Source organism: Polaromonas sp. CG_9.5 (assembly GCF_035984465.1).
Lineage (GTDB): Bacteria > Pseudomonadota > Gammaproteobacteria > Burkholderiales > Burkholderiaceae_C > Polaromonas.
This window is the reverse complement of record NZ_JAXCHR010000003.1, coordinates 110,928-224,896: the sequence shown is the minus strand read 5'-3', so window position 1 is coordinate 224,896 and position 113,969 is coordinate 110,928. Positions and strand designations below refer to the sequence as shown.

The 113,969-nt window shown below is 61.1% G+C and carries 105 protein-coding genes, 3 tRNA genes and 1 riboswitch (2 of these 109 cut by a window edge); of the genes, 46 read left to right on the top strand and 62 right to left on the bottom strand.

Annotated features, from left to right (window positions below; all coding sequences use genetic code 11):
* Nucleotides 1-1,048, bottom strand: the 5' portion of a protein-coding gene (locus tag RCH06_RS03980; RefSeq protein ID WP_327080124.1) for an MFS transporter. Its footprint begins 194 nt before the window's first position; only the first 1,048 of its 1,242 coding nucleotides appear in the window; the start codon lies at nt 1,046-1,048; its stop codon lies off the left edge, out of view.
* Nucleotides 1,049-1,223: 175 nt separating this feature from the next.
* Between RCH06_RS03980 and RCH06_RS03975 the strand changes: the two genes are divergently transcribed.
* Both RCH06_RS03975 and RCH06_RS03970 read left to right on the top strand, forming a co-directional pair.
* Nucleotides 1,224-2,075, top strand: coding sequence for an AraC family transcriptional regulator (locus tag RCH06_RS03975; RefSeq protein ID WP_327080123.1), 852 nt, complete (start codon nt 1,224-1,226; stop codon nt 2,073-2,075).
* Nucleotides 2,076-2,113: 38 nt separating this feature from the next.
* Entirely contained in the window at nt 2,114-2,530 is a 417-nt protein-coding gene (locus tag RCH06_RS03970; protein ID WP_327080122.1) for a DUF1810 domain-containing protein, read from the top strand.
* A 265-nt stretch (nt 2,531-2,795) separates the two neighbouring features.
* Here the strand turns inward: RCH06_RS03970 and RCH06_RS03965 are convergent, their stop codons facing one another.
* Nucleotides 2,796-4,220, bottom strand: a complete 1,425-nt coding sequence (locus tag RCH06_RS03965) for a coniferyl aldehyde dehydrogenase (RefSeq protein WP_327080121.1) — start codon at nt 4,218-4,220, stop codon at nt 2,796-2,798.
* Nucleotides 4,221-4,310: 90 nt separating this feature from the next.
* Here RCH06_RS03965 and RCH06_RS03960 point away from each other — a divergent pair, with 90 nt between their 5' ends.
* The 6 genes from RCH06_RS03960 (at nt 4,311) to RCH06_RS03935 (ending at nt 8,085) form a co-directional block, all read left to right on the top strand.
* Nucleotides 4,311-4,805 carry a CreA family protein gene (locus tag RCH06_RS03960; protein WP_327080120.1) on the top strand — a complete coding sequence of 165 codons (495 nt, stop codon included), beginning with the start codon at nt 4,311-4,313 and terminating at the stop codon, nt 4,803-4,805.
* 122 nt (nt 4,806-4,927) lie between these two features.
* Nucleotides 4,928-5,911, top strand: coding sequence for a DnaJ C-terminal domain-containing protein (locus RCH06_RS03955; protein ID WP_327080119.1), 984 nt, complete (start codon nt 4,928-4,930; stop codon nt 5,909-5,911).
* Nucleotides 5,912-5,913: 2 nt separating this feature from the next.
* The gene (locus RCH06_RS03950; RefSeq protein WP_327080118.1) at nt 5,914-6,240 is read left to right on the top strand and encodes a chaperone modulator CbpM; all 327 of its coding nucleotides are present in this window, start codon (nt 5,914-5,916) and stop codon (nt 6,238-6,240) included.
* 167 nt (nt 6,241-6,407) lie between these two features.
* Nucleotides 6,408-7,274 (top strand): tRNA threonylcarbamoyladenosine dehydratase, encoded by an 867-nt coding sequence (locus tag RCH06_RS03945; RefSeq protein ID WP_442799590.1) that lies wholly within the window; start codon nt 6,408-6,410, stop codon nt 7,272-7,274.
* 73 nt (nt 7,275-7,347) lie between these two features.
* A tRNA-Lys gene (locus RCH06_RS03940) sits at nt 7,348-7,423 on the top strand.
* A 233-nt stretch (nt 7,424-7,656) separates the two neighbouring features.
* Nucleotides 7,657-8,085 carry a hypothetical protein gene (locus RCH06_RS03935; protein WP_327080116.1) on the top strand — a complete coding sequence of 143 codons (429 nt, stop codon included), beginning with the start codon at nt 7,657-7,659 and terminating at the stop codon, nt 8,083-8,085.
* Between the two features lie 16 nt (nt 8,086-8,101).
* Here RCH06_RS03935 and RCH06_RS03930 read toward each other — a convergent pair whose 3' ends face one another.
* The 22 genes from RCH06_RS03930 to RCH06_RS03825 all read right to left on the bottom strand — a co-directional run bounded on the left by RCH06_RS03930 (nt 8,102) and on the right by RCH06_RS03825 (nt 27,639).
* Nucleotides 8,102-9,577 carry a cobyric acid synthase gene (locus RCH06_RS03930; protein WP_327080115.1) on the bottom strand — a complete coding sequence of 492 codons (1,476 nt, stop codon included), beginning with the start codon at nt 9,575-9,577 and terminating at the stop codon, nt 8,102-8,104.
* A gap of 15 nt (nt 9,578-9,592) precedes the next feature.
* Nucleotides 9,593-10,699 (bottom strand): aminotransferase class I/II-fold pyridoxal phosphate-dependent enzyme, encoded by a 1,107-nt coding sequence (locus tag RCH06_RS03925; RefSeq protein ID WP_327080114.1) that lies wholly within the window; start codon nt 10,697-10,699, stop codon nt 9,593-9,595.
* Entirely contained in the window at nt 10,690-11,640 is a 951-nt protein-coding gene (gene cbiB, locus RCH06_RS03920; RefSeq protein WP_442799589.1) for an adenosylcobinamide-phosphate synthase CbiB, read from the bottom strand. Before cbiB ends, RCH06_RS03925 begins: the two co-directional genes overlap by 10 nt.
* 97 nt (nt 11,641-11,737) lie before the next feature.
* Nucleotides 11,738-12,499, bottom strand: a complete 762-nt coding sequence (gene bluB / locus RCH06_RS03915) for a 5,6-dimethylbenzimidazole synthase (protein WP_442799588.1) — start codon at nt 12,497-12,499, stop codon at nt 11,738-11,740.
* Complete coding sequence (gene cobO / locus RCH06_RS03910; RefSeq protein ID WP_327080112.1) at nt 12,462-13,043, bottom strand: cob(I)yrinic acid a,c-diamide adenosyltransferase; 582 nt, start codon at nt 13,041-13,043, stop codon at nt 12,462-12,464. Before cobO ends, bluB begins: the two co-directional genes overlap by 38 nt.
* The gene (cobA, locus tag RCH06_RS03905; protein WP_327080111.1) at nt 13,034-13,813 is read right to left on the bottom strand and encodes a uroporphyrinogen-III C-methyltransferase; all 780 of its coding nucleotides are present in this window, start codon (nt 13,811-13,813) and stop codon (nt 13,034-13,036) included. The genes cobO and cobA overlap by 10 nt, the downstream gene beginning before the upstream one ends.
* Nucleotides 13,803-14,153 (bottom strand): (2Fe-2S) ferredoxin domain-containing protein, encoded by a 351-nt coding sequence (locus RCH06_RS03900; RefSeq protein ID WP_327080110.1) that lies wholly within the window; start codon nt 14,151-14,153, stop codon nt 13,803-13,805. Before RCH06_RS03900 ends, cobA begins: the two co-directional genes overlap by 11 nt.
* Nucleotides 14,150-15,145 (bottom strand): precorrin-3B C(17)-methyltransferase, encoded by a 996-nt coding sequence (gene cobJ / locus RCH06_RS03895; RefSeq protein WP_327080109.1) that lies wholly within the window; start codon nt 15,143-15,145, stop codon nt 14,150-14,152. Before cobJ ends, RCH06_RS03900 begins: the two co-directional genes overlap by 4 nt.
* The gene (locus tag RCH06_RS03890) at nt 15,142-15,963 is read right to left on the bottom strand and encodes a CbtA family protein (protein WP_327080108.1); all 822 of its coding nucleotides are present in this window, start codon (nt 15,961-15,963) and stop codon (nt 15,142-15,144) included. The genes cobJ and RCH06_RS03890 overlap by 4 nt, the downstream gene beginning before the upstream one ends.
* 15 nt (nt 15,964-15,978) lie before the next feature.
* Nucleotides 15,979-16,179, bottom strand: coding sequence for a CbtB domain-containing protein (locus RCH06_RS03885; RefSeq protein ID WP_327080107.1), 201 nt, complete (start codon nt 16,177-16,179; stop codon nt 15,979-15,981).
* A gap of 35 nt (nt 16,180-16,214) precedes the next feature.
* Entirely contained in the window at nt 16,215-16,649 is a 435-nt protein-coding gene (locus tag RCH06_RS03880) for a cobalamin biosynthesis protein (protein ID WP_327080106.1), read from the bottom strand.
* Complete coding sequence (locus RCH06_RS03875; RefSeq protein WP_327080105.1) at nt 16,646-17,407, bottom strand: cobalamin biosynthesis central domain-containing protein; 762 nt, start codon at nt 17,405-17,407, stop codon at nt 16,646-16,648. Before RCH06_RS03875 ends, RCH06_RS03880 begins: the two co-directional genes overlap by 4 nt.
* Nucleotides 17,404-18,219: a precorrin-2 C(20)-methyltransferase gene (gene cobI, locus RCH06_RS03870; RefSeq protein WP_327080104.1), complete on the bottom strand. Its 816-nt coding sequence runs from the start codon at nt 18,217-18,219 to the stop codon at nt 17,404-17,406. Before cobI ends, RCH06_RS03875 begins: the two co-directional genes overlap by 4 nt.
* On the bottom strand, nt 18,212-19,549 hold the full coding sequence (cbiE, locus tag RCH06_RS03865) for a precorrin-6y C5,15-methyltransferase (decarboxylating) subunit CbiE (RefSeq protein WP_327080103.1): 1,338 nt from the start codon (nt 19,547-19,549) through the stop codon (nt 18,212-18,214). Before cbiE ends, cobI begins: the two co-directional genes overlap by 8 nt.
* A complete protein-coding gene (locus RCH06_RS03860; protein WP_327080102.1) occupies nt 19,546-20,643 on the bottom strand; it encodes a cobalt-precorrin-5B (C(1))-methyltransferase in 1,098 nt (365 codons plus the stop codon). Before RCH06_RS03860 ends, cbiE begins: the two co-directional genes overlap by 4 nt.
* Nucleotides 20,640-21,326, bottom strand: a complete 687-nt coding sequence (locus RCH06_RS03855) for a precorrin-8X methylmutase (RefSeq protein ID WP_327080101.1) — start codon at nt 21,324-21,326, stop codon at nt 20,640-20,642. Before RCH06_RS03855 ends, RCH06_RS03860 begins: the two co-directional genes overlap by 4 nt.
* The gene (locus tag RCH06_RS03850; protein WP_327080100.1) at nt 21,323-22,324 is read right to left on the bottom strand and encodes a sirohydrochlorin chelatase; all 1,002 of its coding nucleotides are present in this window, start codon (nt 22,322-22,324) and stop codon (nt 21,323-21,325) included. Before RCH06_RS03850 ends, RCH06_RS03855 begins: the two co-directional genes overlap by 4 nt.
* Nucleotides 22,321-23,145 carry a precorrin-4 C(11)-methyltransferase gene (cobM, locus tag RCH06_RS03845; RefSeq protein WP_327080099.1) on the bottom strand — a complete coding sequence of 275 codons (825 nt, stop codon included), beginning with the start codon at nt 23,143-23,145 and terminating at the stop codon, nt 22,321-22,323. The genes RCH06_RS03850 and cobM overlap by 4 nt, the downstream gene beginning before the upstream one ends.
* A 197-nt stretch (nt 23,146-23,342) precedes the next feature.
* Nucleotides 23,343-23,577, bottom strand: a riboswitch (cobalamin riboswitch).
* A 455-nt stretch (nt 23,578-24,032) separates the two neighbouring features.
* Nucleotides 24,033-25,163: a branched-chain amino acid ABC transporter substrate-binding protein gene (locus RCH06_RS03840; RefSeq protein ID WP_327080098.1), complete on the bottom strand. Its 1,131-nt coding sequence runs from the start codon at nt 25,161-25,163 to the stop codon at nt 24,033-24,035.
* A 177-nt stretch (nt 25,164-25,340) separates the two neighbouring features.
* On the bottom strand, nt 25,341-25,688 hold the full coding sequence (locus RCH06_RS03835) for a hypothetical protein (RefSeq protein WP_327080097.1): 348 nt from the start codon (nt 25,686-25,688) through the stop codon (nt 25,341-25,343).
* Nucleotides 25,685-26,122, bottom strand: coding sequence for a DNA polymerase III subunit chi (locus RCH06_RS03830; RefSeq protein ID WP_327080096.1), 438 nt, complete (start codon nt 26,120-26,122; stop codon nt 25,685-25,687). Before RCH06_RS03830 ends, RCH06_RS03835 begins: the two co-directional genes overlap by 4 nt.
* Nucleotides 26,119-27,639: a leucyl aminopeptidase gene (locus RCH06_RS03825; protein ID WP_327080095.1), complete on the bottom strand. Its 1,521-nt coding sequence runs from the start codon at nt 27,637-27,639 to the stop codon at nt 26,119-26,121. The genes RCH06_RS03830 and RCH06_RS03825 overlap by 4 nt, the downstream gene beginning before the upstream one ends.
* Nucleotides 27,640-27,695: 56 nt before the next feature.
* Between RCH06_RS03825 and lptF the strand changes: the two genes are divergently transcribed.
* The 6 genes from lptF (at nt 27,696) to RCH06_RS03795 (ending at nt 32,860) form a co-directional block, all read left to right on the top strand.
* Nucleotides 27,696-28,817 (top strand): LPS export ABC transporter permease LptF, encoded by a 1,122-nt coding sequence (lptF, locus tag RCH06_RS03820; RefSeq protein ID WP_327080094.1) that lies wholly within the window; start codon nt 27,696-27,698, stop codon nt 28,815-28,817.
* The gene (lptG, locus tag RCH06_RS03815; RefSeq protein ID WP_327080093.1) at nt 28,814-29,962 is read left to right on the top strand and encodes an LPS export ABC transporter permease LptG; all 1,149 of its coding nucleotides are present in this window, start codon (nt 28,814-28,816) and stop codon (nt 29,960-29,962) included. Before lptF ends, lptG begins: the two co-directional genes overlap by 4 nt.
* Before the next feature lie 28 nt (nt 29,963-29,990).
* Nucleotides 29,991-30,368 (top strand): sirohydrochlorin chelatase, encoded by a 378-nt coding sequence (locus tag RCH06_RS03810; protein WP_327080092.1) that lies wholly within the window; start codon nt 29,991-29,993, stop codon nt 30,366-30,368.
* Nucleotides 30,369-30,470: 102 nt separating this feature from the next.
* Entirely contained in the window at nt 30,471-31,415 is a 945-nt protein-coding gene (locus RCH06_RS03805; protein ID WP_327080091.1) for a CysB family HTH-type transcriptional regulator, read from the top strand.
* A gap of 2 nt (nt 31,416-31,417) precedes the next feature.
* Nucleotides 31,418-32,611 (top strand): pyridoxal phosphate-dependent aminotransferase, encoded by a 1,194-nt coding sequence (locus tag RCH06_RS03800; RefSeq protein ID WP_327080090.1) that lies wholly within the window; start codon nt 31,418-31,420, stop codon nt 32,609-32,611.
* Nucleotides 32,612-32,701: 90 nt separating this feature from the next.
* Nucleotides 32,702-32,860, top strand: a complete 159-nt coding sequence (locus RCH06_RS03795; RefSeq protein WP_327080089.1) for a DUF3309 family protein — start codon at nt 32,702-32,704, stop codon at nt 32,858-32,860.
* Between the two features lie 55 nt (nt 32,861-32,915).
* Here RCH06_RS03795 and hrpA read toward each other — a convergent pair whose 3' ends face one another.
* Complete coding sequence (hrpA, locus tag RCH06_RS03790) at nt 32,916-36,815, bottom strand: ATP-dependent RNA helicase HrpA (protein ID WP_327080088.1); 3,900 nt, start codon at nt 36,813-36,815, stop codon at nt 32,916-32,918.
* A gap of 239 nt (nt 36,816-37,054) precedes the next feature.
* Between hrpA and argA the strand changes: the two genes are divergently transcribed.
* Both argA and RCH06_RS03780 read left to right on the top strand, forming a co-directional pair.
* Entirely contained in the window at nt 37,055-38,404 is a 1,350-nt protein-coding gene (gene argA, locus RCH06_RS03785) for an amino-acid N-acetyltransferase (RefSeq protein ID WP_327080087.1), read from the top strand.
* Between the two features lie 123 nt (nt 38,405-38,527).
* The gene (locus RCH06_RS03780) at nt 38,528-40,081 is read left to right on the top strand and encodes an NAD(P)H-hydrate dehydratase (RefSeq protein WP_327080086.1); all 1,554 of its coding nucleotides are present in this window, start codon (nt 38,528-38,530) and stop codon (nt 40,079-40,081) included.
* Here RCH06_RS03780 and RCH06_RS03775 read toward each other — a convergent pair.
* A complete protein-coding gene (locus RCH06_RS03775) occupies nt 40,078-40,641 on the bottom strand; it encodes a YggT family protein (RefSeq protein ID WP_327080085.1) in 564 nt (187 codons plus the stop codon). The genes RCH06_RS03780 and RCH06_RS03775 overlap by 4 nt on opposite strands.
* Nucleotides 40,642-40,682: 41 nt before the next feature.
* Nucleotides 40,683-42,992, bottom strand: a complete 2,310-nt coding sequence (rnr, locus tag RCH06_RS03770; protein ID WP_442799586.1) for a ribonuclease R — start codon at nt 42,990-42,992, stop codon at nt 40,683-40,685.
* A gap of 335 nt (nt 42,993-43,327) precedes the next feature.
* On the opposite strand from rnr, the gene RCH06_RS03765 reads away from it, so the two are divergent.
* A tRNA-Leu gene (locus RCH06_RS03765) sits at nt 43,328-43,412 on the top strand.
* 142 nt (nt 43,413-43,554) lie between these two features.
* Here RCH06_RS03765 and rimO read toward each other — a convergent pair.
* From rimO to RCH06_RS03740, 5 genes are all read right to left on the bottom strand, one after another.
* Nucleotides 43,555-44,973 (bottom strand): 30S ribosomal protein S12 methylthiotransferase RimO, encoded by a 1,419-nt coding sequence (gene rimO, locus RCH06_RS03760; protein WP_327080084.1) that lies wholly within the window; start codon nt 44,971-44,973, stop codon nt 43,555-43,557.
* An 86-nt stretch (nt 44,974-45,059) separates the two neighbouring features.
* Nucleotides 45,060-45,611: a polyhydroxyalkanoate synthesis repressor PhaR gene (gene phaR, locus RCH06_RS03755; protein ID WP_327080150.1), complete on the bottom strand. Its 552-nt coding sequence runs from the start codon at nt 45,609-45,611 to the stop codon at nt 45,060-45,062.
* Between the two features lie 220 nt (nt 45,612-45,831).
* Nucleotides 45,832-45,908 (bottom strand) — tRNA-Val (locus RCH06_RS03750).
* Nucleotides 45,909-45,987: 79 nt separating this feature from the next.
* On the bottom strand, nt 45,988-48,255 hold the full coding sequence (locus RCH06_RS03745; RefSeq protein WP_327080083.1) for a RelA/SpoT family protein: 2,268 nt from the start codon (nt 48,253-48,255) through the stop codon (nt 45,988-45,990).
* A 37-nt stretch (nt 48,256-48,292) separates the two neighbouring features.
* Nucleotides 48,293-49,216, bottom strand: coding sequence for an alpha/beta fold hydrolase (locus tag RCH06_RS03740; RefSeq protein ID WP_327080082.1), 924 nt, complete (start codon nt 49,214-49,216; stop codon nt 48,293-48,295).
* A gap of 124 nt (nt 49,217-49,340) precedes the next feature.
* Here RCH06_RS03740 and RCH06_RS03735 point away from each other — a divergent pair, with 124 nt between their 5' ends.
* Entirely contained in the window at nt 49,341-50,123 is a 783-nt protein-coding gene (locus RCH06_RS03735) for a 3-hydroxybutyrate dehydrogenase (RefSeq protein ID WP_327080081.1), read from the top strand.
* A gap of 15 nt (nt 50,124-50,138) precedes the next feature.
* On the opposite strand, the gene RCH06_RS03730 is transcribed toward RCH06_RS03735, so the two are convergent.
* Nucleotides 50,139-51,242 carry an NAD(P)/FAD-dependent oxidoreductase gene (locus RCH06_RS03730; protein ID WP_327080080.1) on the bottom strand — a complete coding sequence of 368 codons (1,104 nt, stop codon included), beginning with the start codon at nt 51,240-51,242 and terminating at the stop codon, nt 50,139-50,141.
* 19 nt (nt 51,243-51,261) lie between these two features.
* Nucleotides 51,262-52,107, bottom strand: coding sequence for an N-formylglutamate amidohydrolase (locus tag RCH06_RS03725; protein ID WP_327080079.1), 846 nt, complete (start codon nt 52,105-52,107; stop codon nt 51,262-51,264).
* Nucleotides 52,108-52,380: 273 nt separating this feature from the next.
* Here RCH06_RS03725 and RCH06_RS03720 point away from each other — a divergent pair, with 273 nt between their 5' ends.
* Both RCH06_RS03720 and RCH06_RS03715 read left to right on the top strand, forming a co-directional pair.
* On the top strand, nt 52,381-52,977 hold the full coding sequence (locus RCH06_RS03720) for an outer membrane beta-barrel protein (protein WP_327080078.1): 597 nt from the start codon (nt 52,381-52,383) through the stop codon (nt 52,975-52,977).
* Between the two features lie 282 nt (nt 52,978-53,259).
* Nucleotides 53,260-53,703 carry a multidrug/biocide efflux PACE transporter gene (locus RCH06_RS03715; protein WP_327080077.1) on the top strand — a complete coding sequence of 148 codons (444 nt, stop codon included), beginning with the start codon at nt 53,260-53,262 and terminating at the stop codon, nt 53,701-53,703.
* A 33-nt stretch (nt 53,704-53,736) separates the two neighbouring features.
* Here RCH06_RS03715 and RCH06_RS03710 read toward each other — a convergent pair whose 3' ends face one another.
* From RCH06_RS03710 to RCH06_RS03700, 3 genes are all read right to left on the bottom strand, one after another.
* A complete protein-coding gene (locus tag RCH06_RS03710; RefSeq protein ID WP_327080076.1) occupies nt 53,737-54,546 on the bottom strand; it encodes a metallophosphoesterase family protein in 810 nt (269 codons plus the stop codon).
* Between the two features lie 10 nt (nt 54,547-54,556).
* Nucleotides 54,557-55,528, bottom strand: a complete 972-nt coding sequence (locus RCH06_RS03705; protein WP_327080075.1) for a diacylglycerol/lipid kinase family protein — start codon at nt 55,526-55,528, stop codon at nt 54,557-54,559.
* A 99-nt stretch (nt 55,529-55,627) separates the two neighbouring features.
* Entirely contained in the window at nt 55,628-56,284 is a 657-nt protein-coding gene (locus RCH06_RS03700; RefSeq protein ID WP_327080149.1) for an SIMPL domain-containing protein, read from the bottom strand.
* Here RCH06_RS03700 and RCH06_RS03695 point away from each other — a divergent pair.
* From RCH06_RS03695 to RCH06_RS03685, 3 genes are all read left to right on the top strand, one after another.
* Complete coding sequence (locus RCH06_RS03695) at nt 56,205-56,405, top strand: hypothetical protein (RefSeq protein ID WP_327080153.1); 201 nt, start codon at nt 56,205-56,207, stop codon at nt 56,403-56,405. The genes RCH06_RS03700 and RCH06_RS03695 overlap by 80 nt on opposite strands.
* 336 nt (nt 56,406-56,741) lie before the next feature.
* The gene (gene ompR, locus RCH06_RS03690) at nt 56,742-57,479 is read left to right on the top strand and encodes an osmolarity response regulator transcription factor OmpR (protein ID WP_327080074.1); all 738 of its coding nucleotides are present in this window, start codon (nt 56,742-56,744) and stop codon (nt 57,477-57,479) included.
* Between the two features lie 193 nt (nt 57,480-57,672).
* Nucleotides 57,673-59,049, top strand: coding sequence for a sensor histidine kinase (locus tag RCH06_RS03685; protein ID WP_327080073.1), 1,377 nt, complete (start codon nt 57,673-57,675; stop codon nt 59,047-59,049).
* A 91-nt stretch (nt 59,050-59,140) separates the two neighbouring features.
* Here the strand turns inward: RCH06_RS03685 and ispF are convergent, their stop codons facing one another.
* Together ispF and ispD are read right to left on the bottom strand one after the other, a co-directional pair.
* Nucleotides 59,141-59,641, bottom strand: a complete 501-nt coding sequence (ispF, locus tag RCH06_RS03680; RefSeq protein WP_327080072.1) for a 2-C-methyl-D-erythritol 2,4-cyclodiphosphate synthase — start codon at nt 59,639-59,641, stop codon at nt 59,141-59,143.
* A gap of 58 nt (nt 59,642-59,699) precedes the next feature.
* Nucleotides 59,700-60,443 carry a 2-C-methyl-D-erythritol 4-phosphate cytidylyltransferase gene (ispD, locus tag RCH06_RS03675; RefSeq protein ID WP_327080071.1) on the bottom strand — a complete coding sequence of 248 codons (744 nt, stop codon included), beginning with the start codon at nt 60,441-60,443 and terminating at the stop codon, nt 59,700-59,702.
* 33 nt (nt 60,444-60,476) lie between these two features.
* Between ispD and mfd the strand changes: the two genes are divergently transcribed.
* The 7 genes from mfd to RCH06_RS03640 all read left to right on the top strand — a co-directional run bounded on the left by mfd (nt 60,477) and on the right by RCH06_RS03640 (nt 72,638).
* Entirely contained in the window at nt 60,477-63,974 is a 3,498-nt protein-coding gene (gene mfd, locus RCH06_RS03670) for a transcription-repair coupling factor (RefSeq protein ID WP_327080070.1), read from the top strand.
* Nucleotides 63,975-64,023: 49 nt separating this feature from the next.
* On the top strand, nt 64,024-64,275 hold the full coding sequence (locus RCH06_RS03665) for a hypothetical protein (RefSeq protein ID WP_327080069.1): 252 nt from the start codon (nt 64,024-64,026) through the stop codon (nt 64,273-64,275).
* 9 nt (nt 64,276-64,284) lie between these two features.
* Nucleotides 64,285-64,683 (top strand): type II toxin-antitoxin system VapC family toxin, encoded by a 399-nt coding sequence (locus RCH06_RS03660; RefSeq protein ID WP_327080068.1) that lies wholly within the window; start codon nt 64,285-64,287, stop codon nt 64,681-64,683.
* Nucleotides 64,684-64,829: 146 nt separating this feature from the next.
* A complete protein-coding gene (locus tag RCH06_RS03655) occupies nt 64,830-66,977 on the top strand; it encodes a site-specific DNA-methyltransferase (protein WP_327080067.1) in 2,148 nt (715 codons plus the stop codon).
* A 5-nt stretch (nt 66,978-66,982) separates the two neighbouring features.
* Entirely contained in the window at nt 66,983-69,973 is a 2,991-nt protein-coding gene (locus RCH06_RS03650; protein ID WP_327080066.1) for a restriction endonuclease, read from the top strand.
* 57 nt (nt 69,974-70,030) lie between these two features.
* A complete protein-coding gene (serB, locus tag RCH06_RS03645) occupies nt 70,031-70,741 on the top strand; it encodes a phosphoserine phosphatase SerB (RefSeq protein WP_327080065.1) in 711 nt (236 codons plus the stop codon).
* Nucleotides 70,742-70,796: 55 nt separating this feature from the next.
* The gene (locus RCH06_RS03640; protein ID WP_327080064.1) at nt 70,797-72,638 is read left to right on the top strand and encodes an ABC transporter ATP-binding protein; all 1,842 of its coding nucleotides are present in this window, start codon (nt 70,797-70,799) and stop codon (nt 72,636-72,638) included.
* Between the two features lie 10 nt (nt 72,639-72,648).
* On the opposite strand, the gene RCH06_RS03635 is transcribed toward RCH06_RS03640, so the two are convergent.
* Genes RCH06_RS03635 through RCH06_RS03595 form a run of 9 tightly spaced genes read right to left on the bottom strand, consistent with a single transcriptional unit; the run spans nt 72,649 to nt 81,633 of the window.
* Nucleotides 72,649-73,986 (bottom strand): DUF3422 family protein, encoded by a 1,338-nt coding sequence (locus tag RCH06_RS03635; RefSeq protein ID WP_327080063.1) that lies wholly within the window; start codon nt 73,984-73,986, stop codon nt 72,649-72,651.
* 37 nt (nt 73,987-74,023) lie between these two features.
* Nucleotides 74,024-74,362, bottom strand: a complete 339-nt coding sequence (locus tag RCH06_RS03630) for an HNH endonuclease signature motif containing protein (RefSeq protein ID WP_327080062.1) — start codon at nt 74,360-74,362, stop codon at nt 74,024-74,026.
* A 44-nt stretch (nt 74,363-74,406) separates the two neighbouring features.
* Nucleotides 74,407-75,405, bottom strand: coding sequence for a heme ABC transporter ATP-binding protein (locus RCH06_RS03625; protein ID WP_327080061.1), 999 nt, complete (start codon nt 75,403-75,405; stop codon nt 74,407-74,409).
* On the bottom strand, nt 75,402-76,472 hold the full coding sequence (locus RCH06_RS03620) for a FecCD family ABC transporter permease (RefSeq protein WP_442799584.1): 1,071 nt from the start codon (nt 76,470-76,472) through the stop codon (nt 75,402-75,404). The genes RCH06_RS03625 and RCH06_RS03620 overlap by 4 nt, the downstream gene beginning before the upstream one ends.
* Nucleotides 76,469-76,867, bottom strand: a complete 399-nt coding sequence (locus RCH06_RS03615) for a VOC family protein (RefSeq protein WP_327080060.1) — start codon at nt 76,865-76,867, stop codon at nt 76,469-76,471. The genes RCH06_RS03620 and RCH06_RS03615 overlap by 4 nt, the downstream gene beginning before the upstream one ends.
* Nucleotides 76,864-77,796 (bottom strand): heme/hemin ABC transporter substrate-binding protein, encoded by a 933-nt coding sequence (locus RCH06_RS03610; RefSeq protein WP_327080059.1) that lies wholly within the window; start codon nt 77,794-77,796, stop codon nt 76,864-76,866. Before RCH06_RS03610 ends, RCH06_RS03615 begins: the two co-directional genes overlap by 4 nt.
* Nucleotides 77,797-77,837: 41 nt before the next feature.
* A complete protein-coding gene (locus RCH06_RS03605) occupies nt 77,838-79,007 on the bottom strand; it encodes a hemin-degrading factor (protein WP_327080058.1) in 1,170 nt (389 codons plus the stop codon).
* Complete coding sequence (locus tag RCH06_RS03600; RefSeq protein ID WP_327080057.1) at nt 79,004-79,396, bottom strand: hypothetical protein; 393 nt, start codon at nt 79,394-79,396, stop codon at nt 79,004-79,006. Before RCH06_RS03600 ends, RCH06_RS03605 begins: the two co-directional genes overlap by 4 nt.
* Nucleotides 79,397-79,437: 41 nt before the next feature.
* Complete coding sequence (locus RCH06_RS03595) at nt 79,438-81,633, bottom strand: TonB-dependent hemoglobin/transferrin/lactoferrin family receptor (RefSeq protein WP_327080056.1); 2,196 nt, start codon at nt 81,631-81,633, stop codon at nt 79,438-79,440.
* A 541-nt stretch (nt 81,634-82,174) separates the two neighbouring features.
* Between RCH06_RS03595 and bfr the strand changes: the two genes are divergently transcribed.
* From bfr to hemP, 8 genes are all read left to right on the top strand, one after another.
* Nucleotides 82,175-82,651 carry a bacterioferritin gene (gene bfr / locus RCH06_RS03590; protein ID WP_327080055.1) on the top strand — a complete coding sequence of 159 codons (477 nt, stop codon included), beginning with the start codon at nt 82,175-82,177 and terminating at the stop codon, nt 82,649-82,651.
* Between the two features lie 278 nt (nt 82,652-82,929).
* Nucleotides 82,930-85,212 carry a TonB-dependent receptor gene (locus RCH06_RS03585; protein ID WP_327080054.1) on the top strand — a complete coding sequence of 761 codons (2,283 nt, stop codon included), beginning with the start codon at nt 82,930-82,932 and terminating at the stop codon, nt 85,210-85,212.
* 84 nt (nt 85,213-85,296) lie between these two features.
* Nucleotides 85,297-86,010, top strand: coding sequence for a Fe2+-dependent dioxygenase (locus RCH06_RS03580; RefSeq protein ID WP_327080053.1), 714 nt, complete (start codon nt 85,297-85,299; stop codon nt 86,008-86,010).
* Nucleotides 86,011-86,251: 241 nt separating this feature from the next.
* On the top strand, nt 86,252-86,485 hold the full coding sequence (locus RCH06_RS03575) for a (2Fe-2S)-binding protein (RefSeq protein ID WP_327080052.1): 234 nt from the start codon (nt 86,252-86,254) through the stop codon (nt 86,483-86,485).
* A 169-nt stretch (nt 86,486-86,654) separates the two neighbouring features.
* Nucleotides 86,655-87,410, top strand: a complete 756-nt coding sequence (locus RCH06_RS03570; RefSeq protein WP_327080051.1) for an energy transducer TonB — start codon at nt 86,655-86,657, stop codon at nt 87,408-87,410.
* A gap of 20 nt (nt 87,411-87,430) precedes the next feature.
* Nucleotides 87,431-88,159: a MotA/TolQ/ExbB proton channel family protein gene (locus RCH06_RS03565; RefSeq protein ID WP_327080050.1), complete on the top strand. Its 729-nt coding sequence runs from the start codon at nt 87,431-87,433 to the stop codon at nt 88,157-88,159.
* 2 nt (nt 88,160-88,161) lie between these two features.
* Nucleotides 88,162-88,572 (top strand): ExbD/TolR family protein, encoded by a 411-nt coding sequence (locus tag RCH06_RS03560; protein ID WP_327080049.1) that lies wholly within the window; start codon nt 88,162-88,164, stop codon nt 88,570-88,572.
* A gap of 10 nt (nt 88,573-88,582) precedes the next feature.
* Nucleotides 88,583-88,798 carry a hemin uptake protein HemP gene (gene hemP / locus RCH06_RS03555; RefSeq protein ID WP_327080048.1) on the top strand — a complete coding sequence of 72 codons (216 nt, stop codon included), beginning with the start codon at nt 88,583-88,585 and terminating at the stop codon, nt 88,796-88,798.
* 251 nt (nt 88,799-89,049) lie between these two features.
* Here hemP and RCH06_RS03550 read toward each other — a convergent pair whose 3' ends face one another.
* The gene (locus RCH06_RS03550; protein WP_327080047.1) at nt 89,050-89,457 is read right to left on the bottom strand and encodes a GlcG/HbpS family heme-binding protein; all 408 of its coding nucleotides are present in this window, start codon (nt 89,455-89,457) and stop codon (nt 89,050-89,052) included.
* 203 nt (nt 89,458-89,660) lie between these two features.
* Between RCH06_RS03550 and RCH06_RS03545 the strand changes: the two genes are divergently transcribed.
* On the top strand, nt 89,661-90,353 hold the full coding sequence (locus RCH06_RS03545; RefSeq protein WP_327080046.1) for a Bax inhibitor-1/YccA family protein: 693 nt from the start codon (nt 89,661-89,663) through the stop codon (nt 90,351-90,353).
* A 70-nt stretch (nt 90,354-90,423) separates the two neighbouring features.
* On the opposite strand, the gene rlmD is transcribed toward RCH06_RS03545, so the two are convergent.
* The 4 genes from rlmD to surE all read right to left on the bottom strand — a co-directional run bounded on the left by rlmD (nt 90,424) and on the right by surE (nt 94,595).
* On the bottom strand, nt 90,424-91,887 hold the full coding sequence (gene rlmD, locus RCH06_RS03540; protein WP_327080147.1) for a 23S rRNA (uracil(1939)-C(5))-methyltransferase RlmD: 1,464 nt from the start codon (nt 91,885-91,887) through the stop codon (nt 90,424-90,426).
* A gap of 129 nt (nt 91,888-92,016) precedes the next feature.
* Nucleotides 92,017-92,796: a peptidoglycan DD-metalloendopeptidase family protein gene (locus RCH06_RS03535; protein ID WP_327080146.1), complete on the bottom strand. Its 780-nt coding sequence runs from the start codon at nt 92,794-92,796 to the stop codon at nt 92,017-92,019.
* Between the two features lie 145 nt (nt 92,797-92,941).
* Nucleotides 92,942-93,796 (bottom strand): protein-L-isoaspartate(D-aspartate) O-methyltransferase, encoded by an 855-nt coding sequence (locus RCH06_RS03530; RefSeq protein WP_327080045.1) that lies wholly within the window; start codon nt 93,794-93,796, stop codon nt 92,942-92,944.
* Between the two features lie 13 nt (nt 93,797-93,809).
* Complete coding sequence (surE, locus tag RCH06_RS03525; protein WP_327080044.1) at nt 93,810-94,595, bottom strand: 5'/3'-nucleotidase SurE; 786 nt, start codon at nt 94,593-94,595, stop codon at nt 93,810-93,812.
* Nucleotides 94,596-94,750: 155 nt separating this feature from the next.
* Between surE and RCH06_RS03520 the strand changes: the two genes are divergently transcribed.
* The gene (locus RCH06_RS03520; protein WP_327080043.1) at nt 94,751-95,725 is read left to right on the top strand and encodes an NADPH:quinone oxidoreductase family protein; all 975 of its coding nucleotides are present in this window, start codon (nt 94,751-94,753) and stop codon (nt 95,723-95,725) included.
* Nucleotides 95,726-95,771: 46 nt separating this feature from the next.
* Here RCH06_RS03520 and RCH06_RS03515 read toward each other — a convergent pair whose 3' ends face one another.
* From RCH06_RS03515 to arsC, 4 genes are all read right to left on the bottom strand, one after another.
* The gene (locus tag RCH06_RS03515) at nt 95,772-96,638 is read right to left on the bottom strand and encodes a GNAT family N-acetyltransferase (protein ID WP_327080042.1); all 867 of its coding nucleotides are present in this window, start codon (nt 96,636-96,638) and stop codon (nt 95,772-95,774) included.
* 46 nt (nt 96,639-96,684) lie between these two features.
* On the bottom strand, nt 96,685-96,942 hold the full coding sequence (locus RCH06_RS03510) for a hypothetical protein (protein ID WP_327080041.1): 258 nt from the start codon (nt 96,940-96,942) through the stop codon (nt 96,685-96,687).
* Between the two features lie 191 nt (nt 96,943-97,133).
* Nucleotides 97,134-97,865, bottom strand: coding sequence for an arsenical resistance protein ArsH (arsH, locus tag RCH06_RS03505; protein WP_327080040.1), 732 nt, complete (start codon nt 97,863-97,865; stop codon nt 97,134-97,136).
* Nucleotides 97,852-98,307: an arsenate reductase (glutaredoxin) gene (arsC, locus tag RCH06_RS03500; RefSeq protein ID WP_327080039.1), complete on the bottom strand. Its 456-nt coding sequence runs from the start codon at nt 98,305-98,307 to the stop codon at nt 97,852-97,854. Before arsC ends, arsH begins: the two co-directional genes overlap by 14 nt.
* 73 nt (nt 98,308-98,380) lie before the next feature.
* On the opposite strand from arsC, the gene RCH06_RS03495 reads away from it, so the two are divergent.
* Together RCH06_RS03495 and RCH06_RS03490 are read left to right on the top strand one after the other, a co-directional pair.
* Nucleotides 98,381-98,731 carry an ArsR/SmtB family transcription factor gene (locus RCH06_RS03495; RefSeq protein ID WP_327080038.1) on the top strand — a complete coding sequence of 117 codons (351 nt, stop codon included), beginning with the start codon at nt 98,381-98,383 and terminating at the stop codon, nt 98,729-98,731.
* 157 nt (nt 98,732-98,888) lie between these two features.
* Nucleotides 98,889-100,175 (top strand): arsenic transporter, encoded by a 1,287-nt coding sequence (locus RCH06_RS03490; RefSeq protein ID WP_327080037.1) that lies wholly within the window; start codon nt 98,889-98,891, stop codon nt 100,173-100,175.
* A 7-nt stretch (nt 100,176-100,182) separates the two neighbouring features.
* On the opposite strand, the gene RCH06_RS03485 is transcribed toward RCH06_RS03490, so the two are convergent.
* From RCH06_RS03485 to RCH06_RS03470, 4 genes are all read right to left on the bottom strand, one after another.
* A complete protein-coding gene (locus tag RCH06_RS03485; RefSeq protein WP_327080036.1) occupies nt 100,183-100,500 on the bottom strand; it encodes a YnfA family protein in 318 nt (105 codons plus the stop codon).
* Between the two features lie 3 nt (nt 100,501-100,503).
* Nucleotides 100,504-101,358: a universal stress protein gene (locus RCH06_RS03480; protein WP_327080035.1), complete on the bottom strand. Its 855-nt coding sequence runs from the start codon at nt 101,356-101,358 to the stop codon at nt 100,504-100,506.
* Nucleotides 101,359-101,397: 39 nt separating this feature from the next.
* Nucleotides 101,398-102,873 carry a SulP family inorganic anion transporter gene (locus tag RCH06_RS03475; RefSeq protein WP_327080145.1) on the bottom strand — a complete coding sequence of 492 codons (1,476 nt, stop codon included), beginning with the start codon at nt 102,871-102,873 and terminating at the stop codon, nt 101,398-101,400.
* A gap of 457 nt (nt 102,874-103,330) precedes the next feature.
* The gene (locus RCH06_RS03470; protein WP_327080034.1) at nt 103,331-103,834 is read right to left on the bottom strand and encodes a GNAT family N-acetyltransferase; all 504 of its coding nucleotides are present in this window, start codon (nt 103,832-103,834) and stop codon (nt 103,331-103,333) included.
* 288 nt (nt 103,835-104,122) lie between these two features.
* Between RCH06_RS03470 and RCH06_RS03465 the strand changes: the two genes are divergently transcribed.
* The gene (locus RCH06_RS03465) at nt 104,123-105,499 is read left to right on the top strand and encodes an efflux RND transporter periplasmic adaptor subunit (protein ID WP_327080033.1); all 1,377 of its coding nucleotides are present in this window, start codon (nt 104,123-104,125) and stop codon (nt 105,497-105,499) included.
* Nucleotides 105,500-105,651: 152 nt separating this feature from the next.
* The gene (locus tag RCH06_RS03460; RefSeq protein ID WP_442799587.1) at nt 105,652-108,753 is read left to right on the top strand and encodes an efflux RND transporter permease subunit; all 3,102 of its coding nucleotides are present in this window, start codon (nt 105,652-105,654) and stop codon (nt 108,751-108,753) included.
* Nucleotides 108,754-109,138: 385 nt separating this feature from the next.
* On the opposite strand, the gene RCH06_RS03455 is transcribed toward RCH06_RS03460, so the two are convergent.
* Nucleotides 109,139-109,264, bottom strand: coding sequence for a hypothetical protein (locus RCH06_RS03455; protein ID WP_327080031.1), 126 nt, complete (start codon nt 109,262-109,264; stop codon nt 109,139-109,141).
* 348 nt (nt 109,265-109,612) lie between these two features.
* On the opposite strand from RCH06_RS03455, the gene RCH06_RS03450 reads away from it, so the two are divergent.
* Nucleotides 109,613-112,855 carry an efflux RND transporter permease subunit gene (locus tag RCH06_RS03450; RefSeq protein WP_327080030.1) on the top strand — a complete coding sequence of 1,081 codons (3,243 nt, stop codon included), beginning with the start codon at nt 109,613-109,615 and terminating at the stop codon, nt 112,853-112,855.
* Between the two features lie 8 nt (nt 112,856-112,863).
* Nucleotides 112,864-113,969, top strand: the 5' portion of a protein-coding gene (locus RCH06_RS03445) for an efflux transporter outer membrane subunit (protein ID WP_327080029.1). It continues 331 nt past the right edge of the window; 1,106 of the gene's 1,437 nt are visible here — the first part of the coding sequence; it begins with the start codon at nt 112,864-112,866; its stop codon lies off the right edge, out of view.

Below are 113,969 nucleotides of genomic sequence, written 5' to 3'. Positions count from 1 at the left end.
GGCCCGACGCATTTTCAGGGGTCGAGCGCTTGACCAGCAAGTCACGCGAAGGCCCGGCAATGCCCGCGCCAAAACCCATCACGCCAAACAGCACCGGCACCATCCAGGCCGCCAGCGTTCCCAGCGCCAGCAACAGGGCAACCCCTGCCGCCAGCCCCATGCCGGCCGCCACCACCCGCTCGCAGCGGCTGGGGTCTGCGGCCAGAAAACCGCCCAACAGCATGCCGCCCGCGCTGCACAGCATGTAGATCGTCAGGCACATCGCCGCCAGCGACAGCGGCACATCGTGCAGATGGCGCGCCGCCTCAGGCGCAAACGCCTGCACCACGCTCAGCACCATCGCAAACCAGAAGAAAAAGGTAAAGCACATCCACACCGCCGGAATCTTCAGGAACCCCAGCAGACTTTCACCCGCCGGTGCATCTTTGGCGGGCACTACCACTTTCAGCGCCAGTTTGTCGCGGTTGACCAGCAACACGGCCAGCACGGCAAAGGCCAGCCCACCCGCAACCGCCAGTGCCACGCGCCAGGAAAACGCAAACGTCAGCCCGACCATCAGCGCCGGTGCCAGCGCCCAGCCCAGACTGCCGGTGATACCGTGCACGCTGTAGGCATGGCCCAGACGGGACGGGCTGACCTTGCGGTTCAGCAGCGTGTAGTCCGCCGGATGAAACACCCCGTTGCCCAGACCGCCGACCACCGCAAAACCCGCCAGCATCCAGTAACTGGTGCTGACCGAATACCCCAACGCCGCAACACCCAGCAAAGCCAGACCGCCAAAAAGAATCGGTCGCGGGCCAAACCGGTCCACCACAAAACCCGACAGCGCCTGCACCGCACACGACACGACGAAAAAAATCGTCATCAAAAAACCCAGCTCGGCATAGCTGACCAGGAACGCATCCTTGAGCCACGGGAACAGCGGCGCCAGCAGCAACTGGCTGAAATGGCTGATCAGGTGGGCCAGACCGACCAGGCCAATCACGCTGGCGTCGTTGCGCAGGGGAACGGCGCTGGCAGGCTTGTTCAGGGTGCTTGAAGTATTCATGGCGCTATCGTAGTATTGGCGCCGGATTCTGAATGGCGACAAAAAGCCATGTTTCAGCGAATTTCAGACAAATAAGTCGCCCTGCCCCGCAGCGCCCAAATCCGGCTATAAAACGCCCGCTTTGCATCCGCAGTCGATCCCGCACAACGCCCCACAAAACGGCCCGCCCACGCCCATGCTTCAACCCCACAGCCGACTTCAGCGCATACCGGTAGGCGACACCGACGGCTTCACGCCCACGCCGGAGCGTCCGGTACGGGTGCGGGCGCGCGCCATGCCGGCGGATGTGCATTTTGAGCCGCATTCGCACGCCTGGGCCCAACTGGCGTGTTGCGCCAGCGGCTTGCTGCAGGTCACGGCCAGTCACAGCGCCACCGAGCGCTGCAAAACCGACGAAATCACCTACATCGTGCCGCCCACCCGCGCCGTGTGGATTGCGCCCGGCGCGCGGCATCACATCACCGTGCTGGAAGACGCCGAATTCAGAACGCTCTACCTGGACATCAGCGCCACGCCCACAGGCTGGCAGGGTTGCCGCGTGATCATGGTCGCGCCGCTGCTCCGCGAACTGGTGCAGTCGCTTGACGCATCGGCCGGCCAGCCGCTCAGCCCGGCGCGCGAAAGCTGGCTCAGCGCGCTGATACTGGACGAAATCACGCATGCCGACACGCAGGCGCTGGGCGTTCCCCTGCCCCATCCGCAAACCGGCGACAAACGCCTGCGCGCCTTGTGCCAGGCCGTGCTGCGCGCCCCTGCCGAGCGCGCCACCTTGTCCGAATGGGCGGCCAGTATTGGTGCCAGCGAGCGCACCGTGGCACGCTTATTCAGGGACGAACTCGGCATGCGCTACCAGCAGTGGCGCCAGCAGGCCATCCTGGCCCATGCCCTGCCCTTGCTGACGCGCGGCCTGCCGATAAGCGAAGTGGCCGCCGCCAGCGGCTACGCCAGCGACAGCGCGTTTTCCGCCATGTTCAAGGCCGCCATGGGCCAGCCGCCCAGCTATTTCCAGAACAAAAACGGGCTGTAGCCAATCGCGCTATCGCCCGCATCAACCAGAGAAACCCCATGAACACTTTTAACCTGCAACGCTTTGTAGAGGGCCAAGCGCCGGTCTATGCAGACGTACTGGACGAACTGCGCGCCGGCAAGAAAACGAGCCATTGGATGTGGTTCATCTTCCCTCAGCACGTTGCGCTAGGCCGCAGCGCTATGGCGAAGTACTACGGCATCGCCTCGCAGGCTGAAGCGCTGGCTTACCTGGCGCATCCCTTGCTGGGCAAGCGGCTGCTGGAATGCACGGGGCTGATGCTGGCCGCCAACGGCAAGACCGCGCTGGACATTCTTGGGGCGACTGATGAACGCAAGTTTCACTCGTGCATGACGCTTTTTCAGGCCACACGGCCCGATCTGCCCGTGTGGAATGCAGCGCTTGGCAAATACTTTGGCGGAACGCTGGATGCCGCCACCCTCGCCTTGCTTTAAATGGGCGCTCTGCAAACAGGCATTTTTGCTATCTATTAAATAGCTGGCTGCGCCCGTCCACATTGCGCATACGGCTTATTTGGCTTAAAAATCAGCAATTTTTTGGCCCCGATGAGACGCTTGACGGTGCGCAAACCGCTGTGCACCCTTAAAAAGAACCGCAACCACCCTGTTTTCAGCATAAAAACCGCCTCTAGCGCACGCAGTGCATGCGCAACCAGCTATCAATAACAGAGCGCGCCTAGCGCAAAGCCTGCGCCGCGCCTCAAAGCAGGCGCTTGATTAGCCCCATCACTTGGTCAAACCGTTTTCCATACGGCGGATAAAACAAGTCCCCCCGCGCCCAGCGGGACTGGAACAGCACCGGCTTTTGCTGCGTCAGGCGCAAAAAGCCGGTTTCGCCGTGGTACGCGCCCCACCCACTTTCGCCCACGCCGCCAAAAGGCAGGTTCGGATGCGCAATGTGCATCAGCGTGTCGTTCACCGTCACGCCGCCGCTGACCGTGCGCGCCAGCACCTGGTCGCGTGCGGCGCTGTCAAGGCCAAACCAGTACAGCGCCAGCGGTCGGGGCCTGGCGTTGATGAAGCTGATCGCTTCGTCCAGCTTGTCATACGCCAGCACCGGCAAGATGGGGCCAAAGATTTCTTCTTGCAGCAGCCGCGCACCGGGCGCCAGACCAAACACCAGCACCGGCGCCATTTGCCGCGACGCATTGCCAGCGGTGGCCGCGCCGGGATTGATGACCTGCAGCCGTGCACCTTCGTCTTGCGCCTGTGCCAGCAGCGCCTGCAGGCGTTCATGGTGGCGCGGGCTGATGATGGCGGCGTAATCGGGGTTGCCTGCAATCGTGGGAAACAGCGTCGCCACCGCGCGCGCAAAAGCCTCGCCAAATGCAGCTTCACGGCCCCGGGGCAGCAACACATAGTCAGGCGCAATGCAGGTCTGGCCGGCGTTGAGCAGCTTGCCGTGGGCAATCTTGATGGCGGCCTGTTCCAGGTCGCACGACGCATCAACAATGCACGGCGATTTGCCGCCCAGCTCCAGCGTGGTGGGCGTCAGGTTGGCGGCGGCCGCCTCGGCCACCTTGCGGCCCACGGCGGTTGAGCCGGTAAAAAACAGGTGGTCAAACGGCAGGCTGGAAAATTCGGCGGCGACAGCGCCATCGCCCTGCACCACGCACACCTCGTCAGGCGCAAAGGCCTGGCCGATCAGCGCGGCCAGCAAGGCTGACGTTTGCGGCGTCAGCTCGCTGGGCTTGAGCATCACGCGGTTGCCGGCGGCCAGCGCCGTAATGACCGGCCCGAGCGCCAGTTGCACCGGATAGTTCCACGGCGAAATCACGCCCACCACGCCCAAGGGCTGGCGCTGCAGACAAGCATGGGCCGGCAATAGGTACAGCGGCGTACTGACCTTGACCGGCTTCATCCACCTAGGCAAGTTTTTCAGCGTGCTGGAAATCAGCGTGCGCAACACAAACAGATCGGCAATTTCGGTCAACTGTGGCGAACGCACGCCAAAATCGGCCTGCACGGCCTGCGCCAGCGCCGCGCCATGCGTGTCCAGCAGCGTGCGGATTTTCAGCAGCCGCTCGCGGCGCACGGCCAGCGAAACTTCGGCCTGCGCACGGCTGGCGCGGTGCTGGGCGTCAAAAAGGGATTGCAGGCGAGAAGGCGGTGGGATGGAAATCATCGCGCGATGATAGGGGCGCACGGGTTTGTACATTAGAGGCTTGGCTCCAGCCGCCGCACGCAGTTACCCACCCCCACTTTCAGGATTTACATGCACCCATCACACCACCCGTTCAGGCCCTATGCCGTGGCCGCCGCCCTTCTTTTAAGCGGCTGCGGCCTGTCCAGCGCCGAAGAAGTTGGCGCGGTCGATACCGTCTTCAAGTTCATCGGCCCTGACCACAAAATCGTGGTCGATGCCTATGACGACCCGAAAGTCACGGGCGTAACTTGCTACGTGTCGCGCGCCAAGACCGGCGGCATCAAGGGCGCTTTCGGCCTGGCCGAGGACAAGTCGGACGCCTCGATTGCCTGCCGCCAGACCGGCGTCATCAGCTTTGGCGGCAAACCGCTGGACAAACAGGAAGAAATGTTCAGCGAACGCATTTCGCTGGTTTTCAAGCGGTTGCGCGTGGTGCGCATGGTCGATGCCAAACGCAATACGCTGGTCTACCTGACCTATTCAGACCGACTGGTCGAGGGTTCGCCGCAAAACAGCGTGACGGCGGTGCCGGTGCCTGCGGGAACTGTCATTCCGGTGAAATAGTCTATTAACCAGCGGCGCGGCAGCAGACAAGCGCTGCATTGGCCGTTGATTCAACGCAGTGAAGGCGGCAGCAATTTGCGCTACCCTGCATTCAGACATGCATTTCGTATTGAAAGGCTTTCATGGAATTCAAGGACTACTACACCATCATGGGCGTGCCGCGCGAAGCGAAGCCCGACGACATCAAGCAGGCCTACCGCAAGCTGTCGCGCAAATACCATCCCGATGTCAGCAAGGAAAAAGACGCCGAAGCCCGCTTCAAGGAGCTTGGCGAAGCCTACGAAGTCCTGAAAGACCCGGAAAAACGCGCGGCCTACGACCAGCTGGGCGCCAACTGGAAAGAAGGCCAGGAATTCCGCCCTCCGCCCGAATGGAACGCAGGCGCCGAACGTGCCGGGCAAGGCGCGCAGTGGCAATTCAATAACGGCGACGCGGGTGACCACAGCGACTTTTTTGAAACGCTGTTCCGCCAGGGTTTTGGCAGCGCGGGGGCAGGTGGCGGCGCGAGAAGCACAGGCCGCCGTCCGAGCTTTAGCGCACCGGGAGAAGACCGCCACGCCAAGATCCAGATCGATCTGGAAGACTCGTACAGCGGCGTCACCCGCACCATCAGCCTGCGCGTTCCCGAGATGAGCGACCAGGGTCACGTCATCCCGCGTGAGCACCAGATCACCTTCACCGTTCCCAAAGGCATCCGCGCCGGGCAGCACATTCGGCTGGCGGGCCAGGGCTCGCCGGGCGTCGGCCAAGGCGCGCCAGGTGACCTGTACCTGGACGTGGAATTCAAGCCACATCAGCGCTACCGGGTGGACAAACACGATGTGTACATGGACTTGCCCATCGCGCCTTGGGAGGCTGCGCTGGGGGCCGAGGTAGAAGCACCCACACCAAGCGGGCGGGTTGAAGTCAAGGTTCCGGCGGGTTCAGCCACGGGCCGCAAACTGCGGCTCAAAGGACGCGGGCTGCCGGGCGTCACGCCGGGCGACTTTTATTTTGTGCTGCAAATTGTGGTGCCCACGGCCGACACGGACAGCGCCAAAGCGTTTTACGAAAGCATGGCCAGCCAGTTCAAATCCTTCAACCCGCGCGCCAAACTGGAAGGCTAGTCATGACACAGGACAACACCGCCACCTATATCACCGGCTTTATTCTTGAAGACCAGACTGGTCTGAACCTTGACGACCTGTGCCGAGCCTGTGCCGCAGATGCCGACCGGATTATTGAACTGGTCCACGAAGGCGTGCTGGCCCCGGCGGGTGAAAAGCCCGATTACTGGCGCTTTACCGGCGTGCATCTGCACCGCGCACGCGTGGCACTGCGGCTGGAAAACGACTTGGGCGTGAACCTTGCCGGCGCGGCGCTGGCGCTGGAACTGCTTGATGAACTCGACAACCTGCGGGCGCGGCTGCAAAGGCTGGAGTCCGCCCGATACTGAACCTTGCGGGGATGAATTCTGACTGATTCGCTGATTGACCGGTTGATCTCATGCCACACAGGACTTGAACCCTCAGAACACCATCAAGCCGCATAAAAGATGTGGCACGCAATTGTGATGCGGCCGACAAGGCGATGAACTGCTGGATTTAAAATCAGCTGATGGATATGTCTGTAACCGTTACGCCCTCACACACCTCCGGCACTGCCGACCCTGATATGGAACGCCGTTTCGGGTCGCTTGCGCGCCTGTACGGCCCGGAAGGTGCGCAGCGGATTCGTGCTGCGCACATTGTGGTGGTGGGCCTGGGCGGTGTGGGTTCATGGGCGGCCGAGGCGGCTTCGCGCAGCGGTGTGGCGCGCCTGACATTGATCGATCTCGACCATATTGCGGAATCCAACATCAATCGTCAGGTTCATGCTCTGGGCAGCACGGTGGGCCAATCCAAAGTTCAGGCGATGCGGGAACGAATTGCGCAGATCAATCCGCATTGCCAGGTGGACTGCATTGAGGAATTTGTAGATGCCGAAAATTGGCCCGCCCTGCTTTCGCTTGACGCGCTATTTGACAGGCAAGAATTTGTCGTTATTGATGCATGCGATCAGGTAAAAGCCAAATCGGCGATGGCGGCATGGGCCATCAAGAACAAAGTAAGTTTGATCAGTGTTGGTGCGGCAGGTGGAAAGCGGCTGGCGCATCGCGTTGACATTGATGACCTGTCACAGGTCACGCACGATCCGTTGCTTGCGCAGATGCGCTATCGCTTGCGCAAGGAACATGGGGCCGCTCGCGTGGGAAAGATGGGCGTCATGTGTGTTTTCAGTCGTGAAGAAGTCCTGAAGCCCAACGCGCAAAGCGCATTGAATCAGCAGATCGATAGTGCTGAAGCCACCCTCACGGAGCAGACTATCCCGCTTGTCCAGACAGATGGAACGCTCAATTGCCACGGCTATGGTTCTATCGTTTGCGTTACCTCCACATTTGGAATGTGCGCTGCAAGTTGGGCCCTGAATAAAATTGCAGGTATTTTTTGAAAGCGCAGTAAAAGTAACGTTATAATTTGAGGCTGCACTGCATACGACACAGTGCAACCAAGAAGAAATTCTCGGGACGTTAGCTCAGTTGGTAGAGCAGCGGACTTTTAATCCGTTTGTCGTGGGTTCGACCCCCGCACGTCCCACCAGTTCTAAGCCCATAGGCACTAGCCCCACATTACTAAACCAGTAGCGTGGGGCTTTTTAATTTTTAGTCCGGCTACGGCTTGCGCCTCTGGTCGACAAAACAGATCGTTTCAAATTCAGTCGCTGCTGAGCCCATCGTTTTTCTTCAAATTTCCCTTGGATGAGGTTGTGCGAGTAGTTGTGTATAAGGAAACGCATTCGCCCGACTCACTCCCGCACTCCAAAGTTATTTGAAATGAATAAATCCATCTTTTCAGCCATCTTGCTGGGTAGCCTTGTTTCTGCACAAGCTGCCCCGCCCGCACCGCAGTCCCCTGCAAAGCACCCACTGATCGCAAACTGGTCTTGGGCGCTGCCTGGCAAACAATGCACGGAAACCCTGCGCTACTTGGCCAATGGGACGCGCGCAAGCACCAGCGGCGAAGAAGTCGCAAAAAGCCGTTACGAAGTCACTCCCGTCCCCAGCTTGCTTGGTTTTTACAGAGTCATTGAAATCGTCACCGAAACCAATGGCAAAGCCGACTGCGCAGGCGATGTGCATGAGGTATCCGGCGAGCCGGTGACACGATTCATTCAGTTAAGCCCTAAAAAAGACCAGCTGATTGTCTGCAAGGAAGAGTCGCTCAAGGCCTGCTTTGGGCCTTTGAAACGAGAATTGAAATAAGGCTTTTCAGCCCATCTCAGGCAATCAGCGACTGCAGCACGCCAGGCTCGAAATGCTGCCCGATGTAATCGGCCAGCCCGTCAAACACCGATTCCAGCGTCGGCGTGGCAGCACCAAACAGCGCCTGCAACACGCGCGGGTCTTCAAACATCCCGTGCAGGTACAGGCCCAGCACATTGCCCGCACCGTTTTGCCAGCCCAGACCGTCGGACATGACCGGATGCGCAATGTCGCCCGCAGCCGCCATCGCGGTATGCGGCGCAGTCTGGCCGTGGTGGATTTCATAGCCCTGCACTTCCACGCCTGACAAAGCAGCCCACATCCCACGCACCGGCGCGAACCTGGCGTGCCGATGCCGCACCGTCTTGGTTTCGTCAAACAGCGTGACCACTGGCAGCAATCCCAAGCCGGGGCCGTTGCCGTCGATGCCGTGCGGGTCGATCAGCGCTTCACCCAGCATCTGCAGGCCGCCGCAAATGCCCAGCACTGCGCCGCCCCGGTGGGCATGAGCGGCAATCGCCTGGTCCAGCCCCTGCGCGCGCAGCCAGGCCAGGTCGGCGCTGGTGGCCTTGGAGCCGGGCAGGATGATCCAGTCATCGGCGTCCAAACCGGCCAGCTCGGACGGGCTGCGCACCCATTTCAGGCGCACACCGGGAACATTCTTCAGCGGCTGAAATTCGTCCAGGTTGCTGATGCGCGGATAGGCAATTACGGCGACGGTCTTGGTGACCTTGCCAGCAGCCGTGCTGCGGTCGTCAAACACGCCGTCTTCTTCAGGCAGGCCGTGCTGCCACCACATCGGCAAGGTGGCCACCGCCGGCACGCCGGTCAGGTCCTGCAGCATCTGCGGGCCGGGCGCGAGCAGGCTGGCATCGCCCCGGAACTTGTTCAGCACAAAGCCTTTGATCCGTTTTTTCTCGGCGTCATCGAGCATCGCCCAGGTGCCGTACAGATGGGCAAACGCGCCGCCCCGGTCGATGTCGGTGACCAGCAGGCAAGCGGCGTTGGCGTGCAGCGCCACGCGCATGTTGACGATGTCGCTCGACTTGAGGTTGATTTCGGCCGGCGAGCCCGCGCCCTCAATCACCACCACATCGTTTTCAGCCCGCAAATCGTCCAGCGCCTGCGCCACCACCGGCCAGACCGACAGGCTGCGGCCGCGCCACTCCATGCGTGAAAGTTCAGGATTCACCTGCCCCATCAACACCACCTGGCTTTGCGTGTCTTTTTCAGGCTTGAGCAGCAACGGGTTCATGCGCACCTCGGGCGTGGCACGGGCTGCCAGCGCCTGGAAATACTGCGCGCTGCCGATCTCGCCACCCGCCACCACGCGGGCGTTGTTGCTCATGTTCTGCGCCTTGTAGGGCGCAACCTTCAAGCCCTGGCGGGCATAATAGCGGCACAGCGCGGTGGTCAGCCAGCTTTTGCCGGCCCCGCTGGTGGTGCCGAGGACCATGACGCAGCGGGCCAAAGGCGATTTATCGGGGGTCATGCGGGCCTTTGTGGATCAATTTTTGATGGCGGTTAGCGATGTCCACGCCATTTTCAGCGCAGTTTGCGCCGCCGGTGGCTGCACGCTGACGCGTACATGGCCGGGCAAGCCGAATGAGGTGGTGTCGCGCAGTTTGATACTGTGGGTTCGCAATCGGGCCAGCGCTTCTTGCAAGCTCAGGCCTTGAGGCAATACTGGTTTTGCACAGAAAAAATTGGCATCGCTGGGCAGGCAAACCCAACCCAGGGACTCGCACACATCGATTTGCCGGGCTTTCCAGTGGCGCAGCGTGACCAGGCTTTCGGCCAGCCAGGCTTGCACATCGGGGCGCGTCCAGGCTTGGAGCAGCGCGACGCCATGCGCGCCAACGGGCCAGGACGGGCTGAGCTGGTCGAGGGCGACAACGGTTGCTTCGGCATGCATCGGCGCAATCGCATATGCGGCGCGCACGCCGGTCAGGCCCAGCGCCTTGTTCGGCGTCCAGAGTTGCCAGACGGTTTGCAGTTGCGCTGTGGTCAATGTCGGCGCGCCGCTGAGCCGCAGCGGCTCGTAGGCACGGTCCAGCACACACAAAGTGTCAGGGCCAGCAAACGAACGCGGAGAAAGGCCGCCCTGCGCAATTTCAACCCCTCCGAGGGGCGGCGAAGCGACAAGCGTGTGGGCCATTTCGTCCAGTCCCGCTTGCGCAAGCCCGAGTGGGCTGGACGGCTCGCAGGCCCAGAGCAATTGCGCGTCAGCAGGTTCGGCGGCAACCACCAACTTGTGCGCGTGGGCAGCCTGCGCATAGTCGCCATAGCTGTGCGGCGGCAGCCAGACGGTGTCGCCCTGCCCCGTCGTTTGCGCAATCAGGGCGGTAATGCGAAAAATAAATTCGCTGGCGCTGGCGGCCAGCACCACACGGTACGGATCGACGCCATGAAAATTAGCCAGTTGCTGGCGCAAGGCGCTGTAGCTGGCGTCGGGGTATTGGCTGGCATCGGCTTTCTGGACGGCCGCTTGTGCCATTGGGCACGGCGCGCAGGCGTTGCTGTTGGTTGAAAAATCGTGCAGCGCCGCGCCGAAGCGGTCAGGGCCGCCATGAATGCGCGGGGCTTGCAAGGGCATGGCGTTTGTCACATCCATGAAATTACTATAAAAATCATAGCTGCTAGCGCCCATGCAGCCTGCACAAAGACCACTTTTGATGCATATTTCTGCGCCATCAGCACATCCCCGGCCTGCGGCGCGCGTCCAGTGGCATTCAGGGTGTACACGCCGGGCTTGCTGACGCTGATACCCAGCGCCAGCGCCATCGCCGCCATCGGCCAGCCGCTGTTGGGCGACGGGGTTTTGGCTGCTTGGCGTTGCATTTTCCCCGGCCAGAAGTTGCCCGTGACGCCCATCAGCAGCCCGCCCGTCAGCCGCGCCGGCAACCACGACAGCACATCGTCGGCATGCGCCGCCCATTTGCCGGCCCATTCCCAGTGCTGGCCTTTGTAAGTGCCCCGGTAGCCCCACATGGCATCGGCGGTGTTGGCGAAACGGTAAACGGCCGCACCTGGCAAGCCGAACAGCACGAACCAGAAAATCGGTGCCACCACCGAATCGTTGAGGTTTTCAGCGAGGGTTTCGATGACGCTTTCGCGCACCTGCACCGCTGTCAGCGGCGCGGTGTCGCGGCTGACCAGCCACGACAGGCGCGCGCGTCCGGCGGCCAGCGACTGCTGCAGGGCCGTTTCAACCGCGCCGGCTTCGTCATGCAACATGCGCCAGGACAGCATGGACTTGGTGAGCCAGGCCATTGCAATGAACAACGCTGCGGCAGCCAGCCCGGTTTCCAGCGCCGGTTGCATGATGAAGCGGGCCAACTGCCAGAAGGCCAACGCCTGGAGCGCCCAGGCCAGCGCGGCAACGCCCACCGCGCCCATGCACCACGCCAGCGCGCCGAGGACAAACGCCAGCGCAGGCGGACAAGCCACGCTGACGCGGCCGCAAGCCTTGAGGTAATGGCCGATCCAGACCACCGGATGAATCGCCATCGGCGGCTCGCCAAAACGGCGGTCAATCCACAAGGCCAGCAGCATGACTGTCAGCCCTACCAGCGCCAGCGCGGACGTGCTCAATCCGGCCATGCCGCCGGGATTCAGAAACGGGAAAAAACCGACCCCGACCATCAGCATGTCAGACGTCCGAGCCCTGGCCTTGTGCTGCGTCCCTGGCGGCAGGCGCTGCCAATTGACCCCAGCCGTCGTCAAACACCATGTCCGACAGCGCAGCCCGGCGCGCCCATTTTTCGGCTTGCAGCATGGGCTGGTCGTAAAAGGCGTGAACTGGCCCCAGGCACAACAGGGCGATGGGCTTGCTGCCTTCGGGCATCTTCAGCAGTTCTGCCAGTTTCACCGGGCAAAAAATCGACACCCAGCCCATGCCCAGCCCCTCGGCGCGGGCGGCCAGCCAGAGGTTTTGAATCGCGCAGGCGGCAGACGCCAAGTCCATCTCGGGCAGGGTGCGACGGCCAAACACATGCGCTTCGCGTCCCGGCGGCAGCGCCACCACCAGCAACTCGGCGGCGTCGAGCACGCCCTGCACTTTCAGCGCCATGAATTCGTCTTCGCGCGCGCCCAGCGCCTGTGCGGTCAGCACGCGTTCCTGCTCGACCAGCGCATGCATGCTTTCACGCAGCGCCTGGCTGCGCACCCGGATAAAGCGCCACGGCTGCATGAAACCGACACTGGGCGCATGGTGCGCGGCCGACAGCAGGCGCTGCAGCAGGTCGTCAGCCACCGCGCCGCCGCTGAAATGGCGCATGTCGCGCCGCTCGTAAATGGCGCGGTAGACCGCCTCGCGCTCGGGCAGGCTGAAGGCGTGGGTGGCGTGAGGGGTAGCAGCAGGCGCGTTCACACCCTCAGTCTTCAATGCCGCGCTGGGCCGGAATGCCCGCATTGAACGCATGCTTGATTTTGGTCATTTCGGTCACGGTATCGGCCAACGCAATGATCTCGGGCGGGCAGCGCCTGCCGGTGATGACCACATGCACGTCGTTGGGCCGGTTTTGCAGCGTCAGCAGCACGTCGTCCAGCGGCATCCAGCCGTAAATCAGCGGATAGGTCAGCTCGTCGAGCACGACCATGAAGTTCTCGCCGCTCATGATTTCTGCCTTGGCTTTTCCCCAGCCGTTGCGCGCCAGCTGGGCCGAATGCGCCAGGTCCTGGCTTTTCCAGCTGAAACCGTCGCCCAGCCCTTCAATCGGAATGCCGAGCTGCTCGAACATGCGGTGTTCGCCAAAGCGGGCGCTGGGCACCTTCATGAACTGGAAAATCTTGACGGTTTTGCCGTGTACATGGTGGCGGCCGTGAGCGCGGAGCGCCAAGCCAAAGGCGGCGGTGCTTTTGCCCTTGCCGTCGCCGGTGTTGACGATCAGCAGGCCCCGGCGTTCACCTTCGGGTTTTTCATAGGGCTTGTCTGACGGTGGGGTTTCTATTTGCATGGGGCTCGCTGTGCAGAAGGGTGGAAATCAGGGCTGAGTTGTACCGTCTCGCCAATGATAAGCAAGCCGGGCTGAGGGCCATACCCTATCGCACGCGCAACCAGGTCGCGCAACCCGGTAGCCATCACGGTCTGGGTGGCGCGCGCGCCATCGCGCACGATGGCGGCAGGGGTGTCGGGCGCCAGGCCGTGTGCAATCAACTGCTGGGCGATCTGCGGCAGGCGCTGCAGGCCCATGTAAAAAACGCGCGTTTGGCCGGTCTTTGCCAAGGCTGTCCAGTCGTGTGTCGCGTTGTCGTCGGCCAGGTGGCCGGGCAAGAAAACACAGCTCGCCGCCAGGTCGCGGTGGGTCAAGGGAATACCCGCCGCTGCCGAACAGGCGCTGGCAGCCGTCACGCCCGGCACCACCTCAAAGGCAATGCCTGCCGCCTGCAAGGCCTGCACCTCTTCGCCGCCGCGCCCGAACACATAGGGGTCACCGCCCTTGAGCCGAACCACTCGCCGCCCCCTGCGCGCATGCTGAACCAGCAGCGCATGAATGCCGGTTTGCGGCACGGAATGATTTCCCAGCGCCTTGCCCACATACACGCGCTCTGCAGACTCGGGGATCAAGGCCAGCACCTCGGGCGTGATCAGGCGGTCATACATCACCACCTCGGCGCGCTGAAGCCGGTCACGCGCCCGCAGGGTCATCAGATCGACCGGGCCGGGCCCGGCACCTACGATGGAGACAAACCCCTGGCCGGACGGCTGCAGGGTTTCAGCGTGCATCGCAGCCATCCGGTCCCTGGTGAAACACCAGATCGGCCACAGGCTGGCCGCCGACCAGATGCTGATCGATGATGCGGTCCATGTTGGCCGGGGTGACGTTGTAGTACCACACGCCATCAGGCTGCACACACATGACCGGCCCGCCCTTGCAAGCGGCAAAGCAGCTCACCCGGCTGCGCTTGACGCGCATCTCACCCTCGTTCAGCCCGGCCGCCTTGAACTTGTCGCCCAGACTGTCGAACAGTTGCTGGGAAGCGCCGTCCTGGGTGCAGCGCGACCCGGTGCAGACCAGCAGGTGACGTTTGTAGTGGCCGATTTTTGGCTTGACTACGTCGCTCATGTTTCCGATTCCTCGACGCTGGCCGCTTCTTCCTTGACCGCCACTTCTTCTGTCTGCGTTAACAGCACGGCCTCGATATAGTCCGCCGGCAGTTTGTGCAGCAGCGCCAGCGCCGCAATGCTTTCGCCCTCGGCATGGTCAGCCTTCAGGTTTTCCATCCAGCCCAGCAAGCCAGTGGACAGCGAGCGGCCAGGCCTTTCGCCCTGGCGGGTACTGCCGTCACCATGCAGCTCGTATTTGTTGGCGTAGCCGCGTGGTGTGACCATCAGGCCATGACGGATAAAGGTGTTGCTGTTGCCAATCAACACCGTCGTCAGCATGCCGATGTCGCAGTCGGACATTTTGTCCAGCGTGGTGAACTCAATGCGCTCGCGGCGGCGATACGCTGACTTGACCACCGCCACCGGCGTGTCTGGCCTGCGGTGCCGAAGGAACAGTCGCTGCGCTTCCACGATTTGCTGGGTACGCCGACCGCTCTTGGGGTTGTACAAGGCCACCACAAAGTCAGCGGCGGCTACCGCGTCCAGGCGGCGGGCAATCACCGGCCAGGGCGTGAGCAGGTCGGACAATGAGATGGAGCAAAAGTCATGCGTGAGCGGCGCACCCACCAGCGCCGCGCAGGCGTTGATGGCCGATGCGCCCGGCACGACTTCGACCTCCACGTCGGACTCAGGCGTCCAGCCGGCCTGAAACAGCACCTCGTAGGTGGGCCCTGCCATGCCGTACACGCCAGCATCGCCGGAAGAAATCAGCGCCACTTTTTTGCCTTCGCGGGCGCTGGCCAGCGCATGCACGGCGCGGTCGAGTTCTTCGGTCATGCCCTTGCGCACGACCTCTTTGCCTTCCAGCAAATCAGCCACCAGCTTGATATAGGTGACATAACCCACCACCACGTCAGCCTCGGCAATGGCCGCGCGCGCGCGGTGTGTCATGTGGTCGTGGCTGCCGGGGCCAATGCCCACCAGCATGATTTTTCCTTGCGGGCAGATCATGGGTTCACCGCCTTGCCGGCGGATGCACGCGGCTTGGCGCGTTCAAACGTTGCCTTCATCACCGGACGCAGCCAGCGCTGGAACGCCGCGCCGCACACCAGTCCCATCGACACCCAGAACGACAGCGACAGCCAAGTGGTAGCCCAGATGAACTGCGTGCCAAGCTCGCGCAATTGCGCCTGTGCCTCGCCGCTAAAACCGCCCAGCGGGTCAGCGGTGATGTGCGGCGCACCCACGACAAAAGGCAAGGCCAGCCATGCCGCCACGGCTGCCCAACGCCATGGACCGCGCAGGCCAGCCAGAGAAACACACGCCAGCGCAGCGCTGCCTGCCGCCAGCACCCACCAGCCCTGGCGCGAGCCCAGGCGGGCTGCGTCCATGCCGGGAATCTCGGCATGCAAGCCGAGCGATGGCCAGAAATGGAAACTGAGCCAGCCTGCAGCGGCCACCAGCAAAGCCAGCGGCAAAGAACGCATTGCCGTGCCGCGCCATAGGCAGACACCCATGACGGCAAACACCAGCAGCGCCATGCTGAAGGCATGCAGGACGTTGGCTACCCAGGTCCATGCATTGCGCTCAATGCCATTGGCCGGCGCCCATTCTTCAGCAGCACCGTGCGCATGGGCTGGCGCGACGCCTTCAGCATGTGCGTGCGGCAAGGCCGCCACCGGCGCGGCCGGTGCTTCGGCCTTTTGCCCCTCGTACATTTCGGCGGCATGAATAATCGGCACCGCCTGCCATTGCTGCACACCCGACTGGACACTGCCAACCAGCACTGCGGCCATCAGCGAGGCCCAGATCAATCGTTGAAAAATCATGGTTGATTCCCTGGTTCAGTGGCAAGGCTTGACGGTGACGTGGCGCACGTCATGCGCGGCGTTGTGCGCCAGTGGGCTTTCGGCAAAAGCCACGCCATACAGCACGACCAGCCCCAGAGCGGAACCAGCGGCAAGTTGCAGCAACAGGCTGCGGGTTGCGCTGGCAGGCAACAAAACAGAAGAATCAGAAGAGGCAGAGGTGGAAGATGTATTCATGGGTTGCTCCATTTCGGGTTAAAAAACTAAAAAATTCACACAGAAAAACGATGGCAACGGGCCAGTGACACCGTGGCGTTGCGTCCGTCGGCACCCCGGCACTTGTGCTTTTCCAGCAGCAATGCGGTGACGGGAAGCGTCTGCCCTGCCGCCGACCCGGCCAGCAAGGCAGCCGCTTCGCTGACTGACGGGCTGCCGGTGTATTTGCGCACCGTCTCGGACGGGTTGGGCACCGGCACGGCGGCCAGCTGCGCGGGGGTGTAGAAGGTCAGCGTCCAGCCGTGCCGCGCGGCCAGGGCCAGCAGCCCCGGCTCGTCAGCCTTGAGGTCAATGCTGGCAGCGGCTGCCACGTCGGACAGATGTGCGCCCGCCAGCGCCAGCGCCTCGTCGAGCGCTTGCTGCAGCGTTGCCAGCGGCGTGCCACGGTCGCAGCCCAGACCGACGGCGATGCTGACGGCCTCAGCGCTCATGCGGCTTGCGGCGGGCGGTACACCACCAGCCGTTCGTTGAGCTGTTGCCAGCGTTCAGCAGTCACTGGCGCATGGGTGATCCACAGCACCGCCTTGAAATGGTTCAGGTCAACGTCTTCAAAACGCTCGAATTTGTGAATGCTGGGCGGCAGTGGCGTGGGCCGGGTCCACCAGTTCGGGCTGCCGGCTTCCTGCACCACGGCCACCGGCTCGCCGTTGACGACATGGGCCGAAACGCGGGTGATGTTGATCTTGGGCGCTTCGACCTTCCAGCCCAGTTCGCGGCCGAGAATATCGACCGGAATGGTCTTGCCCACGTCAGAAGCCGTGGTCAGCACCGCAGTCGCGCCGAGCAACCCGGCCACCTGCTCGGCCATGGCGTTGGCGCCCCCCACATGGCCCGACAGCACCGGAATCACGAACTGCCCCGCGTCATCGACCACCAGCACACCGGGGTCTTCGTCCTTGGTTTTGAGGTGCGGCGCAATCAGCCGGACCACTGCGCCCAGCGAGACAAAGAAAACGACCTGGTCAAAATCGGTGAACAGCGTGGCGATTTCGTCGCGGAAAGCACCGCTGTAGGCGCGTACCGGATTGGGCAAGCCAGCCATCAGCGGCGCGAATTTTTCGGCCACGCAGACGCTGGCCTCGGGCATCTGGCGCGCCAGCCCGGCGGTTTGCTGCGCACCGTGTTTGGTGATAGCGACCAGGACGACGCGCAAAGCGGCATCGTTGTCAGGCAAGGGGTTCATGGTCATGCTAGGTTTTCCTCTTCGATTTCAGTGCTTGTTTTCTTGCGGCAGCCGCGCTGCATGTCGCCGCGGACACGGCCCGGGTTCTTGACCAGCAGCAGCGACAGGTAATTGACCTGCGTGCCTTTCAGTTCGGCCACGTCGTGAACAATCCGCTCGACCGGCGAGCCGGCTTTTTCAATGAAGCGGCTGTGCGCCAGCAAGCCCCGGCGTGCCAGCAGGTCGATCAGGTCGTCGAGCAGCGGCTTGACCTTCATCAGCACCAGCGTGTCGAAGTCGTCCAGCATTTTTTCAACTGCGACAATGCCGTAGGCGGCGGGCACGATGGCGATGGTGTCGTCCTGCTCCGACAGCGGCATCTGCAGCCGGGCGCAGGCCGCGTTGAAGGACGTGACGCCAGGAACGATGTCGATGCGCGCGTCGGCATCAAGCTCGCGCAGCACCCGGGCCAGGTAGCAAAAGCTGGCGTAGGTAGAGGCGTCGCCTTCGACCAGAAACAGCACGTCCTGGCCTGTCGCCAACAGCGCCTTGACCGTTTCGGCAGCCTTGAGCCAGTGGCGGGCGAGTTTTTCCACATCGTGTGTCATGGGGAACAGCAGCGGCTGGTGCTGCGCGGGCAGCGCCAGCCCGGCGCGCAATGCAATGTCGAGCGCGTAACTTTCCTTGCGCAGGCTGCGCACCGGATAGGTCCAGACCGCGTCGGCGCGCTCCAGCAAGGCCCAGGCGCGGCGCGTGATCAATCCCGGATCGCCGGGGCCCAGAGACACGCCAAACAAGCGGCCCGGCGCGGGCACGGCAGCGGTGTCCAGTTCATTCATCGCTTTTCTCCTTGGCGGCCACTTGGGCGACGGTGACTTTTTGCGCGCACACCAGCCACACCGGATTTTCGGCCGCCATGCGGTTCATGTGCAAAATCGGCTTGCTGCGCGAGGCCTGCAGTTGCACCACGTCCCAGGCCACGCCCAACGACTTGAGCGTGTCGACCGCCGTTGACAGGTTTTCCAGCGTGACGAAGTTCATCACCAGCCAACCCTCGGGCCTCAAGCGCTGCAATATCAGGCCGATCAGCGCGGCCAGTTCGCCGCCCGAGCCGCCAATGAACACGGCGTCCGGGTCGGGCCAGTGCTGCAGGCCGTCGGGTGCCTTGCCATGCACCAGCGTGTGGTTGCTGACGCCCAGCGCCCGGCGGTTGTCGCGCACATTGACGCCGTCGTCGATATTTTTCTCTATCGCGTAGACATGGCCCTGGCTGCACAGCCGCGCTGCCTCCAGCCCCACAGAGCCCGAACCCGCGCCAATGTCCCACACCACGCTGCTGGCGCGCAATTGCATCCTGGCCAGTGATACCGCGCGCACTTCTTGCTTGGTGAGCAGACCTTTTTCGGGGTAGCGCTGCTGGTAGCGGGCATCGGGCAGGCCCAGCAGAACAGGTTCGGGGCGTAAAGACGTGCGCCAGAGCAGCACCACGTTGGGATCAGCAAACGGCATCTGCGCAGCAGCGCTGATGCGCATGCCGCTGACAATCCGCTCCTCGGGCTGGCACAGGCGTTCGGCCACCGCCATCTCGAAATCATCGGCCAGGCCTTCGGTGACCAGCATGCGGGCTATCCGGTCCGGCGTGTTGGTGGGACTGGTCAAGATGGCCAGGCGATCGTTCTGGCGAATATCGCGCAGCAGCGCATACAGGCCGTGGCTTGGCTCTGACCCCTCTACCCAGTCGCCCGCATCCTTGCTGTGCACCGATGAAAACTTCATGTCCTGCCACGGCAGGCCCAGCCGGGCGCAGGCCAGTTGCAATGTCGAGACATTCGGCAGCACTTCAATCGCCTCGATGCACAGGCGCGACGCCAGGTAGGCCGCAATGCCGTGGCACAGCGGATCGCCGGTGGCCAGCACCACCACGCGCTGGTGTTCGCTTTGGGCAGCGCGAATCCACTCGGGAACCTGCGACAGCGCGCCTGTCAGGTCGCGCTGCAAGGCGGACGGATCCATCTGTGCGGACAACAGCTGCAGCGCGCGCGTGCCGCCAATCACCAATTGGGCTTGCGCCAGATGCGCCAGCGCGGTGCGGCTCAGGCTGGCAACGCCGTCGTCGAGCACGCCGATGATCCGGCATTTTTCAATCAGGTTTATGGTTTCGGAATTCAAGGAGCCTCCGCTATCTTGCGACCGTCAAAGTCGCAGACCAGCACTTTCAAATCGAATTTATCGGGGTAACGCGCTTGCAGGGTCTGGATCACGCGCTGCGCCAACGCCTTGTGAAAGGCTGGGCCTAAACCCAGCGCGTCCATGCGTTCACCGGCATAACGCGCGGTTTCGTTTTGCCGAATCGCATCGCACACGTCGGGCGCTGCACCCAGGCTGGCCGCAATGTCGGCCAGCAAGCCGGTGTCGACCTCGGCCCGGCCGGCGTGGGTGATGGTTTCGCCCTGGGCTATCTTGGTCAGCTTGCCGACCATGCCGCCAATCACCACCTGCTTCAAACCGGCTTTCACCGCCGCGCTAATGGCGTAGCGCAAAAAGTCGCCCATCTGCACAAAAGCCGGTTCGGGCAGGTGCGGCATTTCGGTCATCACGAATTTTTCGGTGCGCCCGCCAGTGGTCAGCACCACCACGCCGTGGCCGAGCGTGCCCGCCACCTGCACGCCCTGCACCACGCTGGCGCGGTAGGCGGCTGTCGAGTACGGCTTGACGATGCCGGTGGTGCCCAGAATGGAAATGCCACCCAGAATGCCAAGCCGCGCATTCAGTGTTTTTTTGGCCATTTCCAGCCCTTGCGGCACGGAAATGCAGACTTCAAACCCGGTTTCTTCCAGCAATTCGCCGGCTGCAGCCTGCACATTGGCCGTGATGTTGCGGCGCGGCACCGGGTTGATGGCCGGGCCGCCGACCGTCAGCCCCAGGCCGGGCATGGTGACCGTGCCCACGCCGAACCCGCCGGTCAGCAACACCTGCCCCGACAGATCGCGGCGCAGTGTTACATCGGCCGTGAGGTGCGCTTTGTCGGTGCAGTCCGGGTCGTCGCCTGCGTCCTTGATGACCATAGCATGCGCCGTGTCGCCATTGACCGCGCCGTCCAGCACGTCAAACGTCACCAGGTCGCCATTGGGCAAAAGGCATTCAATGCGCTGGGGCACCTGACCGGTCAGCAGCCCCAGCGTGGCCGCACGCGCCGCCGCCGCCGAACACGCGCCGGTGGTGAACCCGGTGCGTGTGCCGCGTGGCGCGTTTTTTTCCATCATGCAGACACTTTCTGCAGCACTTCTTGCGCTTCGGCCAGACCGAGCAAGGCATGGATGGCCGCCACCACAAGCGTCGAGCCGCCCTTGCGACCCCGAATCACGACCCACGGCACCGCGTTTTCCAGCGCCATCAGGTCTTTCGATTCTGCCGCCGAGACAAATCCCACCGGCATGCCGACCACCAGCGCGGGGCGCGCGCCCTCGTCATGAATCAGCCGCACCAGCTCGATCAAGGCCGTGGGCGCATTGCCGATGCCCACGATGGCGCCATCGATCAAGCCCAGCCGGTGCGCCTTGCGCATGGCCTGCACAGCGCGGGTCGTGCCTTCGGCCTTGGCGGTCTCAATCACATCAGCGTCCGAGATGAACTGGTGCGTGGCCATGCCAAAGTGGCCCAGGCGCGGTGCCGACAGGCCAACGCAAATCATCTCCACATCGGCCACCACGCGTGTGCGGTGTGACAGCACGGCTGCCACGCCGGCTGCAACCGCCTGCGGATGAAAGTCGGTCATGCCGTTGAAGTCAAAGTCGGCATTCGCGTGGATCATGCGGCGCACGATGGGCCACTGGTCCGGCGTGTAGCCGTGCGATGCCACTTCACGGTCAATCACCGCAAAGGAGTCATGCTCAATGGCCCGGCCTGCAGCCGTGAGCTGCTCGGTGACGATGTTGGCATGGTTCATGGGTGGGCCACTTCGTGCGGATGGGCGTGGTCATGCGCATGCGCATGAGGGTGTGGATGCGGGTGTGGATGCGGGTGCGCATGAATTTGAATGGTGGCCTGGACAGGGGGATGCGCATGGTCGTGCGCGTGATCATGGTCGTGGTTGTGCGCAATGGCGTCGTCGTGGTGGTGGCCCCCCATGCCGTTTGCGACCCCGAACTCGCGGTATTTGCAACCGTCGCACGGCATGCGTGACGCGGTGACGCCACTTTTCAAGTCATTCACCCGTTCTTCCAGCAGCTCGAAGATTTCCCGCTCAAAACCGAAGTAGTCAGTTGAAGTGAACCGGATGGTCGGGTACTGGGCTTTCAGGTTGTCGACCTGCCGGGTGATTCGCTCGACCAGCGTGCCATTGAACAGGTAATACGGCAGCACCACCACTTGCGTCATGCCCAGCAGGCTTTGCCGCTGCACGGCCTTTTCAAGACGTGGCCAGGTGATGCCGGTAAAGGCCAAGTCGATCAGCGGGTGGTCGGTTTCTTCCATCAGCCAGCGCGCCATCTTGGCCATCTCGCCGTTGGCCTGGCGGTCTGACGAGCCGCGCCCCAGCATCACCACGCCGGTGGTCGTGGGATCTGGCATGTCCAGCGCTTTCATCGCGCCTTTCAGGCGGCGTTTGACAATCGACAGGATGTGATCGCACGCCGTCAGGTGCGGTGCGTACAAAAACTGCACCCCTGGAAACTTCAACCGCGCGCCGTCGATGGCCTGCGGAATATCCATCTTGACGTGGCCGGCGGCATTCAAGATCAGCGGCACCACCATCACACGCTGCGAGCCGCTGGCGGCGCGGCGCAGGCCTTCGCTCATGGTGATTTCAGAAAACTCGATGAAGCAAATCTCGATGCGCCAGCCCGGCTGGCGGGCCCGCCACTGCTCTGCAAACGCTTCAATCTCGTCGTTGCCTGATTTTTCGCGCGAGCCGTGGCCCACCAAAAGAATGGTGTCTGCTGTCATGTTGTCTCCGGGAGGTTTTGGGATGTGTCGGTTGCCGGGCCGGTGCTGGCGCGCCGGAATTTGTGCGTGAAGCTGGCGTCGTACAGTTTGGATTTGGCGAGTGTTTGCCAGTGCCGCGCGCCCAGTGTCGGGCTGGCGATGATCATTGACTGGCTGACGATTTTGGCGTCGCGGCACAGGCCCTGAATGGTGGCTACGGTGCCCCGAACGATTTTTTGTTCTTCCGGCCAGCTGGCCTTGTGAACCACCACCACCGGCGCATCGGGCGACCAGCCGGCGGCTGTCAGCGCCGCCGTGACACGCCCCATCAGCGTGATGCTGAGGAAAATGCACAGCGTGCTGTGGTGCGCTGCCAGCGCTTCGAGCGATTCGCCCTCGGGCATCGGCGTGCGCCCTTCCACACGGGTAAAAATCACGGTCTGGGTGACTTCGGGCAATGTCAGGCTTTCGACTGCCGCTGCGGCAGAGGCCATGGCCGACGACACGCCGGGCACCACGGCAATCGGCACGCCGGCCGCGTCCAGCGGCTGCACCAGCTCGATCAGCGCGCCATACAGCCCCGGGTCGCCGGTTTGCAGGCGCACCACGGTCTGGCAGCGCCCGGCCTGCAGGATCAGCCAGGCCGACATCTGCTCCAGCGTCATGTCCTTGCTGTCGGCAATCACGCAACCCGCCGGTGCCCAGCGCGTGGCGGCTTCACTGACCAGGGAGCCGGCAAACAAGATGGCACCTGCGCGCTCGACCAGCGCCCTGCCCTTCACGGTGATGAGTTCCGGGTCACCCGGCCCTGCGCCCACAAACCAGACAGTGCCGCCGCTCATGACCCCGACGCTGAAAAGCGTTGCCTCAACATATCGTCTCCTCCACGCCCATCGCGCGACAGATTAAATGGGTGTGATCAAGCGATGGGAGGGAGAAAAAGAGGAAGAAGGCGAAGCCGCAAGAGCAGCGGACGCCGTGCAAAAAATGCCCGAAACCGCTGTGGACTGTCGCCTGCTGACCCTTGCCCATCGCAAGATCACGCGCAAGAAATCAGGCCGGTCTCCGGGCTCACGAGTGAACAAGCAGATGGCTTGTTTGCCGGACCCCCTTCCCATGCGTTGGCACAGTGGTGATGGATCCGGCTTTGACTCGTTTACCGTTGCGAGGGCAGCGTCGGAATGGCGTGGATTAACGAATAATCTTTGCGCACCGACTTCCCGTTTAAGCCTGCAAACCGAAGTCTGCAGGCCACCTGAAATTCGGTTTCAGTTTAGCACCCGAAAATTGAGCTTTTCTGACGATGGCTTTCACAAGGCTCGTATCAGCAGTTCAATCACAGAAAAAGAAGTAGCGATCTACGATTGCCGGCGGCGTGCTGCAGTGCTTTGCGCAGGACTTTCTAATTCAATAATATTGGATCAAACAGGGCTATTGTGCAAGCAGGACGTGCGCAAGCAGCTATTAAATAAATAGCAATTAATCAAAACCGATTCTCATGAATACCCTGAATTTTGATTTTTGGCATATCAACAGGCACCGGTTTCACCCCAACCAGCTCCGGCAGCGGGCGCACCGCCTCCCGGTGTCGTAGGGCACCGAATAAGTATTTCGACGCACAACGAAAAACGCCCGGTGCTTGCGTAGCACCGGGCGTTTTGAAGAGGCACGCAACCCAAGGGCTGCGATGCCGCCTATCGCCTCAACGCAATGCGTGAGGCAAAGCCGGTCAGTTCAGGGCTGCCTTCTTGCCGTCTTTGTAAACATACAACGTGATGGCTGGATTTTTCAACTCGCCGTTGGGCTCGAAGGCGATGGTGGTCGTGACGCCCTTGTAGTTGGACTTGATCAACTCAGCGTTGTACACCTTGGGATCGGTCGAATTAGCGCGCTTCATGGCGTCAACCAGCAAAAAGGTTGCGTCATAGGTGTAAGGGCTGTAGATCTGGAACTGTCCAGGGTACTTGGCGTCGTAACGCTTTTTCCAGGCTGTGCCGCCAGGCATTTTGGCCAATGACGAGCCGCCTTCGGCGCAAACCACATTACCCACCGTCTTGGCGCCTGCTGCCAGCTTGGCAATTTCAGCGGTACAAATGCCGTCACCGCCAAAGAACTTGACGTTGCTCATGCCAAGCTGCTCCATCTGGCGCAACATCGGGCCGCCTTGTGCATCCATACCGCCGAAGAAAACGGCATCAGGGGCTTTGGATTTGACAGCCGTCAAGATGGCCATGAAGTCAGTCGCCTTGTCGGTGGTGTACTGCTCATCGACCACCGTCATGCCCTTGGCCAAGGCCGTCTTTTTGAACACTTCTGCTACGCCTTGGCCGTAAGCAGTGCGGTCATCAATAATCGCGACTTTTTTCAGTTTCAGTGCATCTGCGGCATAAAACGCCAGTCCGGCACCCAAAGCGTTGTCATTCGCAATGATGCGATAAACGTTTTTATAACCAGGCTTGCTCAGTGCCGGGTTGGTGGCAGCGCCCGTCACCATCGGAATACCGCAGTCGTTGTAGACCTTGGAGGCAGGAATCGTGGTGCCGGAGTTCAGGTGACCCACCACACCCGCCACTTTGGAGTCGCACAGTTTTTGTGCAACAGCCGTGCCCTGTTTTGGATCAGCTGCGTCGTCTTCGGCAACCAGTTCAAACTTGATTTTCTTGCCGCCAATGACGACGTTTTGCGTGTTCAATTCTTCAATGGCCATGCGGGCGCCATTTTCATTGTCTTTGCCATAGTGAGCCTGCGAACCGGACATCGGTGCCACATGACCAATTTTGACAACAGCATCTTGCGCTGAAGCCATGCCCCCCACCATCGCAAGGGCTGCAACTACAGTCAATTTCAATTTCATATGCATAAAACACTCCGGTTAGAAAATTACCTGTGAAGGTTGAGAACAATTTTTTTTACTCAACGGGGCTGAACATAACGCAATTTTTGGGCCTGCACCATAGCAACGTCCCTAGGTTCAAACGGTACAAAGGGTTTGCCCGAAGTCAGGTGTATTTTTTACGCGATTACGCAGCAGAAACTTTTAATCCGGGTGAACTGGCGAGCCTTCTGGGAAATCAGCGCCCAAAGAATATTCCTGCTCAAAAGCCTGGGTAGCCGATTCGCGCACGATCCGCTCAATTTCTTCGCGAAGCATCGGCATCATGGCCTGAGTGTGCGCCAGGATCAGTTGCTCAACGGCTTCATGCAAACGCTGCTCGATCATCAGGTCGGTGCGCTGCAAAACACGCTGCACCATCAACTCCTGCGTTTGCGCTGAAAGCGCAGCAGTTGCAGCAGGGTCGATCAAAACCGGCTCAGGCAACGGTGCCGGCGGCACGACCTCGGTCAATGTCGGCACATCACGCGCAGGCCCATTGCGAGCAGTCATGCGCCGCCCCCAGGCTGGGAGAAATCATGCTTGACCAGCGAATAACCGCGTGCGACGTAATGCTTCCAGCGCCCGCGCCCCGCTATGACGTCTTCAGGCGGCAAGGCCACCACTTCAATGCAACGCTCGAAGCCTTCAAAGCCAGCAGGAATGGTCTGCCCGAGATTCACCAGCACTTCGTGATGCGGGCAGTCAGCCAGCGACTCAGCAAGCACGACAGGCGTGGTGCTCAAGGTGATGAGCGGTGCACCTGGGGTGCAGTGAGGCACAAACTCTGTGGCGGAAAAGCCCCAAAGCAGCGTGTCCAGCTCAGCCAGCACGCCAGGCTCTGCAGTGACCATGACCTTGGCACCGCTCAGATAAGCCTTTCTCAGCAGGCGGCAGCTGTAGGTCAGCTTGTCGGGCACATTGAAGTGAAAGGCAATTTCCGTCATGCCTGGGTTTTGGCGGCAGGCGTGCTTCTTTTGGCAAGTCTGGCCTTGGAAGGCGGCTTGGCGGACATTTCTGCGGCGACCTGGCCGAGAAGGTATTCCAGCAGCAAAGGCACGGGCCGACCCGTCGCGCCTTTGGCGGCTCCGCCTTTCCAGGCTGTTCCGGCGATATCCAGATGCGCCCAGGCAAATTCGCCAGCAAAGCGCTGGAGAAATTTGGCCGCTGTTACAGCGCCGCCCGCCCGCCCGGCTACATTCGCCACATCGGCAAAATTGGTTTTGAGGCCATCGGCATACTCGTCGTCCAGCGGCATGCGCCAGCAAGGATCGAGAGACGCATCACCCGCTTTCGCCAGCGATTCTGCCAAAGGCTCGTTATTTGAAAACAGTCCGCTGCGCACGGCGCCCAGTGCCACCACACAAGCGCCCGTCAGCGTAGCAATGTCAATCACCGCCTTGGGCTTGAAGCGCGCGGCATAGGTCAGCACATCGCAGAGCACCAGCCGTCCTTCGGCATCGGTATTGAGAATTTCGATGGTTTGCCCACTCATGCTGGTCACCACATCACCGGGCTTGATGGCGCGTTCACTGGGCATGTTTTCGCACGCAGGAATCAGCCCCACCACGTTAATTGAGGGCTGCAATTCAGCCAGCGCCCTGAAAGTGCCCAGCACACTGGCTGCGCCGCACATGTCAAACTTCATCTCGTCCATTTCAGCCGCAGGCTTGATCGAAATGCCGCCGGTGTCAAAGGTGATGCCTTTGCCAATCAGCACCACAGGCGCTTCTGCCTTGGCCGCGCCTTCATAGCGCAGCACAATAAAACGCAGGGGCTCTGCACTGCCTTGCGCCACCGCAATGAACGCACCCATGCCCAATTTTTCAACCTCTTTAAGCCCCAGCGACTCGACCTTGATGCGCGGCAATTTCGCGAGTTCCTTGGCCGCGCCTGCCAGCAGCGTGGGCGTGGCGTGGTTGGCCGGCCGGTTGGCCCACTCCTTGGCCAGCTCAATGCCTTTGACAAGCCCAATGGCTTTGTCAAACGCAGGCTGGGCACTGGTGAGGTCGTTCACAGCCATCAAAACGCGCTGCAGTTTTCCCGGAACCGGCTTGGACTTTGTTGTGGAATACGCGTAAACCGTTTCACTGCAAGCCACGACGGCGGCGCGAACCGCTGCAGGCGGCAGGTTTTCAATCGCACTGAGGCAAACCATAACGCGTTGGGCGTTGGAGGTTTTCAAGCCACTCATGGCGGCATTGATTGCCGTGCGAATATTCTTTGGACTGGCGTCGCCAACGCCTGAAAGCACAACCCGGGTGGCGACAATCCCTTCGCACCGGTAGGCGCTGAGCAGTTTGCCAGGCTTGGCTTCCAGGTCGCCGGACTTGAGCGCCAGCGCGGCCAGCGTTGACAAAGGATCGTCGCCGGGCGTCATGCCCTCAGGAATGAGAACAACCAGTGCGTCGGTTTTTTCGCTGCAAATGAGGGAGCGGGTCAGTTTTTTAAGTTCAAAGTCCATAATTCAGGGTCTGGTAGAGAAACCAACTTACACAAAGCAAAGCAGCCATTCAGTCAATGTTATTCCAATCTTCGATTCGCAAGGAATTAGCGCGCAGTTTCGGCGCCACGCTCGTGGTGCTCATCACCATTGTCATGACCATTGTGCTGATCCGTACCTTGGGCCAGGCTTCACGCGGCGTCCTCAGTCCGCAGGACGTGATGCTGTTTATGGCGTATTCAGCGCTGGGGCGTTTGCCCACCATCCTGACACTTTCGCTGTTTATTTCCATGGTCAGCACTTTGTCACGCATGTACAGCGACAGTGAAATGGTGGTCTGGTTTTCCAGTGGCCAAGGACTGGCCGGATTTTTACGCCCCCTGTTCCACTTCGCCTGGCCCGTGTTGCTGGTGATTACGCTGATGGCGGTGTTTGTATGGCCGTGGACCAATCAGCAAACCCGGGACATGCAAAGCCGCTACCAGCAGCGCGGTGACCTGGACCGCATTGCGCCCGGCCAGTTCCAGGAGTCTTCAAGCGGCAACCGCGTGTTTTTTATTGACCGTACGCTGGCCGGAGAAAAAGCCAGCAACAACGTCTTTATTGCCGCGACCGAAAAAGGCAAAAACGCCATCACAACCGCCCAGGCAGGCCGGCTTGAGCGCAAGGGAGAAAGCCAGTTCCTGATGCTTTCCAACGGTCAGCGGCTTGAAAACGTGATTGGTCAATCAGCCCTCAAGATCAGCGACTTTGAAGAGTACGGCGTGAAAACGGGGGATACGGCTGTGCTGGGCGACAACGTGCCGGAAGCCAAACTGATGAGCACCCGGGCACTCATCAAAGACCCTTCGCGCAGCAATCTCGGTGAACTCGCCTGGCGCATCGGGCTGGCGCTTTCTGCCATCAATCTGGTGGTGCTGGCGCTGGCGCTGGCCAGCGTGAATCCTCGGGGCGGACGCAGCGGCAACCTCTTTTTTGTCGTACTCGCTTTTATTGTTTACAACAACCTGGTCAACTTGGGGCAAAGCTGGATTTTTGTGGGCCTCATTGGTTTCGCCCCTCTTTTACTGGTCATGCACGGCGGCATTCTGCTGCTTGGACTGGCGTGGCTGGCCAAGCGGCATAACAACTGGACATTTCGCCTGAAACGCCAGCCACGGTCTGAGGCCATTGCCGTACGCGCCGGAAGTCCGTCATGAAAACCGTACGCCGCCTGATTTATGGTGAAGTGCTGTCCTCGATTGCGCTGGTGGCCCTGGGGTTCCTGGCGCTGTTCTTCTTTTTTGATCTGGTCGATGAGCTGCAATACCTGGGGAAAAACATCATCGGCGAAGGCACGTACCAGATCAAGCATGCGCTGCTTTATGTCACCTTGCTGATACCCAATCACCTGTACGAACTGCTGCCCATCTCGGTGCTGATCGGCAGTATTTTTGTCATGGCCCGACTGGCCCAAAGCTCCGAATACACCATTTTGCGAACCAGCGGCCTGGGGCCTTGGCGCGCCCTCAAGCTGTTGCTGGGTCTGGGGGCTTTTTTTGTGGTGCTCAGCTTTGTGGTGGGTGACTACATTGCGCCCAGCAGCGAACGGGCGGCCCAACTGCTCAAGGCACGCTACCAAAACAGGATCACCGTCGGCCAGACCGGTGCGTGGCTGAAAGAAAGGCAAGCAAACAACAATTTCGTCGTGAACGTCAAGGAGTTGTCCCCCGACAATGAAATGCGGGGCGTGCAAATTTACGAATTCAACAGCAAAGGGCTGATTGTCTCGACCACTGAGGCGCCGGTGGCGGTTTTTTCCTCAGATGATGCCTGGCTGCTGCGCAACGCAGCGCGGGCAGAATTTGAAAGTTCAGACAGCGTAAAAGGTGCAAGTGCAGGCGACAGTGCGTCCGCCCAGCACGCCAAAGTCAAGCGCACCACCACGTCAAGTTTTCGCTGGCTGACCGAGATCAGCCCTGAAATGGTGTCAGTCGCCCTGCTCAAGCCAGGGCGCATGGCCACGATTGATCTTTTCAACTACATCCGCCATCTGCAAGCCAATGACCAGACGGCCCAGCGCTATGAAATTGAGTTCTGGAAAAAGGTGTTTTACCCGCTCAGTTGCCTGGTCATGGTGATGCTGGCGCTGCCTTTTGCCTACCTTCATTTCCGCTCTGGCGGCATTGCGGGCTATGTGTTTGCCGGCGTCATGATCGGCATCAGCTTTTTCCTGCTCAACAACGTCTTTGGCTACATTGGCAACCTGCGCAACTGGCAGCCGTGGCTGGCCGCCGCCACCCCCGGACTGATTTACATGGCCGTGTCCATGGGCGCTTTTGGCTGGCTGGTGCTCAGGCGTTGAGCGGCACAACCTATTTATGAATCATCCCATGACCCCTAAAACGACTGACTCCCTCGGCATCATCCTGTTTGCCCACGGCTCGCGTGATCCGCAATGGCGCGCGCCCATTGAAGCGGTTGCCATGCAAATCAGCGCCCGCCAGCCCGATGCGCTGGTGCGCTGCGCCTATCTGGAAATTTGCGAGCCGTCGCTGCTCGATGCGGCCAGCGACCTCATCGCTGCCGGTGCGCGCCAGTTGCGGGTTTTTCCGCTTTTTTTGGGCGTTGGCAAGCATGCGCGCGAAGACCTCCCCTTGTTGATCTCCCAAGTCAAGGCAGCGCATCCCGACGTGCGGATCGAACTACTGCCTGCCGCCGGAGAATACGCACAAATGACGGCGCTGATGGCCGAAATTGCGATGGCTTGAGTTGTTTCGGTGCGCTGGGTCTGAGGCATGAACCGTGAGGCAGCAAGGGTTTCTTTAGGCTATCAAAGGCATAATGAATTTGATAATTAGCTTGAAAACAATATGAACCTACATCAATTCCGCTTTGTTCAAGAGGCTGTCCGCCGCAATTTGAACCTGACCGAAACTGCGCGTGCGCTGCATACCTCGCAGCCCGGTGTTTCCAAGGCCATCATCGAGCTTGAAGAAGAACTCGGTGTGGAGATTTTTGCGCGCCACGGCAAGCGCCTGAAACGCGTGACCGAACCCGGCCAGCATGTCCTCAAAAGCATTGAGCTCATTATGCGTGAAGTCGGCAATCTGCGGCGCATCGGCGAGCAGTATTCGGCCCAGGACAGCGGCACACTGTCCATTGCCACCACCCACACGCAGGCCCGCTATGTGCTGCCTGTGCCGGTGGCCAGACTGCGCGAAGCCTTTCCCAAAGTCAACGTCAGCTTGCACCAAGGCTCGCCCGATCAGGTGGCGCGCATGCTGATCGACGAAGTGGCCGAAATCGGCATTGCCACCGAATCATTGAGCCAGTACGACGACCTGGTCACGCTGCCGTGCTACGAATGGCAGCACGTGCTGGTCATGCCGCTGGACCATCCACTGGCCACCAAAGCGCACATCACGCTCGAAGACCTGGCCCTGGAGCCGCTGATCACTTACCACCCGTCGTTCACCGGGCGCACCAAAATCGACCAGGCATTTGCCGCCAAGCACCTGCATCCGCGCGTCGCCCTGGAAGCAATTGACTCCGATGTCATCAAGACCTATGTGCGGCTGGGACTGGGCGTGGGCATCGTGGCTGAAATGGCGCTCAAGGACGACGGCAGCAACAACGATCTGGTCGCCATTCCGGCCGGCTTGCTATTTGGCGCAAATGTTGCCCGCGTGGCCTTCAAGCGCAGCGCTTACCTGCGCAATTTTGTCTATAAATTTGCCGAACTCCTCAGCGACAAGCTGAACCGCGACTTGATCACCAAGGCCATGACCGGCCGCCTCAACGACTACGAAGCCTGACCATGCCACACCCTCACACTCTTGCTGCCAGCGCAGCCCGCACGCCTGAACTCAAGAGCAAACTGCCCCGCGTAGGCACCACGATTTTTACCGTCATGTCGGCGCTGGCGACTGAAAAAAATGCCGTCAATCTGGGCCAGGGATTTCCTGATTTCGACTGCGACCCGAAACTCGTCGATGCCGTCACCGACGCCATGCAGCGCGGCCTCAACCAGTACCCGCCGATGGCCGGCGTGCCGGTGCTGCGCGAAGCCGTTGCCGCCAAACTGGCGACGCTGTACGGTGGCCATTACGACGCGGGCAGCGAAATCACCATCACGGCAGGGGCCACGCAGGCCATCATTACCATCATTCTGGCGGTGGTGCATCCGGGCGATGAAGTCATCGTGCTTGAACCCTGCTACGACAGCTACGTGCCCAATATTGAACTGGCCGGCGGCACAGTAGTGCGCGTTCCCTTGACGCCGGGCACCTTCCGCCCCGATTTTGAAAAGATCAAGGCAGCGCTCAGCCCCAAAACCCGCGCCATCATCATCAATTCACCGCACAACCCGAGCGGAATGGTCTGGACCCAAGCTGAAATGCTGCAGCTGCAAGACATTCTGGCACCCACCGAGGTGCTGCTGATCAGCGACGAAGTCTATGAACACATGGTGTTTGACGCCGACAAAGGCCAGCGCCACCATAGCGCAGCCAGCTTTCCGGCGCTGGCGGCACGCGCCTTTGTGGTCAGCAGCTTTGGCAAGACCTACCACGTGACCGGCTGGAAGGTCGGTTATGTGGCCGCGCCAGCGGCGCTGACCACTGAATTTCGCAAAGTGCATCAGTTCAATGTGTTCACCGTCAACACGCCGGTGCAGTACGGCTTGGCGGCCTTCATGGCTGACGCTACGCCTTACCTGTCCCTGCCGGCGTTTTTCAGCGCCAAGCGCGACCTGTTTCGCAGCGGCCTGGCCAACACGCGCTTCAAGTTGCTGCCCAGCGAAGGCAGCTACTTCCAGTGCGTTGACATTTCAGAGGTCACCGACCTCGGTGAAGCGGATTTTTGCCAATGGCTGACGACCGAAATCGGTGTGGCGGCGATTCCGCTGTCGGCTTTTTATGGCGATGGCTTTGACCAGCGCGTGGTGCGCTTTTGTTTTGCGAAAAAAGACGAAACGCTGAATATGGCCTTGGAGCGACTGGCCAGACTGTAGGCAACTCCTGACGCTGGAAGAAGCCGGTTTCCTGCTTGTGATCTGCGCACGCCGGGCAAGAATCAACGCATACAAAACAAGGAGTTCTCAATGTCCATCTCGCTTATCCTGCTCATCGTCCTGATTCTGTTTCTGATCGGTGCCCTACCTACCTGGGGCCACAGCCGCAGCTGGGGCTACGGGCCAAGCGGCGGCATTGGCCTGATCGTCATCATCCTGATCGTGCTGCTGCTGATGGGCCGAATCTAGTCATCGCTCACTCCCCTTAAAAAAGACCTTGTTTCAAGGTCTTTTTTTTCGGCTCTCAACTGTTCAACTGCGTCCACAGCTTGTCCAGCCGCTTGATGCTGACGGGCTGCGGCGTTCGCAGTTCCTGCGCAAAAAAGCTGACCCGCAACTCTTCAAGCAGCCAGCGGTATTCCTGCATTCGCGCGTCCACCGCGCCTTTGCGTTCAGCCAGCAAGCGCCAGTAGCGCTGCTCTTGCGGCCGCAATTCGACCATTCGCGCGGCATCCCTGGCCGGATCGGCGCGCCACTTTTCGAGCCGCAGCGTGATTGCCTTGAGGTAGCGCGTGAAATGTTGCAGCTGCCCATAGAGCGTGGCGGTCAGGAACTTCTTGGGCACCAGACGCTGCAGTTGCTGTGCGGCGTCCAGCGCGGCCTCGGTCGCGTTTTTGGTGTCCTTGATCTTGCGCTGCGCCACGGCAAACTCCGTCAAAATGCCAGCGGCCAGGCGCGCCACTTCGCTGGCAATCAGCGTCAGGCGGCCACGGCCATCGTCAATGCGTTGTTTGAAGTCGGCCTCGCACGTCGGCAGCGGCTCCAGCAAAAAGGCCCGGTCCAGCGCCACTTCAATGATTTGCTGTCGCAATTCTTCCAGCGTGCCGCCGCCCGAATTGTCGGCAGCGCGGCCCACCAGCATGTAGGCGGCGGCGGTTTTTTGCAGTTCCGGCAGGTTCTTTTCAAGGTATTTCAGCGCATCTTTGATCTGCAGCGAAAACAAGCGGCGCAAGCCAGCGCGGTGTTTGGCGGCGGCGGTATCAGGCTCGTCGAACACTTCAATCGTCACCGCGTCGCCCAGGTCGATCAATGCCGGAAAACCAATCAGCGTCTGGCTGCCCCGGCCAATCTCCATCAGCTCGGGCAGTTCGCCAAAACTCCAGCTGGTATAGCGTTCCGGCACTTTAACTGCTATTTTTTCAGGAGCTGCTTGCGCCCGTCCTGCTTGCACAAGAGGCTTATTTGATGCTGAATTACGGTTTGAAGCCTCGGTTTTCACATTGCTGGCGTCTGTCGGCGTCGCCTTGCCCAGGTTTTTAAGTCCTGCCAGCGCCTGAAACGCACCGCGCGCCTGCGATCCCAGTTCGCCCTTGAGCGCGCCCAGGTTGCGGCCCGCGCCCAGTTGGCGTCCATGCTCATCGACCACGCGAAAATTCATGAACAGATGCGCGGGCAGCATGTCGAGCTTCAGGTCACCCCGCTTGATGTCCAGCGACGTCGCGTCGCGCACCCATTTCAGCACCGCATCCGTCAGCGAACCGGCGCCAAATTTTTCAGCTGCCATCAGCTCAGCCGCCATGCGCGCCGCCGTGTCGGGCAGCGGCACCAGCCGCGAACGCGGGCGCTGGTGCAGGGTTTTTATAAGCGCCTGAATCTTGTCTTTCAGCATGCCGGGCACCAGCCATTCGCAGCGCTCTTCGTTGACCTGGTTCAGCGCAAAAATCGGCACATCGACCGTCACGCCATCCTTGGCGTCGCCGGGTTCGTGCAGGTAGGTGGCCAGGCAATCGACGCCGCCCAGCCGCAGCGTCTTGGGAAACGCCTGCGTGGTGATGCCGGCGGCCTCGTGGCGCATCAGCTCGTCCTGCGTCAAGAGCAGCAGCTTGGGCTGCTTTTTGACTTCGTTTTTGTACCAGCTTTCGCAACTCGCGCCGCTGCACACATCAGCGGGCAACTGCTGATCGTAAAAGGCATAAATCAACTCTTCATCGACCAGCACGTCTTGCCGGCGCGCCTTGTGTTCCAGCTCCTGAACGTGCGCAATCATCTTTTCGTTGGCAGCGAGAAACGGCAGCTTGGTGTCCCAGTTGCCCGCCACCATCGCCTCACGGATAAAAATTTCCCGCGCCGTGACCGGATCAACCCGGCCAAAGTTGACACGCCGCCCGTTGTAGACCACCAGCCCGTACAGCGTGGCGCGTTCCAGCGCCGTGACTTGCGCGGCTTTTTTCTCCCAGTGCGGATCGAGCAATTGCTTTTTCAGCAGATGGCCACCGACTTGTTCCATCCACTGCGGGTCAATGTTGGCAATGCCCCGGCCAAACAGCCGCGTGGTTTCCACCAGCTCGGCCACCACGATCCAGCGGCCCGGCTTCTTGCTGAGCCGCGCACCCGGATGGCGATAAAACCGGATGCCGCGCGCGCCCAGGTACCAGTCGTCCTCTTCGCTTTTCAGGCCCACATTGCCCAGCAGGCCGCACAGCATTGACAAGTGCAACTGCTCGTAGCTGGCCGGCTGGGTATTGAGATGCCAGCCCTGCTCACCCACCACCATCAACAGTTGCGAGTGAATGTCGCGCCACTCGCGTACCCGGCGAATATTGATGAAATTCTCGCGCAACAGGTTTTCATGCTGGCGATTCGTCAGTTTGTGAACCGCGTCATGCCCGCCGCGCGACTCGCCTAGCCATTTCCACAGCCGCAGGTAACCGACAAACTCGCTCTTTTCATCGTCGAACTTGGCATGCGCCTGGTCGGCCTGCGCTTGCTTGTCCATCGGCCGGTCGCGCACGTCCTGCACGCTGAGCGCGCTGGCAATCACCAGCACTTCGTCGAGCGCGCCCCTGGCTTTCGCCTCCAGAATCATGCGGCCGACACGCGGGTCCAGTGGGAGTTTGGCCAGTGTCCAGCCGACCGGCGTGAGTTCGTTGTCGTCGTTCACCGCGCCGAGTTCGGCTAGCAGCTGGTAGCCATCGGCAATCGCGCGGCCCTGCGGCGGCTCGATGAAGGCAAAGCTCTCAATCGTGCCCAGGTGCAGCGACTTCATGCGCAAAATCACCGACGCCAGCGAACTGCGCAAAATCTCGGGGTCGGTAAAGCGTGGCCGGCCCAGAAAATCGGCTTCGTCGTACAGCCGGATGCAGATGCCGTCGGCCACGCGGCCGCAGCGGCCGGCGCGCTGGTTGGCCGCCGACTGCGAGATCGGCTCGACCATCAGCTGCTCGACCTTGTTCCTGAAACTGTAGCGCTTGACGCGCGCCGTGCCTGCGTCAATGACGTATCGGATGCCCGGAACCGTCAGCGACGTTTCGGCCACGTTGGTCGCCAGCACGATGCGCCGGCCACTGTGGCCGTCAAAAATCCGGTCTTGCTCGGCTTGGGAAAGGCGCGCAAACAGCGGCAGCACTTCGGCATTGCGTGTCAGCGGCTGGTGCGCCAAGTGCTTGCGCAAATGGTCGGCGGCTTCGCGGATTTCGCGCTCGCCGGGCAGGAAGATCAAAATATCGCCGGCACTGTGCGGACTCATCCACAGCTCATCGACGGCATCGGCAATGGCGCTGTTCAGGTCGTAATCGCGGGATTCTTCAAAAGGGCGGTAGCGCTGCTCGACCGGAAACATCCGGCCCGAGACCATGATGACCGGCGCCGGCCCTTTGGTGGACGCAAAATAATCCGCAAAGCGCTGCGCATCAATCGTCGCCGAGGTGATGATGACTTTCAGGTCCGGCCGGCGCGGCAATAGCTGGCGCAGGTAGCCCAGCAAAAAGTCGATGTTCAGGCTGCGTTCGTGCGCCTCGTCAATGATGATGGTGTCGTAGGCGCGCAGCAGCGGATCGGTCTGGGTTTCGGCCAGCAAGATGCCGTCGGTCATGAGCTTGACCGACGCATCGCGGCTCAGGCGGTCCTGAAAGCGCACTTTGTAGCCGACCACGTCGCCGAGTGGCGTTTTCAATTCTTCGGCAATCCGCTTGGCCACGCTGGACGCGGCAATGCGGCGCGGCTGGGTGTGGCCGATCAGTTTGCCCTGGCCGGGCGGGTAGTTGAGCTTGCCGCGCCCCAGCGCCAGGGCAATCTTGGGCAGTTGCGTGGTTTTGCCCGAACCGGTTTCACCGCAGACGATGATGACCTGGTGCGCCGTGAGCGCTGCGGCAATGTCGTCGCGCCGGCTGGAGACCGGCAGCGACTCGGGAAAAGTAATGGCCAAAGGGGCCGATGTGAAAGCAGAAGAAGCCAAGGAAGACCCAGCAGTCAAAGCTGGTGATTATCGGCGTTCCGCCCTGGGCACGATGGCCAGGCGGGCTTTTCGCCGGGTCGCGGCCGCAAGCGTCATGCAGCTCCCTTAAACTCACACCTATTTTTTGTTTGTCCGGAAAAGCGGCCAGGCCCGCTTTGCGGGCTTGTGCACTTCCCGCAGCCCTTCCTGCACCCCCCCGAAAGCGCGCCATGTCCACGGTCTTCAATTTCACCTTTGTCCCCTGGTTTCGTTCGGTGGCACCTTATATCCACAAGTTCCGCAACCAGACGTTTGTGGTCGCGGTCTGCGGCGAAGCCATTGCCGCCGGCAAGCTGCCGCATTTGGCGCAAGACCTGGCCATGATCCAGAGCATGGGCGTGAAGGTGGTGCTGGTGCATGGCTTTCGGCCCCAGTTCACCGAGCAACTCCGCGCCAAGGGACACGCAGAGAAATACGCCCAAGGCATGCGCATTACCGATGGTGTCGCGCTCGACTGTGCGCAGGAAGCCGCCGGCCAGCTGCGCTATGAAATTGAAGCCGCCTTCAGCCAGGGCTTGCCCAATACGCCGATGGCGGGCTCGACCATTCGCGTCATTTCCGGCAATTTCATCACCGCCCGGCCGGTCGGCATTGTCGACGGCGTGGACTTCCAGCATTCGGGTTTGGTGCGCAAGGTGGATGTGGCGGGCATTTCCCGCACGCTTGATTTTGGTGCCATGGTGCTGATCTCGCCTTTCGGCTTTTCGCCGACCGGCGAAGCCTTTAACCTGACCATGGAAGAAGTGGCCACCAGCGTGTCGATTGCGCTGCAGGCCGACAAGCTGATTTTCGTGACCGAAATCCCCGGTATCCGCATCCAGCCCGATGAACCTGCCAGTGAAGACAATCCGATTGATACCGAACTGCCCCTGGCCGCTGCCGAGAGCCTGTTGGCCAAGGTGCCTGCCGGCCAGCGCCCCAGCGACACGGCGTTTTACCTGCAGCACTGCGTGAAAGCCTGCAAAGCCGGGGTGGAGCGCAGCCACATCATTCCGTTTGCCGTTGATGGCGCGTTGCTGCTGGAAATCTATGTGCATGACGGCATCGGCACCATGGTGGTCGATGAAAAGCTTGAAGAACTGCGTGAAGCCACGGCTGACGACGTGGGTGGCATTTTGCAACTGATCGAGCCGTTTGAGCAGGACGGCACGCTGGTCAAGCGCAGCCGCACCGAAATTGAGCGCGACGCCGACCACTACACCATTGTCGAACACGACGGCGTGATCTTTGCCTGCGCGGCGATGTACCCGTACCCCGAAGCCAAAACGGCAGAGATGGCGGCGCTCACGGTGTCGCCGCAGAGCCAGGGCCAAGGCGATGGCGAAAAAATCCTCAAACGCATCGAGCAGCGTGCCCGTGCCGCCGGTCTGCAAAGTATTTTTGTGCTGACCACGCGCACCATGCACTGGTTTATCAAACGCGGTTTTGTGCAGATGGACCCCGACTGGCTGCCCGACGCCCGCAAGCGCAAGTACAACTGGGACCGCAAAAGCCAGGTGCTGGTGAAAAAGCTGGGTTGAAGGGCGCTGCCGACGTTGGCATGGTGACTTGCGACGCTTGATTGCCGGCCCGGCATGTACAGCGGCGATTTCTAAAAACTGCCACGCGGGTCTGACGCGGCTTTGACCCCTCACAATGACCGGATGCAAAAAATATCCAGTCTTGTCAGCCAGCCGCTGTACAGCGTCGCCGCGATCCGCCAAATTGAACAACAGGCCGCAGCCGCCCTGCCCGCCCACACGCTGATGCAGCGGGCGGGTCTTTTAGTGGCACGGCTGGCGCTGGCGCTGGCACCGCACGCCGAGCTGATCTGGATTGCCTGCGGCCCCGGCAACAATGGTGGCGATGGCTTTGAGGCCGCATGGCATCTGCACCAATGGGGCAAAAATGTGGTCGTGACCTGGACGGGTTTGCCGTGCGGCAAAAGCGAATTGCCGCCGGATGCCCAGGCCTCGCGCCAGCGGGCACTGGCGGCAGGCGTTGTGATGGCCAGCGAGCCGCCGCTAGGGTTCGATGTCTGCATTGATGCGCTGCTCGGAATCGGCGCGACGCTTGATCCTGACCGTCCGGGCAGCGCATTGATGCAAAACTGGCTGGACCGTATGCACGCCAGCCCGGCAATGCGGCTGTCGGTCGATATTCCGACCGGTCTGCAAGCCGACACGGGCGCTATTCCTTTCAAAAATGCTACTAAATCAATAGCTTTCAGCGCATACCCAGCGTGCGCAAGAGGCCTGTTTACCTTAAGTTTATTGCGATTGAAGCCGGGCCTGTTCACCGCCAGCGGCCGCGACAGTGCGGGCGAGGTGTGGCTTGATGATCTTGGCGTCAGCGAGGCCGATATCACGCCCACCGTCCAGCCCTGCGCCTGGTTGCTGGGCACAGACCGCACGCACCCGCCTTTGCGCACGCAATCAGCACAAGCCAGCCATAAAGGCAGTTTTGGCGATGTCGCCGTAGTGGGCGGTGAATCGACTGCCGCCAGCCACATGAGCGGTGCGGCGCTGCTGGCCGCCAGCGCAGCCCTGCATGCGGGTGCTGGCCGGGTGTTTGTCGCCCTGTTGGGTGACGCGCCCGGCTTGAGCGTGGATCCGGAGCAGCCCGAACTGATGTTTCGCGCGCCCGACGCACTGGACATGGCGCATCAGGTCATCGTGTGCGGCTGCGGCGGGGGCGAAGCGGTCAAGAGCGTGCTTGGCAATGTACTTTCGACGGCAAGGCAGGCCGTGCTTGATGCGGACGCGCTCAATGCCATCGCCATGAACCCGCGACTGCAAGCCCAGCTCAAAGCGCGAAAGAGCCTCGGTTACAGCACCGTGTTAACGCCGCATCCGCTGGAAGCGGCCCGCCTGACAGGCATGACGGCAGCCGCGATTCAAGCTGACCGGCTAGGCGCAGCACGGCAGCTGGCCGAGCGCTTTCAGTGTGTGGTGGTACTCAAGGGCTCAGGAACCGTGATTGCCTGCCCGGATCAGCTCCCGATGGTCAATTCAAGCGGCAACGCCCTGCTGGCAACTGCGGGCACCGGCGATGTGCTGGCAGGCATGGTCGGCGCTTTTCTAGCCAGCGGAATGGATGACTTTCAGGCTGCCTGCAGTGCGGTGTTTGTCCACGGCCACAGAGCAGATAGCTGGGCCTGCAATATGCCGCACCAAGCGCTGACGGCATCAGCGCTGGCGAAATGGCAGAGTCTCTAGCCCAGAATCATCAGGCCGATTTGCAGAACCAGCATCAGCACCAGCGCCGACAAATCGACGCCGCCTACTGCTGGAATAACGCGCCGAAACGGTGCCAACAGAGGTTCCGTCAGGCGCGCCAGCAAACCGTAAGCCATTGATCCGGGCTGCACCCAGGACAAAACGGCATAGCCCAGCACCAGCATGAAAAGGGTTTGCAGCGCGACCCGAATCAGCATCTTCAAGGCAACAACCGGCAGGAAAATGACCGATGCCAAGCTCAGCCCGGCCGTCGGCATGCCTGTCAATACGCTGAACAACACCCACCACAGCAACGCATACCCCAGCGCCATCAGGGCGGCAGCAATCAAACTGGCCCAATCCACACGCGCCTTCAGCAACCGCTGAGGCAAGGCGCGCCGCAACGGTTTGACGAGCCAGTCGGTCAAGGCCATCACAAAGTTGCCCGGCTGGCCGATCATGCTGATGCGCAGCCAGTTCATCCAGGCGCGCAGCAATGCGGCGGCAACCAGTACAAAGAAGGCAGTTTCCAGCAGAAACCCCAAAATCTGGATCAGCATAAGCCCCCAGTTTGTAGGCACATAAAAGTTCTCATGAAGTCCTAACGACGGGGCTTTTTGGCTTGTTTCAGGGCCGGATTAGCAGCTGATTTTTTGGCAGCGGTCTTGCGCGCCTTGCCCGGCGATGCAGACGTTTTATTGCCCGATCTGTCAGCATTATCCGGGCGACTTTTCGCAGCGGTGCTGCGTCCGCCGTTACTGGCGTCCGAACGCTTGCCTGAGGACCTGCCGTTGCGCCGGGAGCCGTCGCCACGTTCCTGCAGCGGCATCTCTGTCGATGCACCGCCGGCTTTGTCTTTCATGGCCCGGCTCACCTGGCCCGCCTTGTCCTCCCCTTCGTGGATCAGACGGAAATCAATTTTTCGCCCATCCAGATCAACGCGGCTCACCTGTACCCGAACCCGCGTTCCCAAGGCATAACGCATGCCACTGCGTTCACCGCGTAATTCCTGGCGCGCCTCATCAAAGCGGTAGTATTCGCCGCCCAGTTCGGTAATGTGCACCAGGCCTTCGACATACATCGCGTCCAGCGTCACAAAAATGCCAAAGCCGGTTGCAGCGGTCACCACGCCGCCAAACTCTTCGCCAAGATGCTCGCGCATGTACTTGCATTTGAGCCAGGCTTCAACGTCGCGGCTGGCTTCGTCGGCGCGGCGTTCGTTGGCGCTGCAGTGCAGACCGGCAGCCTGCCAGGCCAGCTGGTCAGCACTGATTTTTTTCGGTTTTTCCGTGGGTTCCTTGACGCGGGACGCCAGCCGTTTGGACAGCTTGGCGACTGCCTCGCCCGGTGTCGGCAAAAGAGGCAGCTGGTACTTGGTTTTTCCCAGAATGGCCTTGATGACCCGGTGCACCAGCAAGTCGGGGTAACGACGAATCGGGCTGGTGAAGTGGGTGTAAGCCTCATACGCCAGGCCAAAATGGCCGCTGTTTACCGGCGTATAGATCGCCTGCTGCATGGAGCGCAGCAGCATCGAATGAATTTGCGGTGCATCGGGCCGGTCTTTGGTGGCCACTGCAATTTGCTGGAACTCGCCCGGCGTCGGCTGGTCGCCAACGGTCATGCCAACCCCCATCGCCTTGAGGTAGTTGCGCAGTGCCTCGACTTTCTCCGGCGTCGGGCCATCGTGGGCGCGAAACAGGCCGGTGTGCTTGCTTTGCGAAATAAAGTCCGCCGAACACACGTTGGCAGCCAGCATGGCCTCTTCAATCACGCGGTGCGCGACATTGCGGGTTCGCGGAATGATCTTTTCAATCCGTCCCACCTCATCACAAACGATCTGGGTTTCTGTGGTTTCAAAATCCACGGCGCCGCGCACACCACGCTCCTTGAGCAACGCCTGATACACCTCATGCAGATGCAGCAAATGCGGCACCATGTCCTTGCGCTGTTCAGCTTCCGGCCCTCGTGTATTGCCCAGAATGGCAGCCACTTCGGTATAGGTAAAACGGGCCTGGCTGAACATGACCGCCGGGTAAAACTGGTAGGCGTGAACCTCTCCCTTGGCGTTGACCAGCATGTCGCAGACCATGCACAAGCGCTCAATATTCGGGTTGAGCGAGCACAGGCCATTGGAGAGTTTTTCGGGCAACATGGGAATCACGCGGCGCGGAAAATACACGCTGGTGGCGCGGTCATAGGCGTCAATGTCAATCGCACTGCCGGTTTCCACATAGTGGCTGACATCTGCAATAGCGACCAGCAGACGCCATCCCTTGCCACGCCCCACTTTGGCCGGCTCACAATAAACCGCATCATCAAAGTCACGCGCGTCTTCGCCGTCAATGGTGACCAGCGCAATGTCGGTCAGGTCAACACGGCGCAGCTTGTCAGACGGGCCGACCGCATCAGGCAAGGCCCGCGCCAGCGCCAGTGCGCTGTCGCTGAACTCATGCGGGACGCCGTATTTTCTGACGGCAATTTCAATTTCCATGCCGGGATCATCAAGCTCGCCCAGAACTTCTGTGACGCGTCCGACCGGCTGGCCAAACAGTGCAGGCGGCTCGGTCAGTTGAACCACCACGATCTGGCCGGTTTTGGCAGCGCCCGTGCCGCCTTTGGGAATCAGCACATCCTGACCGTAGCGTTTGTCTTCGGGCGCGACGAGCCAGACGCCACTTTCCTGCAACAGCCGCCCAATGATGGGATTGGGCGAACGCTCGATGATTTCAGTCACGCGACCTTCAGGCCGGTTCTTGCGGTCATGGCGCACGATGCGCGCTTTAACGCGATCTTTGTGCAGCACCGCTCGCATTTCGTTGGGGGGCAGGTAAATATCTGCCTCGCCGTCGTCGCGCTGAACGAAACCGTGGCCATCACGATGGCCGGATACGGTTCCCTCGAACTCCGCCAAAAGATCGGCCGAAGCGCCTGAATTGGAATTATTTGTTTTGATAAGAAGTCTCTTTCATGAGATGCCCGCTAATGACGTGTTGTCAAAAACGGGCGTAAATAGGGGCATTGACCAGTTCGGCTTGTTTTGCATCAGTTTAAAACCAGATACTAGCCGCGATTTGTGAAAAGCTGATGTCTGCGCAACGGGAAACGCTTTTCATGATAAAGAGTTGGGCGCATTTCTGCAGTATGAACAAAGCGTATTTGTCTCTGCTTTAAAAAGCTGCAGAAAATTTGAATTTTTTCCGCCCTGCATCCGATAAGCCATAAATGTAATGTTAAACTGCTTGCTGTGCCCGGGTGGCGGAATTGGTAGACGCGCACGGTTCAGGTCCGTGTATCGCAAGATGTGGAGATTCGAGTTCTCTCCCGGGCACCAAAACTACTCAAGTCAAAAAAGCTTCTGCTAACCCAGTAGCTTTTTTTTCGCCTGCATATCCTCGTTCTCCTCATCTGGATAATCTGATACCCAGTCCCTGCAACCACAGGGACTGGGTATCAATGCAAGCGTTTTAAGCTCTTCAGACGGGAACAGCAACCAGATCGTGACCTTGCACACCCACAATCCGGGCACGGGTGAACTCACCAACCTTTATCGTCTTGCTGATCTTTTCAGGTGGCAGCAGCTTGACCACCCCATCAATCTCAGGAGCATCGGCATAAGAGCGGCCCGTGCCACCTTTTCGCCCCAAGGCCGGCGCATGATCGACCAACACTTGCATGGTCGCGCCAATGCGCTGATGAAGCTTCTGGCTTGAAACAGCCTCAGCCACCGCCATAAACCGTGCCCTCCGCTCTTCACGCAGCTCAAGCGGGAGCATTCCTGGAATATCGTTGGCCGTGGCGCCCTGCACTGCGCTGTAGGCAAAGCAGCCAGCACGATCAATTTTGGCTTCTCGCATGAAATCAAGCAAATGCTCGAATTCAGCTTCGGTTTCACCCGGGAAGCCGGCAATGAACGTACTGCGAATGACAATTTCAGGGCAAATCTCGCGCCAGCGCGAAATGCGCTCCAGATTTTTCTCTCCACTGGCCGGCCTTTTCATACGCTTGAGCACGTCAGGGTGGCTATGCTGCAGCGGAACATCCAAATAAGGCAGCACCTTGCCGGTTGCCATGAGCGGCAATATCTCGTCAACGCTCGGGTAAGGATACACATAATGCAAACGCACCCAAGCACCGTAAGGCTCGGCAATTTCACCCAGCGCCTGAACCAGCTCCAGCATCCTGGTCTTGACCGGCTTTCCATCCCAAAAGCCGGTGCGGTATTTAACGTCAACGCCATAGGCAGAGGTGTCCTGGCTGATGACCAGGAGTTCTCTCACGCCGCCTTCAAATAATGCGCGCGCCTCATTCAGAACATCACCAATCGGGCGCGATACCAAGTCGCCACGCATGGAGGGAATGATGCAAAAAGTGCAGCGATGGTTGCAGCCTTCACTAATCTTGAGATAGGCATAGTGCCTGGGTGTGAGTTTGATGCCGGCGATACCAAATGCATTGGGGATCAAATCGATAAATGGATCATGCGGCTTGGGCAGATTCAGATGCACGGCATCCATCACCTCCTGAGTCGCATGGGGGCCGGTAACTGCCAGCACACTGGGATGCATCTGGCGCACCAGATTGCCACCGTCCTCGCCCGACTTGGCACCCAGACAACCCGTCACGATGACTTTGCCGTTTTCAGCTAGCGCCTCACCAATGGTGTCCAGACTTTCCCTGACGGCGTCATCGATGAAGCCGCAGGTATTGACAATGACCAGATCAGCGCCTTCAAAGGTTTTAGATGTCTGATAGCCCTCTGCACTGAGTCGCGTAAGGATCAACTCTGAATCGGTTAATGCCTTGGGGCAACCCAGACTCACAAAGCCTACGCGCGGCGCAGGCTTGGCAGGGGAAACAAGGGAAAGGGGGGGTGGGGAAAGTACTTCACTCATAGCCCCCTATTGTCTCAGAGCAAACTCCAGACCGGAAAAAACCTGTTTGCATGGCCCCGAATCAGCCTGCATTAACAACCCAACGTTCAGTGCTTCAGCCCTAGCGCAGACAGCATTTGCTCGCTTTGTTTTTGCATTTGTTCCTGCAGCTGCGTAAAAACGTTTTTTGACTGCTCGACGTACGCACCCATCATGCCCTGCATCATGGGCGACTTTGCATTCACAAACTGTGCCCACATCTCAGGAGTCATTCCTTTGGATTGCTCGGCCATTTTGAGTTGCAGATCCATGAAACTCTGGACATTTTTTTCTAGATACGCCCCCATGAAGCTCTGCATTGCATCGCCATAAAAACGGATGATATTGGCCAAAACAGCTTCGGTAAACATGGGCGCGCCGCCAGCTTCTTCTTCAAGAATAATTTGCAGCAAGATGCTGCGCGTAAGGTCTTCGCTGGTTTTGGCATCACGCACAACAAAACTGGTACTGCTCATCACCAGTCGCCGAACTTCGGTGAGAGTGATGTATGCCGAAGTTTCGGTATCGTAGAGGCGACGGTTCGGATATTTCTTGATAATCCGGAGCGAATCGGTTTTGTCAGCCGTCTTGCGGCCTTTGGCACCAGAAACGGCATCCACAGATGGGCTACTTGCTGGAGGTGTTTCGCAAGATTCTGTAGGGAGGGATTTATTACTTTGCAATGACGACTCCTGAGAATGAAGAAACCTGCCTTATAGAGACAGGGTTCGGTACATTCTAGGAATGTCTTGATCTACGCAATTTTTTTGGGTTATCTGGAATCAGCAACTTAACCTTAAAAGGTTTTTAGGACTGAATCAGAAAACTGTTCCAAGAAATTGGTAGGCGCGATTGGACTCGAACCAACGACCCCCACCATGTCAAGGTGGTGCTCTAACCAGCTGAGCTACGCGCCTAAAGGTCTGTTTGACAGCTCGTATTCTAGCAGTGCTAAATACCTGTTTTAGTCTGCAAGGAAAAATATGTGAAATTACTTCAGCGCCTGCGTGCAGAGCGCACCCCTGCGACGCCCGCCACAACAGCAAGCACCTGATTGAGCCGACCCGATTGCGCAACCTCGACCGTGAAGGTCATCCAGGCCGTGCCGCCACGGTTGTCTTTAACTGACTGGGTCTGAACGCCAATCACATTCATTTTTTCCTTGGTAAAAACCTCTGAAATATCGCGCAGCAATCCCTGCCGGTCAGCCGCTTCCACCGCTACGTCCACCGGATACACCGAGCCATCAGGCAACTTGGGAGAACTCCATTCGACCTCAATGACGCGATCAGGGCTGCCGCTGGCCATGTTGCGGAAATTGCTGCAGTCACTTCGGTGAATACTCACGCCTTTGCCTTTGGTGACAAACCCCAAAATCTCGTCAGGAGGCGCAGGCTTGCAGCATTTGGCCAGTTGGGTCAGCAAAGAATCCATGCCTACGACCAGCACACTGCCTTTGCCTTTACCGGCAGAGTTTGAACGGTCGGGCTGGCGTACTTTTTTAGGCAGCACATACTCATCTGGCGACGGCACGGGCTCGGGTGGCCTGAGCATGTTTTCAATGGTGCGCAGAGACAACTCGTCCTTGCCGACCACTTCAAACAAATCATCTGCCGTTTTGAAACCCAGACGCAGCGCCAGATCCTGCAGCTTTATCGCGGTTTTGCCTTCGCGCTGGAGCAGCTTTTCAACCGCCTCCCGGCCCTTTGCCACCGTATGCTCCATCGCCAGCGCATTGAACCAGGCACGCACTTTGGATTTTGCCCGGTGGCTCGACAGAAAGCCCAATTCCGGATTGAGCCAGTCGCGCGACGGCCCGCCCTCCTTGACCGTGATGACTTCAACTGTCTGGCCGTTTTGCAGCGGCGTGTTGAGCGGCACCATGACGCCGTCAATGCGCGCGCCACGGCAGCGATGACCCAGGCTGGTATGCACGCTGTAGGCAAAATCAACCGTCGTGGCGCCCTGAGGCAACTCCACAATGGCGGCATCGGGCGTCAGCACATAGATACGGTCTTCAAACAAGCCCTGATTGGCCTCACGGGCGCGCTGTGCAGCCGGAGCCGAGAGTTCGCGCTCCCAGGCCAGCAATTGCCGCAACACCGCAATCTTGGCGTCGTATTCGCTGCTGGCCGATACGCCCACATAGCCTTTGCTGCCAGCTTCCTTGTAAGCCCAGTGCGCGGCCACACCAGTCTCGGCATGGTCGTGCATGGCCTGGGTGCGTATCTGGATTTCAACCGCCCGCCCGCCTTCGTCACGCACAACCGTGTGCAATGACTGGTAGCCGTTGGCTTTGGGCTTGGCAATGTAGTCGTCAAACTCGCCTTCTATCGGGGTAAAGCATGAATGCACAAAACCCAGCACGGCATAGCAGCCCTTCACATCGGCTGCAATCACGCGCATGGCCCGAATGTCAAACACCTGGTCAAAGTCAAGCGACTTGCCGCGCATTTTTTTGACGATGCTGTAGATGTGCTTGGGCCGTCCCTGCACCAGTGCCGCAACGCCGCTCTGGTTCAGATCGCGTTCAAGCTGCACACGCAGCGACTCCATGAAAACTTCGCGTTCCGCCCGTTTTTCGTCGAGCAGCCGGGCAATTTGCTTGTAGGTATCGGGCTCCAGAAAACGAAAAGACAGGTCTTCCATTTCCCATTTGATCTGCCAGATACCCAGCCGGTTCGCCAGCGGCGCAAACACATGCAGCGACTCATGCGCCAGCGCCCTGGGAGCGGACTGGCGGCTCGAGGCGTAATAGCGCAAAGTCTGCAAGCGTGAAGCCAGCCGCAGCATGACGACCCGCAAATCGCGCGAAAACGCCAGCAGCATCCTGCGCACACTCTCTGTCTGTGCGGCAGGGTCTTCGTGCAACTGGGCTTTGGCGTCCGCTACGCGCGTCTGGCGCTGCAAATAAATCAGCTTGGTGGTTTCTACCGCCAGCGCGGCATAACTGGCGCCAAAAGCCTTGGCGATGACTTCCTGAGGCTTGTTTAAATGTTGGCACGAATGCACCAGATAGGTGGCGGCCTGCATGGCTTCAGAGCCGCCAATCGACTTGAGAATGGCGACCACTGCATCAGCATGCGCCAGAATATTTTCACCGGTGTCCATCACTTCGCAGGCAATCAACGGCTCGGCAAAAGCGCGTGCGCGCACCAAGGCGTGCGGCTGCTCCGGCAGGCTGTCGGCGGTGGCCGTGACAATCGAACTGGGTACGTCCTGGGACGATGTGGGGGCCGGCGTTTGCGCCACTTTATTTTTCATCGGGTCTCAAGTCTCTCGGTCACGTTGAGGTCTGCCCTCAACCAAGCAGGAATCCTGCCACGGCAGCCCTCTGGTCTTTTGCGATCAGCGTGGGCGCATGCCCGACGCCTTCAAACTGAACCAGTTTGGCGTGCGGGCCGCGCTGTGTCATGGCCTGCGCCGTTTCAAGGCTCAGTAAATCCGACTCCGCGCCGCGCACGACCAGCGTTTGCGCCTGAATGCCATCGTAAAGCTGCCACAGCACCGCCTCGCCTTGTTGCGCGCCCTCTTTCGTGCTCAGTTTGAAGGGTTCTGCAATGGCCGGGTCGTAATGCAGCCGCAGCGCGCTGTCGGCGGCAGGCGACACCGGCCTGAGCATGGGCTGCGACAGTGCCAGCCATTGCTCGGGCGTGTGCGGGCCAAAACTTTGCGAAATCGTCCACATCGCATCGGCCGCTTCCTGGACGGTATTGAAATGACCCGACTTTCCCAGATAGGCGCCAATCCGCTCAATCGCCTGCCACTGCAGTGCAGGACCGACATCATTCAGCACCAGCTTGCGTACCGGCACAGGAAGCGGCAAACCAGGCTGACCGCACACCACGATGCCAATCAGCCCGCCCATGCTGGTTCCGACCCAGTCCAGCGTGCCGATGGGCGACTGGGCATGCACATGCGCCAACAAGGAAAGCATGTCAGCAGCATAGGCCGGCACCTGGTAGCCCGCCGGGTCTTTGAGCCAATCGCTTTCGCCGCGCCCTGCGACATCCGGGCAAATCACGCGAATGCCGACGGAAGAAGCAACCCCCGCCTGCGCCACCAAAGCCTGCGCCAGCACGTCAAAATCACGCCCCTGGCGCGTCAACCCATGCACACACAACACGACGTGCGGGCTGTCGGACTCCCCCCATTGCCAATAGGCCATGCGATGGCCCTCTGCGGCGTCGGGACACATTACGTAATTCAGGCTGGGCTCAGTCATGGTTCGGGCAATCAAAAAGGGCTGATAGAGGCTTCATAATTGGTTCAGCAACTTTGCGCCGTCAGACGCGCCATAGGCTGTTCAAGTATCAAGTCAACCATCGTAAATCATCCGGAGAAACTAAATGCTCAAAGGTAAAACGGCACTCGTCACAGGCTCGACCAGCGGTATTGGTCTGGGCATTGCCAAGGCGCTCGCCGAACAGGGAGCCAATATTGTCCTCAACGGCTTCGGCGATGTGGAAGGCCCCAAGGCCGAGATTGCGGCGCACGGTGTCAAGGTCGCCTACCACGGTGCCGACATGAGCAAACCCGCCGAGATCGAAGCCATGATGAAGTTTGCCGCTGCCGAGTTTGGTCAGGTCGACATTCTGGTCAACAACGCCGGTATCCAGCACGTCGCACGGATTGAAAATTTTCCGGCTGAAAAGTGGGACGCCATCATTGCCATCAACCTGAGCAGCGCGTTTCATGCCACGCGCCTGGCGCTGCCCGCCATGCAGGCTGCCGACAACGGCAAGGGTTGGGGCCGCATCATCAACCTGGCATCGGTGCATGGCCTGGTCGGTTCCGCCGAAAAATCAGCCTATGTGGCCGCCAAGCATGGCATCGTGGGCCTGACCAAAGTCACCGCCCTTGAAAACGCCACCTCCGGTGTGACCTGCAACGCCATTTGCCCCGGCTGGGTGCTGACACCGCTGGTGCAAAAACAGGTCGATGCGCGCGCGGCAGAAGGCAGCATCAGCAACGAAGCCGCAACGCAGCAACTGCTGGGTGAAAAAGAGCCCTCCATGCAGTTCACCACGCCTGAAGAACTGGGCGCATTGGCGGTGTTTTTCTGCTCGCCTGCCGGTGCCAATATTCGCGGCGTGGCGTGGAACATGGATGGCGGCTGGACCGCGCAATAAACCGCTTTACGGCACTTACGGCGTTGACAGCAGCCGGCTCACGTACTCGCCAATCGCCAGAGAACTCGTGAGCCCCGGCGACTCGATGCCAAAAAGATTGACCAGCCCGACCACCCCATGCACAGCCGGGCCCTGGATCAAAAAGTCGCTGGCCGGCGCGTCAGGTGCCTGAATCTTGGGGCGTATGCCGGCGTAGCCCGGCACCAAAGCGCCGTTTTGAAGCGCTGGCCAGTAGTTGCGAACCTCGGCATAAAACGCATCACCGCGCGTCGGGTCCACGACCAGATCGTCAGGTGAATCCACCCACTGCACATCGGGGCCAAATTTGGCCTGCCCGCCCAGGTCAATCGTCAGGTGAACCCCCAGCCCTGCAACTTCGGGCACCGGGTAGATCAGGCGCTTGAACGGCGAACGGCCCGAAAGCGTGAAGTAATTTCCCTTGGCGTAATAACTGGGCGGCACAAAATGCTCTTCCAGCCCGGCAAAGCGACTTGCCAGCGCCTGCGCCTGCAGGCCTGCTGCATTGACCACCGATTGCGCTTGCAACTCGGTACCGTCAATTGCTACCAAAATAATAGCACTATGCGTACAGCGGGCGTGCGCAAGAGGCGTATTTAACACCAAAAACCCTCCTGCATGCTCCAGATCACCCTGCAACGCCAGCATGAGCGCATGGCTGTCCACAATGCCGGTACTGGGCGAATGCACTGCAGCGACGCATTCAAGCTGCGGCTCCAGCGCCCTGGCTTCATCGCGCGAGAGCAGCACCAGGTCATGCACGCCATTAGCCGCCGCCTTGCGGATAATGCCTTGCAGTTGCGCCACCTGCGCGTCACGCGTCGCCACGATCAGTTTTCCGCATCGGCTATGGCCAATGCCGCGCGCCGCGCAGTAGTCGTACAGCATGGCCTTGCCCTGCACGCATAACCCGGCCTTGAGCGAGCCTTGCGGGTAATAAATGCCTGCATGAATAACTTCGCTGTTGCGCGAACTGGTGCCGGTGCCGATGGCGGCTGCGGCTTCCAGCACTATCACCTCGCGGCCCTGCAGCGCCAGGGCGCGCGCAACGGCCAGCCCGACCACGCCCGCGCCAATCACGACGCAATCAACCTGCTCCATTCAAAAGCCCTGACGCGCTTCAGAGCCGCCGTGGATCGGTTTCAAGCAGCAAATCGACCAGCGAGCGCAGGTGCAATTTCAGGCTGTCAAAGCCTAGCGTCAACGCCAGCGTTTGTTCATTCATATAGAGTTTTCGGTTGATTTCCAACTGGATGCTGTGCCGGTCAGCCGCCGGATCGCCATAGCGCCGCACCAGCTCCACCCCTTTGTAAGGATGGTTGTAGGCCACGTCATAGCCCAGCGACCGCAAATGCGCACATACCTGCCCCGACAACGCCGCGCTGGCGGTGCTGCCGTCACGGTCGCCCACCACAAAATCAGCATGCGCTTCGCCCGGAAAATCGGTGGCATGGCTGGAGGCAATCGCCGGCATCGAATGGCAGTTGATATGAATGCTGTAGCCGTGCCTAGCATGCGCCGCATCAATCGCCTGCGCCACCGCTGCATGGTAGGGCTGCCAGCATTGCGCAATGCGCAACTGCACTTCATCGACCGACAGCCGGCGCTCATAAATGGGCACGCCGTCGTCGGTCGTGCGCCAGATCAGCCCCTTGCCCAGCCGCACTTTGGAAAGTATGTGGGGATCGGTTTCGACCGGCCCCGGCCAAGGCGAGTCAAACAGCGAAACATCAATTTCGTTCGTGTTCCGGTTGGCGTCCAGATAGCTGCGCGGAAAATGCGCCTCAATCCAGTGAACGCCAAGCGCGGGCGCAAAGTCATACAGTTTTTCCACGTGCGTGTCTTCTGCGCGGCGCAATGTCGCCATGTCGCAGGTGTACAAAAAATCCGGCGGATAAACGACACCGCTATGGGGCGAGTCAAGAACCAGTGCGCGGCTGCCAGGAGTTTGGGTAATGAACTGCATCGCCCGACTTTATCAGCAGGCCCCAAGCCGCCCACACTACTTGTTCGCAGTAAAAATCAGGGCCGCCCGATGAAACTTTTTGGCATCAGGCGGCGTCTTACCAAAGGCGGGAAAATGTTGTATGCAGTTAACAAACGGGATTTTTCCTACAAAAAATTACCTTATGCAGCCTTAAACTCATCTGTACGCACCCCTAAACTTGTTAAGGTCACCACGACTTGAAATTGTGGGCTGTCACAGAGACCTTTTTATTTTCACCCTGAAAGAAGCATCATGAAATTTTTGAACCGTGCATTTTCATCCACCGTTCTCGCGGTAGCGGCACTGACGGCAGTAGCCGGCGCCCAAGCGCAGAGCAACAACAACTACGGCCTGTACGGCCCAGGCGCTGGCTATGTGGGCCTGAACGTGGGTCAGTCCAACTACTCACTGGGCAATGGCTTCAACCTGTTTTCGTCGGACAACCACGACACGGCCTACAACATTTACACCGGTACTTTCTTCAACCAAAACTTCGGCGCAGAACTGGGCTACACCAATTTTGGCAAGGTTCAGCGCGCAGGCGGCTCCACCAAGGCACAAGGCATTAACCTGAGCCTGGTCGGCAGAGCGCCCATCAGCCCGTCCTTTAACCTGCTCGGCAAACTCGGCACCACCTACGGCAGCACCGATGTTTCCGCACCTGTCGGCTCAGGCGTCGCTTCCGGCAAGGAAACCGGCTTTGGCGTGTCTTATGGCTTGGGCGCTGAATATGTGTTCAACCCCCAGCTTTCAGCCGTGCTGCAGTATGACGAGCACCGTCTGCGCTTTGCAGGCGAAGGCAGAGACCGCATCAGCGCCACCACCGTGGGCTTGCGCTACCGCTTCTAAACGCTGCAAACGCCTGATGGCGTTTGTCTCAAAGCCTGCAAACCCGTCTGGTTTTGCAGGCTTTTTTATTTGAACGCTGGCAAAGTGCTCCTCTAAAAGTAGCAGCCAAACCTTACGCTGCTTGCACAGACAAGTCATTCAACTAAAAATTCTTGCTGCCCGCGCTGGTTCAGGCACAACAGGCCTTTATGCCAGATGCGCCGCCTGGCTAGCCGTAGCCATGAACGAAAATGGCGCTTCGCCGCCGTCCCTCACTTTTCCTGCAGAAACAAAAACCCGCCCATGCACCCCGACAAGTCAGTCCGAGAACGTTTTTTCCATGCGCTGGCTTTTGAACTGCTGGCGGTTGCCATTTGCGCCCCGTTGGGGGCCTGGTTATTGGGTTATTCGCTGGCGCATATCGGGTTGCTGACGCTGATGATTTCGCTGGTGGCAATGACCTGGAACATGATTTTCAACGCCATTTTCGACCGCGCCCAGCGCCGCATTGGCTTTGAGCGCACGCTGGTGGCACGTGCGCTTCATGCCGTGCTGTTTGAAATCGGGCTGCTGCTGGCCGTGGTTCCGCTGGCGGCCTGGTGGCTGGACATCGGGCTATGGGAAGCTTTTGTGCTGGACATCGGCATTGCGCTGTTTTTCCTGCCGTACACCTTTTTGTTCAACCTGGCCTATGACCATCTGCGTGCCCGCTTTGCGGCTAAAAAAATGCAAAGTGTGCCGAGGTAAGGCCCAGGGGCTTTGCCTGCTTTCAGCGCTTTATCACCTGCCGATCAGCAAGACAGTTGAGTTTGCACACTCGAACTGTCCGCTACCAGCCTGGTAATCCCAGCGCTCCAGCAGGCATGAAACCGGCTGGCCAGCGCCGTCATAACGCAGCATGTTGACAGAATTTGGAATGCCCGCCCGCAGCCGCGTCGACAGAGCGGTGCCCGCCTGAACGCACCAAAGACGCCGCCCCAACCCTGCCATGCTGCTCGACAGTTCATGCACATACGGCAAGTGAATGTGGCCACCCATCACGATGTCAGCCCCCGCCTCTGCCCACGCACGAACCGCAGCTTCCCAGCCGCGCAGGCGGTCATGCCTGTCGCTGGCGCTGGGCACATACACCGGCTGATGCACCACCACGATGCGCAACTGCGCCGGATCAGACCGCCGCAACTCGGTCACCACCCGCTCAATCTGCGCGGGCGAGACTTCGCCATTTTTGTGCCGCCAGCGACGCGTGGTTTTTACACCGATGACACGCAGCAACGGCGTCGAAACAACGCGCTCAAGACCCGGCCCGAAGGCTTGCAGATACCTGGCGTAAGGCGTCAAAAACCGCTGGTAAAGGTTGAACAGCGCAATGTCGTGATTGCCGGGAATGACCAGCCTTTGCGCAATGGCCAAGCGGTCACAAAACGCCCGTGCTTGCGCAAACTCCTCAACCCGTGCACGCTGCGTGATGTCTCCCGACAGCACCAGCAGGTCGGGCCGCTGCGCGCTGGCCATCCGCACCAGTGCCTCCATCACGTCGGGTTGTACCGTGCCGAAATGTGGATCGGAGATTTGCAGCAGCGTTGTCATGACGGCGCTCTCATTCAACCGCCGCCAGGTCGGCCGATGCGGGAACCAATAGCAGCAGGGGTTCTGCCGCCACCTCAAAAACCAGTGGCGTCTGCATCCAGACGATTTCACCGTCCGTCGCGACCTTGATGCGGCGCATGCCTTTGGGCATCACGGTCAGCCGGCGAAATGAAAAACTGTGGATATTGTCGGCATCTCCAAGTCGCCCCAGCAGCCCCCGAATCAGCAAGCCAAACAGGGCCAGTGTCCCGATGGGGCGCACGGCAATGCCTGCCAGCTGGCCCTGCGCCAGTGCGTCGATTTGCTTCGCGTCAATGCCGGTTTGCTGCAGTTGCAGACGGTTGTTGGCGACAAACAAAGTGGGTGTGCGCAATGAGACGGTTTGTCCATCCGACTCAATACGCAGCCGGAGCTGGTGGCGTGACCGCAGCAAGCTGGCAATGCCTGAAAGAAAGGCCACGAATCGGCTGCGCCCCAACTGGCTTTTCCAGGCTTCCCGGTCTTCCAGAATCTGCGGATACAGGCCCAGGCTGGCATTGACCAAAAAAACCCGTCCATTCACCCGACCCGCCTGTACCGGCGAGATATGCGCCTGCAGCAATGTAAGTGCCGCCTTGCGTGTGTCCTGCGCAATCGCATGTTCCCGGCCAAAATAGTTGAAGGTTCCTTGCGGCAGCACCCCAAAAGGACAGCAGCTGCCGATCACGGCGTTGGCCACCGCATTGATCGTGCCGTCTCCGCCTGCCGCCACCACAACGCCTTGGCGGGCCTTTGCCAGCGCCACGGCGCGCTTTGCCATCACATCAACCGGCTCTTGCGCATTGCACTGGAGAAACTCAAAACTGCGTCCGCCCGCTTCAAGCACACGGCGAATAATCTGAATTTCCTGGTCGGTATCTCCGCTTCCCGAGCGCGCGTTTAAAACAATAAAAAAAGGGCCGCGCCGGGCTGCTTCCTGGGCGGTTTCTGAAAAAACAGTCATGCGCAAAGCATAGGGGTGACAAAACGGCCGGTCTGTCAGTCAATTGCGCGTTCAGCAGTGCCGTGAAGTTGCGGCCTGTCGGCACGCAACTTCAGCGCATCAGGGGCGCACTGGCTGTGCCACCATTTGCACAGAACCGGAAACGTTCACCATGACCGTGCTTTTGCCAGCCTCCACTGGAACGGCCGATTCGTTCATATCGGATTTGGCGCTCATGGCCAGCATGCGCGGGCGGGGCGACTGGCCCTGGTCATTGGCGTTAATGGACACTTCGCGCAAGGTGAAGCCGGCAAATCCAAAACTTCTGGAAATCTCGCCTGCCTTGGCCTTGAAGCGTTCTATCGCCTGCGTCTGCGCCTGGCCTTCCACGCGGGCGCGCTGCTCACGGCTCAGGGCGAAGCTGACATTGCCCATCGTCAGGGTCTGAATTTTTCCGGCTGTGCTGGTAATGCGCGGAAAATCCTTGCCCTCCAGCACCAGCTCGGTCGAGCCTTGCCAGCCGTTGATCTTGCCGTCTTTGTTGTAGCGCGGATACAGGCTGAAATTTCCGGTGCGCACTTCCATTTGCTCAGGCATTGCCGCCTGCCGGGCTTGCGCCAGCGCCGTATCGAGCGCCTGCTTGAGCTGGGTTTGCACCGTGCCCGCGTCAGCACCATCGCGCGTGGTGGTCATTGAAATGGACAACAAATCCTGCTGGACTTCTACCGAGCCGCTGGCTGAAAGCTGGGCAACATTTTGCAGCCGCTCAGGCTGCATATTTTGGGCAAAAGTGACTGTAGCGCAAGCAGAAATGGCCAAAGTAGCTATTAATTTTGTAGCACGCATCATATTGAATTTGCCTTATGGTGAATTTGTAAAAATAGCGATCAAGTGCTAAATCAGCGCACTTCGCTCCTGTCCTGCTGGCGATGACCGAAGCCAGCAGAGCTGGCCGGACAGGCTATGGCCACGCTAGCATAGGCTCAAAAAACGCCCAGCCAAAAAAGGCTGGTCGTTTTATTAAAAGCCACCATTCACAACCCGCTTGTCAAGCTCAAAAACCCTTTGCTTCAGGACATCCGGCAGACAGGATTGAAAAACCCTCAGGTAGCCCCCACATGAGCGGCATACTTTTAATTAAATTTTTTGTAATCAAAAGTCCTTTTGAGTAAAGAAAGAAACGTTTTCTATTTCCAGCCCGCAAAATGGCCCTGTTACAAATCACTAAAACATCATGACTCAAGCTCAATCCACCCCCCGCGCCGACAAGATTCTGATTCTTGACGACGACGCCCGTATCCGCGACTTGCTGCGCCGCTATCTGGCCCAGGAAGGTTTTGAAGTCATCCTGGCCGAAGACAGCAAGGCGCTGAACCGCATCATGCTGCGCGACGCCGTGGACTTGATCGTGCTGGACTTGATGATGCCCGGCGAAGACGGCCTGTCCATCTGCCGGCGCTTGCGCGCGGCCAACGACCGCACGCCCATCATCATGCTGACCGCCAAGGGCGAAGACGTTGACCGCATCGTCGGCCTCGAAGTGGGCGCTGACGACTACCTGGCCAAGCCTTTCAACCCGCGCGAGTTGCTGGCCCGCATTCATGCCGTGCTGCGTCGCCGCCCCGCAGCCGAGGTACCAGGCGCGCCGTCGAGCGACCAGGAAGTCGTCACGTTCGGGCCGTTCTCGTTTGACATGAGCTTGCGCACGCTGCAAAAAAATGGCGAGGAACTGCCGCTGACCACGGGCGAATTCGCCATGCTCAAAACACTGGTTCGCCATCCACGGCAGCCGCTGTCGCGTGAAAAACTTGCCCAACTGGCGCGCGGCCGGGAGTTCGAGCCGTTTGACCGCAGCCTGGATGTGCAGGTGTCGCGCCTGCGCAAGCTGATCGAAACCGACGCCGCCGTGCCGCGTTATATCCAGACCGTCTGGGGCATTGGTTACGTCTTTGTGCCGGACGGCACAAATTAAAACAGCGTTGCGGCTTTGTCGCGGCAGGTGATGCGGGTGATGCAGGGATTGAAACCTGTTGCTCAATAACCCTGCTCCTCCAGCCACTGGCTGACAAATAACCCAAGCGCGCCACCATTGCCAATTTTTGCAAAATGGCGGCGCGCCTGCACCGTGTGCAGCTTTACTTCTGACGCCCGCTCACTTGCTTGTCATGGCCACTTCGCAATACTCTTCTCTGGAAACCGCACCCGCGCCGCTGGAATTACGCCCACGCCGGGGCATCAATCTGTTTTGGCGGACTTTTTTCTTTCTGGCGCTGCTGTTGTTTGGCTCCATGGTGGCGTGGCTGCAAACTTTTCGCACCCTGGAGACCGAGCCCCGCGCCGTGCAAAGCGCACAACAACTTGCCACCGTGGTCAACCTGGCCCGCACGGCGCTGCGTTATTCCGACTCTATTGCACGTGTCTCGCTGATCAAGATGCTGGCCGAGGAGGAAAAGTTTCGCATTACGCCGCGTGAGCCCACAGACACGTTCAAGCCGTTCATCAGCGACGAATTTGGCGAGCGTATCGCGCAGGAAATCACAGCCCGGCTCGGCGAGGATACCGTGGTAGCGGGCAGCGTCAACGGTCAGCCCGGTTTGTGGATTGGTTTTGTAATTGAAGGCGACGCCTACTGGATCCTCGCTGACGCGTCGCGGCTCGGGCCGTCACGCACCAGCACCTGGGCCATCTGGCTTGTTGCGGCGGCGGCTTTGTCGCTGACCGGTGCGGCGGTGATTGCGCGGTTGATCAACCAGCCACTCAAGCAGTTGTCGTTTGCAGCAGGCCGCATGCGCGATGGCGATTTTGACGCCAGCCGGCTGGACGAACAGGTGTCGACCAGCGAAGTGCGCGAGGTCAATATTGGCTTTAACCGCATGGCCGCGCAGCTCGCGAAAATCGAGCAGGAGCGCGCCGTCATGCTGGCCGGCATTTCCCACGACCTGCGCACGCCGCTGGCACGTCTGCGCCTGGAAACCGAGCTGAGCGTGACCGACCTGGACGCGCGCGAGCACATGGCAGCCGATATTGCGCAGCTCGACGCCATTATTGGCAAGTTCATGGACTACGCCCGCCCCCAACCGGCACACCTGGAGCCGGTTTCGCTCAACGACATCGTGAATGCGGCGGTGTATGCGGTGGCCGACTACGCCGACATGAAGGTGACGGTGGATATTCCGGCTGACACCCACGTCCTGGCCGATAAGGTTGATCTTTCCCGCATCGTTTCCAATTTGCTGGAAAATGCCCGGCGTTATGGAAAATCACCCCAAACCGGCGTGGCGCTGGTCAGCATTGCGGCCAAAGCCCGTGAGCGCTGGGTGCTCATCAAAGTGCGCGACTACGGCCAAGGCGTCGCACCTCCCATTCTGGCCAAGCTCACCAATCCGTTTTTCAGGGGCGACGCCGCGCGCACCGAGGCCACAGGCGCTGGCCTGGGATTGGCAATTGTTGAAAAAACTGTACTGCGCATGGGCGGCACCTTCAGTCTTTCCAACACCACCTCAGGTGGACTGGCCGCGCATATCAAGCTGCGCCGCAGCTAAAAGCCGTAGCGGGCCCGTGTTTTGGCGGTCCTGAACCTGTTTTTATAGCCAAAAATGCCGCTAGCGCATGCTGGACGGGCGCAACCAGCTATCAATAAAGAAGCGCGACGGCCCGTGCTTCCAGACTCAGGCCCTGGCCGACCGGTCCGAGTCTCTCGGCCGTCTTGGCCTTGACATTGACTTGGGTTTTGTCCAGCCCCAGCGCCTCGGCAATGCGCACGCGCATGGCCGGAATATGCGGTGCCAGCTTGGGCGACTGCGCCACGATGGTGCTGTCAATATTGCCGATACGCAAACCCTGCGCTGCCAGCAGCCGGCCGGTTTCACGCAGCAGCACCATCGAATCAGCGCCTTTGAAACGCGCATCAGTATCCGGAAAATGACTGCCGATGTCGCCCAGCCCCGCCGCGCCCACCAGCGCATCAATAATGGCGTGCAGCAATACATCGGCATCCGAATGGCCGAGCAGACCCAGCGTATGGCTGATTTCAACACCGCCCAGAATCAGCTTGCGCCCAGGCACCAGGGCATGCGTGTCCCAGCCTTCGCCAATGCGAAAAGGCGGACGTGGCCCGAAGGGGACGGAATTCATAGCGTTTGGCTTTCTTTGAAAAATTGAATCAGCGTTTTTTTACAACTGCCCGCACGCCTCAAGCCAACCGACGCCGGTTCAACAAAATCGCTTCGGCCAGTGCGAAGTCTTCCGGGTAAGTCACCTTGAAGTTCTGTGCGCTGCCGGCGACAAGTTTGGGGGCCAGACCCAGCGCTTCAATGGCGCTCGACTCGTCGGTCACGACGTTGCCCGCACTTTCGGCGGCGTCAAGCGCCTGCATCAACATCTCGATGCGAAACATCTGCGGCGTTTGCGCCAGCCATTTGTCGCTGCGGTCCAGCGTAGCGGCGACCCGGCCCTGCTGCTCTAGCCTGCCTTCACATTTCAGCGTGTCGGGCAGTTTGTGCGCCAGCAGCCCGCCCACGGCGTCGTGCTGACAGCCGTCGATCAGCTGGTTGATTTGCTCCGGCGTCACCAGGCAACGCGCCGCATCGTGAACCAGCACCCAGTCGCCCGCTTCAGCCCCGGCCTGCTGCAATGCGTCCAAACCCTGGCGCACACTGCCAGCCCGGCTGGCACCGCCACAGGCCGCAACAATAAATAACTTTTCAGACAGCGCATCAAAGAAAACATCATTGGGGGCCACCACCACCAGCGTTTTTTCCAGGCGCTTGACGTCCGCAAAAGCTACCAGCGTGTGCAGCACCATCGGCAGGCCAGCGATGGGCTGATATTGCTTGGCCAAGCCAGAAAGCGACGTGCTTGCCCGACTCCCTTGTCCGGCGCAGGGAATCAGGGCAAAAAAACGGTTGCTGAAACGGTTTTCGGCGGGTCTTGTCATCATCACTTCATCATAGATTCTAAAATCAAGCCAATGCACCTTCCTTCACTTGTGACCGGCAAACGCTACACCCTTCCCCAACCTACCGGTTCTGCCGATGCCCTGCTACTGGCCCGACTCGGGCAACGCGAAAAGGCGGCAGGCAAGCTCACCGCCATCATCACGTCAGACGCCGCCACTGCCCAAAGGCTGATGGACGAGATGGCGTTTTTTGCGCCCGAGCTGCGCTGCGCTCTGTTTCCCGATTGGGAAACCCTGCCTTACGACGCATTTTCGCCGCACCAGGACTTGATCAGCGAACGGCTGGCCACGCTGTGGCGCATCCAGCAACGCGACAAGGACACCGGTGCCGACGTGGTCATCGTGCCCGCCACCACCGCGCTTTACCGGCTCGCGCCGCCCAGCTTTCTGGCCGGCTACACGTTTGAATTCAAGGTCAAGCAAAAGCTTGATGAAGCCAAGCTCAAAGGCCAGCTTACGCTGGCGGGCTACAGCCATGTCACGCAGGTGGTCAGCCCCGGTGAATACGCGGTGCGCGGCGGGCTGATTGATTTGTTTCCGATGGGCTCGCTGGTGCCGTTTAGGGTCGATCTGTTTGACGACGAAATCGACAGCATCCGCACCTTTGACCCGGACAGCCAGCGCTCTTTGTACCCGGTGCCCGAAGTGCGGCTGTTGCCGGGCCGCGAATTTCCGATGGACAACGATGCGCGCGCGAAATTTCGCAACCGCTGGCGCGAGCTGCTGGAGGGCGACCCGACCAAGAGCCGCATCTACAAAGACATGGGCAATGGCGTGGCCACCGCAGGCATCGAGTATTACCTGCCGCTGTTTTTTGAAGAAACCGCGACCGTGTTCGACTACCTCGGCAAAAATGCCACGGTGGTGCTGCACGGCGACCTGGAGCCAGCCTTTCAGCGCTTTTGGCAAGACACCAAAGACCGCTACCGGCTGGTCAAGGACGCGCCCGACCGCCCGGCGCTGCCGCCCGAATCGCTGTTTTTAAGCGCCGAACAGTTTTATTCGCGCGCCAATGACTATCCGCAACTGGCGTTGCGCGGCACGGTTGAAGACGTGGCCGACAACGCGCAGTTCCAAAAGTTAAGTGAAATGGCCGTCGTGCGCGGCGCCGAAGACCCGCTGGCTGGCTTCAAGCGTCACGCCAAAAACACCGCCCACCGCGTGCTGGTGCTGGCCGAAAGCGCCGGCCGGCGCGAAAGCCTGCTTGATTTTCTGCGCGCCAGCAACGTCAGCCCACCGGCCTTCGATTCGCTCGAAGACTTCCAGACGAGCAGCGAGAAGATCGGCATTGCCACCGCCGCGCTGAACACCGGTTTCAGCTGGCTTGAAGAAAGCATCGATTTCATCACCGAGACTGAGCTGTTCGCGGCAGGCCCCACCACGCGCCGGCGCAACAAGCGGCAGGAGCAGGTCAGCGACGTCGAAGCGCTGATCAAGGACTTGTCCGAACTTCGCATCGGCGACCCGGTGGTGCACAGCGCCCACGGAATTGGTCGCTACCAGGGGTTGATCAACCTGGACCTGGGCGAGAAAAATCAGGACGGATCCCCTGCGGTGCAGGAATTTTTGCATCTGGAGTATGCTGACAAAGCCACGCTGTACGTGCCGGTCAGCCAGCTGCACCAGATCAGCCGCTACACCGGCGTCAGCGCCGAAGAAGCGCCGCTGCACCGGCTCGGCAGTGGCCAGTGGGAAAAAGCCAAGCGCAAGGCCGCCGAGCAAATCCGCGACTCCGCCGCCGAACTGCTCAACATCTATGCCCGCCGCGCCGCGCGCGAAGGCCACGCCTTTCGCTATTCGCCCGGCGACTACGAGGTTTTTGCCAACGACTTCGGCTTTGACGAAACCCCCGACCAGCGCGCCGCAATTCATGCGGTGATCCAGGACATGATCAGCCCGCGTCCCATGGACCGGCTGGTTTGCGGCGACGTGGGTTTCGGCAAGACTGAAGTGGCGTTACGCGCTGCCTTCATTGCGATTACCGGCGGCAAGCAGGTGGCCTTGCTGGCCCCGACCACGCTGCTGGCCGAGCAGCATTACCAGACGCTGGTGGACCGCTTTGCCAAGTGGCCGGTCCAGGTCGCCGAAATGAGCCGTTTCCGCTCGGCCAAGGAAATCACCGCCGCCATCAAGGGCCTGGCTGAAGGCACGGTCGATATCGTCGTCGGCACCCACAAGCTGCTGAGCCAGGACGTGAAGTTCAAGCAACTGGGCTTGCTGATCATTGACGAGGAACACCGTTTTGGCGTGCGCCACAAAGAGTCCATGAAAGCCATGCGCGCCGAAATCGACGTGTTGACGCTGACCGCCACGCCGATTCCGCGCACGCTGGGCATGGCACTCGAAGGTTTAAGGGATTTAAGCGTGATTGCGACCGCCCCGCAACGGCGGCTTGCTATCAAAACCTTTGTGCGTACCGAAGGCAACGGCGTGATCCGCGAGGCCGTGCTGCGCGAGTTGAAGCGCGGCGGCCAGGTTTATTTTCTGCACAACGAAGTCGACACAATTCAAAACCGCCGCGAAAAGCTGGAGGCGTTGCTGCCCGAAGCACGCATTGCCGTCGCCCACGGCCAGATGCCCGAGCGCGAGCTGGAACGCGTGATGAAAGACTTCGTGGCCCAGCGCTACAACATCTTGCTGTGCTCGACCATCATCGAGACCGGCATTGACGTGCCCAGCGCCAACACCATCTTGATGAGTCGCGCCGACAAGTTCGGTCTGGCGCAGCTGCACCAGTTGCGCGGTCGCGTCGGCCGCAGCCACCACCAGGCCTACGCGTATTTGATGGTGCCCGACCTCGAAGGCCTGACCAAGCAGGCCAGCCAGCGGCTCGACGCGATTCAGCAGATGGAAGAACTCGGCTCGGGGTTTTATTTGGCGATGCACGACCTGGAAATTCGCGGCACCGGCGAAGTGCTGGGCGAAAACCAGAGCGGCAACATGCTGGAAATCGGCTTTCAGCTTTACAACGAGATGCTCAGCGAAGCCGTCGAGTCCCTGAAAGCGGGCCGCGAGCCGGACTTGCTGTCGCCACTCAGCGCCACTACCGAGATCAACCTGCATGCGCCCGCGCTGCTGCCAAGCGACTTCTGCGGCGACGTGCATTTGCGCCTGTCGTTCTACAAAAAACTCGCCACCGCCAAAAAGACCGAGCAGATCGACGCATTGCTGGAAGAAATCGTTGACCGCTTCGGCAAGCTGCCCGCGCAAGCGCAGACGCTGATCGACGTTCACCGCCTGCGCGTCATCGCCAAGCCCTACGGCGTCGTCAAGGTCGATGCCGCGCCCGGCGCCATCACCATCACCTTCAAGAAAGACCCGCCCATCGACGCGATGGCCATCATCCACCTGATCCAGAAAAACAAGCACATCAAGCTGGCCGGCAACGACAAGCTGCGCATCGAGCGCGCCTTACCGGAACCCAAGGACCGGGCGCAAATGGTGCGCGATGTGCTCAAGAGCCTGGGGCAGCCGGTGGCACAAGTTGCCGAAATCGCGATTCACGTATAAGTTAACCAAACTTATAATTTATCGTCATCCCTTCCAAAGGAGAAATGCCATGGGACAAGTCACGATTTATGTGGAAGACGGCGCACTTGATGCGGCGAAACGTGCCGCCGAACGCGCCAAGGTATCGGTTAGCCAATGGTTTGCCAAATTCGCCGTTGAGGAAAAACAGAAGCAGGCGCAAGGCTGGGATGATTTTTTCGCTGAGATAGACCGTTTGCGGGACGAAGGCGGGGATGATTTTCCGTCGCTTGAAGAAATCCGTGTCCACGAAGTGCCGGACAGTCCGCGCGAGTCCTGGTAGGAGTATTTTTTGGCGCTTTTACTTGACTCCAACATCCTGATCTATTTCTTTAAAAATGCAGGAGCCGTGCGTTTGCACATGGCGCAGCGCAAAGACGTAGAGATCAAACTGTGTACGCCCGTGCTGTGGGAACTTCTCACGGGCGCTTTCAAATCGCAAGACCCACGCAGTCAGTTGGCACGGCTGGATGCCGTGAAAACCCGCTTCGACGTGCTGCCCTTCGATTTGGCCGCTGCAGAGCAAGCCGCCAAGGCCAGGGCATATCTTGAACGGCAGGGAACGCCTATCGGGCCGGTCGATACCCTGATTGCCGGCATCGCCCTGTCCCAGAACCTGACCGTCGTCACCCGCAACACCCGCGAGTTCGAGCGTGTGCCGGGCTTGCGGGTAGAGAACTGGTTTGACTGACGCAAAAGGCCTGCCAGTTTGGGTCGAGAACGACGACCAATCCACCCATACGCCGGGCATCACAGCCTGAAATTTCTAACGAAATAAGCCTCTTGCGCATACCACACGGGCGCAAGCAGCTATCAAAACCGTAGTACCTAATCCCCATGTCAACACCCATCCTGAACGCCCCAACCCCTGACCAGCGCAAGCTGGCGCTGCTGCGCGAGCATTTTCCGCAGGCCGTGGAAACCGATGCGCAAGGGCGCATCCGCATCAACGCCAGCGCGCTGCAACTCGCGCTTGACCCGTCCAATCCGGCGGGGATTCAGGTGGAAGAAGACGGCTACGAACTGCGCTGGGTCGGCAAGCGCGAGGCGTATCACAGCGCGTTTTTGCCGGTGCAAAAAATCATTGCGCCGCTGCAGGACGACAGTAAACACTGGGACACCACCGGCAACCTGCTCATCAAGGGCGACAACCTGGACGCGTTGCGGCTGCTGCGCCAGAGCTATTTTGGCAAGGTCAAGCTGATTTATATCGACCCGCCCTACAACACCCAGAGCGACGCCTTCATCTACCGCGACGACTTTTCTGCCAAACAAAGCGAGGTGCTGGCGCAACTGGGCTACACGGCGGACAACATCGACTACATCAAGAACATCTACGGCGCGCGTACGCACAGCGGCTGGCTGTCGTTCATGTACCCGCGCCTGCTGCTGGCGAAGGATTTACTGCGCGACGACGGCGTGATTTTTATCTCGATTGACGACAACGAGCAGGCGCAGTTGAAGCTGCTGTGTGATGAGGTGTTTGGGCAGGAGAATTTTGTCTCCAACCTGACCTGGGAAAAAGGTCGCAAGAACGACGCCAAGTTTTTCTCGAATGGCCATGAATACATGCTTGCGTATGCTAAGTCAGTGGCTGCTTTGCGCGATGAAAACACGGTGTGGCGTGAAGAAAAACCCGGCGCGCGTGACATTTGGGAGCAGTACCTCAGCCTGCGGGAAAAGCACGGCACGAACAACACAAGCATTGAATCCGACCTGCAAAAGTGGTTCGCCAGCTTGCCCAAGGGCAACCCGGCCAAAAAATGGAGCCGCTACAAGCGCATTGACGCCAACGGCCCGTGGCGCGACCGGGACATTTCTTGGCCCGGCGGGGGCGGCCCGCGTTACGACGTGCTGCACCCCACCACCGGGCAAGCGTGCAAGGTTCCTGAGCGCGGGTGGATTTATTCCAACCCCGAACAAATGCAGCGCCAAATTGAACTGGGGCTGGTGGAGTTTCGGCCAGACCACAGCGAGCCGCCGTTTCGCAAGGCGCACATTCGCCCCATCGGCCAAGAACTGGAGGCCATTGAGCCTGACGCAGAAGAAGCCGACGATGAAGAAGAGTTCGCCACCCAAGTTCGGGGCAGCTATTTTTACAAGCAGTCGCAAGTTTCGGTCCGGCACTTGCGCACGCTGCTGGGTAAAAACGTTTTCAACAACCCCAAGGATCTTGAGGAAATCGCCAAACTGGTCCAGTACGCCACGTCAGGCGACAAGCAAGCGCTGGTGCTGGATTTTTTTGCGGGCAGTGGCTCCACAGGCGAAGCCGTCATGCGCCTGAACGCCGAGGACGGCGGCAATCGCCAGTTCATCCTCGTCCAGATTCCCCAGCCCATTGACCCGAAGGCGCAAAAAGAAGCCCATACCTTCGTCACCGAAACGCTGAAAAAACCCGACGCCACGATTTTCGAGATTACCGCCGAACGCCTGCGCCGGGCCGGTGCAAAAATCGAGGCCGAGCAAGCCGAAAAAGCCAAAGCCGCTGGATTGCTCCCGGCGCAGCTTGAAGGTTTTTCGTCCGACACCGTAGCCGGTTCAGCCCCGGCGGCGCACGTCGATACCGGCTTTCGCGTCTTTGATCTGGTCGATGACCCCGATGCGCTCATCCTGCAAAAACCGCTGCAGCAAGCCAGCCAGGCCGATGTACTGGCCCTGCAAGCGGCCATTGCCACGCCCCAGCCGGCGCAATTTCCGCGCATTCTGTACAACCTGCTGCTGGCCGAGGGTCTGCCGCTGACGACGCTACTGCGCACAGTGATTGATCAGCAGGTGTATGTGGCCGCCAATGTGGCGTTTGTTGTGCGGGCCTTGCCGCTGGACGTACTCACCGATACGCTGCGCGCCTTGCAGCAAGACGCCGCGCCGCCCGTCTATCTGACGGTTTATGCGCCGTGGATTGCCGACGACAACTTCATGCTGGGCATCAAGACGATGGCCGAGACGCTGGGGTATTCAGAAGACAAGCTGCGGCTGCGGGGCTGAACGCGATGATCGCCCAATTCCAGTACACCACCCTCGCCCACCAAACCCAGGCGGTGCAAAGCATTGCCGACGTGTTCAACGATGTGCGTTTTTCCCTGCCCACCAATGCGCAGAGCAACCCGGTCATGGTTCCCGCCGAAGCAGCGCCGGTCTTGCGCGGCAACATCACTGCCATCCGCAAGCGCAACCATATCCATGCCGGTGAGGTGCAGGTCGCCGGCACGGCCACGCCTGCACTTGGGCTGGATGTGCTGATGGAAACCGGCACGGGCAAGACGTTCACTTTCATCGAGACGATTCACCGGCTGCACAAGAACAAAAAACTTGCCAAGTTCATCGTGCTGGTGCCGTCCAACGCTATCCGGCAGGGCACGCTGAAAAGCCTGCAAACCACGGCGGAGTTTTTTGGCAAGCAGTACGGCCAGAAAATCAGCGTGTACAACTACTCGGCGCGCACGGTGCAGGGCTTCATTCACGCGGCCAATGCCGGAATTTCGGTGCTGGTGGCCACCTACCAGTCGTTTGCCGGCGACAGCAAGGCCATCAACAAGCGCGGCGTGGAAGCCAACCTTTTCGGCCACGCCAAGAGTTTCATGGAAGCGCTGGCGGTGATTCGCCCGGTGCTCATCATTGACGAGCCGCACCGCTTCGAGGGCAAGCAGACGCAGGAATACCTGGCCAAGTTCAACCCGCTGCTGACCATCCGGTTTGGCGCGACCTTTAAAGACAAGGCCGCAAGCGACGGACTGAAATACAACAACCTGATCTATACGCTCGACAGCCTGGACGCCTTTCGCCAGCGTCTGGTCAAGGGCATCACCGTGGACACGGTGGGCACTGGCGCGGACATGGCGCAGGTGCTGTGCTTCATCTCAAGCAGCGGAACGGCCAAGGAGCGCGCCGCGCAGGTCAGCTACCAGACGATGGCAGGCAAGCATGCCAGCGTGGCGCTGAAGGCCAAGGACAATCTGGGCGAGAAAACCGGCCTGGGTTTTTTGGACGGCCATGTGGTGGAGGCGGTGACGGCCAAAGAAGTGCGCTTCACCAATGATTTTGCGCTGCCGCTGGGCGAAGCCACGTCCTGCGGCATGCTGGCCGAACAAATGCAGGCGCTGATCATTGAGCGCAGCATTTCAAACCACTTCGAGCGTGAAGAAGCGCTCTACAGTCGCGGCATCAAGGCCCTGAGCCTGTTCTTTATCGACTCGGTGGCCAAGTACATGCCCGAAGGCACGAAGCCGGCGGTGATCCGCGTGGCCTTTGAGCGCCATTACCGCGCGCAACTGGCGCAGATGCTGGAAAAACCCGATCTGGACCCGGGCTACCGCGCCTACTTGGCTCGCAGCGCGGCCGACATTGGCCGGGTTCACAAAGGTTACTTTGCCCGCTCGCACAGCGAAAAAGGCGAAGAAGAAGCCATCAAGCTGATCTTGCAGGAAAAGGAAAAACTGCTTTCATTTGACACCGACTTGCGGTTTATCTTTTCGATGTGGGCGCTGCAGGAAGGCTGGGACAACCCGAACATCTTCACGCTGTGCAAGCTCGCGCCGAGCAACTCCAAAATCACCAAGCTGCAGCAAATCGGGCGCGGCCTGCGGCTGGCCGTGAACCAGCAGTTAGAGCGCGTTCAGTCCGACGACCCGGCGTTTGACGAGGTGAACGAGCTGGTGGTGGTGGTGCCCGCCAGCGAAGGGGATTTTGTCGAGGCGATTCAAAACGAGATTGCCGCGCACAGCGTGCAGCGCGTGGCGCGGGTGTTTGACGATGCGGTGCTGGCTGAATTTGGCGTGGCACCCAGCACCCGCGTGGCGAACCGCGTACTCGATGAATTGGCCGCGCTGGGGGTAATTTCGCTCGATGACGTGTCGGGCCAGGCGACCTTGCTGCTGGAGCGCACCGCCTACCTGGCCCGGCGTGATGAAATTCTGGCGCGCCTGAAAACTATTCATGGCATTGAAGACCAGAACGCGGTCAACATGCAGGCGTATCTGGACGCCTATTACGAAGGCTATGGCAAGGTCAAGCGCAAGGAAGACAAGCTCAAACCCACGCTTCGCCTGAACGCGGCGAACTACCAGAAGTTCAAGGAGTTGTGGGAAAACCTGAACCGCGATGCGGTGCTGCGCTACGAGCTGGATGCGGAGCTGTTGACCGAGAAAATCATCGCGCGGATTGCGACTGATTTTGAAGTGAGGCCGCTGACCATTAGCGTGACGCGCACCGAGTCAGTGCAAAGCCTGCACCAGGCCAAAAGCACGGAAACGCCTTACCTCATCCTGCCGCAGTCGGTCTATACGCTGTCGGAATTCGTGCGCGAACTGGCCAACCTGACCAAGCTGAGTTACCACACCGTCGCGCATATTTTGAGCCGCATGCCGGCGGACAAGTTTGAGCAGATTCGCCACAACGAAAACCGCGCCTTGAGCGCCCTGCGCGATTTGATGCTGGGCTGCATTTACGAATTGCTGGTCAACAAGGTGACTTACGAGTTGCGCGAAGTCCGGGTGAAGACATCCTTGACCGACAAGAAAGGAAACTTGCTTGAAACGCTGCCGGTGTCGCTGTGCGGGGTTGAAACACACGCCATCGGCAACGCCGAAATCCAGGCTAGATCGCTGTACGACGAGGCTTTCATGCCGGTGGACAGCCAGATCGAGCGTCTGACCGTGGACGAATCGAACCAGACGCGGGTGACGGTGTTTGCCAAGCTGCCCAAGATTGACATTCCCACGCCGGCGGGCAAATACAACCCGGATTTTGGCTATGCCATCACGCAGGACGGCACGGCGCAGGCGCTGTACCTGGTGGTGGAAACCAAGGGCTACGACAGCCTCAGCGACATTCCGGTCAAGGAAAAATGGAAAATTGATAGCGCCCGGCAGTTTTTCAAGGCGCTGCAAGACTTGCCCGAGCTGAAGGAAAAAGGCGTGCAAATCCGCTTTGAAACCAAAATCAACGGCGAACGTCTGGCGCAATTGATTTCAAGTATGAAATAGGCCTCTTGCGCACGCCATTCGTGCGCAAGAAGCTATCAAAACAGTAGTAAAAAAACCATGAACCCCATCGAACACTCCCCCGGCCTCATCGTCAACATCGCCACGCCCGACCTGAAACTCAGCGACTTCAAGCTGATCGCCTTTGACATGGACTCGACGCTCATCAACATCGAATGCGTCGATGAAATCGCCGATGCGGTGGGCCGAAAGGCCGAAGTGGCGGCCATCACCGAAGCCGCGATGCGCGGTGAAATCACCGATTTCAAGGACAGCTTGCGCCGGCGCGTGGCGCTGCTCAAGGGCGTGAGTGTGGCCAGCATGGAAGCGGTTTATCGCGAGCGGCTCCAGCTCAACCCGGGCGCGGCGGAACTGGTGCGCGCCTGCAAGGCGGCCGGCATGAAGGTGTTGCTGGTCAGCGGCGGCTTCACGTTTTTTGCCGACCGGGTGCGGGACGAACTGGGCATCGACTACCTGCGCGCCAATGTGCTGGAAATTGACAACGGCGTGCTGACCGGCCAGCTGGTCGATCAGCCGTGGGGCGACATCTGCGACGGCGAAGAAAAGCGCCGCACGCTGCTGGCTACCTGCGCGCAACTGGGCATCAACCCGCTGCAGTCCATTGCCATGGGCGACGGCGCGAATGACCTGCCGATGATGGGTGCGGCTGGCCTGTCGGTGGCTTATCACGCCAAGCCGAAAGTGCGCGAGCAGGCGATGGTGGCGATCAACGAGGGCGGGCTGGACCGGCTGCTGGAGCTGCTTCGCTGACGCCAGAAAGCCCTGACGCCCTGAAGCGATGAACCTGTCAACGACCTCTGCCTCCATGAATCTGTTCCAAAAATTCGAAAGCCTGCTGCACGCGTACCCTGAAGCAGAACCGACGCTACCGCCCAAGGGTTTTATTGCTTTTATCTGGGCCTGCAGCCGGGGCGCACGCGGCTTCATCTTGCTGATGGCTGTGCTGTCCGGCCTGCTGGCGGCCTTCGAGGCCTTGCTGTTCGCCATGCTGGGCCGCATCGTGGACTGGCTGGGCCGCACGCCACCGGCCCGTTTGTGGATTGAGCAAGGCACGACGCTGAAAGTGCTGGCCGGTCTGGTGATTGGCAGCATTGCGGTGGTGGCCTTGCAAACCGTCATCAAGCACCAGACCCTGGCCATCAATTTTCCGATGCGTTTGCGCTGGAACTTCCACCGCCTGATGCTGGGCCAGAGCATGGCTTTTTACCAGGATGAATTTGCCGGACGCCTGACCACCAAGGTCATGCAGACGGCGCTGGCCGTGCGCGACACGCTGTTTGTACTGGCCGATGTGCTGGTGGCCATGGTGATTTACATCGCCACCATGACGGTGCTGGCGGGCGCGTTTGACCTCAAGCTGGTGCTGCCGTTTTTGGTCTGGCTGGTGCTGTATATCGGCTCGCTCTTTTTCTTTGTGCCCCGGCTCGGCCATGTCGGCAAGCAGCAAGCCGATGCGCGTTCGCTCATGACCGGGCGCATCACCGACGCCTACACCAACATCACCACCGTCAAGCTGTTTTCCCACACCCACCGCGAAGCCGCTTTTGCGCGCTCGGCGATGCAGGAGTTCATGACTACCGGCCACAGCCAGATGCGGCTCGTCAGTGCGTTTGAAGTTGTCAACCATGCGCTGAGCATGGGCCTGATTCTGGGCATGGCGGGCACGTCGCTGTGGTTGTGGCAATCGGGCGAAGTGGGTGTCGGTGCAGTGGCGGCGGCCACCGCCATGGCGCTGCGGCTGCAGGGCATGTCGCACTGGATCATGTGGGAAATGACCAGCCTGTTTGAAAGCGTCGGCACGGTGCAGGACGGCATCAACACGCTGTCGCGCCCGCGCGCAATCGAGGACGCAGCGCAGGCCAAGGTGCTTAGCGTGCCGCACGGTGAAGTGCGCTTTGAGGACGTGAGCTTCAGCTACGGCCAGGGAACGCGGGTGATTGAAAAGCTCAATTTGACCGTCAAGCCTGGCGAAAAAATCGGTTTGATTGGCCGTTCGGGTGCGGGCAAATCCACACTGGTCAACCTGTTGCTGCGCTTTCATGATGTCGAGGCCGGGCGGATTTTGATCGACGGCCAGAATATCTCAGGCGTGACGCAGGACAGCCTGCGCAGCCACATCGGCATGGTGACGCAAGACACGTCGCTGCTGCACCGCTCGGTGCGCGACAACATCACCTACAGCCGGCCCGGCGCGACTGAGGACGCCATGCGGCTGGCGGCGCAGCAGGCCGAGGCCGACGGTTTTATTGCCGGCCTGACGGACTTGCAGGGGCGCTCGGGCTTTGACGCGCATGTCGGCGAGCGCGGCGTGAAGCTTTCGGGCGGCCAGCGCCAGCGCGTGGCCATTGCCCGGGTGATGCTGAAAGACGCGCCCATCCTGCTGCTCGACGAAGCCACCAGCGCACTCGACTCCGAAGTGGAAATTGCCATCCAGACCAGCCTGAACACCCTGATGAAAGGCAAGACCGTGATTGCAATTGCGCACCGGCTGTCAACCATTGCGGCGATGGACCGGCTGATCGTGCTGGATCAGGGCCGCATCGTGGAAGAAGGCAATCACCGCGAATTGCTGGCCCTGGGCGGTGTGTATGCGCGGCTGTGGGCGCACCAGAGCGGCGGTTTTCTACCCGACGAGACCGACGAATAAACGCTGGCCATCAGTGCCCGCCATTCAGCTTGGCATGAATGCGGCGGATGTTGCGCCAGACCCCCCACAGCACCAGCGGAATCGCCGCACCGACCAGCATTTCCGGATTGACCGGTGCGCCCGCCGCCTTGGCTGCCTTGCCGGCGTAAAGCAGCAGGCTGATGACGTAGTACGAGATGGCGGCAATCGACAGGCCTTCGACCGTCGATTGCAGGCGCAGTTGCAACTCCTGCCCTCGCGTGAGTTTTTCCAGCAGCACCTGGTTTTGCGTTTCGGTGGCAATGTCCACCCGGGTGCGCAGCAAGGCGCTGGTGCGCGTGACCCGTTCCGACAGCGAGGTCAGGCGCTGCGCGGTGGCGGCGACCGTGGCAATGGCGGGCGAGAGCCGGCGCTGCATGAATTCGCTCAACGTCTGGGTGCCGGAAATCGGCTTTTCGCGCAGCTCCGTCAGGCGCTGGCCGACCAGCGTGTTGTAGGCGCGGGTGGCAGAAAAGCGGTAAATGTGCTCGGCGGTGGCGCGCTCGACGCGGGCGGCCAGCGACACCAGCGTGTCGAGCAGTTCCTGGTCGGACGCCGACTTGCCTTCCAGCCGGGCGGTGATGTCGGCCAGCGCGCTTTCAGCTTCTGACAGCATCGGCGCAAGTTGCTTGACCACCGGCAGGCCGCGCAAGGCCATCAGCCGGTAAATCTCGACTTCCAGCAGGCGCTGCGAAATGCGGCCGGCGCGGCTTTCGCTGGTGCCGGGCACGGCAATCACCAGCATGCGCTCGAACCCGTCAGCGCCGATCTGGAAGTCAGTCACCGCCCAGGAATGGCCGTTGCCCAGTTGCGAAGCAATCACCGTGCGCCCGCCAAACCAGTCCTGTGCCTGCGCCATCAGCGCGGGCGCATCGCCCAACGCGCCTTCGACCATCACCAGCTGGATGGCCGACACGGTGTGCCCCGGAAGGCCGCGCAGCCATTCGGGCGCAACCGCCAGGCCAGAAAGCAGTTCGGGTTCTGACGCACCGAGCAGCGCACCGTCGGGCAGCGCCTGCACGATGGAATAGCGGGTGAATTCGCTGTGCCGCTCCCATTTCACCGTGAAATGGCCGCATGGCAGGCGCAGGAAGTTGCCGCTCAGGCGTTCCAGCGGCAACTCAGCCTGGCCGCTCAGACGCCGCAGGTGCGCGCATTCGTCTTCACGCGTGACGCCGGCGTTCAGCACGGCGACCTGCACGACCAGCGCCGGCAGCCGCACCCGCGCGGGCGGGCGGGCATGCACTTCGTTGTGCAGCACGGTGCGTTGCGGGTCGTCGGGTGGCAGGAAGCTAGCCGGAGGGGAAAGCGGAGGCAGGCTGGAGGTCATGCGCTAGTACTCATGTTTTGATAGCTGGTTACGCCCGTCAGTCTTGCGCGACCAGGTCTATTGACCCTGTTTCGGTACTCGGGACGCACGCCGGCTTGCCGTTTAGCGCCTGCGCTGGCCGGCGTTGCACCTGACCCGGCAAGGTGCGCGAAGCCGGCACCGCGCCTGTCGCATGGCGCTGGCCGTTGCACACTTCATGGCTGATGGCCAGGTTGTCGGCATGGCTGTTGCCGCCGTCGCACAGCGCCTGGATATGTTCGAGCGTCGCCGCCTCGGGCGTGACATGCTGGCCGCACACCCAGCACGGCACCACGCCATGCAACTGGCGGGCGACGGTGCGGTACATCTTGATGCGAAGGTGCTGCAAACTGCTCATGCGGACATTTTCATTCAAAAAAATGCCCGCCCGCCCTGCCCTTTTTAAAAATGGGCGTCAGGCAACCCTTCCATTGGCGCGGGCTCGAACAGGTACTGAAGTCCGCCAGTGCTTCCTTCAAACAGCCCTGCCGTCTGGACCGGGCAAGCGCGCACATCCCACACCTGCCGGATCAGGCCGGGCGTCAGCACTTCGGCCGTCTTGCCGCTGGCCACCACCTGGCCGCTCTGCAGCACCACGCACTGGTCGCTGTAGCGCAGCGCCTGGTTCAGGTCATGCAGCACCGCCACCACACCCGCACCCTGCCGACAAGCCCAGCTGCGCGCCAGTTGCAGCATGCGGTGCTGGTGCTGCAAGTCGAGCGCGGCGGTCGGTTCGTCGAGCAGCAGCCACCGCGCCTGAAAAATCTTGCGTTGGTTCGCTTCGTGCGACACCCTGCCTTCGGTGGTGAATGGGTGTGGCCCGGCAACGGGCACAGGCATATCGCCCTGCCCGGCCACCGGCTCCCAGACCTGCGCCAGCGCACGCGCCAGATGCACACGTGCTTTTTCGCCGCCCGACAGTGTGTTGAGGGCGCGGTGTTGCAAATGCTCTACCGCCGTCGCCTGCATGGCGCGCTGGGCAATCAGCGATTCGTGCGGCACTGGCTGGCGGCGGTGCGGGTAGCGGCCCAACTCCACCACCTCGCGCACACTGAAATCAAACGCCACCTGCGTTTCCTGCGCCACACAGGCACGCAGCCGGGCCAGCGCGCCGTGCGGATAATCCGCCAGCGCCTTGCCCGCCAACGCCACCTTGCCCATGGCGGGCTGACGCTGGCCGGTCAAGACCGACATCAGCGTGGACTTGCCCGCGCCGTTGGGGCCGAGGATGGCGGTGACTTCGCCAGCGACAAAGCGGGCTGATACCGCATGCAACAGGGTTTTTCCGGGCACTTCCACCGTCACGTCAGTGGCTTCCAGCACGCTGGCGCCGATGTTGCCGGCGCTGCGGATGTCAGCACTGCGCAGCGCCGAAAAATCCGTCAGTCTGCGCACGTTCACAGCCGGCTCCTGAAGTGGCGCAGCAGCAGCAGGAAAAACGGCACGCCGACAAACGACGTCAGCACACCCAGCGGCAACTCGGCCGGCTGCACAGCGGTGCGCGCCACGGCATCGGCGGCCAGCACCAGCGCGGCCCCCAGCAAGGCCGAGCCGGGCAGCACCACGCGGTGGTCTGGCCCCGCCACCAAGCGCACGCAGTGCGGTGCCACCAGCCCGACAAAACCAATCATGCCGGTGGTCGCCGTAACCGCGCCCACCGCCAGCGCCGTGACCACCACGGCAAACGCCTTGACGCGTTCCACCCGCACACCCAGCAAGACCGCCTGCGCTTCGCCCAGCGCAATCGCGTTGAGCGGCGCAGCCAGCTTCAGCCCGGCAAACACGGCAACGGCCACGATGGCCGACACCAGCCCCACCGCGCTCCAGCGCGCACCGCCCAGGCTGCCCAGCAGCCAGAACTGGATGCTGCGCAACTGCTCGTCGCTGGCCAGAAATGTCAGGTAACCCAGGCCAGCCCCAGCCAACGCATTGATGGCAATGCCGGCCAGCAGCATCAGCCCGACGCGGGTGGCGCCGCCCTGCTGCGACAGCGTATACACCAGCAACGTGACCAGCAGGCTGCCCAGAAAAGCCGTCAGCACCAGCGTCCAGCTGCCCAGCGTGCGCGGCAGATCAGGAAACCACACGCTGCCCAGCACGATGGTGATGCCGGCGGCCAGCGCCGCACCACTGCTGACGCCGATCAGGCCGGGGTCAGCCAGCGGATTGCGAAACAGGCCCTGCATCAGCGCGCCCGACAGGCCCAGTGCAGCGCCGGCGGCCACACCCAGCAGCAGGCGCGGCAGGCGTATCGACATGAACACCAAGTGCTCTGCCGTGGGCGCACCGGTCCGGCCGGACAGCCCCAACGCGTCCAGCACCACATTCCACAGCTGAAAAGGGCTGATGGCGTAAGCACCACGGGCGCTACCAGCTATGAAAGCAATAGCAAGCAAGGCAATACCCGCCGCCAGCACGGTGCTTGCGGGCCAGCGCTGGTGGGTATTCAGCTGCGCCGCTGTCGTCACAGGCCCGCCTTGCGCCGCGCCGCATGCGGGGCCGACTGCACCAGCAGCAACCGGTTGCCGTCGCAGTCGCTGATGCCCCATTCCATACCCCAGTCTTTTTGCACCAGCACGGGCAAGGTCTGGCCGGGCGCCGACTGCAGTGCCGGATGCCACTGTTCGATGTCGTCCACCAGCAAGCGGCAGGCGACGGTTTCAGGCGGCATGTCGGCGCGGCGCTGCCACAGCTGCACCACCACTGATTCGCGTTGCACGATGGCAATCACGCCGGGAATGTGGTGTGCTATCCGAAAGCCCCAGCTGTCGCGGTAAAAAGCCAGCGCTCGGCGCAGATCGGGGCACGACAAAATCGCAGGCGTGCGGGCACACAAAATTTCCTTCATGGTGGCTTGCTTCATGCGGCCACCTTCAATGCCGCCTGGTGCAGCGCAATGACGGCTTGCGGCAGGCGCGGCCCGAAGCCGATCAGATACAGCGCATCAAGCGCCACCAGCGCCCGTTGCCGGTAGGCAGGCGTCAGCGCCAGGCCGGGGCGGGACCAGAACTTGTCCACGCCGCCGGCCGCTTCAATGCCCTGCGTGGTGGTGACGATCACTTCGGGCGCGGCGCTGGCCAGCGCTTCTGCCGTCATCGGCCGGTAGCCGCTGAACGGGCTGGTTTGGCCTTCGGTGAAGGCATTGACAAAGCCGGCGTAGTTCAGCATGGCGTCGGCGGCGGTGTGGCGGCCTGCCACCTGCGGCGTGGCGGCGTGCGACAAAATAAAAATCGCCCTGGGCTTGCGGCCAACCCGGCGCGCCACCGTCGCCTGCGCGCCGGCCCATTCGGCGTCCAGCCTGACCTGCAGTGCGCGGGCCTCGGCACCGCGTGCGGTGGCCTGGCCCACGGCGGCGACCTTGCGCTGCACTTCGGCCCAAGTGTGGTCGGCCTCGACCAGCGCCACGTTCACGCCGGCACTGCGCAGCTGGTCCATCACCACGCCGGGGCCGGCTTCGGTCGTGCCGATCACGGTGTCGGGCTTGAGCGACAGCAGGCCTTCAGCCGACAACTGGCGCATGTAGCCGACCTTGGGCGTGCGCAAGGCCGCCTCGGGAAACAGGCTGGTGGTGTCAGTTCCGGCCAGTTGCGGCCCGGCGCCCAGCGCGAAGGCGATTTCCGTCATCGCCCCGTTGACCGAGACGATGCGCGGCAGTCTGGCCGCCGCCAGCGTCTGGCTCCACACAGCAGGGGCAGACAGGACGCAGGCGGCTAAACCCGCCGGGAGTGAGAAAAGACGCAAGGCCGCGCGCCGCGAGAGCGCGTTGCCGGGGGTGTCGAAGGGTGCGTTCATCGTCATTCTTTCGGTGAATCATGAGGGGCTCCGCCGGGGTTTCAGGCGTTCAGGATCGGCAAGCGCGTCAAGCGCGCGGCAATGTCGCGCCAGGCCTGCTGCTCGGGCACGCCGGGCTTGCGGCTGCCAAAGAACATCGCCATCAGCTCGCCCCTGGCGTCGAAGATTTCCACCGACGTCACCACGCCGTCGGCGGTCGGCTTTTTCACGATCCAGGCGTTCTGGATCAAATCCTCGCGCAGGTGCAGGTTGAAGCCGGCGTCGAGCACATTGAGCCAGCGCGCCGTGGCCGTCACCCTCGGCTCGATGCGGCTGACCGGGCCGCTATGGATCTGGATGCAGCCGCTGCTGCTGACAAACACCATGATCGACGTACCGTCCATCGACGCTTCATCAAGCAGGCGGTGCACGATGGCAGGGTCGGCGCGTTCGGTGAAGCGCCCTTGCACCAGCCGGAAAGCCTGCTGGCGCTCGACACCAAAACGACTGATTAGTCCGAAGAACTGGTGCGTGTCGGTCATCTCGCCCCAGCCTTGCGCCAGGCCTTCGGCGTCGAGTTCCGCATCAGGCGCAGCCAGCGGCTTGGGCGGCGCGGGGGTGAAGTCGCAGGTTGTGCCGGCCTCACTGAACTGGCGCACGATGTCGTTGAAGGCGTCGCGGTCGGTTTCGGCGCGCGCAAAAATCTTGTGAACGGCCACGCCATGCCGGTCAAAAAACTGCAGGCTTTGCAGCGACGGATTGGCCGGGTCACTGGCCGGCTCGCGCACCGCGAACCCGGCATGCCAGCGGCTGAAGAACAGCCGCAAATCGATGTCGTCACCCAGCGCCAGCCCCATGTGGCCGGTGGCGCTGATGTTTTCATACACGCCGGTCTTTTCAATCACCGTGGACTCGTTGCGGGTCAGCGCCATCACCGGGCCACAAAATTCCAGCGCCTGCAGCAACTCGACCCACGGGCCTTTGAGCGGCGTGACTTTCAGGCCTTTGCCGTGAAGCCCGGTGTGGGCGGCGATGGCCTGGCCTTCGCTCACGCCCAGGCTTTCAGCCGCGTCTTTGGCACGCTGGCCGCTGCGCCGCGCAGCGCTGAAACGCTCGCGCAGGCTGGCAGCGTCCAGCGCCAGCAACGCATCGGTGGCGGTGGCGGTGGCGGTGGCGGCGGATTCAGCCCCTGCCGACAGCGCCCGCGTCTGGGTTTGGAGCACCGCGCTCATTGCACTGTCTCCGGTGCGTTATGCCACAGCATGGCGTGGCGCTCGGGTGCAAGAGGGGTATGAAACGGCTCGCCGTGGCCAGAGACAGGTGCGCCTGGGTTCGTACCGGCCAGTGCATGGCTTTGCGCCAGTATCCGCAGCCAAAAGATGCGCAGGTTCGCAATCGTCACCTTGAAGCCGGACGAAGCCATCGGGTGGCACGCCAGCATGGACAGGTTGGCGATGACTTTTTTGACCATCAGCGCGCGGTGGCTGTCGCAGCAGCCCTGGGCAATGCCGGTCATCAGGGCGAGCGTGCCCGCCAGTAAGGCTTCGGCGCCGGGCATCTCCTGGTCGGGGATGGAGCGGACATCGGGGTCGTTGATGCCGGGGTCGGGAAACTGGTTCATACGTATTCCTTTCATGTCATGAATAAAAAAGCAGGGGTCAATCAAAAATCGGCGACAAGCGAAACATTCAGGTGGCGTCCGGGCTGGGTGTAGGCATCGGCCACCTGCGACGTGGCCGACAGGCCGCGCACATCGGACCAGTTCCAGTATTTGCGGTCTGTCAGGTTGGCAATGCCGGCATTCAGGCGCAGTTTTTTGCTGATACGCCACTGGCCGCTCAGGTCCAGCGTGGTGGCGGCCGGCACAAGAAATTGCGTGGCCGGCGCGGCTACAAATACATCGCCGGCCTTCTTGGCTGAATGACGGCTGGCGTCCAGACGCACCTTCCAGACCGGGGTTTCGTATTTCACGCCGACATGCAGCGTGGCCGGATCAATCGAGTTGAGCCGCCGGCCGGTAGCGCGGTCGGTGCCGCGTGTCTGGCCGTAGCTGAAAGGCGTGCTCAACTGGCCGCCGGCCACCTGGCCCCAGTCCATGGCCCCCTTGACTTCAAAGCCGCTGATGGTGGCGTTGCCGATGTTGATCGACTGGAACACCGTCGGGTTGCCGACCATGCCCGCGCCGCCCACGGTCACGTTGTCCTCGATCAGGTTGTTGAAGTGGCCGGTGAAAGCGGCAGCGTCCAGCGACAGCCGGTCCAGCCGGCCACGCAGGCCGAGTTCGAGGTTCCGGCTTTTTTCCGGCTTCAGGCTGAGGTTGGAAATGGTCTTGTAGAACTGGGTGACGTTCTCAAAAAAGCCGTTGAGCTGGCTGGCGTTGGGTGCCTTGAAGCCGCTGGCATAGTTGCCAAACACGCTCCATTCGGGCGTCGCCTGCCATAGCACGCCCAGCTTGGGCGACACCGCCGAGCCCGACAGCGAAGCCGCCTGGCCCAAAAATCCGGCCTGGCGGGCGTCGAGCTTGAAGCGGTCCAGCCGCACGCCGGGCGTGACGCTCCAGCGCTCGCTGATGAACTCGTCCTGCAGGTAAAGCGCAGCGCTGGATTCAGTAGTGTCCGGAAAGCGCTTGAGCGGAAAGGTCTCGCCCACCGCCGGCACCTGGCCGGTTTGCAGGTTGACGATGTCGGCCCGCGCATAGTCCATGCCGTAAGTGATCTTTTGCGACCATGCGGGCGACAGGCGAAGCGTCTTGTCGGCCTGAAAGCCGGCTTGCCAGCTGCGCTCGCCATAGGTCATGTCGCGCACCCGGTCGGGCGACAGGTTGCGGTCTTCATGGGTGTACTGGCGCGAGGCGGCGTCCTGGTAGCCGAGCAGCGTCTGCACGTTGTCGGCCAGCCAGCTGCCGGTCTTGTAGCGTGCCTCCCAGGTCAGCCGGGTGCGCTCGGCGGTGCTCAGCGCATGGCCGTTGAGCACCGAGTTCGCCGTCAGCGGCGGCTTGGCCCGGGCAGTGAGCAGTTCGTAGTCAGACTTTTTCTCGACACGCTCCAGCGTCAGCACATGCTTTTGCGCCGCCGTGGGACGCAGCACCAGCTTGGCCAGCAGCGCGTTGGCGCGGTCGGTTTGCGGATTGGGACGCGTGCGGTCCACGTTGGCCGCGTCGTTGGTGCCTTGGTTGTCCAGCGCCTTGCCATGAGCTTGGTTGGCTGACAGCAACCACTCCAGCGACTCATTCGCGCGCCCGGCCACGGTGGCGCTGACCGCCAGCCCCTGGTTGTCGCCGCTGTAGCGCGTCGATGCACGGCCGCCCAGCGACTGTCCTTCGGCCAGAAAGTCGGCGGGTTCATGGGTGATGAAGTTCACCAGCCCGGCCAAGCCGTCCGAGCCATAAAGCACCGAGGCCGGGCCGCGAATGATCTCGATGCGCTTGAGCAGATCCATCGAAAACGAATCGCGCCCAAAAGCATAGCTGCTGAACACATAGCTGCGCGGCGCGCGAATGCCGTCAACCAGCAGCAGCACCCGGTTGCCGTCCAGGCCGCGAATATTGAAGCCTTCATTGCCGCCGCGCCCGTCGCTGCCGCCGCCAATCAGGCCAAAGCGTGCCGGCGCGCGCCTGACCGAGACATTGGGCAGATAACGGGCCGCATCGCGGATGTCGCGGATTTGCCCTTCCTCGATGTCAGCGGCATCGATCACGTCCAGCGACATCGGCAGGTCGTCGCTCAGTTGCTCATTGCGTGACCCGCTGACCACGACTTCCTTGAGCGTATTGACCGCCACCAGTTGCGCACCCACTTGCGCCTGCGCGCTGAACGCACAGCTACCCGCCAACGCCATGCAAACAGAAAATCTGCGCAAGGCAAGTGGAGACGAAACAGGCGCAGATTGAAAGGAAACCAGCGATGCCGCCCGATAGGCCGGTATAAAGATTGCTGCCACAGTGAAGCCTTAAAACAGTTGAAAACAACCGCTGGCTGCACACCGGAAAAACTCCGGCCTGGTGGCTAGCTGAAAACGAATACGTCAATATTACATGAGAATGATTCTTATTTAAATAAAAATCAGATTACGAATAAAAAATTACTTTCACTGCGCTGTGTGTTTTTGCAACCTCCCTCCAAGGTTTGTATGGCTGATTTTTGCTACTTTTATAATAGCTGTCAGTGCCGGTGGGCTGTGCACAAGCAGCATTAATCGCTCAAAATCCACGCGCTGACAGCCTGCACTGGCAGCAACGGCACGCACCACGGCCCCAAGCAAAACCCCGGTTCATTTATTCACTGAACTGGCGCGCCTTGTCCTGAAAAGCGCTTTTAACGCACTGATGTGCGCGGCATTGGGTTGCAATGCTTGCCAAGAGATTGCGACAATGCATTTTTAAACCCACAAAGGATTTGCCATGAAAGGCGACGCACAAGTCATTGCTTATCTGCAGGCCCAGCTCAAAAACGAGCTGACGGCCATCAACCAGTATTTCGTTCACTACCGCATGTTCAAGCACTGGGGTCTGGACAAGCTGGCGAAGAAAGAATACGAAGAATCCATCGGCGAGATGAAGCATGCCGACCGGCTGATGGACCGCATTTTCATGCTCGACGGCCTGCCCAACTTGCAAGACCTGGGCAAGCTGATGATTGGCGAGGATGTGCTCGAAGCGCTGAACAGCGACTTGCGGCTTGAAACCGGCGCGCAGGCCACGGTAAAGGACGGCATCGCGCAGTGCGAAAGTGTGCGTGACTATGTCTCGCGCGACCTGCTGCAAGACATTCTGGACGACACCGAAGAGCACATCGACTTTCTGGAAACCCAGATTGAGCTGGCCGCCAAGGTCGGCATCCAGAACTATCTGCAAAGCCAGATGGGCGAACTCAGCTAAAGGCTGACGCAGCGGCGCCCCGGCACCTCAAAGTGCCGGAACACAGGCAATACACCACGGGGCTTTTCAGCCCCGTGGTTGTTTTCAGACACAAAACACTGAAAACTGGAAAGGTTTGACGATCAGTATCGCGAATCATTCTCATTTATTTATAAAATTGCAGACGAACTTTACCAGCCAGCCAACTCGCGTCCTGCACGACAGCTTCGAGCCAGCCAAGCCAATATTTAAAACCGATCCGCCGCCCGCAAGGCCGGGTCTTGCTTGGAGCTTCTCTTTTGGCACACCCTTCCGCGCGTCCTGCGCGCCACTCCGCCTCCCGCCGTAACGGCCTGAAGAAATCATCGTCTTCACTCGCACCAGTTTCTCCGTCCGCACTGACTTCCGAGCGCGTTTTGCTGCCGCTGGGGGCGCTGATGCTCGCTGCTTCGGTATCTGGCTGGGCGCAAAGCACCACGCCCGTACCGGCATCAAGCGCTGCCGCAACGACGCAGACCGAAGGCAAAACGCTGGCTCCGGTCACCGTCACCGGCACGCGTGACCGCGCGGCACAAACCTACCAAAGCGGCGTGACCAGCGTGGGCAAGATGCCGGTGGCGGCCAAGGACATTCCGCAGTCGCTGACCGTGGTGAACGACAAGCTGATCCATGACCAGGGCAAGGACAGCTTTAAAAGCGCCCTCGAAAACGTCATCGGCATCACCTTCGAGGCCGGCGAAGGCGGCCGTGTTGGTGACAACATCCGGCTGCGCGGTTTCAGCGCGGCGGGTGACATTTACCTCGATGGCATGCGCGACATTGCGCAGTACAACCGCGATTTGTTCAACATCGACCGGGTCGAAGTGCTGCGCGGCTCAGCCTCCATGCTGTTCGGCCGGGGTTCTACCGGCGGCATCGTCAGCCAGGTCAGCAAGCAGCCACGCCTGATTACCGAGCAAGAGGTCAACGCAACGGTTGGCACTGACGGCTACACACGCCTGCAGGGCGATTTCAACTTCAAGCTCGATGACGACGCGGCCCTGCGCATCAATGCCATGGCGACCGACGGCGACGGACGCGGCGACAACGCCGGCGCTTCCACCCATCGGCGCGGCCTGGCACTGGACTACCGTTTCGGTATTGGCACTGCCAACGAATTTGCGGTCAGCTATTACCACCTGCATTACAACGACAAGCCGGACTGGGGCTTTCAGTGGCTGGAGGGCAAACCCGCGCCCTCGCCTACCAACAACTACTGGTATGGCCTGGACAGCGACTTCCAGAAAGACAAGGCCGATATCTTGACCTTGTCGCACACCCATCGCTGGGGCGACGGCAGCACCCTGAAAACCACGGCACGCGACGGCTACTATTCGCGCGCCATGTGGGCCACGCAGTCGAGTTTTGCCGCTGGCACGACCGGCCTCAACATCAACCCGAACACGGTGGTCAACCGGCGCACCAACGCCAAGTCAGGCGAAGAGCACCACACCTTTTTGCAAACCGACTACCTGACCACGACCCAATGGTTTGGCCGCAAAAACAGCTTGCTGGTCGGCGCTGAATACGCGCTGGAAAAAGCGCACCGCTCCACCTATCCTTCATTGATCCGCACCAAACCTGCCACCACGGCTGGCAATCCGGGCAGCGCGGGCATCAGCGGCGACCTGACGCAGCAGTTGGCTACAGAGTTTCAGGCGCGCACGCTGGGCATTTATTTGCAGGACACGATTGACATCACCCCGCACTGGAAGCTGGTGGGCGGCTTGCGCCTTGACAACTTCAAGGGCGATTACGAACGCACCGGCAATACTGCGCCCAACAATACGCCGCTGTCACGTTCGGACACGCTGCTGAGCAAACGCCTGGGCGTGATGTTCCAGCCGAACGAAGAAGTGAGCTATTACGCGTCGTATGGCACGTCGTTCAACACCTCGGGCGATCTTTACCAGTTTGATCCAACCTCGGCCAATACCGCTCCGGAAAGCAGCCGCAACATGGAAATCGGCGCCAAGTGGGAGCTGTACGGTGGCGACCTGTCGTTCCGCACGGCGCTGGCACGCACCGAGAAGTTCAACGAGCGAAACACCGACATCGACACCGCCAACAATTCGTACTTGCTGTCGGGCAAGCGCCACACCGATGCGCTGGAGTTCGAGATTGCCGGCCGCATCACGCCGCAGTGGGATGTGTTTGCCGGCCTGGGCTTCATGAAAGCGGTGATTGACCAGGCGGGCTTGAATGCCGCCGGTCAGGCGGAAGTCGGGAAAAATCCCGGACTGAGCCCAACTCGCCAGGCAACCTTGTTCTCTACCTACCGCATCGGCGACAAGTGGCGCGTCGGCGGCTGCTTTACAGCCGTCAGCCAGAACAAGCCAGCCAACAGCGTGACCACGCTGAACCGCGCACCGGGTTATGTCAAGGCCGACGCGCTGCTCGAATACCGCGTCAACGAAGGCAACAGCCTGAAGCTCAACATCGACAACCTGTTTGACAAGGTGTACTTCAACACGCTGTACCGGGGCTTTGCCGCACCGGGCGACGCACGCAGTGTGCGCCTGACGCTGACCAGCAAGTTCTAAACCCGGCGTTTTTATTACGCGCATTGACCTTTCGGGCATTCCCGCCAACGGCTGGAATGCCCGATTCCTTTTGGAGACCTCTTTATGTTGCTTCGCATTCCCCAAGTCCTCCAGCCCGACGAACTCGCCCAGGTGCGCCAGCTGATCCTGAACGCCGACTGGGCCGATGGCCGCATCACCGCTGGCAGCCAGTCCGGCAGCGTCAAGAACAACCGGCAGTTGCCGGAAGAATTGCCCGCCGCCCAGCAGGCGCGCCACCTGGTTTCCGTGGCACTGGCCCGCAACCCGATGTTCGTGACCGGCGCGCTGCCCAAATCTGTCTATCCGCCGCTGTTCAACCGCTACGGCGGCGGCAACGACACCAACCATTTCGGCAACCACATCGACAACGCCGTGCGCACCCATGCCGCCACGGCGCGCCATGTGCGCACCGACATTTCCTGCACGCTGTTCCTGAGCGAGCCGGCCAGCTACGACGGCGGCGAACTCGTGGTGCAGGACACCTACGGCGAGCAGCGCATCAAGTTTGACGCGGGCGACCTGGTGATGTATCCCGGTACATCGGTGCATCGCGTCGAGCCCGTCACGCGGGGCGAACGGCTGGCCTGCTTTTTCTGGATCGAAAGCATGGTGCGCGCCGATGCGCAGCGCCGCCTGCTCTATGAGATGGACATGGCGATTACCGCACTGCGCCAAAAAGACCTGCAGAGCGCCGAGCCGGGCAGCGCGGAAAGCGCCGAAGTGGTGCGCCTGACTGGCTGCTACCACAACCTGTTGCGCATGTGGGCCGATGTTTGACAGAACGGGCTGATCGTCGGCATCCACTTCTTTACCCTCAAGCGCATCTGCTTTCGATAGACGCTATGAATTACATAGCTACCAGCGCCCGTCCATTGTGCGCAATAGGCATTTTTAGCATTAAAAATTGATTTTTTTCTCAACATCGAATGCAAACAAGCCTTGCAGTGATTGCAAATGCGACCGATTCTCATTTATAATACGGCCATCTGATTGAATTCCTTAACCCGCAAGGTTCTCCATGATCATCTGTGTTTGCCGCCGAATTTCTGACCGTGAAATTGCCCGTCATGCCCGTGCCGGCATGGGCTTTGACGACATCCAGTTCGAGCTGGGCGTGGCCACCCAGTGCGGCAAATGCGAAGGCTGTGCCCGTGACGTGGTGGCGCAGTGCAACGGGGCCTGCCCGTCGGCCAATATTTCGCTGGGTGCTGACCTTGCGCAAGGCCAGGCATGGAACACCCGCTCGGTTTGATCAGCGCGCTTGCGGTCAGCCTGATCCTGGTGATAGGTTGTACATGGTGGATTTTTCGCCGCTAGAAACGGACGGATTGCACGGCGCAACGGCTTTGCGTCCAGCTACTTACCAGCCGCTTTTCAGCCTTTTTCCTCATTTTTCTTACTTTGCCTGACCCCTTTACGTGATGAACGCCCCCGCCTTTTCAGGCCCTTCCCTTGCACAGGCACCGCTGCCGCGCACCCGACTCAGTCGCAATGCGGTCATTGCGCTGGCCGTGGTGGCGCTGCATGTCGGCCTGATCTGGGCGCTGCAAAGCGGTTTGCTGGTGCGAACGGCAGAACTGATTGTGCCGGCCGAGGTGCTGGCGCAGTTCATCGAGCCCGCCGCACCGATTGAAAAACCGGCGCCGCCCGCGCCACCGTCACCGACCGTGCGCCCTGTCAAGCCAGCTCCGGTCAAGCCCGCCCCGGTGGTGCAGAAAAAATTCGTCCCCCAGCGCACCGCGCCCTCCAGCGCGCTGCCGCTGGCCATTGCCGACGCTACACCTTCGCCGAACGCCCCCACCGGCAGCCTGACGCAAGACCTGGCGTCCACGCCGGCCCCGGCCCCGGTCGCGACTGCGCCCGCCGCACCGCCCGCGCCGCCGGCCCCGCCCGCTATTGAGTTGCCATCAAGCAATGCGGACTATTTGCAAAACCCAAAACCCGCCTACCCGCCGCTCAGCAGACGCCTGGGCGAGCAAGGCAAAGTCCTTGTCCGCGTGCTGATTGGTGCCGATGGCGTGCCGAAAAAAGCTGAAATGCGCCAGTCCAGCGGATTTGAGCGCCTTGACCAGGCGGCACTGAACACCGTTCTCAAATGGCGTTACGTTCCCGGCAAGCGCGGCGGCGTAGCCGAGGAAATGTGGTTCAACGTTCCCATCAATTTTGTTCTTGAATAATTCCCTGGAGTCTTTAGCAAATGGAAACCCAATTCGGCCTGGCCCACGTCTGGTCACAAGGCGATATCGTCACCAAAAGCGTGGCCGTGCTGCTGCTGCTCATGTCGCTGTCCTCGTGGATGGTCATCATCATCAAGGCGCTGGACTTGCGCCGGTTTTCCAGCCAGGCCAAGGCGACTGAAAGCTTCTGGCACAGCGCCGACTTTGCCGATGGCGTCGCCAAGTTCGGCAACGACCCGGCCAACCCTTTTCGTCTGCTCGCCCAGGAAGGCCGCGAAGCCACGGCCCACGTGCTGCACAAGGATGGCAATGCCAAACCCCAGCTGCACGATGCGCTGGACTTGAGCGAATGGGTCACGCGCAGCCTGCGCAATTCGATGGACGACATCAGCGCCCGCATGCAGGCCGGTCTGGCGGTGCTCGCTTCGGTCGGCTCGACCGCGCCGTTTGTCGGCCTGTTCGGCACGGTCTGGGGCATCTACCACGCGCTGCTGGCGATTGGCCTGAATGGCCAGGCCAGCATCGACAAGGTGGCCGGCCCGGTCGGCGAGTCGCTGATCATGACGGCGATGGGCCTGGCGGTCGCCATTCCTGCAGTGCTGGGCTACAACGCCCTGGTGCGCGGCAACAAATCCGCCAGCGGCAAGCTCAACCGCTTCGCCCATGACCTGCATGCTTACTTTGTGACCGGTGCCCGCGTCAGCGGCCCCGGCGCGGCCAATGTACTGGTGATGAAGAAGGCGAGCTGATCATGGCTTTTGGAACCCAGGACGACACTGACGAGGTGATGAACGAGATCAACATGACGCCGCTGGTCGATGTCATGCTGGTGTTGCTGATCATCTTCATCATCACCGTGCCGGTCATGAAGCATTCCGTCAACATCGACCTGCCGCGCGCCAGCAACCAGCAGGAACTTGTCAAGCCGGAAACGGTTCGGCTGAGCGTGGATGCCGATGGCAGTTATTTCATCAACGACACCAAAATTGCCGACGACGAACTGGCGCCCCGCCTGCAGGCTGCGGCAGCGCAGAATCCGCAACCCGACCTGCACATTCGCGGCGACAAGGCGGTGCGCTACGAGCGCGTGGCGCAGGCCATGGCAGCGGCGCAGCAGGCCGGCTTGCGCAAGATCGGCTTCATCACCGAACCGAAGAACTGAGACACGCCCCATGCGCAAAGACTCCTTCCCGCTTGAGCCACAAAACGTCATCACGGCCAACCCTGCTTCTGCTTCTGAGCCCAACCGGCCAGCCACCGGCACGCGCTCCGGCTGCGTGGACAGCACCGATCTGTTGCGGGGTGAAAAAACCGTGGAGATCAGCCACAACGGCTCGACCTACCGCCTGCAAGCCACCCGCCTGGGCAAGCTGATCCTGACCAAATAAACCCGCCGCACGCAACATACTTCATTCACCAGTTTCATCGTGGGACGATCAGGGCCAAAAGCCCCAAGGTCGTTTTTGCCAGCAACGGGCCTTCAAGGGCCGAATAGCCAGGCTTTTTTTACCCGCGTACGCTGCAGAGAGTGATGCGGCCTCCAGGGCACAAGATACAAAGAGCAACTAACGTAAAAAAGCCGACGCAAGCGTCGGCTTTTTTGTTCTACAGGCCCGCAGCGGTGCGGCCACTGGCGCGATTACAGGCCGATAGCGGCAATACCGGCGCGGGCAACCTGCGCATCTTCGGTGGATTTCACGCCGCTGACGCCGACCGCACCGATGCACTCGCCGTCCTTGAGGATAGGCACGCCGCCTTCAAGCATGCCCTGAATGTAGGGCGCTGACAAAAAGGACGTGCGGCCGCCGTTGATGACGTCTTCATAGACCTTGCTCTCGCGGCGGCCCATGACGGCGGTGTTGGCCTTGGCGGGCGCGATGTGCGCTGAAAGGGGTGCGGCACCGTCGAGACGCTGCAAGTGCAGCAAATGACCGCCGTCATCAACGATGGCGATGGTCACGGCCCAGTTGTTCTTCAGCGCTTCGGCCTCAGCGGCAGCGGCGATGGTCTTGATGTCGGATTGTTCGAGCACTGATTTTGTTTTCATGTTGTTTTCTTTCTGGAGTGGATTGAGAGGAGGGCCTAGCATACGCAAATTTAAAAGCCTTTCGCGCAACCATTGCCTGTAAATTGACTTATAGAACCCATACAAATAGTAGGAGCTGGCAAGCGCCGCTGGCTTGAAAAAATGGGCTTGACCCCTAAAATAGAACTGTTGCCCGCCTTCGCGGGCTCTATGGAGAAGAAATCATGTCTGACAACGTTCAACGCTTCGGTTATGCCGACCTGGCGAATTCTGCCGCACAGCGCAACAAGGTCATGCGCAATACTTACTGGTTGCTGGCCCTGAGCCTGTTGCCCACAGTGGCTGGCGCCTGGCTGGGCGTGGCCACCGGCATTACGCAGGCGCTGAGCGGCGGGCTGGGCCTGATCGTCTTTCTGGGCGGCGCCTTCGGCTTCATGTACGCCATCGAAAAGACCAAGAATTCGGCGGCCGGCGTGCCGGTGCTGCTGGGTTTCACCTTCTTTATGGGCTTGATGCTGTCGCGCATGATCGGCATGATTCTGGGCTTCAGCAACGGCGCGCAACTGATCATGACGGCGATGGGCGGCACGGCTGGCGTGTTTTTTGTCATGGCCACACTGGCCAGCGTCATCAAACGTGACATTTCGGGCATGGGCAAATGGCTGTTTGTCGGCGCTTTGGTCGTGATGGTGGGCTCCATCGTCAACATCTTTGTCGGCTCGACCGCCGGCATGATGGCGATTTCGGTGGCAGTGATCGGCATTTTCAGCGCCTACATGCTGTATGACCTGAAGCAGATTCTGGACGGCGGTGAAACCAACTACATCAGCGCCACGCTGCGTCTTTACCTCGACCTGTTCAACGTGTTCCAGGCCTTGCTGGCCCTGCTCGGCATCATGGGCGGCGAACGCGATTAAGGGCGCTGCAACGCAATAAAAAAGGGCCTTCGTGGCCCTTTTTTCATGTCTGTACGCCTCTACTGCGCGTTCAGACAATCCGCTCAAACACCGCCATCGACTCGACATGCGCCGTGTGCGGGAACATGTTGACCACGCCCGCCGACGTGCAGCGGTAAGCGCCGCTTTCGACCAGCACACCCGCATCGCGCGCCAGCGTGGCCGGGTTGCAGCTGACGTACACAATGCGCCGGGGCAGCGTCCAGCCGTTCAGCGCCAGGCTTTGCTGGTGAATGCCATCATCGCACGGGATGCCGGTCACGATCTGCTGGTGCAGCGCGGCCAACGACTTGAACAGCTCGAACGCGCCTTCGCGTGGCGGATCGACCAGCCATTTTTCGGCGGCACCGTCCCGCACCAGCATGGCGGGCGTCATTTCAAACAGGTTGCGCGCTACAAATTTGGTAGCTGCTAGAACACGCCGGACATGCGATGCAGGCTTGTTTCTTTCATAATTCTGGCGGGAACGGGCGACCAGCACCTCGCTGCCCTCAATGCCCAGCACTTCACGCGCCTGCGTGGCAAGCGGCAGCGTGAAATTACCCAGGCCGCAAAACCAGTCAATCACCCGCTCGTTGGGCTGCACATCGAGCAGGCGCAGCGAACGCGACACCAGCACCTGGTTGATGTGCGGATTGACCTGGGTGAAATCGGTCGGCTTGAAGGGCATAGTGATACCGAACTCGGGCAGGCCGTAGTTCAACTCCTGCACCGCGTCGTCCAGCAGTTTGACCGTATCCAGCCCGCCGGACTGAACCCACCACTGCAACCCCGGATTGACCGCCGCAAAGGCGCGCAGACGGGCCAGGTCGGCCTCGCTGAGCGGCTCCATGTGCCGCAGCACCAGGGCGGTCAATGCGTCGCCGCAAGCCACTTCGATTTGCGGAACGGTTTCACGGGCGTCCATGCTGCTGATCAGTCCGCGCAGTGGCACCAGCATGTCGCTGACATGCTTGGGCACGACATGGCATTCGGTCATGTCGGCCACATAGCCGCTTTTGCGTTCATGAAAACCCACCAGCACCGTGCCTTTCTTGCGCACATAACGCACCGACAGACGGGCACGGTAGCGGTAATGCCAGGCCGGCCCTTCAATCGGCCTGAGCAGGTTGTCGGCCTTGACCTTGCCGATAAAGCGCAGGTTGTCTTCCAGCACCCGCTGCTTGACGGCGACCTGCGCGCCGATGTGCAGGTGCTGCATCTTGCAGCCGCCACAAGCGCCGGTGTGCATGCCGAAGTTCGGGCAAACCGGGCGCACGCGCTGCGACGACTCGTGGTGAATCGCCATCAGCGTGGCTTTTTCAAAGCTGCTTTTCTTGCGGTACACGTTGGCGGTCACCACCTCGAAAGGCAGCGCGCCTTCAATGAACACGACCTTGCCGTCGGCGCGGTGGGCGATGCCCTGCGCCTCGATGTCGAGCGACTCGATGGTGAGCAGGTCAAGCGGATACTCGTGCGGCGCAACCGGCGGCTGTTTCTGGGTTTCTTCGATCATTTCCATGGGTTTCAGGCGCAGCGCCTGCCTTCTTGTGGGCCGCAGCGGGCCTGATTTGTAAAACCGTCACCCCATTAAAAAAGGAGCCCGGCCAGCGCAGGACTCCTTGCTCACCTCCGCAGTGGAGGTTTAGCGGGGGGGCAGGTATCTGGCCGGATCAACCGGCTTGCCCTGACGGCGAATTTCAAAGTGCAGCTTGACTTTTTCGGAGTCGCTGTTGCCCATTTCGGCAATTTTCTGGCCCTTCTTGACGGTCTGGTCTTCTTTTACCAGCAGCGTCTTGTTGTGCGCATAGGCGGTCAGGAAGGTGTTGTTGTGCTTCAGGATGATCAGGTTGCCGTAGCCGCGCAGGCCGGCTCCGGAATACACCACCCGGCCATCGGCTGAAGCCACGATGGCATCACCGGTTTTGCCGGAAATATCAAGGCCTTTGTTCTTGGCTTCGTCAAAGCCGGCCACCAGCGTGCCTTGGGCGGGCCAGATCCAGCCCACGTCTTCGTCGCTGCCCGAGGCCTGCGGCGGCGGCACGCTAGTGGGCGCAGCAGCTCCTGGCCGTGCGGCAGCAGATGAACCGGGCGTCACGGGCCGCGCCATCACCTGGCCGTTGTCGCTGCCAGGCGGCACGACCCTGAGCACCTGTCCGACTTCGATCAGGTTCGGATTTTCAAGCGCGTTCCAACGGGCAATGTCGCGCCAGTTCTGGCCATTTTCCAGACCGATGCGCATCATGGTGTCGCCGGGCTTGACCGTGTAATAACCGGGTTTTCCGGCATTTTCGGCACCGGGCAACAGCTTGGCCACATCGCCCGGCGACGTGCGGGACACGCCACGGTCTTCGACGGGCGGCTTGTTCATTGAAGAACTGCAGCCGACCGCCAGCAACACGGCTGCAGCCAGCGCGCAAGGCATCGCCAGCCGGGAAGTCCAGTGGGTGCGGTCGTTGGAGGCTGAAACAGCAACGGGTTGCATGCTGTGAAGCCATGTGCTTTTACTCATTGATTCTTTCATCTTTCATCTTTGACGGATACGAGGGCGAAAAGTAGCAAGCGCCAGCTCAGCCGACGCCTGATTTTAAAGGGACAAAGTGAACCGCCTCCAGTAAAGTCTGGCGAATCCCCTGCGCGGTCTTGTCAATGACCACCAGCGCCTGCGCGCCACTGGCATCCTGCAGCGGCGCCACCAGCCGCCCGCCCACCGCCAACTGCTCAATCCAGGCCGGCGGAATGGCCTCGCCGGATGCCGCTGCAATGATCGCGGCATACGGCGCGCCCTTGGCAAAACCATCCATGCCGTCACCCAACAGCAGATGCACATTGACCAGGCGCAGGCTGCGCAAATTCTCGCGCGCCTTGTCATGCAGGCTGCGCAGCCGCTCCATGCTGTAGACCTCGGTCGCCAGATGGCTGAGCAAGGCGGCCTGATAACCGCAGCCAGTGCCGATTTCAAGCACCCGCCCGAGCTGGCCGCTGGCGTCCACCCGACCGTGCTGCAGCAGCTCCAGCATGCGCGCCACCACATTCGGTTTGGAGATGGTCTGGCCAAAACCAATCGGCAGGCTGGTGTCTTCGTAGGCCATATTGGCAAAGGCAGTGTCGACGAAATGATGGCGCTCGACGGCCCGCATGGCGGCCAGCACGGACGCATCCAGCACGCCCTGCTCGGCCAGCCGGCGCACCATGCGTGCGCGCACTGCCGAATCCAGGCCCAAGCCATCCGAAACGCCGCCCTGAAATAGCTTTTTCAGATCATTTTGGCCTGAAGCGCTTGCAGTGCTTGCGGCAGCAGCTACTGATTTAATAGCAAATTGATGACTTTTGTCAGAATTGAGTTGCGCCGGAAATGCACCGCGCGACCCGGCTGAAGGCACCTTTCCGGCAGCGTCAAAAGGCCAGTTTGACGGGGGTGTCATGTAAATATTCTTTTCAGTGCCTGTGGGTCAGCCTGGCAGCTGTTTGCGCCCAGTACGGCAGCCGGTCGTGGTCTGTCAAATCGACCTGCAGCGGCGTGATGGAGACAAAGCCCTGCGTGGTGGCATGAAAATCGGTGCCCTCGCCGGCTTCCTTGGCTGGCCCGGCGCCGCCAATCCAGTACATGGTTTCGCCGCGCGGGCTGGTCTGCATGATGACACGCTCGGCAGAATGGCGGCGGCCCAGTCGGCACACCTTGAAACCCTGCAATTGGTCTGCCGGCAGGTTGGGGATATTCACGTTCAGCAGCCAGGGTGGAATCGTCGACTGCGCGCCTTCGGCCACCGCCTCCAGCGAAGGCATCAGCTGCTGCACCAGGTTGCGCGCCTGCTGCGCCGCCACGTCGATGCAGCCCCAGCCTTTTTCGGTCTGGGAAAACGCAATCGCCGGAATGCCGAACAGGTAAGCCTCCATTGCCGCGCCCACGGTGCCCGAATAAATCGTGTCGTCGCCCATGTTGGCGCCGTTGTTGATGCCTGACACCACCAAATCAGGCCGGTAACCGAGCAGACCGGTCAGCGCAATATGCACGCAGTCGGCGGGCGTGCCGCTGATGTACCGAAAACCGTTGGCCGCCGTTTGCACATACATCGGCGAATGCAGCGTCAGGGCGTTCGATTTGGCACTGTTGTTCTGCTCGGGGGCCACCACCTCGACATCGGCAATATCTTTGAGCGCTTCGTAGAGGGCAACAATGCCGCTGGCTTGGTAACCGTCGTCGTTACAAATCAAAATTTTCATGCCTTGATTCTAAGGTCACGACTGCGACAGAAAGCGCGGGTTTGCCGGGGTGCCGGGCCGGCAGCTTTGCCTATGATGCATCGGTTGAATCCATTTCACCCGGCTGACCGGCATTCTGCCCGGCACCTGCTGTTCCTACCATTCGGAGACCTCCCATGCATGCCTGGCTTTGTGAAAACCCCACCGGCGTTGACGCCTTGAGCTGGCAAGAACTGCCCACGCCCGCGCCCAAGGCGGGTGAAGTGCTGATCGAAATCAAGGCCGCCAGCCTGAACTTTCCCGACCTGCTGATCGTGCAGAACAAGTACCAGATGAAGCCGCCGCTGCCGTTTGTGCCCGGCTCCGAATATGCCGGCGTGGTGCAGGCGGTGGGCGAAGGTGTGACGCATTTGCAGGTCGGCCAGCCTGTCGCCTGCCTGTCGGGCACGGGCGGCTTTGCCACGCATACCCTTGCACCGGCCGCGCAGTGCATGCCCTTGCCGCCCGGTTTTCCGTTTGTCGATGCCGCCGCCTTCATCATGATTTACGCTACCTCGCACCACGCGCTGGTCGACCGGGCGCAGCTCAAAGCCGGTGAAACCGTGCTGGTGCTGGGCGCGGCTGGCGGCGTGGGCACGTCGGCCATCCAGATTGCCAAGGCGCTGGGTGCGCGCGTCATCGCCGCTGCGTCGACCGACGAAAAATGCGAACTTTGCCGCTCGATTGGCGCTGACGACACCATCAACTACAGCACGCAAGACCTGCGCGAAGCCCTCAAGACGCTGACCGGCGGCAAAGGCCCGGACGTGATCTATGACCCGGTCGGCGGCGACCTGGCCGAACCGGCCTTTCGCTCGATTGCCTGGCGCGGCCGCTATCTGGTGGTGGGGTTTGCCGCCGGCACTATCCCTGCCCTGCCGCTGAACCTGACGCTGCTCAAGGGCGCGTCTATCGTCGGCGTGTTCTGGGGCGGCTTTGCCAAAAATGAACCCAAGGCCAACGCAGCCGCGATGGCCGAGCTGGCCCAGTGGTATGCGCAAGGCAAGATCAAGCCGGTCATTGACCGCACCATGCCGATGGCCGAACTCAAGGCCGCGTATGCCCACATGGGCTCGCGCGGCGTCAAGGGCAAACTGGTGATGGTGAACTGACCCCGCCACAACGCGGCGCTTGCCTGGCGGCATTCAAGGCGAACGTTCAGCCCCGCGCCGGGTTGGCCGAGAAGTGTTTGAGGTAACGGCTGGGCAAATCGCCAATGCGCATCATCATCGGCAAATCGGCTGAATTGAAGTCCGGATCCCACGCCGGCGCACCCAGCACCTTGGCGCCCAGCCGCAGATAGCCCTTGATCAGTGCTGGCGGTTCGACCACCAGCGAATCATCCAGCTGCTCGACCGGCAGCGCCAGGCGCGGCGTGACGCGGTATTCGATGTCTGCCAGATGCGTCTGCCGGAGCTGACGCCAGATGCTGGCGGCGGCGTGCCCGCCGAGCACGCCGTTGTACTGCATCGGAATGCTGGCGCAGCCGATCATGATGTCCAGCTGGTTGCGCCCCATGAACTCGGCCAGCGCACCCCACAGCGCCAGAATCACGCCGCCATGCCGGTGGTCGGCATGCACGCAACTGCGGCCCAGCTCGACCATGCGCTCGCGCAGGCCGCGCAAGCGCACCAAATCAAATTCAGTATCGCTGTAAGTGCTGCCCACGCGTTTGGCCTGCGTCGGCGTCAGCACCCGGTAGGTGCCAATCACCTGTTGGCTGGCTGCGTCGCGCACCAGCAGGTGTTCGCAGTAGTCATCAAACAGGTCAATGTCGTGGCCGGGCAAAGCTTGACTCAGCGTGGCGCCCATTTCCAGCGCAAACACCTGAAACCTCAGTCGCTGCGCTTCGCGAACCTCGTCCTGATGGCGGGCCCAGCTGACCGAGATTTTCCCCACCGGCACTGCAACGCCTGAAGCCGGCTTTGCAAAGGCTGGAGCGCGCGCAGGAGGTGATCGATGAAGTAACCTCCGTGGCATAGCGGCGGGCGCAAATGCAAAGGTCGGTGTGGGCAATTCTTTCATGGCGAAATCCTTGTGTTCCAGCGCATTCATAAGCCAATGGGTCTGATCAACGACCCACCAATCGCATACCGGCTTCTCCGTGCGCTGCATTGCGCCGGGTGGAAGCGTTCACGGCAACCGTCAGCCCCTCCAGCCAGGGCCGTGTGCCGGCCTTGAACCGCAGGCCACCGGGGCTGCTGGCCATGGCGTGTGCGGTACAGCGAAGAATGCGCAGGCGCTGCTTGTCCAGTTCGTGAAGGATGGCGCTGGCGGCGTTGCCAGCAAATTTTCCGGGTTCCCCGGCGAGGTTCAGATTCAAAGCCATTGCGTACTCCATCAAGTGGTCATGACGGAATTTTGAACACCGGGGGTGACGCAGGCGTGTCAGTTCAAAGGCAATTGTGTGACAGCAGGCAGCCTTTTTCCGACCGCGAAAACGCTATTAAATCAGGAGCTGCTTGCCCCCGCTGGCTGTGCGCAAGCAGCCTGTTTGACGTATAAAACCGGAATTTCCGGCTACAGCGCGCGCTGGTTGACGCGTTTTGACAGCGCTTCGGCGCTTTCACGGCGTTCGCTGTAACGGTCTACCAGATACGGCGACACATCGCGCGTCAGCAGCGTGAACTTGACCAGTTCTTCCATCACATCGACCACCCGGTCGTAATAGCTTGATGGTTTCATCCGCCCGGCCTCGTCAAACTCCAGAAAAGCCTTGGCGACCGATGACTGGTTGGGAATCGTCAGCATGCGCATCCAGCGGCCCAGCACGCGCAGCTGGTTGACGGCGTTGAAGGACTGCGAGCCGCCCGATACCTGCATCACCGCCAGCGTCTTGCTCTGCGTCGGCCGCACCGCGCCATCGGCCAGCGGAATCCAGTCGATCTGCGCTTTCATGACGCCCGTCATGGCGCCGTGGCGTTCGGGCGAGGTCCAGACCATGCCCTCGGCCCATTGCGCGAGTTGCCGCAGTTCCTGAACCTTGGGATGCGTATCAAGCGCATCGTCGGGCAGCGGCAGGCCGTGCGGATCGAAAGTGCGGGTGTCGCAGCCCATTGCCTGCAGCAACCGGGCCGCTTCTTCGCTGAGCAGCCGGCTGTAAGCGCGTTCGCGCACCGAGCCGTAAAGCAGCAGGATGCGCGGCGCATGCGTGCTGGGGGCTTGCGGCTGCAAACTGGCGCGGGTCAGCGCGTCAAACACGGCGGCGTCGATGTTCGGCAGATCCTGGAGGAAAGGTTTATCGACCGGCAACGCGCGCTCCCTGTTCGTTGACCCGCACTTCGCCCTCTTCCTTGCTGAAAGCGGCCCGCTGCGGCAGCGGCAGGATATCCAGCACCGCGTCCGATGGACGGCACAGCCGCGCACCCAGCGGCGTCACCACGATGGGCCGGTTGATCAGGATGGGATGGGCCAGCATGGCATCGACCAGCGCGTCGTCGCCAAGGGCCGGGTTGTCCAGCGCGAGTTCTTCATACAGCGCTTCCTTGCGCCGCATCATGTCGCGCACCGGAACGGCCATGTGCGCGATCAGGGCCACCAGCGTTTCGCGTGTGGGCGGCGTTTGCAGGTACTCGATGACTTCGGGTTCAACGCCCGTGTTGCGGATCAGCGCCAGCACATTGCGTGAGGTGCCGCACTTCGGGTTGTGATAAATCGTGATGCCGGAGCCGGGAGTGACTGCTGAATCGGACATGAAGATAACTCCTGATTAAAAAAATTGAATCGAAAAAGTAGAAACCCTTCAACGTTTCAATTATATTTGAACTATGGAAACAACAACCCCTACTCAATTACCATCGCTGGACGAATCTGCCGCCGTCAAGGCGCTGGCCGCGCTGGCGCAGGCGCAACGACTGCGCGTTTTCCGGGCGCTGGTGGTCGCCGGCCCCGACGGGCTGACGCCGGGCGTGATGGCCGAGCAACTGGCCGTAGCCCCCAGCGCGCTGTCGTTTCACCTCAAGGAACTCGCCCATTCAGGCCTGGTCAGCAGCGAGCCGCGCGGCCGCAACCTGATCTACCGCGCCGACATCGGCCAGATGAACGCCCTGCTCGCCTACCTGACCGAGCATTGCTGCGAAGGCAAGGCTTGCGGCGTTGTTGCGGCGGCTGTTTGCTGATATTCATGGCCATTTTGGCCGCTTGCGCAATGCCAGCGGGCGCTAATAGCTATTTTTTTAATAGCGAAATTTTCATCCAGTAAACACGTGGCTCCTTCTGATGCCGCCTTGATGCCGTCCAGAAGCCAACCGCAAGATTGATCACAACCGCCCCGAAATGCTCACTGCCCTGCTTATTTTTATCGCGACCCTGATCCTTGTCATCTGGCAGCCACGCGGCCTCGGAATTGGCTGGAGCGCGACGCTCGGGGCGGTGCTTGCGCTGCTGACGGGTGGGGTGCAGGTCGGCGACATTCCGACGGTATGGCACATCGTCTGGAATGCCACCGCAACTTTTATCGCCATCATCATCATCAGCCTGCTGCTCGACGAGGCCGGTTTTTTTGAGTGGGCTGCGCTACATGTGGTGCGCTGGGGCCAAGGAAACGGGCGGCGGCTGTTTGCACTGATCGTGCTGCTGGGCGCAGCGGTGTCGGCCTTGTTTGCCAATGACGGCGCGGCGCTGATCCTCACGCCCATCGTGATGTCCGTGTTGCTGGCCCTGGGTTTCAGCCCCGGAGCGACGCTGGCGTTTGTGATGGCGGCGGGGTTCATTGCCGACACCGCCAGCCTGCCGCTGGTGGTGTCCAACCTGGTCAACATTGTTTCCGCCGATTTTTTCAACATCGGCTTTAACCGCTACGCCTCGGTGATGGTGTGGGTGAACCTGGCCGCAGTGGGCGCCAGCCTGGGCATGCTGATGCTGTACTTTTGGCGCAGCATTCCGGCGCGCTACGACATGGCGCATGTCAAACCGCCGCAGGACGCCATCCGCGACAGCGCCACCTTCAAGGCCGGCTGGGTCGTGCTGGCGCTGCTGCTGGTCGGCTTTTTTGGGCTGGAGCCGCTGGGCGTGCCGGTTAGCGCGACAGCAGCGGCCTGCGCGTTGCTGCTGCTCGGGGTGGCGGGGCGTAGCCACCAGATCAACACCCGAAAAGTGATGCGTGGTGCGCCTTGGGAAATCGTGGTTTTTTCGCTTGGCATGTACCTGGTGGTCTATGGCCTGCGCAACGCCGGCCTGACGGGCGAAGTCGCTTCGCTGCTGAACCTGTTTGCGCAGGGCGGCGTCTGGGGTGCGGCTTTTGGCACCGGCTTTGTGGCGGCGCTGCTGTCATCGGTCATGAACAACTTGCCAGCCGTGCTGGTGGGCGCCCTGTCCATTGACGCCAGCCAGGCCACCGGCGTGGTGAAGGAAGCGATGGTCTATGCCAACGTGATTGGCAGCGACCTGGGCCCCAAAATCACGCCCATTGGCTCTCTAGCCACCCTGCTGTGGCTGCATGTGCTGGCGCGCAAGGGCATCAAAATTGGCTGGGGCTACTACTTTAAGGTCGGCATCGTGCTGACGGTTCCGGTGCTGTCGGTGGCGCTGGCAGCACTGGCGCTGCGCCTGACGCTGGGGTGACGCAGCCTTATTTCGGCTGGTAAATGATCAGCCCCATACCGGCGAGGCTCAGCGCCACGCCGGCCACGTCCCAGGCGGTTGGGCGCACGCCGTCCACCGCCCACAGCCACGCCAGCGCGACGCTGATGTACACCCCGCCATAAGCGGCATACACCCGGCCGGCGGCGGCTTCGTGCAGCGTCAGCAGCCAGGCGAACAGCGCCAGGCTGAACGCCGCCGGCACCAAGAGCCAGATGGACGCCTGCTTGTTCAGCCACAGATAAGGCAGGTAGCAACCCACAATCTCGGCCAGCGCGGTCGCCAGGAACAGGAAAAAGGTTTTCACGCGTCAGCGCAGGATCAGCACCGGCACCTCGCTGAGCCGCAGCAGCGTGGTCGTCGTGCTGCCAACAATCCACTGGCGGATACGCGAATGGCCATAAGCGCCCATCACCAGCAGCGACGCGCCCTGCGCCTTGACGAAAGCGGGCAGCACGTCTTCGGGCTCGCCGGGCAGCAAGGCCACTGACGCTTCAAAGCCTGCCGCTGTCAGCGCAAGCCGGGCTTCTTCGAGCTGCTGGTGCGCCTGCGCGGCGTCGGTGCCCGCCATCGCCACGATCACCGGGAGGCCCTTGAGCATCGGGCTGCGCGCCACGGTTTCGACGGTGGTGCGCGATGTCGGGCTGCCGTCAAAAGCGATGACGACCCGCGTGGGCGGCGCAAAGGGCGCGCCCGTCGCCACCAGCACCGGGCATTTCACCGAACGGATCACGCCCTCGACATGGTGGTCGAAGTGAATTTTTGACGCGTCGCTGGCACGGTAATGCTGGCCCAGCACGAACAGGCGCGCGTCCGGCTCCACTTCCAGCACGTTGTCGAGCAGTTCGCCATGGCGCAAGCGCCCCTCGACCGACGCCACGCCGGCCGCCGTGGCGCGCGCCTGGGCATCGTCCAGCATGCGTTTGCCCGCTTGCAGCGCCACCTTGGCACGCTGGACATCGAGCACGCTCAGCTCTGCAAGCAGCATCTCTTGCGCACCCATCCCGATGGCGCCGCTGAAGTCGGCGAACTGCGGGCGGTCGGTGCGCTCCAGCACATGCAGCAGATCGAGCGGCAACGCCAGCTGCTTTGCCGACCAGGCGGCCCAGTCGATCACGCAAGCCGTGCTGGCCAGGCCGTCAATGCAGGCATAAACCTTTTTCATGGGAAGCTCCTTTTTGTCAAGTAGATGCAAATAATGCCGTCAGTGCATGAGATTTTCAACCGCACCGGGTTTGTCGTGAACCGCAAAGCGGTCCATCATTGTCGTGCTGGCTTCATCAAGTCCCAGCACTTCCACCTCAGCGCCTTCGCGCTTGAACTTGAGCACCACCTTGTCCAGCGCGCCGACCGCCGTGATGTCCCAGAAGTGGGCACGACTCACGTCGATGATTACCTTTTGCACCGCTTCCCTGAAATCAAAACTGTTGATGAAGCTCTCTGACGAGGCAAAAAACACCTGTCCTACCACACGGTAGGTGCGCAGGCGGCCCTCGGCATCCAGGCTGCGGTCGATGCGCAGCACCTTGCCGACCTTGTACGCAAAAAAGAGGCTTGAGAGCAGCACGCCGGCCAGCACGCCCTTGGCCAGGTCATGCGTGGCCACGGTGATGACGACGGTCGCAATCATCACCAGGCTTGAGCTGGGCGGATGCTGGCGCAGGTTGCGGATCGAATCCCAGCTGAAGGTGCCGATGCTGACCATGACCATCACCGCCACCAGCGCCGCCATCGGAATCTGCTTGACCCACGGGCCCAAAAACACGATCAGTACCAGCAGCCCAATGCCTGCCACCAGCGTCGACAGCCGCCCGCGCCCACCTGACTTCACGTTGATCACCGACTGGCCAATCATGGCGCAGCCGGCCATGCCGCCAATGAAACCGGTGGCAATGTTGGCCACGCCCTGCCCGACGCATTCGCGGTTCTTGTTGCTGGGGGTGTCGGTCAGCTCGTCAACAATCGAAGCGGTCATCATCGACTCCAGCAAGCCGACCACCGCCAGCGTGGCGGCATACGGCAAGATGATCTGGAGCGTTTCCAGCGTCAAAGGCACATCGGGCAGCAAAAAAATCGGCAGGCTGTCGGGCAACTGGCCCATGTCGCCCACGGTGCGAATGTCCAGCTTGAACAGCATCGCCACGCCGGTCAGCACGACGATGGTGACCAGCGGCGACGGCACCGCCCGGGTGATGTACGGAAAGCCGTAAATGATGGCCAGCCCCGCCGCTGTCATTGCATAGACCACCCAGCTGACATTGGTCAGCTCGGGCAACTGCGCCATAAAAATCAGGATGGCCAGCGCATTGACAAAGCCGGTGATGACCGAACGCGAGACAAAACGCATCAGCCCGCCCAGCTTGAGCAGCCCGGCCACGATTTGCAGCACGCCGGTCAGCACGGTAGCCGCCAGCAAATATTGCAAGCCATGCTGCTTGACCAGCAGCACCATCACCAGCGCCATGGCACCGGTGGCGGCCGAGATCATGCCCGGACGGCCGCCGGTAAAAGCAATGATGACGGCGATGCTGAACGACGCGTACAAGCCGACCTTCGGGTCGACCCCGGCAATGATGGAAAAGGCGATGGCCTCGGGAATCAAGGCCAGCGCAACCACCAAGCCGGCCAGCAAATCGCCCCGGATGTTGGAAAACCAGTCTTGGCGCAGGGATGAATAAATTGTTTTCAAGGGATTAAGACAGCGCCCCGCGTGACCGGGCAGCCGTGAGTCAAGGGGAAAAATGGGAAATCGGTCAGAACCGCAGCAAAGTGGTCTGATCCGGCGAGGCATCAAGGCGCATGGCACCCAAGGCGACGGCTCAGGGCGGTGTGACCGAGCAAAAGTAACCGCGTGGCAACGCGCTGCCCGGGAAGGAAACCCGGAAAGTGGAGAGCGCGTTCAGAACGATTTGCATGTCCGGATTTTAGCCAGCGGTGTTTCGTCCGCCATTTCTTGGCGCGAACAGGCAACCCCCCGCTGAAAACCAGTGCGACGACGCATAAACAGGTGTTTTTATGAAAAAACTGCCTCTAGCGCAATGCCAGCGTGCGCTGGCAGCTATTTTTTTAATAGCAAATCTTCATTCAGCGCAGGCCTTGCAAGCTCAACCTGAAGCCGGCAACAACAACCGCCGCCCTTACCCCAGCCATTTGTGAAAAAACTGTGCCTGTCCCATCGCCGGGTCGAGCTGGTAGCCGGCAAAACCGACGCGTTCATAGAGGCGGATGGCGCTGGCGTTGCCGGCAAGCACTTCGAGCGTCAGCTTGCACGCGCCGCGCTCCTGGGCGATTTGCTCGACCAGCGCCAGCATCTGCTCGGCCACCCGCTGACCCCGAAAGCCAGCCAGCACCGCCACATCGTGAACATTCACCAAGGGTCGGCAGGCAAAGGTTGAAAAGCCTTCGATGCAGTTGATCAGGCCAACCGGCTGCTCGCCTGCAAACGCCAGCACGCTGAACGCCTGCGGGCGCGCGGCCAGCGCTTTGGCCAGGTTGGCTTTGGCAAAGGCGCTGAGCGCTTCGCCGCCCCCGGCGGGGTCTTGGGCGTAGGCGTCGAGCAGCTGCACGAGGGCGTCGGCATGAACCGGGTTGTGGTAGTCGGCTCGGCAGAGGCGCAGATCAAGAGGGCAAGCTGGGTTCACGGGGCGTTTTCCGGAAAAGATAAAAAAGCGCTCATTCTAGGAAAGGCGCGCAGCTGCCCGCGCTGCCGCCGGCCAAACCCAAGTCTTTACGGGACATTTACCGGTCTCTTTCATGCCCTATACCTGCCATCCGGAGCTTGCAGTGATAATTCCCGCACGACGGTTGAAGGCGGGTTAGCCGCCCGAAAAAGCTGCAACCCGGCTTCCTTCAGCCTTGCCGTTGACGCCACGCGCCAAGCAACAAAAAAACCACAGGCACGCCCTCGTGGCGGGCAACAAGGACAGGTCATGGACCCGAAAGCCGAAACGCCGCACGCCGGCCCCGATGCAATTCCCCGCAAACACTTGAGCCGCCGCAGCCGCGTGGTGGGCGGCCTGCTGGCGCTGCTGATTCTGGGTGGCACTGGCTGGCTGACCTGGCACCTGACGCACCCGGATGCGTCAAAAGCCGCACCGGGCGCTGCAGGCGGGCGACGCGGCCCGGTGGCCACCACTGTTGGCGTGGCGACCGCTGAAAGCAGCAGCCTCCCCGTCATCCTGGAAGCGCTGGGCACGGTGACACCGCAGTCGACGGTAAAAGTCAGGCCGCAGGTCTCGGGCGTGATGGAAAAAGTCTTGTTCAAGGAAGGCCAGGTCGTGCGTGCCGGCGACCTGCTGGCCACCATTGACGCCCGCCCATTCGAGCTGGCGCTGATGCAGGCCAGCGGCCAGCGCCAGCGTGATGAGGCGCAGCTGGCCAGCGCCCGCGTCACCTTGGCGCGCTTCAAGACGTTGCTCGGGCAGGACTCGATTGCGCGTCAGGAGGTCGACACCCAGGCCGCGCTGGTCAAGCAGCTTGAAGGCACGGTGGTGATTGACAAGGCCAGCGAAGGCACGGCCAAACTGAACCTGGGCTATGCCCGCGTCGTGGCACCCATCAGTGGCCGCGTCGGTTTGCGCACGGTCGATGTCGGCAACGTGGTCAGCAGCAGCGACGCCAACGGCATCGTCCTGATCACCCAGATCAGCCCGGTGGATGTGGTGTTTGCCGTGCCGCAGGACATGGCCGGCGAATTACAGCAGTCAGCCGTGGCCGGCAAAACCATGCAGGTCACCGCACTCGACCGCACCCGCTCCAGCGTGCTGGAAAGCGGCGTGTTTTCATCGCTCGACAACCAAGTGGACACCACCACCGGCACGGTCAAGGCCAAGGCGCGTTTTGCCAACAGCAAGCTGGCGCTGTTTCCCAGCCAGTTCGTCAACGTCCAGCTACAGCTCAGAACCATTGAAAACGCCGTGACCGTGCCCGTGGCAGCGATGCGGCGCGGCAATGAAGGCGATTTTGTCTATGTGCTGAACGCCGCCGAGCGCACCGTCAGTTTGCGTCCGGTCAAGCGCGGTCAGGCGACCGCCGACAAGATTCAGGTGACTTCCGGCCTGAAAGCCGGCGAACAAGTGATTACCGAAGGCGCTGACCGGCTCAAAGATGGTGCGCCCGTGGTGCTGCAGGGCGATGCGCCTGCCGGCCCGCGCGGTGCGGCGTCAGGCGGCAAACGCCAGCGCCCCGGCGGCCCCAAGCCGGGCGCTTCGGCCCCGGCTGGCGCTGAAACCGCCACCGCCGAATTACCGGCTGACGGCGCTTCCAGCCCGCAACGCCGCCGCGCTTCGCAAGCCGAGGGCGCATGACGCCCCCCGCGCTCGCCGGCGAGCCCGGCGCGTCACCCGGCACGTCACCCGACACCTCTTTCGCCCTTGACCCTTTCGGCGCGGCGCAAGAACGCTCCACCGCCAGCCCGTCGCGCCCGTTTATCCAGCGCCCGGTCGCCACTGCGTTGCTGATGGTCGCCATCGTGCTGGCGGGTCTGGTGGGCTTCAAGTTTTTGCCGCTGTCCGCCTTGCCTCAGGTCGATTACCCGACCATTCAGGTGCAAACGCTCTACCCCGGTGCCAGCCCCGAAGTCATGGCGCAAACCGTCACTGCGCCGCTGGAACGCCAGTTCGGCCAGATGGCTGGACTGAGCCGCATGAGTTCGACCAGCGCCTCCGGCGTGTCCATCGTCACGCTGCAGTTTGGCCTCGGGCTGGCGCTGGATGTCGCCGAGCAGCAAGTGCAGGCCGCCATCAATGCCGGCGGTTCGCTGTTGCCCGCCGACCTGCCCGCACCGCCGGTGTATGCCAAGGTCAACCCGGCCGATGCGCCAGTGCTGACACTGGCCATCACCTCCGACACGCTGCCGCTGACCGAGGTGCAAAACATCGTCAACACCCGGCTGGCGCTGAAAATCAGCCAGGTCAATGGCGTCGGGCTGGTGGCGCTCAGTGGCGGCCAGCGGCCTGCCGTGCGCATTCAGGCCGACACGCGGGCGCTGGCGTCTTACGGACTGGCGCTCGATGCGCTGCGCACAGCCATCAGCGCAGCCAATGCCAACGGGGCCAAAGGCAGCATTGACGGCCCGACGCGCTCGTATTCGATCAATTCCAACGACCAGTTGCTGGCTGCCGAAGACTATAAAAACCTGATCATTGCCTACCGCAACGGCGCGGCCGTGCGCGTGTCAGACGTGGCCAAAGTCGTCGAAGGCGCTGAAAACACGCAGCTGGGCGCGTGGGCCAGCATCGAATGCACGCCGGATGCCGCGAAAGCATCCACCCAGGACAACGACTGCATCGGTACGCCCGGCAAACGGCTGGTGCCCGCCATCATCCTGAACGTCCAACGCCAGCCCGGTGCCAACGTGATTGCCACGGTCGACGCCATCAAGGCGCGGCTGCCCGAGTTGCAGGCCGGCCTGCCGACACAAATGCGCGTTGATGTGCTGAGCGACCGCACCACCGGCATTCGCGCCTCGGTGCTGCATGTCGAGATTGAGTTGCTGCTGGCGGTGCTGATGGTGGTGCTGGTGATTTTTGCGTTTTTGCACAATGTGCGCGCCACCGTGATTGCCAGCCTGGCCGTGCCGATTTCGCTCATCGGCACCTGCGGCGCGATGTATTTGCTCGGCTACAGCCTGAACAACCTGAGCCTGATGGCGCTGACAATTGCCACCGGCTTCGTGGTCGATGACGCCATCGTGATGATTGAAAACATCGCGCGCTACATCGAAGAAGGCGAAACGCCCATGCTGGCCGCGCTCAAGGGCGCAAAGCAAATCGGCTTCACGATTATTTCGCTCACGGTGTCGCTGATTGCCGTGCTGATTCCGCTGCTGTTCATGGGCGACGTGGTGGGCCGGCTGTTCCGCGAATTTGCCGTCACGCTGGCGATCACGATTTTGATTTCCGCCGTGGTGTCGCTGACGCTCGTTCCCATGATGTCAGCAAGATGGCTAAAGCCTGAACCCGTGAATGAAACGCCGGACAAGCCGGTCGGACGGATGCAGCGCTTTTTCGACAACGTCATCGTTCGCTACGACCACGGCTTGACCTGGGTGCTCAGGCATCAGGGCGCAACGCTGCTGGTGGCGCTGGCCACGCTGGTGCTGACCGTGCTGCTCTACATCGTGATTCCGAAGGGCCTGTTTCCCACGCAGGACACCGGCCAGTTGCAAGCCCGCATCGAAACCGCGCAGTCGGTGTCATATGCCCGCATGGCCGAGTTGCAGCAGGCAGCGGCCCGCGAAATTTTGCAAGACCCGGACGTGGACACGCTGAGTTCCTTCATCGGCGTGGATGCGGCCAACAACACCATGCTGCACACCGGCCGCATGCTGATCAACCTCAAGCGCACGCGCAGCAGCAGCCAGCCGGAGACGATGGAGCGACTGCGCCAGCGCGCCAGCCAGGTCGCGGGCGTCACGCTGTATTTGCAGCCGACGCAGGATTTGACGATTGATGCCGAAACCGGCCCGACGCAGTTCCGCGTGTCAATGGAAGGCGCAGACAACGCCACCGTTGTGCAATGGGCCACCAAACTGGCCGCGCAAATGGCCCAATCGGCCAGCCTGCGCAACGTGGTGTCGGACGCCGACGCCAAGGGGTCGGGCGCGTACATTTCGGTCGACCGCGACACCGCGTCGCGCCTGGCCATCAGCACCGCGTCGATTGACGACGCGCTCTACAGCGCCTTTGGCCAGCGCATTGTGTCCACCATCTTTACCGAAACCAACCAGTACCGCGTGATTCTGGAAGCCCTGCCCGACCCGCTGGCCACCACGGCTTCGCTGGGCAACCTGCCGCTGAAAACCGGCGCAGGCACGACCACGCCGCTTTCGTCGATTGCCACCATCACCGAGCAGGCCGCGCCGCTGCAAATCACCCACGTCGCGCAGTACCCGGCCACCACGCTGGGCTTTGACACGGCCCCGAGTGTGTCGCTGGGCAAGGCGGTGGACGAGATCAAGCAAGCCGCCAAAGACATCGCCCTGCCGGCCAGCGTGAGCTTGACGTTCCTGGGCGCGGCTGGGGCGTACCAAGCGTCGCTGTCAAGCCAGTTGTGGCTGATTCTGGCGGCGGTGATTTGCGTGTACATCGTGCTGGGCGTGCTGTATGAAAGCTATGTCCATCCGATGACGATTCTCTCGACGCTGCCGTCGGCGGGCGTGGGTGCGCTGTTGATGCTGATGCTGAGCGGCTCGGACTTGGGCGTGATTGGCATCATCGGCATTATTCTCTTGATCGGCATCGTGAAAAAGAACGCGATCATGATGATCGACTTTGCGATTGACGCCGAGCGCAATGAAGGCAAGTCGGCGCAGGAGGCGATTCACCAGGCGGCGCTGCTGCGCTTTCGGCCAATTTTGATGACGACGCTGGCGGCGCTGTTTGCAGCCGTGCCGTTGATGCTGGGTTTTGGCGAAGGGGCAGAGTTGCGGCGGCCGCTGGGGTTGGCTATTTTTGGTGGCTTGATCGTGAGCCAGGTGTTGACGCTGTTCACGACGCCGGTGATTTATCTGGCGTTTGACCGGCTGGGGCAGCGGTTTGGGCGGAAGGAGCGGGGTTGATGCTTCTTTTTTATGCTTTTTCTGGGGGTTGTGCTTGTCCTGCTTGTGCGGGTAGCTATTTAATTAGTAGCGAGTTGGGTGCGTTGGATTTGACTTGGCTTGGCGTAGATTTGGGCCTTGGTTTTTTCTGCGTTGGCTGGCTGGCCGGGGGTGGCCCGGCGGCCAGTAACTTTCTTTTGCTTCGCCAAAAGAAAGTCACCAAAGAAAAGGCGACCCGGCTGTCTGGGTCCCTGCGCTTCGCTTCGGGCAACCTGCGCTGCCCCGCAAAAACGGGGGTCGGCGCAAACTCGCTGCACTTCGTTCCGCTCAAACAGCACGCCGCCCTGATCCCGTTTTTGCAGGTCATCACAGGCCCAGACAGAACGGGACTGGCGGGGAATAGAAGTCAAACAGCCAAGCCACCAAACACCAACCGCGCCACCGCCACCGCCACCGCCACCGCCACCGCCACCGCCACCGCCACCGCCACCGCCAAAGATACTACTAATTCGATAGCTGTTTGCGCATACATGGCGTGGACCAGCAGCACTTTTCATGCGAAAACGCCCGTTCTCGCATCCGAATCCGTTCCAGCTCCCGCTCCCGCCATTCCCGTTCTGTCTGGGCCTTTGAGCGTCGGGAAAAACGGGATCAGGGCCGCGCGCTGTTTGAGCCGTAGGCGAGTTTGCGCGGACCCCCGTTTTTCGGGGTGCTCAAAGGTTGCCCGTAGCGAAGCGCAGGGTCCCAGACAGCCGGGTCGCCTTTCTTTTGCTCACTTTTCTTTGGCGAAGCAAAGAAAAGTGAGTTGCCGCCGGGCAACCCCCGGCCAGCCAGCCAAAGCCAAGAACCCAAAAGGCCGATACAGCAAAAGGGCCAAGCCATGAACCTGTCCGAACCCTTCGTCAGGCGCCCCATCGCAACCGTCCTGCTGACCATCGCCATCGCCCTGGCCGGCATCGGTGCTTTCTTCGTCCTGCCCGTATCCCCCCTGCCCCAGGTCGACTTCCCGGTCATCTCGGTCAGCGCCTCGCTGCCCGGTGCCAGCCCCAGCACCATGGCCAGCAGCGTCGCCACGCCGCTCGAAAGGCGCTTGGGCGTGATCGCCGGCGTCAACGAAATGACCTCCAACAGCGGCAGCGGCTCGACCCGCATCAGCCTGCAGTTCGACCTGAACCGCAAAATCGATTCAGCCGCCCGAGAAGTCCAGGCCGCCATCAACGCCTCGCGCGCCGACCTGCCCGCCAGCCTGCGCAGCAACCCGACCTACCGCAAGGCCAACCCGGCCGCGTCGCCCGTCATCATCCTGGCGCTGACCTCCAAAACCCGCTCGCCCGGCCAGATTTACGACGAAGTGTCCAATCTGGTGCAGCAAAAAATCGCCCAGGTGCCCGGCGTGGGCGATGTGGAACTGGGCGGCGGCTCGCTGCCCGCTGTGCGCGTCGAGTTGTTGCCGTTTGCCCTGAACCGCTACGGCGTCAGCATGGAAGACGTGCGCGCTGCGCTGCAGGCCTCCAACGCCAACCGGCCCCGTGGCGCGATTGAAGGCAACGGCAAGCGGCTGCAGATTTACGCCACCGGCAACACCGCCTCAGGCGGGCTGCGCGCGGCGGATTACAAAGGCCTGGTGATTGCCTGGCGCAACAACGCAGCCATCCGCCTCAGCGATGTTGCCGATGTCAAAGACGGCGTGGAAAACACCAACACGCTGGGCCTGTTCAACGGCCAGCCGGCGGTCGTCGTGCTGGTCAGGCGCCAGCCCGACGCGAACGTGATTGCCACGGTCGATGCCGTACGGGCGCTGCTGCCCGAGCTGCAGGCGCAGTTGCCGCAGGATGTACAGCTTCAGGTGGCGTCTGACAGTACCAACTCCATTCGCGCCTCGCTGCATGAAATCGAGGTGACGCTGCTCATTTCGATTGCGCTGGTTGTGCTCGTCGTCAGCGCGTTTTTACGCAATGTCCGCGCCACCTTTATTCCGGCTGTGGCCACGGTGGTCTCGCTGCTGGGGACGTTCGGCGTGATGTATTTGATGGGTTTTAGCCTGAACAACCTGAGCCTGATGGCGCTCACGGTAGCGACCGGCTTTGTGGTGGACGACGCCATCGTCGTGCTGGAAAACACCAGCCGCCACATCGAAGCCGGCATGGACCGCTTCAAGGCCGCGCTGCTGGGCGCGCGCGAAGTCGGTTTCACTGTCCTGTCGATCAGCCTGTCGCTGGTGGCGGTGTTTATTCCGCTGCTGTTCATGGGCGGGCAAACCGGCCGGCTGTTCCGCGAATTTGCCGTCACGCTGTCGGCGGCGGTGCTGATTTCACTGGTGATTTCGCTCACCACCACGCCCATGATGTGCGCCTGGCTGCTCAAGCCGCATGCCGCCACGAAACCGCCCGGCCGCATCGCACGCGGATTTGAAAACGGCTTTAACCGGGTTCTGCGGGTCTATGAGGTTTCACTCGACTGGGCGCTGGGCAGCAAACTTATCGTCATGCTGGTTTTGCTGGCCGTGATTGGCCTGAACGCTTATCTGTACGTGGCTTCGCCGAAAGGCTTTTTTCCGCAGCAAGACACCGGCCAGATCAGGGGCGGGCTGCGCGCTGACCAGAGCATTTCGTTTCAGGCGATGCAAACCAAGCTCAAGCAACTGGTCGACATCATCCGCGCTGATCCGGCGGTCGATACCGTGGTGGGGTTCACCGGCGGTTCGCGCGCGGGCGGTGGCTTCATGTTCGTCAACCTCAAGCCGGTCGGGCAACGCACCGAGGGCGGCCAGGCCGTGATTGCGCGGCTGCGACCCAAACTGGCGCAAGTCACCGGCGTCAGCCTGTTTCTGAATCCGGTGCAGGACTTGCGCGGCGGCGGGCGGCAAAGCAATTCCACCTATCAATACACGCTGAAAAGCGACAACGACGCCGACCTGAAAAAATGGGCTACGCGCCTGGCCGACCAGATGAAAACGTCTGCGGCGCTGACTGACGTGGACACCGACCAGCAGGAAAACGGCGTGGAAACCATGGTCACGGTGGACAAGGAAAGCGCGGCGCGGCTGGGCATCAGCTCGCGCGATGTCGACAACGCGCTGTACAACGCCTTTGGCCAGCGCCAGGTCGCCACCATTTACGGTGAACAAAACCAGTACCACGTCATCATGCAGGTGGCCCAGCGCTACATCAGCAGCCCGGAAGCGCTGAAAGACATTTATGTGCCGGCCAAAAAAGCCGCCAGCACCGGCACGACCGGCACCGCCACGACCTCCACCGTGGTCAACCCGGGCCTGCGTGATGCGTCATCGGGCCAGACGCTGAGCGTGTCCAGCACCACGATGGTGCCGCTGTCGGCCATCGCCCGCTTTACCGAAAACACCACTGCCGCGTCCATCAGCCATGAAGACGGCGAACTCTCGACCACCATTTCCTACAACCTGGCGGATAGCAGCACGCTCAGCGATGCGCAGGCGGTGGTGAAGGAGTCAGAGGCCGCCATTGGCCTGCCCAACAATGTACGCGGCAGTTTTTCGGGTACGGCGCTCAGTGCGCAGCAGTCGCAAAATGAACAGCCGCTGCTAATTCTGGCGGCGCTGGTGGTGATTTATATCGTGCTGGGCATTCTGTACGAAAGCCTGATTCATCCGCTGACGGTGCTTTCGACGCTGCCTTCAGCCGGCGTGGGGGCGTTGCTGGCGCTGCTGCTGTTCAAGATGGATTTTTCCATCATCGCGCTGATCGGCATTTTTCTGCTGATTGGCATCGTCAAGAAAAACGCGATCTTGATCATCGACTTTGCGCTGGATGCCGAACGCGCGCGCGGCTTGAGCGCCGTGGAAGCGGTGCGCGAAGCCTGCCTGCTGCGGTTTCGCCCGATTTTGATGACCACGCTGGCCGCCATGCTGGGCGCGCTGCCACTGGCCATCGGTTTTGGCGAAGGCGCCGAGCTGCGCCGCCCGCTGGGCATCACCATCATTGGCGGCCTGCTGGTCAGCCAGGTGCTCACGCTGCTGACCACACCCGTGGTGTATGTGCTGCTCGACAAGCTGCGCCGCCGCAGCCCGTCAGAGCGCCACCTGAGCCGCCACCCCCATGACCCGGCAGACGCGCCGCCCGCAGCGCGTCTGCTGCCATCGCAATAAGGCACGCCATGCAACCGAAAACGCATTTTTATCCCGCCCGGCAGCCTTTCATGCTGGCCGCCCTGCTGGCCTTGCTACTCAGCGGCTGCGCCGTCGGGCCCGACTACCAGCGCCCGTCCACGCCGGACATCAGCACCTTTAAGGAGGCCGAGGGCTGGGTGCCCGCCGCCCCCGCCGATACTTTGGCGCGCGGCCCGTGGTGGTCATTGTTCGGCGATCCGGTGCTCGACCAGCTGGCCGCGCGGGTCGAGGTGTCGAACCAGAACGTCGCCGCCGCCGTCGGCGCTTATGCCCAGGCACGCGCACTGGTGCGTGAACAGCGGGCGTCCCTGTTTCCCTCCGTCACGCTGAACGGCGGTGCCAACCGCTCGCACAGCAGTTCGGGCAGCAACGCCACCAGCAGCAGCGGCGGGCGCACTGGCAACAACTTCAGCGCCAGCATCGGCGCGAGTTGGGAGCCCGATGTCTGGGGCCGACTGGGCCGCGCGGTGGACAGCGCCTCGGCCAGCGCCCAAGCCAGCGCGGCGGACCTGGCGTCGGCCCGGCTGTCGGCGCAGGGCGAACTGGCCGTCAACTACCTCACGCTGCGCCAGGTCGATGCGCAACAAGCGCTGCTGCAAACCACGCTGACCGGCTACCGGCGCACGCTGGAGATCACGCAAAACCGCTACGCCGCCGGCATTGTCGCCAAAACCGACGTGCTGCAATCGCAAACCCAACTGGCCAATGCCCAGGCTGACGACGCCGGGCTGGTGCGCCAGCGCGCGCAGCTGGAACACGCCATTGCCGTGCTGGTGGGCGAAGCGCCGGGCAATTTCTCGCTGGCCCGTGCCGCGTGGAATCCGTCAGTGCCTGACGTGCCGGTCGGCGTTCCGTCCACCTTGCTCCAGCGCCGCCCCGACATTGCCGCCGCCGAACGCCGCGTGGCCGTGGCCAACGAACAAATCGGTATTGCGAGAAGCGCCTATTACCCCAGTTTGCCGCTGGGCGCGTCGTACGGATTCGGCGCGAGCCGGCTGGCCGACCTGTTCAGCGCGTCCACCAGCGTCTGGTCGATTGGCTTGTCGGCGGCACAAACCCTGTTCAATGCCGGCGCGACCACCGCCCGCGTCGA

Coding starts and splice junctions, on each gene's coding strand:
- RCH06_RS03650 (WP_327080066.1), top strand. CDS start 66,983: ATGATCGCCCAATTCCAGTACACCACCCTCGCCCACCAAACCCAGGCG.
- RCH06_RS03875 (WP_327080105.1), bottom strand. CDS start 17,407: ATGACCATGAACCCCTTGCCTGACAACGATGCCGCTTTGCGCGTCGTC.
- lptF (WP_327080094.1), top strand. CDS start 27,696: ATGTTATTCCAATCTTCGATTCGCAAGGAATTAGCGCGCAGTTTCGGC.
- RCH06_RS03600 (WP_327080057.1), bottom strand. CDS start 79,396: ATGAACCAGTTTCCCGACCCCGGCATCAACGACCCCGATGTCCGCTCC.
- RCH06_RS03460 (WP_442799587.1), top strand. CDS start 105,652: ATGGTCGCCATCGTGCTGGCGGGTCTGGTGGGCTTCAAGTTTTTGCCG.
- RCH06_RS03455 (WP_327080031.1), bottom strand. CDS start 109,264: ATGTATGCGCAAACAGCTATCGAATTAGTAGTATCTTTGGCGGTGGCG.
- RCH06_RS03655 (WP_327080067.1), top strand. CDS start 64,830: ATGTCAACACCCATCCTGAACGCCCCAACCCCTGACCAGCGCAAGCTG.
- RCH06_RS03640 (WP_327080064.1), top strand. CDS start 70,797: ATGAATCTGTTCCAAAAATTCGAAAGCCTGCTGCACGCGTACCCTGAA.
- ispD (WP_327080071.1), bottom strand. CDS start 60,443: ATGACAAGACCCGCCGAAAACCGTTTCAGCAACCGTTTTTTTGCCCTG.
- RCH06_RS03565 (WP_327080050.1), top strand. CDS start 87,431: ATGGAAACCCAATTCGGCCTGGCCCACGTCTGGTCACAAGGCGATATC.
- RCH06_RS03635 (WP_327080063.1), bottom strand. CDS start 73,986: ATGACCTCCAGCCTGCCTCCGCTTTCCCCTCCGGCTAGCTTCCTGCCA.
- RCH06_RS03740 (WP_327080082.1), bottom strand. CDS start 49,216: ATGACTGAGCCCAGCCTGAATTACGTAATGTGTCCCGACGCCGCAGAG.
- RCH06_RS03965 (WP_327080121.1), bottom strand. CDS start 4,220: ATGATTTCCATCCCACCGCCTTCTCGCCTGCAATCCCTTTTTGACGCC.
- RCH06_RS03450 (WP_327080030.1), top strand. CDS start 109,613: ATGAACCTGTCCGAACCCTTCGTCAGGCGCCCCATCGCAACCGTCCTG.
- RCH06_RS03950 (WP_327080118.1), top strand. CDS start 5,914: ATGACACAGGACAACACCGCCACCTATATCACCGGCTTTATTCTTGAA.
- RCH06_RS03925 (WP_327080114.1), bottom strand. CDS start 10,699: ATGGATGTGACAAACGCCATGCCCTTGCAAGCCCCGCGCATTCATGGC.
- RCH06_RS03930 (WP_327080115.1), bottom strand. CDS start 9,577: ATGACCCCCGATAAATCGCCTTTGGCCCGCTGCGTCATGGTCCTCGGC.
- RCH06_RS03885 (WP_327080107.1), bottom strand. CDS start 16,179: ATGAATACATCTTCCACCTCTGCCTCTTCTGATTCTTCTGTTTTGTTG.
- RCH06_RS03880 (WP_327080106.1), bottom strand. CDS start 16,649: ATGAGCGCTGAGGCCGTCAGCATCGCCGTCGGTCTGGGCTGCGACCGT.
- rlmD (WP_327080147.1), bottom strand. CDS start 91,887: ATGATCGAAGAAACCCAGAAACAGCCGCCGGTTGCGCCGCACGAGTAT.
- RCH06_RS03735 (WP_327080081.1), top strand. CDS start 49,341: ATGCTCAAAGGTAAAACGGCACTCGTCACAGGCTCGACCAGCGGTATT.
- RCH06_RS03715 (WP_327080077.1), top strand. CDS start 53,260: ATGCACCCCGACAAGTCAGTCCGAGAACGTTTTTTCCATGCGCTGGCT.
- RCH06_RS03830 (WP_327080096.1), bottom strand. CDS start 26,122: ATGACGGAAATTGCCTTTCACTTCAATGTGCCCGACAAGCTGACCTAC.
- RCH06_RS03855 (WP_327080101.1), bottom strand. CDS start 21,326: ATGAACCATGCCAACATCGTCACCGAGCAGCTCACGGCTGCAGGCCGG.
- RCH06_RS03545 (WP_327080046.1), top strand. CDS start 89,661: ATGTCTGACAACGTTCAACGCTTCGGTTATGCCGACCTGGCGAATTCT.
- RCH06_RS03890 (WP_327080108.1), bottom strand. CDS start 15,963: ATGATTTTTCAACGATTGATCTGGGCCTCGCTGATGGCCGCAGTGCTG.
- RCH06_RS03610 (WP_327080059.1), bottom strand. CDS start 77,796: ATGAACGCACCCTTCGACACCCCCGGCAACGCGCTCTCGCGGCGCGCG.
- RCH06_RS03860 (WP_327080102.1), bottom strand. CDS start 20,643: ATGATGGAAAAAAACGCGCCACGCGGCACACGCACCGGGTTCACCACC.
- cobJ (WP_327080109.1), bottom strand. CDS start 15,145: ATGATCTGCCCGCAAGGAAAAATCATGCTGGTGGGCATTGGCCCCGGC.
- RCH06_RS03710 (WP_327080076.1), bottom strand. CDS start 54,546: ATGACAACGCTGCTGCAAATCTCCGATCCACATTTCGGCACGGTACAA.
- RCH06_RS03825 (WP_327080095.1), bottom strand. CDS start 27,639: ATGGACTTTGAACTTAAAAAACTGACCCGCTCCCTCATTTGCAGCGAA.
- RCH06_RS03745 (WP_327080083.1), bottom strand. CDS start 48,255: ATGAAAAATAAAGTGGCGCAAACGCCGGCCCCCACATCGTCCCAGGAC.
- RCH06_RS03550 (WP_327080047.1), bottom strand. CDS start 89,457: ATGAAAACAAAATCAGTGCTCGAACAATCCGACATCAAGACCATCGCC.
- cobA (WP_327080111.1), bottom strand. CDS start 13,813: ATGCACGCTGAAACCCTGCAGCCGTCCGGCCAGGGGTTTGTCTCCATC.
- serB (WP_327080065.1), top strand. CDS start 70,031: ATGAACCCCATCGAACACTCCCCCGGCCTCATCGTCAACATCGCCACG.
- RCH06_RS03510 (WP_327080041.1), bottom strand. CDS start 96,942: ATGGCTTTGAATCTGAACCTCGCCGGGGAACCCGGAAAATTTGCTGGC.
- mfd (WP_327080070.1), top strand. CDS start 60,477: ATGCACCTTCCTTCACTTGTGACCGGCAAACGCTACACCCTTCCCCAA.
- RCH06_RS03900 (WP_327080110.1), bottom strand. CDS start 14,153: ATGAGCGACGTAGTCAAGCCAAAAATCGGCCACTACAAACGTCACCTG.
- ompR (WP_327080074.1), top strand. CDS start 56,742: ATGACTCAAGCTCAATCCACCCCCCGCGCCGACAAGATTCTGATTCTT.
- cbiB (WP_442799589.1), bottom strand. CDS start 11,640: ATGCTGCTGGCCTTGTGGATTGACCGCCGTTTTGGCGAGCCGCCGATG.
- RCH06_RS03810 (WP_327080092.1), top strand. CDS start 29,991: ATGACCCCTAAAACGACTGACTCCCTCGGCATCATCCTGTTTGCCCAC.
- RCH06_RS03700 (WP_327080149.1), bottom strand. CDS start 56,284: ATGCAGCCTGAGCGGCTGCAAAATGTTGCCCAGCTTTCAGCCAGCGGC.
- RCH06_RS03605 (WP_327080058.1), bottom strand. CDS start 79,007: ATGAGCGCGGTGCTCCAAACCCAGACGCGGGCGCTGTCGGCAGGGGCT.
- RCH06_RS03530 (WP_327080045.1), bottom strand. CDS start 93,796: ATGACACCCCCGTCAAACTGGCCTTTTGACGCTGCCGGAAAGGTGCCT.
- RCH06_RS03685 (WP_327080073.1), top strand. CDS start 57,673: ATGGCCACTTCGCAATACTCTTCTCTGGAAACCGCACCCGCGCCGCTG.
- RCH06_RS03560 (WP_327080049.1), top strand. CDS start 88,162: ATGGCTTTTGGAACCCAGGACGACACTGACGAGGTGATGAACGAGATC.
- surE (WP_327080044.1), bottom strand. CDS start 94,595: ATGAAAATTTTGATTTGTAACGACGACGGTTACCAAGCCAGCGGCATT.
- RCH06_RS03945 (WP_442799590.1), top strand. CDS start 6,408: ATGTCTGTAACCGTTACGCCCTCACACACCTCCGGCACTGCCGACCCT.
- RCH06_RS03780 (WP_327080086.1), top strand. CDS start 38,528: ATGCAAAAAATATCCAGTCTTGTCAGCCAGCCGCTGTACAGCGTCGCC.
- RCH06_RS03720 (WP_327080078.1), top strand. CDS start 52,381: ATGAAATTTTTGAACCGTGCATTTTCATCCACCGTTCTCGCGGTAGCG.
- RCH06_RS03520 (WP_327080043.1), top strand. CDS start 94,751: ATGCATGCCTGGCTTTGTGAAAACCCCACCGGCGTTGACGCCTTGAGC.
- RCH06_RS03570 (WP_327080051.1), top strand. CDS start 86,655: ATGAACGCCCCCGCCTTTTCAGGCCCTTCCCTTGCACAGGCACCGCTG.
- RCH06_RS03835 (WP_327080097.1), bottom strand. CDS start 25,688: ATGACTGCTCGCAATGGGCCTGCGCGTGATGTGCCGACATTGACCGAG.
- hemP (WP_327080048.1), top strand. CDS start 88,583: ATGCGCAAAGACTCCTTCCCGCTTGAGCCACAAAACGTCATCACGGCC.
- cobI (WP_327080104.1), bottom strand. CDS start 18,219: ATGAATGAACTGGACACCGCTGCCGTGCCCGCGCCGGGCCGCTTGTTT.
- RCH06_RS03665 (WP_327080069.1), top strand. CDS start 64,024: ATGGGACAAGTCACGATTTATGTGGAAGACGGCGCACTTGATGCGGCG.
- RCH06_RS03730 (WP_327080080.1), bottom strand. CDS start 51,242: ATGGAGCAGGTTGATTGCGTCGTGATTGGCGCGGGCGTGGTCGGGCTG.
- RCH06_RS03975 (WP_327080123.1), top strand. CDS start 1,224: ATGCTTCAACCCCACAGCCGACTTCAGCGCATACCGGTAGGCGACACC.
- RCH06_RS03515 (WP_327080042.1), bottom strand. CDS start 96,638: ATGAAAGAATTGCCCACACCGACCTTTGCATTTGCGCCCGCCGCTATG.
- RCH06_RS03795 (WP_327080089.1), top strand. CDS start 32,702: ATGTCCATCTCGCTTATCCTGCTCATCGTCCTGATTCTGTTTCTGATC.
- rimO (WP_327080084.1), bottom strand. CDS start 44,973: ATGAGTGAAGTACTTTCCCCACCCCCCCTTTCCCTTGTTTCCCCTGCC.
- RCH06_RS03490 (WP_327080037.1), top strand. CDS start 98,889: ATGCTCACTGCCCTGCTTATTTTTATCGCGACCCTGATCCTTGTCATC.
- RCH06_RS03705 (WP_327080075.1), bottom strand. CDS start 55,528: ATGACTGTTTTTTCAGAAACCGCCCAGGAAGCAGCCCGGCGCGGCCCT.
- argA (WP_327080087.1), top strand. CDS start 37,055: ATGTCCACGGTCTTCAATTTCACCTTTGTCCCCTGGTTTCGTTCGGTG.
- ispF (WP_327080072.1), bottom strand. CDS start 59,641: ATGAATTCCGTCCCCTTCGGGCCACGTCCGCCTTTTCGCATTGGCGAA.
- RCH06_RS03575 (WP_327080052.1), top strand. CDS start 86,252: ATGATCATCTGTGTTTGCCGCCGAATTTCTGACCGTGAAATTGCCCGT.
- cobM (WP_327080099.1), bottom strand. CDS start 23,145: ATGAGCGGCGGCACTGTCTGGTTTGTGGGCGCAGGGCCGGGTGACCCG.
- bfr (WP_327080055.1), top strand. CDS start 82,175: ATGAAAGGCGACGCACAAGTCATTGCTTATCTGCAGGCCCAGCTCAAA.
- lptG (WP_327080093.1), top strand. CDS start 28,814: ATGAAAACCGTACGCCGCCTGATTTATGGTGAAGTGCTGTCCTCGATT.
- RCH06_RS03955 (WP_327080119.1), top strand. CDS start 4,928: ATGGAATTCAAGGACTACTACACCATCATGGGCGTGCCGCGCGAAGCG.
- bluB (WP_442799588.1), bottom strand. CDS start 12,499: ATGCGGGCATTCCGGCCCAGCGCGGCATTGAAGACTGAGGGTGTGAAC.
- cobO (WP_327080112.1), bottom strand. CDS start 13,043: ATGCAAATAGAAACCCCACCGTCAGACAAGCCCTATGAAAAACCCGAA.
- RCH06_RS03630 (WP_327080062.1), bottom strand. CDS start 74,362: ATGAGCAGTTTGCAGCACCTTCGCATCAAGATGTACCGCACCGTCGCC.
- RCH06_RS03580 (WP_327080053.1), top strand. CDS start 85,297: ATGTTGCTTCGCATTCCCCAAGTCCTCCAGCCCGACGAACTCGCCCAG.
- RCH06_RS03495 (WP_327080038.1), top strand. CDS start 98,381: ATGGAAACAACAACCCCTACTCAATTACCATCGCTGGACGAATCTGCC.
- RCH06_RS03480 (WP_327080035.1), bottom strand. CDS start 101,358: ATGAAAAAGGTTTATGCCTGCATTGACGGCCTGGCCAGCACGGCTTGC.
- RCH06_RS03695 (WP_327080153.1), top strand. CDS start 56,205: ATGGACAACAAATCCTGCTGGACTTCTACCGAGCCGCTGGCTGAAAGC.
- RCH06_RS03840 (WP_327080098.1), bottom strand. CDS start 25,163: ATGCATATGAAATTGAAATTGACTGTAGTTGCAGCCCTTGCGATGGTG.
- RCH06_RS03800 (WP_327080090.1), top strand. CDS start 31,418: ATGCCACACCCTCACACTCTTGCTGCCAGCGCAGCCCGCACGCCTGAA.
- RCH06_RS03775 (WP_327080085.1), bottom strand. CDS start 40,641: ATGCTGATCCAGATTTTGGGGTTTCTGCTGGAAACTGCCTTCTTTGTA.
- RCH06_RS03535 (WP_327080146.1), bottom strand. CDS start 92,796: ATGCCTTGCGCGCTGGCTGCAGCCGTGTTGCTGGCGGTCGGCTGCAGT.
- RCH06_RS03465 (WP_327080033.1), top strand. CDS start 104,123: ATGGACCCGAAAGCCGAAACGCCGCACGCCGGCCCCGATGCAATTCCC.
- RCH06_RS03850 (WP_327080100.1), bottom strand. CDS start 22,324: ATGACAGCAGACACCATTCTTTTGGTGGGCCACGGCTCGCGCGAAAAA.
- RCH06_RS03805 (WP_327080091.1), top strand. CDS start 30,471: ATGAACCTACATCAATTCCGCTTTGTTCAAGAGGCTGTCCGCCGCAAT.
- RCH06_RS03960 (WP_327080120.1), top strand. CDS start 4,311: ATGCACCCATCACACCACCCGTTCAGGCCCTATGCCGTGGCCGCCGCC.
- arsC (WP_327080039.1), bottom strand. CDS start 98,307: ATGTCCGATTCAGCAGTCACTCCCGGCTCCGGCATCACGATTTATCAC.
- RCH06_RS03970 (WP_327080122.1), top strand. CDS start 2,114: ATGAACACTTTTAACCTGCAACGCTTTGTAGAGGGCCAAGCGCCGGTC.
- RCH06_RS03615 (WP_327080060.1), bottom strand. CDS start 76,867: ATGAAGCAAGCCACCATGAAGGAAATTTTGTGTGCCCGCACGCCTGCG.
- RCH06_RS03725 (WP_327080079.1), bottom strand. CDS start 52,107: ATGCAGTTCATTACCCAAACTCCTGGCAGCCGCGCACTGGTTCTTGAC.
- RCH06_RS03935 (WP_327080116.1), top strand. CDS start 7,657: ATGAATAAATCCATCTTTTCAGCCATCTTGCTGGGTAGCCTTGTTTCT.